This window comes from Halomonas cupida, assembly GCF_900142755.1.
Classification (GTDB): domain Bacteria; phylum Pseudomonadota; class Gammaproteobacteria; order Pseudomonadales; family Halomonadaceae; genus Halomonas; species Halomonas cupida.
Genome location: NZ_FRCA01000005.1, coordinates 113422 through 227086, shown reverse-complemented (window position 1 = coordinate 227086; position 113665 = coordinate 113422). Strand labels below are relative to the sequence as shown.

The 113665-nt window shown below is 59.8% G+C and carries 112 protein-coding genes and 1 tRNA gene (2 of these 113 running past the window's edge); 60 read left to right on the top strand and 53 right to left on the bottom strand.

What is annotated here, in order from left to right:
* Positions 1–740: the beginning of a solute:sodium symporter family transporter gene (locus BUE38_RS11260; protein ID WP_073435298.1), read on the bottom strand. Its footprint begins 1045 nt before the window's first position; the window shows 740 of its 1785 coding nt (coding positions 1–740); the start codon lies at positions 738–740; the stop codon falls past the left edge of the window.
* A 167-nt stretch (positions 741–907) separates the two neighbouring features.
* Between BUE38_RS11260 and BUE38_RS11255 the strand changes: the two genes are divergently transcribed.
* Entirely contained in the window at positions 908–1798 is an 891-nt protein-coding gene (locus BUE38_RS11255) for a helix-turn-helix transcriptional regulator (protein WP_084541891.1), read from the top strand.
* Between the two features lie 204 nt (positions 1799–2002).
* On the opposite strand, the gene BUE38_RS11250 is transcribed toward BUE38_RS11255, so the two are convergent.
* The gene (locus tag BUE38_RS11250) at positions 2003–2461 is read right to left on the bottom strand and encodes a very short patch repair endonuclease (RefSeq protein WP_073435297.1); all 459 of its coding nucleotides are present in this window, start codon (positions 2459–2461) and stop codon (positions 2003–2005) included.
* A gap of 50 nt (positions 2462–2511) precedes the next feature.
* On the bottom strand, positions 2512–3954 hold the full coding sequence (gene dcm, locus BUE38_RS11245) for a DNA (cytosine-5-)-methyltransferase (protein WP_084541890.1): 1443 nt from the start codon (positions 3952–3954) through the stop codon (positions 2512–2514).
* 373 nt (positions 3955–4327) lie between these two features.
* On the opposite strand from dcm, the gene BUE38_RS23110 reads away from it, so the two are divergent.
* Both BUE38_RS23110 and BUE38_RS11240 read left to right on the top strand, forming a co-directional pair.
* Positions 4328–4483, top strand: a complete 156-nt coding sequence (locus BUE38_RS23110; RefSeq protein ID WP_170234284.1) for a DUF5993 family protein — start codon at positions 4328–4330, stop codon at positions 4481–4483.
* Positions 4484–4521: 38 nt separating this feature from the next.
* Positions 4522–5067: a disulfide bond formation protein B gene (locus BUE38_RS11240; protein WP_073435296.1), complete on the top strand. Its 546-nt coding sequence runs from the start codon at positions 4522–4524 to the stop codon at positions 5065–5067.
* A gap of 203 nt (positions 5068–5270) precedes the next feature.
* Here BUE38_RS11240 and BUE38_RS11235 read toward each other — a convergent pair whose 3' ends face one another.
* Complete coding sequence (locus tag BUE38_RS11235; protein ID WP_073435295.1) at positions 5271–6254, bottom strand: LacI family DNA-binding transcriptional regulator; 984 nt, start codon at positions 6252–6254, stop codon at positions 5271–5273.
* A 280-nt stretch (positions 6255–6534) separates the two neighbouring features.
* Between BUE38_RS11235 and BUE38_RS11230 the strand changes: the two genes are divergently transcribed.
* Genes BUE38_RS11230 through BUE38_RS11210 form a run of 5 tightly spaced genes read left to right on the top strand, consistent with a single transcriptional unit; the run spans position 6535 to position 12455 of the window.
* Complete coding sequence (locus BUE38_RS11230) at positions 6535–7464, top strand: Bug family tripartite tricarboxylate transporter substrate binding protein (protein WP_073435294.1); 930 nt, start codon at positions 6535–6537, stop codon at positions 7462–7464.
* A gap of 32 nt (positions 7465–7496) precedes the next feature.
* The gene (locus BUE38_RS11225; protein ID WP_073435293.1) at positions 7497–7934 is read left to right on the top strand and encodes a tripartite tricarboxylate transporter TctB family protein; all 438 of its coding nucleotides are present in this window, start codon (positions 7497–7499) and stop codon (positions 7932–7934) included.
* Position 7935: 1 nt separating this feature from the next.
* The gene (locus BUE38_RS11220; RefSeq protein ID WP_073435292.1) at positions 7936–9456 is read left to right on the top strand and encodes a tripartite tricarboxylate transporter permease; all 1521 of its coding nucleotides are present in this window, start codon (positions 7936–7938) and stop codon (positions 9454–9456) included.
* Positions 9457–9499: 43 nt separating this feature from the next.
* Positions 9500–10648 (top strand): mandelate racemase/muconate lactonizing enzyme family protein, encoded by a 1149-nt coding sequence (locus BUE38_RS11215; RefSeq protein WP_073435291.1) that lies wholly within the window; start codon positions 9500–9502, stop codon positions 10646–10648.
* A gap of 31 nt (positions 10649–10679) precedes the next feature.
* Positions 10680–12455, top strand: a complete 1776-nt coding sequence (locus BUE38_RS11210) for an alkaline phosphatase family protein (RefSeq protein ID WP_073435290.1) — start codon at positions 10680–10682, stop codon at positions 12453–12455.
* Positions 12456–12550: 95 nt separating this feature from the next.
* Here BUE38_RS11210 and BUE38_RS11205 read toward each other — a convergent pair whose 3' ends face one another.
* Complete coding sequence (locus tag BUE38_RS11205; protein ID WP_073435289.1) at positions 12551–13477, bottom strand: LysR family transcriptional regulator; 927 nt, start codon at positions 13475–13477, stop codon at positions 12551–12553.
* 222 nt (positions 13478–13699) lie between these two features.
* Here BUE38_RS11205 and BUE38_RS11200 point away from each other — a divergent pair, with 222 nt between their 5' ends.
* The 4 genes from BUE38_RS11200 to BUE38_RS11185 all read left to right on the top strand — a co-directional run bounded on the left by BUE38_RS11200 (position 13700) and on the right by BUE38_RS11185 (position 18043).
* Positions 13700–14683: a Bug family tripartite tricarboxylate transporter substrate binding protein gene (locus BUE38_RS11200; protein ID WP_073435288.1), complete on the top strand. Its 984-nt coding sequence runs from the start codon at positions 13700–13702 to the stop codon at positions 14681–14683.
* Positions 14668–15114 carry a tripartite tricarboxylate transporter TctB family protein gene (locus BUE38_RS11195; protein WP_084541887.1) on the top strand — a complete coding sequence of 149 codons (447 nt, stop codon included), beginning with the start codon at positions 14668–14670 and terminating at the stop codon, positions 15112–15114. The genes BUE38_RS11200 and BUE38_RS11195 overlap by 16 nt, the downstream gene beginning before the upstream one ends.
* 105 nt (positions 15115–15219) lie before the next feature.
* The gene (locus tag BUE38_RS11190) at positions 15220–16713 is read left to right on the top strand and encodes a tripartite tricarboxylate transporter permease (protein WP_073435286.1); all 1494 of its coding nucleotides are present in this window, start codon (positions 15220–15222) and stop codon (positions 16711–16713) included.
* Between the two features lie 31 nt (positions 16714–16744).
* Positions 16745–18043 carry an aminotransferase class V-fold PLP-dependent enzyme gene (locus BUE38_RS11185; protein ID WP_073435285.1) on the top strand — a complete coding sequence of 433 codons (1299 nt, stop codon included), beginning with the start codon at positions 16745–16747 and terminating at the stop codon, positions 18041–18043.
* On the opposite strand, the gene rhuM is transcribed toward BUE38_RS11185, so the two are convergent.
* A complete protein-coding gene (rhuM, locus tag BUE38_RS23265) occupies positions 17977–18273 on the bottom strand; it encodes a RhuM family protein (protein ID WP_234986929.1) in 297 nt (98 codons plus the stop codon). The two genes, BUE38_RS11185 and rhuM, sit on opposite strands and share 67 nt — an antisense overlap.
* Here rhuM and BUE38_RS23260 point away from each other — a divergent pair.
* Positions 18193–18447 carry a hypothetical protein gene (locus BUE38_RS23260; protein WP_234986931.1) on the top strand — a complete coding sequence of 85 codons (255 nt, stop codon included), beginning with the start codon at positions 18193–18195 and terminating at the stop codon, positions 18445–18447. The two genes, rhuM and BUE38_RS23260, sit on opposite strands and share 81 nt — an antisense overlap.
* Before the next feature lie 132 nt (positions 18448–18579).
* Here BUE38_RS23260 and BUE38_RS11175 read toward each other — a convergent pair whose 3' ends face one another.
* Positions 18580–20016, bottom strand: a complete 1437-nt coding sequence (locus BUE38_RS11175; RefSeq protein ID WP_084541885.1) for an FAD-binding oxidoreductase — start codon at positions 20014–20016, stop codon at positions 18580–18582.
* A gap of 135 nt (positions 20017–20151) precedes the next feature.
* On the bottom strand, positions 20152–20721 hold the full coding sequence (locus BUE38_RS11170; protein WP_073435284.1) for a TetR/AcrR family transcriptional regulator: 570 nt from the start codon (positions 20719–20721) through the stop codon (positions 20152–20154).
* 247 nt (positions 20722–20968) lie between these two features.
* Here BUE38_RS11170 and BUE38_RS11165 point away from each other — a divergent pair, with 247 nt between their 5' ends.
* The 3 genes from BUE38_RS11165 to BUE38_RS11155 all read left to right on the top strand — a co-directional run bounded on the left by BUE38_RS11165 (position 20969) and on the right by BUE38_RS11155 (position 23084).
* On the top strand, positions 20969–21313 hold the full coding sequence (locus BUE38_RS11165) for a carboxymuconolactone decarboxylase family protein (RefSeq protein WP_073435283.1): 345 nt from the start codon (positions 20969–20971) through the stop codon (positions 21311–21313).
* A gap of 183 nt (positions 21314–21496) precedes the next feature.
* Positions 21497–21784, top strand: a complete 288-nt coding sequence (locus BUE38_RS11160) for a helix-turn-helix domain-containing protein (protein ID WP_073435282.1) — start codon at positions 21497–21499, stop codon at positions 21782–21784.
* A 10-nt stretch (positions 21785–21794) separates the two neighbouring features.
* Positions 21795–23084, top strand: coding sequence for a type II toxin-antitoxin system HipA family toxin (locus BUE38_RS11155; RefSeq protein ID WP_073435281.1), 1290 nt, complete (start codon positions 21795–21797; stop codon positions 23082–23084).
* Between the two features lie 362 nt (positions 23085–23446).
* Here the strand turns inward: BUE38_RS11155 and BUE38_RS11150 are convergent, their stop codons facing one another.
* The gene (locus tag BUE38_RS11150; protein ID WP_073435446.1) at positions 23447–24364 is read right to left on the bottom strand and encodes an Abi family protein; all 918 of its coding nucleotides are present in this window, start codon (positions 24362–24364) and stop codon (positions 23447–23449) included.
* Between the two features lie 286 nt (positions 24365–24650).
* Complete coding sequence (locus tag BUE38_RS11145) at positions 24651–25547, bottom strand: YicC/YloC family endoribonuclease (RefSeq protein WP_073435280.1); 897 nt, start codon at positions 25545–25547, stop codon at positions 24651–24653.
* A 169-nt stretch (positions 25548–25716) separates the two neighbouring features.
* Between BUE38_RS11145 and rph the strand changes: the two genes are divergently transcribed.
* Positions 25717–26454 (top strand): ribonuclease PH, encoded by a 738-nt coding sequence (rph, locus tag BUE38_RS11140; RefSeq protein WP_073435279.1) that lies wholly within the window; start codon positions 25717–25719, stop codon positions 26452–26454.
* A 152-nt stretch (positions 26455–26606) separates the two neighbouring features.
* On the opposite strand, the gene BUE38_RS11135 is transcribed toward rph, so the two are convergent.
* Positions 26607–27374 (bottom strand): exodeoxyribonuclease III, encoded by a 768-nt coding sequence (locus BUE38_RS11135; RefSeq protein WP_073435278.1) that lies wholly within the window; start codon positions 27372–27374, stop codon positions 26607–26609.
* Positions 27375–27466: 92 nt separating this feature from the next.
* Between BUE38_RS11135 and pyrE the strand changes: the two genes are divergently transcribed.
* The 3 genes from pyrE to rep all read left to right on the top strand — a co-directional run bounded on the left by pyrE (position 27467) and on the right by rep (position 30859).
* Positions 27467–28165: an orotate phosphoribosyltransferase gene (gene pyrE / locus BUE38_RS11130; protein WP_073435277.1), complete on the top strand. Its 699-nt coding sequence runs from the start codon at positions 27467–27469 to the stop codon at positions 28163–28165.
* A gap of 88 nt (positions 28166–28253) precedes the next feature.
* Positions 28254–28784, top strand: coding sequence for a tRNA (uridine(34)/cytosine(34)/5-carboxymethylaminomethyluridine(34)-2'-O)-methyltransferase TrmL (gene trmL, locus BUE38_RS11125; protein ID WP_073435276.1), 531 nt, complete (start codon positions 28254–28256; stop codon positions 28782–28784).
* The gene (gene rep / locus BUE38_RS11120; RefSeq protein WP_073435275.1) at positions 28781–30859 is read left to right on the top strand and encodes a DNA helicase Rep; all 2079 of its coding nucleotides are present in this window, start codon (positions 28781–28783) and stop codon (positions 30857–30859) included. The genes trmL and rep overlap by 4 nt, the downstream gene beginning before the upstream one ends.
* A 387-nt stretch (positions 30860–31246) precedes the next feature.
* Here rep and BUE38_RS11115 read toward each other — a convergent pair whose 3' ends face one another.
* Positions 31247–32170: a c-type cytochrome gene (locus BUE38_RS11115; RefSeq protein ID WP_143166289.1), complete on the bottom strand. Its 924-nt coding sequence runs from the start codon at positions 32168–32170 to the stop codon at positions 31247–31249.
* A 502-nt stretch (positions 32171–32672) separates the two neighbouring features.
* Here BUE38_RS11115 and BUE38_RS11110 point away from each other — a divergent pair.
* Positions 32673–32749, top strand: a tRNA-Arg gene (locus BUE38_RS11110).
* Between the two features lie 134 nt (positions 32750–32883).
* A complete protein-coding gene (locus BUE38_RS11105) occupies positions 32884–33507 on the top strand; it encodes a LysE family translocator (RefSeq protein ID WP_073435274.1) in 624 nt (207 codons plus the stop codon).
* 69 nt (positions 33508–33576) lie between these two features.
* Here the strand turns inward: BUE38_RS11105 and BUE38_RS11100 are convergent, their stop codons facing one another.
* Together BUE38_RS11100 and BUE38_RS11095 are read right to left on the bottom strand one after the other, a co-directional pair.
* Positions 33577–34242 (bottom strand): Vgb family protein, encoded by a 666-nt coding sequence (locus tag BUE38_RS11100; protein WP_234986917.1) that lies wholly within the window; start codon positions 34240–34242, stop codon positions 33577–33579.
* 41 nt (positions 34243–34283) lie between these two features.
* A complete protein-coding gene (locus BUE38_RS11095; RefSeq protein ID WP_234986911.1) occupies positions 34284–35486 on the bottom strand; it encodes an HTH domain-containing protein in 1203 nt (400 codons plus the stop codon).
* A gap of 135 nt (positions 35487–35621) precedes the next feature.
* On the opposite strand from BUE38_RS11095, the gene BUE38_RS11090 reads away from it, so the two are divergent.
* Complete coding sequence (locus tag BUE38_RS11090; RefSeq protein WP_073435272.1) at positions 35622–36398, top strand: DUF899 domain-containing protein; 777 nt, start codon at positions 35622–35624, stop codon at positions 36396–36398.
* A 29-nt stretch (positions 36399–36427) separates the two neighbouring features.
* Here the strand turns inward: BUE38_RS11090 and fhuE are convergent, their stop codons facing one another.
* Positions 36428–38575: a ferric-rhodotorulic acid/ferric-coprogen receptor FhuE gene (fhuE, locus tag BUE38_RS11085; protein WP_234986909.1), complete on the bottom strand. Its 2148-nt coding sequence runs from the start codon at positions 38573–38575 to the stop codon at positions 36428–36430.
* Between the two features lie 235 nt (positions 38576–38810).
* Here fhuE and BUE38_RS11080 point away from each other — a divergent pair, with 235 nt between their 5' ends.
* The 7 genes from BUE38_RS11080 (at position 38811) to BUE38_RS11050 (ending at position 45883) form a co-directional block, all read left to right on the top strand.
* Positions 38811–39704, top strand: a complete 894-nt coding sequence (locus BUE38_RS11080; protein WP_073435270.1) for a dihydrodipicolinate synthase family protein — start codon at positions 38811–38813, stop codon at positions 39702–39704.
* Positions 39705–39860: 156 nt separating this feature from the next.
* Entirely contained in the window at positions 39861–40304 is a 444-nt protein-coding gene (locus BUE38_RS11075) for a thiol-disulfide oxidoreductase DCC family protein (protein WP_073435443.1), read from the top strand.
* Between the two features lie 296 nt (positions 40305–40600).
* Entirely contained in the window at positions 40601–41578 is a 978-nt protein-coding gene (locus BUE38_RS11070; protein ID WP_143166288.1) for a TRAP transporter substrate-binding protein, read from the top strand.
* Complete coding sequence (locus tag BUE38_RS11065; protein WP_073435268.1) at positions 41578–42057, top strand: TRAP transporter small permease; 480 nt, start codon at positions 41578–41580, stop codon at positions 42055–42057. The genes BUE38_RS11070 and BUE38_RS11065 overlap by 1 nt, the downstream gene beginning before the upstream one ends.
* On the top strand, positions 42054–43340 hold the full coding sequence (locus BUE38_RS11060; protein ID WP_073435267.1) for a TRAP transporter large permease: 1287 nt from the start codon (positions 42054–42056) through the stop codon (positions 43338–43340). The genes BUE38_RS11065 and BUE38_RS11060 overlap by 4 nt, the downstream gene beginning before the upstream one ends.
* A gap of 2 nt (positions 43341–43342) precedes the next feature.
* On the top strand, positions 43343–44113 hold the full coding sequence (locus tag BUE38_RS11055; RefSeq protein WP_073435266.1) for an HpcH/HpaI aldolase/citrate lyase family protein: 771 nt from the start codon (positions 43343–43345) through the stop codon (positions 44111–44113).
* A 39-nt stretch (positions 44114–44152) separates the two neighbouring features.
* A complete protein-coding gene (locus BUE38_RS11050) occupies positions 44153–45883 on the top strand; it encodes a thiamine pyrophosphate-binding protein (RefSeq protein ID WP_143166287.1) in 1731 nt (576 codons plus the stop codon).
* Between the two features lie 49 nt (positions 45884–45932).
* On the opposite strand, the gene BUE38_RS11045 is transcribed toward BUE38_RS11050, so the two are convergent.
* Positions 45933–46919, bottom strand: coding sequence for a LysR family transcriptional regulator (locus BUE38_RS11045; RefSeq protein WP_073435265.1), 987 nt, complete (start codon positions 46917–46919; stop codon positions 45933–45935).
* 239 nt (positions 46920–47158) lie between these two features.
* Complete coding sequence (locus BUE38_RS11040) at positions 47159–48490, bottom strand: ArgE/DapE family deacylase (protein WP_073435264.1); 1332 nt, start codon at positions 48488–48490, stop codon at positions 47159–47161.
* Positions 48491–48679: 189 nt separating this feature from the next.
* Here BUE38_RS11040 and BUE38_RS11035 point away from each other — a divergent pair, with 189 nt between their 5' ends.
* The 6 genes from BUE38_RS11035 (at position 48680) to BUE38_RS11010 (ending at position 54282) form a co-directional block, all read left to right on the top strand.
* Positions 48680–49612 (top strand): LysR family transcriptional regulator, encoded by a 933-nt coding sequence (locus BUE38_RS11035; protein ID WP_073435263.1) that lies wholly within the window; start codon positions 48680–48682, stop codon positions 49610–49612.
* 312 nt (positions 49613–49924) lie between these two features.
* Entirely contained in the window at positions 49925–50902 is a 978-nt protein-coding gene (gene dctP / locus BUE38_RS11030) for a TRAP transporter substrate-binding protein DctP (RefSeq protein ID WP_073435262.1), read from the top strand.
* A 10-nt stretch (positions 50903–50912) separates the two neighbouring features.
* Positions 50913–51437 (top strand): TRAP transporter small permease, encoded by a 525-nt coding sequence (locus tag BUE38_RS11025; protein ID WP_073435261.1) that lies wholly within the window; start codon positions 50913–50915, stop codon positions 51435–51437.
* On the top strand, positions 51437–52741 hold the full coding sequence (locus tag BUE38_RS11020) for a TRAP transporter large permease (protein WP_073435260.1): 1305 nt from the start codon (positions 51437–51439) through the stop codon (positions 52739–52741). Before BUE38_RS11025 ends, BUE38_RS11020 begins: the two co-directional genes overlap by 1 nt.
* Positions 52742–52790: 49 nt before the next feature.
* The gene (locus BUE38_RS11015) at positions 52791–53468 is read left to right on the top strand and encodes an RraA family protein (RefSeq protein ID WP_073435259.1); all 678 of its coding nucleotides are present in this window, start codon (positions 52791–52793) and stop codon (positions 53466–53468) included.
* 109 nt (positions 53469–53577) lie between these two features.
* The gene (locus BUE38_RS11010) at positions 53578–54282 is read left to right on the top strand and encodes a hypothetical protein (protein ID WP_073435258.1); all 705 of its coding nucleotides are present in this window, start codon (positions 53578–53580) and stop codon (positions 54280–54282) included.
* Between the two features lie 321 nt (positions 54283–54603).
* Here BUE38_RS11010 and ahpF read toward each other — a convergent pair whose 3' ends face one another.
* The 23 genes from ahpF to fliD all read right to left on the bottom strand — a co-directional run bounded on the left by ahpF (position 54604) and on the right by fliD (position 78646).
* Positions 54604–56160 (bottom strand): alkyl hydroperoxide reductase subunit F, encoded by a 1557-nt coding sequence (ahpF, locus tag BUE38_RS11005; RefSeq protein WP_073435257.1) that lies wholly within the window; start codon positions 56158–56160, stop codon positions 54604–54606.
* 204 nt (positions 56161–56364) lie between these two features.
* A complete protein-coding gene (gene ahpC, locus BUE38_RS11000) occupies positions 56365–56928 on the bottom strand; it encodes an alkyl hydroperoxide reductase subunit C (protein WP_073435256.1) in 564 nt (187 codons plus the stop codon).
* A gap of 203 nt (positions 56929–57131) precedes the next feature.
* The gene (locus BUE38_RS10995; protein ID WP_073435255.1) at positions 57132–57833 is read right to left on the bottom strand and encodes an RNA polymerase sigma factor FliA; all 702 of its coding nucleotides are present in this window, start codon (positions 57831–57833) and stop codon (positions 57132–57134) included.
* A 24-nt stretch (positions 57834–57857) separates the two neighbouring features.
* Positions 57858–58265 carry a flagellar protein FlhE gene (locus BUE38_RS10990; RefSeq protein WP_073435254.1) on the bottom strand — a complete coding sequence of 136 codons (408 nt, stop codon included), beginning with the start codon at positions 58263–58265 and terminating at the stop codon, positions 57858–57860.
* Positions 58262–60346: a flagellar biosynthesis protein FlhA gene (gene flhA, locus BUE38_RS10985; RefSeq protein ID WP_073435253.1), complete on the bottom strand. Its 2085-nt coding sequence runs from the start codon at positions 60344–60346 to the stop codon at positions 58262–58264. The genes BUE38_RS10990 and flhA overlap by 4 nt, the downstream gene beginning before the upstream one ends.
* A gap of 73 nt (positions 60347–60419) precedes the next feature.
* Positions 60420–61580, bottom strand: coding sequence for a flagellar biosynthesis protein FlhB (gene flhB / locus BUE38_RS10980; protein WP_073435252.1), 1161 nt, complete (start codon positions 61578–61580; stop codon positions 60420–60422).
* A gap of 152 nt (positions 61581–61732) precedes the next feature.
* Positions 61733–62395, bottom strand: a complete 663-nt coding sequence (gene cheZ, locus BUE38_RS10975) for a protein phosphatase CheZ (RefSeq protein WP_073435251.1) — start codon at positions 62393–62395, stop codon at positions 61733–61735.
* Positions 62396–62423: 28 nt separating this feature from the next.
* Positions 62424–62813 (bottom strand): chemotaxis response regulator CheY, encoded by a 390-nt coding sequence (cheY, locus tag BUE38_RS10970; RefSeq protein ID WP_073435250.1) that lies wholly within the window; start codon positions 62811–62813, stop codon positions 62424–62426.
* A 52-nt stretch (positions 62814–62865) separates the two neighbouring features.
* Entirely contained in the window at positions 62866–64545 is a 1680-nt protein-coding gene (locus tag BUE38_RS10965; protein WP_073435249.1) for a methyl-accepting chemotaxis protein, read from the bottom strand.
* 52 nt (positions 64546–64597) lie between these two features.
* A complete protein-coding gene (locus tag BUE38_RS10960) occupies positions 64598–65656 on the bottom strand; it encodes a protein-glutamate methylesterase/protein-glutamine glutaminase (protein WP_073435248.1) in 1059 nt (352 codons plus the stop codon).
* A gap of 239 nt (positions 65657–65895) precedes the next feature.
* Complete coding sequence (locus tag BUE38_RS10955; protein ID WP_073435441.1) at positions 65896–66714, bottom strand: CheR family methyltransferase; 819 nt, start codon at positions 66712–66714, stop codon at positions 65896–65898.
* Between the two features lie 136 nt (positions 66715–66850).
* Positions 66851–68560, bottom strand: coding sequence for a methyl-accepting chemotaxis protein (locus BUE38_RS10950; RefSeq protein WP_084541884.1), 1710 nt, complete (start codon positions 68558–68560; stop codon positions 66851–66853).
* 142 nt (positions 68561–68702) lie between these two features.
* Entirely contained in the window at positions 68703–69206 is a 504-nt protein-coding gene (locus BUE38_RS10945) for a chemotaxis protein CheW (RefSeq protein ID WP_073435246.1), read from the bottom strand.
* On the bottom strand, positions 69203–71359 hold the full coding sequence (gene cheA / locus BUE38_RS10940; protein ID WP_073435245.1) for a chemotaxis protein CheA: 2157 nt from the start codon (positions 71357–71359) through the stop codon (positions 69203–69205). The genes BUE38_RS10945 and cheA overlap by 4 nt, the downstream gene beginning before the upstream one ends.
* Before the next feature lie 22 nt (positions 71360–71381).
* On the bottom strand, positions 71382–72353 hold the full coding sequence (gene motB, locus BUE38_RS10935) for a flagellar motor protein MotB (protein ID WP_084541883.1): 972 nt from the start codon (positions 72351–72353) through the stop codon (positions 71382–71384).
* The gene (gene motA / locus BUE38_RS10930) at positions 72350–73222 is read right to left on the bottom strand and encodes a flagellar motor stator protein MotA (protein WP_073435244.1); all 873 of its coding nucleotides are present in this window, start codon (positions 73220–73222) and stop codon (positions 72350–72352) included. Before motA ends, motB begins: the two co-directional genes overlap by 4 nt.
* 257 nt (positions 73223–73479) lie before the next feature.
* A complete protein-coding gene (gene flhC / locus BUE38_RS10925; RefSeq protein ID WP_073435243.1) occupies positions 73480–74049 on the bottom strand; it encodes a flagellar transcriptional regulator FlhC in 570 nt (189 codons plus the stop codon).
* Between the two features lie 2 nt (positions 74050–74051).
* Positions 74052–74378 carry a flagellar transcriptional regulator FlhD gene (locus tag BUE38_RS10920; protein ID WP_073435242.1) on the bottom strand — a complete coding sequence of 109 codons (327 nt, stop codon included), beginning with the start codon at positions 74376–74378 and terminating at the stop codon, positions 74052–74054.
* A gap of 314 nt (positions 74379–74692) precedes the next feature.
* On the bottom strand, positions 74693–74956 hold the full coding sequence (locus BUE38_RS10915) for an EscU/YscU/HrcU family type III secretion system export apparatus switch protein (RefSeq protein ID WP_073435241.1): 264 nt from the start codon (positions 74954–74956) through the stop codon (positions 74693–74695).
* Positions 74949–76160: a flagellar hook-length control protein FliK gene (fliK, locus tag BUE38_RS10910; protein ID WP_073435240.1), complete on the bottom strand. Its 1212-nt coding sequence runs from the start codon at positions 76158–76160 to the stop codon at positions 74949–74951. Before fliK ends, BUE38_RS10915 begins: the two co-directional genes overlap by 8 nt.
* Positions 76157–76552 (bottom strand): flagellar protein FliT, encoded by a 396-nt coding sequence (gene fliT / locus BUE38_RS10905; RefSeq protein WP_073435239.1) that lies wholly within the window; start codon positions 76550–76552, stop codon positions 76157–76159. The genes fliK and fliT overlap by 4 nt, the downstream gene beginning before the upstream one ends.
* An 11-nt stretch (positions 76553–76563) precedes the next feature.
* Positions 76564–76977 (bottom strand): flagellar export chaperone FliS, encoded by a 414-nt coding sequence (gene fliS, locus BUE38_RS10900; RefSeq protein WP_073435238.1) that lies wholly within the window; start codon positions 76975–76977, stop codon positions 76564–76566.
* 283 nt (positions 76978–77260) lie between these two features.
* A complete protein-coding gene (fliD, locus tag BUE38_RS10895) occupies positions 77261–78646 on the bottom strand; it encodes a flagellar filament capping protein FliD (RefSeq protein ID WP_073435237.1) in 1386 nt (461 codons plus the stop codon).
* 495 nt (positions 78647–79141) lie between these two features.
* Here fliD and BUE38_RS10890 point away from each other — a divergent pair, with 495 nt between their 5' ends.
* From BUE38_RS10890 to BUE38_RS10850, 9 genes are all read left to right on the top strand, one after another.
* Entirely contained in the window at positions 79142–80242 is a 1101-nt protein-coding gene (locus BUE38_RS10890; protein ID WP_073435236.1) for a FliC/FljB family flagellin, read from the top strand.
* A gap of 494 nt (positions 80243–80736) precedes the next feature.
* Positions 80737–82491, top strand: a complete 1755-nt coding sequence (locus BUE38_RS10885; RefSeq protein WP_073435235.1) for an EAL domain-containing protein — start codon at positions 80737–80739, stop codon at positions 82489–82491.
* Between the two features lie 515 nt (positions 82492–83006).
* Positions 83007–83996 (top strand): DctP family TRAP transporter solute-binding subunit, encoded by a 990-nt coding sequence (locus tag BUE38_RS10880; RefSeq protein ID WP_073435234.1) that lies wholly within the window; start codon positions 83007–83009, stop codon positions 83994–83996.
* A gap of 96 nt (positions 83997–84092) precedes the next feature.
* The gene (locus BUE38_RS10875; protein ID WP_073435233.1) at positions 84093–84599 is read left to right on the top strand and encodes a TRAP transporter small permease; all 507 of its coding nucleotides are present in this window, start codon (positions 84093–84095) and stop codon (positions 84597–84599) included.
* Positions 84599–85870, top strand: coding sequence for a TRAP transporter large permease (locus BUE38_RS10870; protein WP_073435232.1), 1272 nt, complete (start codon positions 84599–84601; stop codon positions 85868–85870). Before BUE38_RS10875 ends, BUE38_RS10870 begins: the two co-directional genes overlap by 1 nt.
* A 45-nt stretch (positions 85871–85915) precedes the next feature.
* A complete protein-coding gene (locus tag BUE38_RS10865; RefSeq protein ID WP_073435231.1) occupies positions 85916–86689 on the top strand; it encodes an SDR family oxidoreductase in 774 nt (257 codons plus the stop codon).
* A gap of 14 nt (positions 86690–86703) precedes the next feature.
* Complete coding sequence (locus BUE38_RS10860) at positions 86704–87633, top strand: 3-hydroxyacyl-CoA dehydrogenase (RefSeq protein ID WP_073435230.1); 930 nt, start codon at positions 86704–86706, stop codon at positions 87631–87633.
* A gap of 15 nt (positions 87634–87648) precedes the next feature.
* Positions 87649–88581: a 3,5-dioxohexanoate:acetyl-CoA acetone transferase gene (locus BUE38_RS10855; protein WP_073435229.1), complete on the top strand. Its 933-nt coding sequence runs from the start codon at positions 87649–87651 to the stop codon at positions 88579–88581.
* Between the two features lie 115 nt (positions 88582–88696).
* Complete coding sequence (locus BUE38_RS10850; RefSeq protein ID WP_073435228.1) at positions 88697–89710, top strand: LacI family DNA-binding transcriptional regulator; 1014 nt, start codon at positions 88697–88699, stop codon at positions 89708–89710.
* A gap of 53 nt (positions 89711–89763) precedes the next feature.
* Here the strand turns inward: BUE38_RS10850 and BUE38_RS10845 are convergent, their stop codons facing one another.
* The 3 genes from BUE38_RS10845 to flgA all read right to left on the bottom strand — a co-directional run bounded on the left by BUE38_RS10845 (position 89764) and on the right by flgA (position 91462).
* A complete protein-coding gene (locus BUE38_RS10845; RefSeq protein WP_073435227.1) occupies positions 89764–90213 on the bottom strand; it encodes a flagella synthesis protein FlgN in 450 nt (149 codons plus the stop codon).
* Positions 90210–90515 carry a flagellar biosynthesis anti-sigma factor FlgM gene (gene flgM / locus BUE38_RS10840; protein WP_073435226.1) on the bottom strand — a complete coding sequence of 102 codons (306 nt, stop codon included), beginning with the start codon at positions 90513–90515 and terminating at the stop codon, positions 90210–90212. Before flgM ends, BUE38_RS10845 begins: the two co-directional genes overlap by 4 nt.
* 125 nt (positions 90516–90640) lie before the next feature.
* Entirely contained in the window at positions 90641–91462 is an 822-nt protein-coding gene (gene flgA, locus BUE38_RS10835) for a flagellar basal body P-ring formation chaperone FlgA (protein WP_084541882.1), read from the bottom strand.
* A gap of 241 nt (positions 91463–91703) precedes the next feature.
* Here flgA and flgB point away from each other — a divergent pair, with 241 nt between their 5' ends.
* The 15 genes from flgB (at position 91704) to BUE38_RS10755 (ending at position 106139) form a co-directional block, all read left to right on the top strand.
* Positions 91704–92120, top strand: coding sequence for a flagellar basal body rod protein FlgB (flgB, locus tag BUE38_RS10830; protein ID WP_073435225.1), 417 nt, complete (start codon positions 91704–91706; stop codon positions 92118–92120).
* A 56-nt stretch (positions 92121–92176) separates the two neighbouring features.
* Positions 92177–92584, top strand: a complete 408-nt coding sequence (gene flgC, locus BUE38_RS10825) for a flagellar basal body rod protein FlgC (RefSeq protein ID WP_073435224.1) — start codon at positions 92177–92179, stop codon at positions 92582–92584.
* 2 nt (positions 92585–92586) lie between these two features.
* On the top strand, positions 92587–93285 hold the full coding sequence (locus tag BUE38_RS10820) for a flagellar hook assembly protein FlgD (RefSeq protein ID WP_073435223.1): 699 nt from the start codon (positions 92587–92589) through the stop codon (positions 93283–93285).
* Between the two features lie 159 nt (positions 93286–93444).
* Positions 93445–94671, top strand: a complete 1227-nt coding sequence (flgE, locus tag BUE38_RS10815; protein ID WP_073435222.1) for a flagellar hook protein FlgE — start codon at positions 93445–93447, stop codon at positions 94669–94671.
* A 28-nt stretch (positions 94672–94699) separates the two neighbouring features.
* Positions 94700–95455 carry a flagellar basal body rod protein FlgF gene (locus BUE38_RS10810; RefSeq protein ID WP_073435221.1) on the top strand — a complete coding sequence of 252 codons (756 nt, stop codon included), beginning with the start codon at positions 94700–94702 and terminating at the stop codon, positions 95453–95455.
* Positions 95456–95468: 13 nt separating this feature from the next.
* Positions 95469–96251, top strand: a complete 783-nt coding sequence (gene flgG / locus BUE38_RS10805) for a flagellar basal-body rod protein FlgG (protein WP_073435220.1) — start codon at positions 95469–95471, stop codon at positions 96249–96251.
* Positions 96252–96474: 223 nt separating this feature from the next.
* Positions 96475–97113, top strand: coding sequence for a flagellar basal body L-ring protein FlgH (locus BUE38_RS10800; RefSeq protein ID WP_371860408.1), 639 nt, complete (start codon positions 96475–96477; stop codon positions 97111–97113).
* 64 nt (positions 97114–97177) lie between these two features.
* Positions 97178–98266, top strand: a complete 1089-nt coding sequence (locus BUE38_RS10795) for a flagellar basal body P-ring protein FlgI (protein ID WP_174788036.1) — start codon at positions 97178–97180, stop codon at positions 98264–98266.
* Positions 98266–99372 (top strand): flagellar assembly peptidoglycan hydrolase FlgJ, encoded by a 1107-nt coding sequence (flgJ, locus tag BUE38_RS10790; RefSeq protein ID WP_174788035.1) that lies wholly within the window; start codon positions 98266–98268, stop codon positions 99370–99372. The genes BUE38_RS10795 and flgJ overlap by 1 nt, the downstream gene beginning before the upstream one ends.
* 137 nt (positions 99373–99509) lie before the next feature.
* The gene (gene flgK / locus BUE38_RS10785; protein ID WP_073435217.1) at positions 99510–101159 is read left to right on the top strand and encodes a flagellar hook-associated protein FlgK; all 1650 of its coding nucleotides are present in this window, start codon (positions 99510–99512) and stop codon (positions 101157–101159) included.
* A 17-nt stretch (positions 101160–101176) separates the two neighbouring features.
* Positions 101177–102436: a flagellar hook-associated protein FlgL gene (gene flgL, locus BUE38_RS10780; RefSeq protein WP_073435216.1), complete on the top strand. Its 1260-nt coding sequence runs from the start codon at positions 101177–101179 to the stop codon at positions 102434–102436.
* An 836-nt stretch (positions 102437–103272) separates the two neighbouring features.
* Positions 103273–103632, top strand: a complete 360-nt coding sequence (locus BUE38_RS10770) for an ArsR/SmtB family transcription factor (RefSeq protein ID WP_073435214.1) — start codon at positions 103273–103275, stop codon at positions 103630–103632.
* Positions 103633–103635: 3 nt separating this feature from the next.
* Positions 103636–104046 (top strand): arsenate reductase (glutaredoxin), encoded by a 411-nt coding sequence (gene arsC / locus BUE38_RS10765; protein ID WP_073435213.1) that lies wholly within the window; start codon positions 103636–103638, stop codon positions 104044–104046.
* Positions 104043–104771 (top strand): arsenical resistance protein ArsH, encoded by a 729-nt coding sequence (arsH, locus tag BUE38_RS10760; RefSeq protein ID WP_073435212.1) that lies wholly within the window; start codon positions 104043–104045, stop codon positions 104769–104771. The genes arsC and arsH overlap by 4 nt, the downstream gene beginning before the upstream one ends.
* 60 nt (positions 104772–104831) lie before the next feature.
* A complete protein-coding gene (locus tag BUE38_RS10755; protein ID WP_073435211.1) occupies positions 104832–106139 on the top strand; it encodes an arsenic transporter in 1308 nt (435 codons plus the stop codon).
* A gap of 58 nt (positions 106140–106197) precedes the next feature.
* On the opposite strand, the gene fliR is transcribed toward BUE38_RS10755, so the two are convergent.
* The 10 genes from fliR to fliI form a co-directional block, all read right to left on the bottom strand.
* On the bottom strand, positions 106198–106989 hold the full coding sequence (fliR, locus tag BUE38_RS10750) for a flagellar biosynthetic protein FliR (protein ID WP_073435210.1): 792 nt from the start codon (positions 106987–106989) through the stop codon (positions 106198–106200).
* A gap of 31 nt (positions 106990–107020) precedes the next feature.
* Complete coding sequence (gene fliQ, locus BUE38_RS10745) at positions 107021–107290, bottom strand: flagellar biosynthesis protein FliQ (RefSeq protein WP_073435209.1); 270 nt, start codon at positions 107288–107290, stop codon at positions 107021–107023.
* Positions 107291–107447: 157 nt separating this feature from the next.
* Positions 107448–108212, bottom strand: coding sequence for a flagellar type III secretion system pore protein FliP (gene fliP / locus BUE38_RS10740; RefSeq protein WP_073435208.1), 765 nt, complete (start codon positions 108210–108212; stop codon positions 107448–107450).
* Entirely contained in the window at positions 108209–108631 is a 423-nt protein-coding gene (fliO, locus tag BUE38_RS10735; RefSeq protein WP_073435207.1) for a flagellar biosynthetic protein FliO, read from the bottom strand. Before fliO ends, fliP begins: the two co-directional genes overlap by 4 nt.
* Complete coding sequence (gene fliN / locus BUE38_RS10730) at positions 108628–109143, bottom strand: flagellar motor switch protein FliN (RefSeq protein ID WP_073435206.1); 516 nt, start codon at positions 109141–109143, stop codon at positions 108628–108630. The genes fliO and fliN overlap by 4 nt, the downstream gene beginning before the upstream one ends.
* Positions 109136–110185 carry a flagellar motor switch protein FliM gene (gene fliM, locus BUE38_RS10725; RefSeq protein ID WP_073435205.1) on the bottom strand — a complete coding sequence of 350 codons (1050 nt, stop codon included), beginning with the start codon at positions 110183–110185 and terminating at the stop codon, positions 109136–109138. The genes fliN and fliM overlap by 8 nt, the downstream gene beginning before the upstream one ends.
* Before the next feature lie 12 nt (positions 110186–110197).
* Complete coding sequence (locus tag BUE38_RS10720) at positions 110198–110680, bottom strand: flagellar basal body-associated FliL family protein (protein WP_073435438.1); 483 nt, start codon at positions 110678–110680, stop codon at positions 110198–110200.
* A gap of 356 nt (positions 110681–111036) precedes the next feature.
* On the bottom strand, positions 111037–112476 hold the full coding sequence (locus tag BUE38_RS10715; protein WP_073435204.1) for a flagellar hook-length control protein FliK: 1440 nt from the start codon (positions 112474–112476) through the stop codon (positions 111037–111039).
* 15 nt (positions 112477–112491) lie between these two features.
* Positions 112492–112950, bottom strand: a complete 459-nt coding sequence (gene fliJ, locus BUE38_RS10710; RefSeq protein WP_073435203.1) for a flagellar export protein FliJ — start codon at positions 112948–112950, stop codon at positions 112492–112494.
* Positions 112947–113665: the 3' portion of a flagellar protein export ATPase FliI gene (gene fliI / locus BUE38_RS10705; RefSeq protein WP_073435202.1), read on the bottom strand. The gene runs 664 nt beyond the window's last position; 719 of the gene's 1383 nt are visible here — the last part of the coding sequence; the start codon falls outside the window, past its right edge — the gene reads right to left on this strand; the stop codon is at positions 112947–112949. Before fliI ends, fliJ begins: the two co-directional genes overlap by 4 nt.

Below are 113665 nucleotides of genomic sequence, written 5' to 3'. Positions count from 1 at the left end.
ATGATTCCATACCAGGGAATATTGGCATCGTCAGACAAACCGGCGGCATTGAGCCGCTCCGGGGCATCGTGGAAGAGAATCTCCAGGCCGGCACCGATATCACTGTCACCCAGTGCATAGAGGCCAAGCACCGGCACCAGCAGGCCTGCAATCATCAATCCCAGGCCGTTGATACTGTCGGAGACCGCGACGGCCTTGAGGCCACCGAAAATGGCGTAGATCCCACCAGTCACCCCGATCGCGATGACCATCACCCAGATGGTGGTGCCATGGCTCAGTCCCAACAGACCGCTGACATCGAACAGGCCAGCCAGAGTGATGGCGCCGGCATACAGCACGAACGGCAGGAAACCGATGACGATGGCATAGAGAAAGATCAGTGATGACACCACACGCATGGTCCGACCGAAGCGGTTTTCGAGGAACTGGGGGATGGTACTGATACCCGACTTGAGATAACGCGGCAGGAAGACAAATGCCAGCACGATCAGTGTCAAAGCCGATGTGGTCTCCCAGGCCATAACATTGGCACCGTTGCGGAAGGCATTGGCGTTCAGTCCGGCCAGCTGTTCGGCGGAAATATTGGTCAGGAACAGTGAGCCGGCGATGACGAACCATGACAGGCTTCGCCCGGCGAGAAAGTAACCCGTCACGTTGTGCAGGTCATCGTGGCGGGTCTTGAGCCACGAGAGCAGGGCGACAAGGGCTGTGAAGAACACGAATGACAGGAGGGTCAACATAACAGTACCTCCTGACGAGCTGGCGCTGGCATGGCATACGTCCGTTGTTGTGGTTTATGGGCATTGACGTCTATCAGGTGCGGGTGATGGTTGTATTGTGAAAGACCGTGTTGTCGAAGACTGGTTGTGGAAGAATCAACCGCACCTACCACTGGAGTCTTGGTCAGATGGATGGCGAATTGAATGGCTGTATCGACACCAGTCATGTAAAAAACGAAGCATTTCACAACACACCGATCGTCATTGAGGAAACGCTCAGTTCCAGCGGTATAACCCTGATTGCGTTGTGGGATATTCTCGCCGATGCGCGTTATAGGGTGAGTTGGCCCGAGGATCGCCGCTTGCCATTGTCGAAGGACACGGTGATTGCGGTGTATACCCGTCAGGGGCATGGCGAGATTCACCTGCACGATGGCAGCGTGATCGAGCCCCACGGACATAGTGTGGTGTTTCTTAAACCCACCACCATCGCGCACTACCGTTGTCCAGGTATGCTGTGGGATCTGGTGTGGATTGAGATGGTGCCCAACGGTGCCTTGACCTTTCCCTTTCGCTCGATCATTTCGTTGAGCAATGAGGATCGCCTGATCAATGAGTGTGCCGAAGCCATTGAGCTGTTGAGTCGAGAGCCGGAGCGCTGGAAGTCGCTGGGTGTGGCTATGGTGACCAAGCTGATCTATCAATGGCTTGCGGTGGCTGGCGACCCTCTCCCTGCCAGCGCCAATCTCAAGCGTGTCGAGCGTGTGCTGGAAGCATTGCATCAGAGCATGAACCGGTGTTGGACCGTGACCGAGATGGCGGCTATCGCTCAGTGCAGTGAACAACAGCTGCGCAAGCTTTTTCACACCTATACCGGACAGTCACCGAAGCGTTACGTGATCAACGCCAAACTCGACATTGCGCGGGTACTGCTGAACCACAAGCGTCTGAACGTCGCAGAAGTTGCCGAGAAACTAGGCTTTCACGATAGTTTTCATTTTTCCAAGGCGTTCAAGCAACGGTTTGGACAGGCGCCTTCCGCGCATGCCCGAAGGCCCCCTCAGTCAGGCATCCAGTAAAAGCCGTTAAACGCTCCTCAGGAGAAATGCTATTAACATGGTAATCAAATAGCTCATCCTGATCGATTTGATTGTCGTCCGCACCCCACTGGCGCAGATGCGCGGATCTGCTGGTGTGGTGCGGTCTCGCGTCGGCCTGATGGCCGACGGCGGCACGTCCCTGTGCCGCAATCAACCCAACATGAAAGCATGCCGGGTTAATAACTAGCAGGATGGTCTGGGCGGCTGATGTGGCCATTGCTGGCACTGGTTCACTGCTTCGATCAGTAGAGGAATCTCGTCGAGGCGATCCAGGCAGTGCTTGAAACCACATTCCCAGACCACCAATACCCGCCAACCGAGGCGCTCCAACTCCTGCTGATTGCGTTGATCACGGGCGATGTTGTCGGCGAACTTCTGCTGCCAGAACTCGGCGCGAGTGGCGGGGGTGGAGCAGTAGTGGCAGCCGGGGTGGCGGTGCCAGAAACAACCATGCACAAAGACCGCAAGGCGATAGCGGGGCAGTACCAGGTCGGGACGGCCGGGCAGATCGCGGCGCTGAAGTCGGAACCGATATCCCGCGGCATGCAGGAAGCGCCGCAGTTCAAGCTCCGGCCGGGTATCGCGCCCGCGAATCGACGACATCATTCGCGAGCGCGTCTGGGGGGCAATCTTCTCGGCCATGGGTGTCTGCCGTTTCAGAGCACTGGTTTCAGAACACTAGCCTCGGAACATCATGCCGTCAGGGGAATCTCCAGCTGTGGCACTTCAGCTTCGGCCTGCTCGCGGGTCTTTTCCCGGGCGGCGAGGATGCGTTCGTGCATCAAGCGTGCCACTGCCTCGAATACCGGGACCACTACGGAGTTGCCGAACTGGCGATAGGCCTGGGTGTCCGACACCGGAATCACGAAGGTCGACTCACCCGGCGCATCGAAGCCCATCAGTCGGGCACACTCCTGAGGGGTCAGACGGCGCGGGCGGTTGCGCTGGTTCTGTTCGCCATGAAAGGGCAGGTTCTCGTCATAGCCACGATCGACCAGGATCTCGGAGCCATCCTTGTGGTAACGCGCCGACAGTGTGCGTGCCACATCATGCGGCCCGGTCAGCCCAAAACCGAAACCATTGCCTTTCTCGCGATGTTTCTGGGCGTACTTGTAAAGGTACTCCCACAGTTTCGGGGTCAGGATGTACTTGCTGTCGACCTCCTTGTCCAACAGCTCACCGAAGGTCGGGCGTCGCTTCGGCAGAACGCTGTCGATGTCCTTCAGCGTAAAGCCCTGGTGGACGTTGAGGTCGCGCCGGAACCCCACCAGTATGATGCGTTCACGGTGCTGGGGCAGGAACTGCTGAGCATCGAGGATCTTGGGGTCGCGATTGCGTGGCGCATCCACGTCGGCGACTTCATAACCCAGTTCATCAAGAGTCTCGCAGATGATGCGGAAGGTCTTGCCCTTGTCATGGCTCTTGAGGTTCTTGACGTTCTCGAGCAGAAATGCAGCCGGACGTTTGGCGGCGATGATTCGCGCCACATCGAAGAACAGCGTGCCCTGGGCATCGCACTCGAAACCATGCTTGCGGCCCAGCGAATTCTTCTTCGACACTCCAGCCAGCGAGAATGGCTGACAGGGAAAACCGGCCAGCAGTACATCGTGATCGGGAATCTCCCGGTCGATATGGCGATAGGCGGTGTCCTCGTCGACATCAGTGCGGGCACTCAGGGTGATATCGCGGATATCCCGGTTGAAGCGGTGGCGGACAGGGTCACAGTAGTGATTGGCCTTGTAGGTGCGCACCGCGTACTTGTCCCACTCCGAGGTGAACACACACTCGCCGCCAATGGCCTCGAAACCCTTGCGAATGCCGCCAATGCCGGCGAACAGGTCGATAAAGCGGAACCCGGCCTCATGTTGGTGTGACGGTGGTGGCAGCATCGCAACCAGCCGCTGCCAGGCGGCTCGCGTGACTCGTGGTGACGCCTTGCCCTTGACCCAGCGGTTGACGGTTTCCCGACACCAGTTGCCCGGGTCTGCTTCAGCCAGCGCCTCGGCGACTCGGCCCTGGTCGTAGATCTCCAACACGCGCTCGAGCAATTCACGCTCACTGAGGCGCTCATAGGGTGAAGAGCGTGAGAGTGTGTGTTCCTGCCGGGGAGTATCGTTATCGGACAGCAGCGTCATGGGCGCGCCTTCTCTGGGTCAAGTCTGTGACGAATAGCCACTAGTGTATTCCATGAAGAGGAAGGTCGCGAGCGCTGAAGTTGGCTGATGAGCTCACAAGATGGAGTTTGTGGAACTTCTCATGCTGTTGGACAGCTAGTCCACCTCGGGAGGCTTTTTTATTGTTCGTGGAAGTTAAAAGAATATATTGAATTAACTGTCTATTGTTTATGCAAGCTGTCGGCATTAATCAGCAGAGGTGTTGTACCTCTTATGGGAGATACTGATTTAGTGGAATGATATATGTCAACTTGTTATATTGTCAGTCGTGACCTCGGGCATGAATGGTTGCTTTTCGGTTTTCCTGATTAACCCTGGTAAAGAGTATCTGGTCATGATGACTCTGATTTTTCTGCTTGTTCTTGTTGCGATGGTCATGGCCTATTTCGGCAAAGGTAGACTTTCCTGCGTTGTATTTTCTGTTTCCCTGGCGCTGAGTCTGTACTGGTTCCATCACCATGCGACTGACGCGCTGAATATTCTTCTTTGATCTGAATTTCAATTCATTATTGATTCTGTGAGGCTTTGATGAATCAGTCGAGAATCACCATGCTCAATATACTGGGGATGGTGGGTATGGCGGTGGTGCTGTTGATCGGGTTGATCGCTCAGGTCACATTGAATGAACTGCCGTGTCCATTATGTCTTCTGCAGCGCGCTGGTTTTGCGCTGGTCATGTTCGGTTTCATGTTGAATGTGGTATATGGGATAAAGCAGCGACATTATGGAGTTGTATTGCTTGGTGCCATTTTTGGTGCTGCCGCCGCGTTGCGACAGATATCGCTACATGTGATTCCCGGCACTCCGCCCTATGGGTCGGCAATACTTGGCTATCACTACTACACCTGGTCCTTCATTCTTTGCTCGGCAACGATTCTGGCGGTAGCGATACTCCTGCTTCTCCGCAATGAGGGCGAGGGTGAATTCCGTCACCGGTTCGGAGTGGCTGGAAAGGTAGCCTGCTGGTTTGCGATGATGGTCATGGCGCTGAATGTTATCTCCACCTTTATCGAGTGTGGTCCCTTCCAGTGCCCGGACAATCCAGTGTCCTACTGGCTGCTGTCGATCATCTGAATTCGATCACCCGAGCCAGGGCGAGCGAGGATGGGGTTGCACATCAAGTGTGCCGCGGCCTTGAAGACCAGGACTACCACGGCGCTGCCGAACTGATGATAGGCCTTGCTGTCCGACACCGGAATCAAGAAGTACGATTCATCCGGAGCATCGATCCTGTATCCGTTCGAGCACCTCACGGATACAGAGGCGCTTGAAGGACGCTATGAGCTCTCTCGAATGACTAGACGCACGCCAAGATCGAGCTGTTTCTCCGCGTCGGGTAGATCGTTCTTGAGGCGAGCAAGCAGTAGTCGGGCGATGTGACGTCCGATCTCCTCACGCGGAGGGTCAACGGTGGTCATTGGTGGCACGGTGCTGGCGGTGAAGTCCTGGTTGCCAAAGCCAGCGATGGCAACCCGGTCGGGAATTGACCAGCCCTGCCGCTGGCATTCGAACATCACTCCCAGTGCGACCATATCGTTGGAACAGCAGATCGCGTCAATGTCGGGCCGCTCTGCCATCAGGTCGCGCAATAGCTGGCCGGTTTCCTCGGTGTTGCTACGCCCGACGAGCTCACGCAGCTGTACCTGGCCACCGGCGGCTTCCATCACGTTGCGAAACCCCTGGTAGCGGTCAGCGGCACGTACGTCGCGTTGGAAGTTGGTGCTGAGAAAGGCTGTGTGCCGATAACCTTTGTGGACCATGTGTTCGGCGACCAGACGACCAATAGTCTGGTGGGAGAAGCCGACCACCATGTCCAGTCCCTGTTTGCCATAATCCCACATCTCGACCACCGGAATGTCGCTCTGAGTCAGTAGCGAGAGTGACTTGCGGGTGTGCTGAAAGCCCGTCAGGACCAGCCCGGCCGGGTTCCAGCTCATGATCGACCGAATCAGTTCCTCCTCACGGAGCTCGTCGAATTCGGTATTGCCGATCAGCAATTGATAGCCGGCAGCACGCAGGTGTCGCTCGAGCGTTTCGAGGGTTGCCGAGAAGAACGAGTTGGTGATGGTCGGCACGATCACACCAATGACGTTGGAACGAGACGAGGCCAGCCCGCCCGCCATGGTGTTGGGCAGATAACCCAGGCGATCAATTGCCGCCTGGATCTTCTCGGCACGTCGCGAGGACACTTCGTCGGGACGTCGCAGATAGAGAGAAACAGTGCTCGGCGAGACATCTGCCAGCTGTGCGACTTCTTCCATGGTGACTCGTTGTGAACCGCGTCTGCGTCTAGCCACTATTCTCGATCCTTATCCGACTCCGTTTATTCAAGCATTGTTCGCCAGTCTCTGACCTCTTGCCAGTCGAGCCAGAACTGCGACGAATGGATGATGGATGCCGATTGTACAATAAAAATCGTAGCGCTACGATGAGTGAGCATTTCAGCACGTTCATGTTTCGTATCAGTCGCAAGAAAGCTTTTGAGTCCGGGCGGCTGAAATAATAAATCAATTTCGTAGCGCTACGAAAATGGAGCTTGTCATGAAGACTCTGCGTTATTCCCTGGCTGCGCTGACACTGATAGGTACTGTGCATACGGCAGTGGCTGCGGACACTCTGGATATCGTCGTCCCCTTCGCGGCTGGCGGGGCAACAGACATCGTCGCGCGTAGCTTCGAGCCAGTCTTCTCGCAACAGATGGGGGTCACGTCGGTGGTGCGCAATGTGGCGGGTGCTAGTGCCACGGTAGGTACCGCCGAAGTCGCCGATAACGAGGGTAACCCCAATATCATCGGATACGAACCGGCTGGTGCTCTGACCATTCAGCCGTCGCTCAAGAATCTGCCCTATGGCCCGGACAGCTTTACCTACATTTGTCGCACGGTCTCGAATCCGATGTTCCTGATGGTGTCGAAGTCTTCCGACATTGAGTCCTTCCAGCAGTTGGCCGATGCATCACAGGAGTACCCGTTCCTGTATGGCTCTTCAGGGCCTGGCACGCTGCCACATCTGGCGATGGCGGCACTGGTGGCCAATAGCGATCTGAAGGCTGAACACGTGCCCTACAGTGGGTCCGGACCAGCAATGAACGCTCTTGCTGGTGACGAGATACAGGTGATGGCAGATACCGAAACGATCCTCGAGAACTATGATCTGCGGCCGCTCGCGGTGTTTGCCGATCAGCGTGTTGAGGGCTACGAGGATGTTCCAGCAATACAGGAGCTTGGACTGCCATCAATGGAGTTTGCCGTATGGCAAGGCGTAGTGGCACCTCAAGGAATCTCTGAGGAACGGGCGTCGCAGTATGCAGAGGCATGCAAGGAGACTCTCGAGTCCGACCACTTCCTGGAGTTTGCCGAGAGAGCCAAGGCGGATATTGCCTACCTCGGTCCTGACGACTTCAAGGCCTTCGTCCAGCAGCGTTTTGAAGCGAATCAGCAGGTGCTGAGAGACACGGGTCTGATGCAGTGACAATTGGGTCCATCCCTTCAGGAGAAGATTCCATGTCCACCTCTCTGATACGTCCTCGATTGCTGCTGGCATTGGCGCTATTGGGAGTTGGTGCCGGGTTGTCAGTGGCTGCCTGGAACGGGCCGTCCGACGCGATGCTGGTGCCACGCGTGGTGTTGTCTATCTGGTGTCTGGTTGCGGTGTTGATCGCGGTTACCGAGTTGGTCAAAGGTGCGCCGACTGTAGCGCTATCATTTTCACCGTTACCGCTATTGATGATGGCGGTATTGGCGGCGGCCCTGGCGATGAAACATATAGGGTTTCTGCTGCCTTCGCTGCCGCTGGTGGCACTGACACTATGGTTGTTTCGAGTGCGCCGCCCTTTGCCCCTGATGCTGGCCACTACCTTGATTGCCGGTGGTCTGTGGTTCCTTTTCCATCACGTGCTGCTGATCCGGCTGCCGTCATTACTGACCAGTGGGGTTGTTTGATATGGACGTGATATTAGCGGCGGTAGGCGATGCCGTTGCCTGGAAGGTGCTGGTAGCGATCGTGGTCGGCACCTGGGCCGGCATCATCATTGGCGGTCTTCCCGGGCTGGGTTCCGTGGTGGGGTTGACGATCTTTCTGCCGTTTACCTTCGGCATGGACACCATCATGAGCATGGCACTGCTGATTGGTGTCTATTGTGGCTCAGTCTATGGCGGTTCGATCACGGCGATCCTGATCAATACTCCCGGCACTCCGCAGTCCGCGGCAACGACATTCGATGGCTATCCCATGACCCAACAGGGAAGAGTCGATGAAGCGCTGGGCTGGGCGACTTTTGCTTCGTTCTTCGGTGGCGTGCTTTCCTGCGTGTTACTGATCTTCTGTGCCCCTCAGCTCGCCCGGTTCGCTGTCAATTTCGGCTCGATCGAGGTCTTCGCACTGGTATGTCTGGCGATGCTGTGCATCGTCGGAGTCTCTCAGGGCAGCGTTCTGAAAGGTTTGCTGTGCGGCATGATGGGGTTCGTCTTTTCGATGGTGGGTTCCGATTCCATCACTGGAGCCGACCGCTTTACTTTCGGCAGCTATGCCCTGAGTTCCGGCTTCGATCTGATTCCGGTGGTCGTGGGTACCTTTGCGCTGTCGGAAGTATTCATGCGACTTGCTGATCGCGACGACAAGGCCGCCAACATTCCTGAAGCCAGCCTGCGTTTCCCGCATCCTCGCGAGATCCTGCGCCGCTTGATTGAACTGATACGTGGTTCGTTCATCGGCAGCTTCATTGGTGCACTGCCGGGCACCGGCGCAGCAACGTCGGCCTTCATCAGCTACGCCGTGGCACAGAAGCTGTCACCCCGTCGTTCTCGGCTGGGCAAGGGTGAGCCCGATGGAATCATTGCCTCGGAGTCGTCCAACAATGCCGTGACCGGTAGTTCCTTCATCCCCACCCTGGCACTAGGTATTCCTGGCGATGTGGTCACGGCAATGATGATGGGAGCCATGGTCATTCATGGCATTACACCCGGGGTGCGGCTGATGGTGGATCAGGCACAGACAGTCTATGCGCTGTTCGTGGTGCTGATCATCGTCAACGTAGCCATGTTGGTCCTGAGCAAGCCTTCCATTGGACTGTTCCGCTATCTGTTCAAGCTACCGCGGGGCTATGTGATGGCCGGCATCGTGATGTTCTGCTTCATCGGTGCGGTATCGGTGCGTGGCAACCCTCTGGATGCGGTGGTTGCTGCGTTGACCGGAATGCTTGCCTACGCCTTGCGCTGTGGAGGCTACCCTCTGGCGCCGTTGGTAATCGGCATGGTGCTGGGGCCTCAACTGGAAAGCTCGCTGCGTCGTGGGCTGTTGATCGAACGTGGTGATTTCCTCGGATTCTTCACTCATAGCGGCATTGCCACAACGTTATTCGTGCTGATCGGCCTGTTCCTCATCTGGACACTATGGTCGTCCCTTGCCAGGCGGCGAGCAGGGCCCACATGCCGTAGCGACCTGAGTCACTCCATCAATAGGTAATTTCCGGGCTTTCCGATTTCTTTCACTGGTTGAGCGAGATGTCATGATCATTACCGATCTCAAGACCCATGTGCTGGCTGCACCGTTGGAACAGCCTTTTGCCTTCTCACAGGGCTGGGTCCACCAGCGCACCGCAATGTTGGTCGAAATACACACCGATGATGGCCTGGTGGGCTGGGGGGAGTGTGTCAATCATGGACTGCAACCACCACAGGTGGCCCAGGCAGTGGTGGAGCATGCGCTCAAACCTCTGGTGATCGGCCACTCAGTCCTTGATCGCCAGGTGCTGTGGGAAACGATGTACAACCATACCCGCCCATACGGACAGAAAGGGGCTGCACTGTTTGGTATTGCTGCGATCGATATCGCGCTGTGGGATCTTGCCGGAAAGGCGCTGGGGCAACCGATTCACCGGCTGATGGGTGGTGCCTTTCGCAGCGAGATTCGGCCCTATGCGACTGGCTTCTACCGTCGCGAGGGTGGGCAATATCCCGAAGAGTTGGTTGAGGAGGCCCTTCGTCACCAGTCCAACGGCTATCGGGCGATGAAGCTCAAGACGGGGTTTGGCATTGAAGCGGATATTCGCGATATGCGCGCGGTGCGTGAGGCGGTTGGTGACGATGTCGTGCTGATGATGGACGCCAACTGTGCCTACAGCGTACCAGCGGCTCGGCGCATTTTGATGGAGCTGGAGGATACTCGCGTACACCTGTTCGAGGAGCCTCTCAGCCCGGAGAATCGCCACGGTTACCGCGAATTGAAGGGGATGTCTCGGACCTGGATTGCTGCCGGTGAGAATGAGTATTCCGCTATCGGTTATCGGGATCTGATCAGCGAGGGTGCGCTGGACGTGATTCAGCCCGATCTCGGTGCTGCCGGGGGATTGACCGAATGTCAGAGGATCGCTGCCCTGGCTCAGGCCTGGCATGTGCCCGTGGTTCCCCATGTCTGGGGCTCCGGTGTTGGCCTGGCGGCGGCGGTGCAATTCATTGCCACCTTGCCACCGCAACCGCTGTCGTTGACGCCTGATGAGCCGATGCTCGAGTACGACCAGTCTGCTCACCCTTTCCGCCAGCAACTGATTGGTGGCGAATTCCAGCTCAACGGGCGTGGCAACGTCGAAGTACTCGACAAGCCTGGTCTTGGCATCGAGATCGACCGCAGTGTCATCGATCACTATCGCATCGCTTGATCGGCCCACCTTCATCAACACGGAGTATTCCATGAGCCATGCGGCGAAAGTCCTGTTACTGGGTGTCGACGGATTGATACCCGAGCTTGTCGAGCGATTCCGCACTGAAGGCGTGCTACCCAACATTCAGCGTCTGAGCGACGACGGAGGGGCAACTCGTTTGATGCCCTATATCTCGACCTGGGGAGATACCAACTTCGTCAGCTTTCTGACGGGGCAGGCACCAGGAACCAGTTGGGTTGGCCAAGGCCGTTCACCCTACGGCACTCGGCACCTGCTTGAGCTTATGTCGACAGCTGGCCAACGCTGTGCCCTGGTACACTTTCCCGAGACGTTGCAGCCGTCCGGAGCAGGTGACTTCTGTTTCGCGCCGTTCTGGAGCGGTGCCGGGCCAGCTCCAATGGAGCTGGCTCCAGCCTGCCTACACAGCACTCATCTCGACCAGTGGCCGGACATACCACAGACTGAAGCATTGGGCTGGCCGCCGAGTGGTACTCTGGCACATCACCAGAAGCACAACCGTTTCGCCATCGAACGAGCGGCTGACGGCTATCATGCCCTGATTCCCTTCAATCGAAGCGAGCCGGTACCGGTGATGCTGGCGCAAGATGGTGAGTCACGACTGGTGCTCTCGCTGGGAGAGTGCCAGGTATCGCTGGGTGTCGATGAATGGAGCGCTTGGCTGCCTTGCAGTACGGAACAGGCAACTGGCCAGGTACGCTTCAAGCTGCTTGCCTACGATCCTGATGAGCGGCGGATTGATCTGCTGCAATCGCAGATTACCGCGCCGGCCCCATCGAGTACTCAGCCGGAGCTTGCTGAGCGTCTGATCGAGCGCCACGGGCCGTTCATTTCAAAATGGACGGTATCGGCCGATCCGGATACACGCTATTTCGAGACCAGCTTCGACGAGGCCCGCTATCAACTGGAGTGGCTGGCCGACAGTGCGCTGACGTTGCTGGATGACGAAGACTTCCAGTTGTTCGCTACAGTCTTCCGTCTGAACGACGAAACGCACCACACCTGCCTGGCACACTGCGATCCGGAATCGGTGTTCTTCTCCTCCGAGGAGCAGGCGCGCTACCTGGATGTCATCCGGCGCTCCTACCAGCTTCTTGATGATGTCGTGGGACAGCTACTGGCAAGGCGGCGTGACGATACGGTAATAGTGCTCGCCTCCGACCATGGTGATGTACCCAACCGCTATCTATGTGATATCCATCGACGCCTGGCCGAGTTCGATCTCTGTGCACTAGACAGTCAAGGGCGAGCGGTACGAGAACACAGCAGAGCCTTTCTCAAGGATGAGCGCGGTGGGCTGGAAGTTTTCATCAATCGAGATCTGGTACCTGCATCCGATATCCCCAAGGTACAAACCCGAATTCTCAAGGCCCTGACAACGTGGTACGTCGACGCCCCGGAAGGTGAGCGCAATGTGGTAGCACTAGCGGTCAAGAAGCAGGACGCCAGCGTTCTGGGTTACTGGGGAGAACATATGGGGGATGTGTTGTTCGCCTATGCACCGGGGTTTGTCTGGGGAAGCAACGAGCGCGGCGATACGATCGCCAGGGTGACGACTGCCGGTGCCAACCATGGCCCTCAGGTGCCGTCGGCCAGTACCGCCTTCTCCTCCAACCATGGCTTGTTGATTTTCAACGGACGTGGTGTCCGTGCTGGTGCTCAATTATTGTTCGATGCCTCCACAGGTATCCAGCGTATGGATAGCGCTGGAGCAACCTGCGCCCAATTGTTGGGACTCGACACAGCGACGCTCGATGGTAAACCGCTGGTGGCATTGCTCGAGTGACACGGTGAGTGATGTAGCGTTCACCTGAGCCAGAGCGAGCGAAGTGCCTGCGCTCATGGCGCATATTTGCTCCCCCGTTTGACCGAGAGCGTTGTTCAGCGCTCTCGGTCAGGCGATGCTCGCAGAAAGAACGGTTGAGTGAAATCAGCCGCCTCGGTCAGATGTTGGGCGAGGGTCTCCATCAGCTTCAGGCGTGAGTTGTCACGAAACACCGCGTAATAGCCGATTCTCGGCAGAGAAGGCGCGGTATCGATGACTTCCAGTACGTCTTCTCCCGCCAGATTGGCCACACAACGATGCGGTAGCACACTGATGCCCTGTCCGGCGGTCACCAGGCCCACCAGGGCCAGCAGGTTGTCGGTGGTCAGTGTCGCCCCAGCGGTACCCTGCTGATGCAGCCAGCGATTGACCTGCTGAGCGAACCCCGAGCGTTTTCCCTGACTGATCAGGGTGTAGCCATCCAGGGCTCGCAGTTCCACGGGCTGTGATTCCTGCACCAGACCCTGACGGGCCATGAAGGCCATTTCGACTTCATCGATTAGTCGCGACTCAACGCCGGGTTGGGTAAAGGCTTCCTGGTCGGCGGGAATCACCACCAGATCAAGCTCACCATCCTGAAACAGCTGATACAGGGTACGACTCATGTCGATGGTGATATCGAGCCGTACGTCAGGGCGCTGTTGGGTGAAGGTGGCGAGAAAGCCCGGTAGCCAGGTCAGTGCGGTGAGATCGGTGAACCCCAGTCGGATGCGGTGCAACTGGGCGGGCTGGTGCTTGAGCTCGAGGATCTTCTGCGCCTGATGCACTGTGGCCATGGCGTGTTCGAGTAGCTGTTCACCGTCCTCGGTCAGTTGTGCGCCACGTCGTGAGCGATCGAACAGCGTCAGCGCGGTGGCTTCTTCCAGCTCGGCAATGCGTTTGGAGATGGTCGAAGGCGTGGTGTTGAGGCGATGGGCGGCGCGCTCGAAGGTACCCAGCTCAACGATCCGTACAAAGCTTTCCAACTGCTTGAGCGTCAACATTGATCGCCTCTTTGGTGAATTTATCGAATCTTTAAAGGTGAAATTAATTCGCTTTTTTTCATCTTTGCAAGGCTTCTATAGTGATTTGATGCCGCAGACGCACGGCTCGAAAGACTCACTGGCGGGTTGCCTGGCTATCAATGTCTGACGTAAGCAATGTCTGTCGTAGGCGATACCTGTGGACACCCGCTCGAACAACAGCAAGACAGGAGAGTCATCACCATGCAGCTTTCGATTTCCCGTTGTGGGGGCGTGGCACTTGCCGCGCTGGCGCTGAGCGTGGGAGTGTCCCCGTCCGCTCTGGCCGAGGATTACCCGAACAAGCCGATTCAGATGATCGTTTCCTATGGCGCCGGTGGCAGCACCGACACCATGGCGCGGATCTTTGCCAAATACGCTGAGGAAGCGCTGGGGCAGCGCGTTGTGGTGGTCAACAAGCCGGGAGCGGGAGGCGAGCTGGGCTGGGTGCACTTGGCCAATGCTGATCCGGATGGTTACACCCTTGGCTTGATCAACTCACCCTCGGTGGAGACACATCCCTTTACCCGCGCCGATACCGTTGGCTACAGCCTGGACGACCTTCAGCCGTTGGCCAACGTGGTCACTGATCCCGGTGTACTGGCCGTGGCTGCGGATAGCCCCTGGCAGTCGCTGGAGGAACTGGTGGCCGCGGTGCGGGCGGAGCCACGTTCGGTGACCGTGTCCCACGAGGGAGTGGGTGGTGATGACCATCTTGCCGCGCTCAACTTTGCCGCTGCAGCGGGAATCGACCTCAACTTCGTGTCCTTCAATGGTAATGCCGAAGCGACAGCAGCGTTGCTCGGCGGTCATATCGACGCCTTCGAAGGCAACATGTCGGAAGCCGCTGCCCATATCAATGAAGGTGAGGTGCGTGGTCTGGCGGTGTGGTCGAACCAGCGCATGGAGGCGATTGCCGATGTGCCGACTGGTGCGGAGCAGGGCTACGAGGTGGTGTCTTCTGCATCCAGAGGACTGGCATTGCCTGCCGGAGTACCGGATGACGTCTATGCCCGGTTGCTCGAGGTGACCCGTGAGGTCATCGAGAACCCCGAATTCGAGGCCGAACTGGCCAGACTCAACATGCCCCTCGATCCGCTGTATGGCGATGAATATGCCGCATCCCTGAAGGCCAGTCAGGACAGCCTCAAGGCTGTCTGGGATCAGGATCCATGGATCGAGCCATGACGTTCCATGGTATCGATCGGCTGGTAGCGCTGATTGCCGCCATTGTCTGTTTCAGCGTGGCGGTGGCTGGCTGGGGAATGCGTGGTGATGCGGGCGTCTTCCCGATAATTGTCGGAGGGCTGGGTCTGCTGGCCTGCGTCTGGCTGGCCTTGACCTGTCGTCGTGCGGAAGGCGCGAGCCAACGACCGGCACCGTCTGATCGGCAGCGGCTGGGACTGTGGTGCCTCGGGGTGGTGGCGTTGCTGGTACTGATCGAACCGGTGGGGACCTTCATCGTCCTGCCGCTGTTTCTGATCTTCAACCTGAAGCTGCTGGCACGCCTGAGCTGGAGAACCACGTTACTGCTCGCTGTTGGATTCACGCTGGGCATCTACCTGGTCTTTGCCCGACTGCTGGCAGTGCCACTGCCGGCAGGTTGGCTGGCGATCTAAGGCGACATCTCGGCCAGACCAGAACCTCGGCCGGACCAGAACCCTGGCGAGGCAGGGCCGTGGAGAAAATAGCGGCTCAGGCCTCAACGACACCGGAAACGCAATATGGACATCCTGCTTACAGCCCTCGCCAATGTGGTGACGCCAACGGCATTGCTGACGCTGGTGCTGGGCACCCTTGCCGGCATACTCATCGGTGCGTTGCCGGGGCTTTCGTCGACCATGGGGGTGGCGCTGTGTATTCCCATCACCTTCAACATGCCGCCGGATCTCGCCCTGATCCTGCTCGGCGCCGTCTATGTCAGTTCGGTCTATGGCGGCTCGGTCACCGCCATTCTGTTGCGAACGCCGGGCACCGATGCCTCCATTGCCACCGCGCTGGATGGTTATCCGATGGCGGCGGCGGGACGTGGCGGCGAGGCCATCGGCATGGCAACACTGGCCTCGCTGTTCGGTGGTCTGGTCAGCGTCATTGTGCTGTTGGCCATTGCGCCGCCACTGTCGAAGGTTGCTCTGGCCTTTGGTCCTCAGGAATATACCTGGCTGGCGATCTTCGGTCTGGTCACCATTGTCGGGGTGGTTTCCGAGCGACCGGTGAAGGGCGTACTGTCCGCGGCGCTGGGGTTGATACTGGCGACCGTCGGGCTGGATGCCTTTACCGGAGAGCAGCGCTTCACCTTCGGTCAGGGTGAACTGTTCGATGGCGTGCCGTTGCTGCCGGTATTGATCGGCCTGTTCTCGGTCTCTCAAGCCTTCAACCTGTGCATACCTCGGGATGGCGGTGTGCTGTCGGGAGAAGCCCAGCGCATGCAGGGGCGCAGCCTGCCGTATTGGGCTGACCTGAAGCGTTGTCTGCGAACCCTGTGTCGCTCCTCGGTGATTGGTTCAGTCGTCGGCATCCTGCCGGGAGCCGGGACCAGCATCGCCGCCTTCATCTCCTACAACGAGGCGCGCCGCCACTCGAGCCATCCCGAGACCTTCGGCAAGGGTGAGATCGAGGGCGTAGCGGCATCGGAGGCGGCCAACAATGCGGTGACCGGTGGCACTCTGATCCCGACGTTGACGCTGGGGATTCCCGGCAATGCGGTAACGGCAGTATTTGTCGGCGGGCTGACCATTCACGGCATGATTCCAGGGCCGTCGCTGTTCACTCAACATGCCGAAAGCACCTACACGCTGATCGTGTCGCTGTTGTTCGCCAACCTGATGTTCGCCGTGCTTGGCCTGTGGCTGTGCCGCTATATGGTCAAGGTGACACGGGTGCCGGGAGCGGTACTCGGACCGATGATCCTGCTGTTCAGTCTGGTGGGAACCTATGCCCTGCGTAACGAGATGTTCGATGTGTGGTTGACCATGGCCTGCGGGCTGATGGGCTACTTCATGGAGCGTTGGCGTTATCCGGCGGCGCCGCTGGTGATCGCGCTGATTCTGGGGCCGATTCTGGAGGTCAATTTCCGCCGCGCCATGCAGATTTCCCAGTGGGATCTGACCACTTTCTTCACCCGCCCGTTGTCATTGGCACTCTGCCTGCTGGTCGTGCTGGCGCTGGTGATTCCGTTGTGGCGCCGCTGGCGGCAGCGCCAGTGCGCCGTTGCCTGACCTTCTCTTCTGGATGCTGGAGACAGACATTATGACGATAACCCCTGAGCGGGTCGTGCGGCCCGAGACGCAGAGCGATGGTTTTTCGAGTGAGTTGTTGAGTGCCATCCGTGAGCGCTTTCACCATGTTGATCAATGTCCTTATACCGGCAAGCGCGTGTTCTTCGAGAATGCCGGAGGCTCGCTGACGCTCAAGGCTGTTGTGCAACGTGCTGCGGAAGTGGCCGCCGTGCCGGACAATGCGCACCGTGACAACGACGCCTCGCGGGCCATCGAGCAGGTCGTCGACGACGGACGTAATGCGCTGCGTGAGTTCTTCGGTGCCGGGGAAGGCGTGATCATCAGCGGAGAGACCGGCAGCGAGTGCCTGTTTCGTCTGATTCGTGCCGCTGCCACGGCGGCTGTAGAAGGTGGCAGCATCGTCGCCTGCGAGCTGGAGCATCCGTCCAGCTTCGATGGCACCGCCCAATGGGCGCGCCGCACCCACCGTGAGTGGCTGACGGTGCCGTTCGATACCACCAGCGGCCGCGTTACCGCCGAGCACTATGCTCAGGTAGTGCGCCCGGATACCCGCGTGGCAACGATTCTGCATACCAGTCCGGTGACCGGCATGGCTCAGGATGTTGCTGCTATCGCCCGTGCTATCCGCCATATCGCCCCTCAATGCTACATCATCGTCGATGGCATTCAGCATGCGCCCCACGGTGATATCGACGTGGCCAACTATGGCGTCGATGGCTATGTGGTTTCGATGTACAAGACCTTCTGTCAGTTCAACAATGGCTATGCATGGTTGTCACCGCGACTCAGTTGCGTGGATCACGACCGCCTGTTGGGCAAACCGGACGACGCGTGGGAGTTGGGTAGCCGCGATCCGGCGGCTTTCGCCGCCGTCAGCGAGATGGTGGCCTATCTGGCATGGCTGGGCGGACATTTCAGCGCGGCATCACGACGCGAACGTCTGCTGGCCGCAGCGCACGCCATGCATGCTCAGGAGGTCGCACTGACGACTCGCTTGATTCACGGCAGTGAGACACAGGCCGGGCTCGCTCGCCTGCCTGGCGTACGTCTGATCGGTGAGGCCGACTCCCCATGGCGGGAAGGCGTGGTGTCCTTTGCCGTGGAAGGGCGCGATGCAGTAGAGATTGTCGCCCGGCTTGGCGAGCACGGTATTCGAGTGCATGCCCGCAAGGACGACACCTTCTCCGGCAACATCCTGCGCCCGCTGGGGTTGCCCTCGGTGACCCGCGTCTCGCTGGCGCACTACAACACCGTCGATGAAGTGGATGCCTGCCTGAAAGCACTCGGCAGCATCCTGAACGACCAGTAATCCGGCCAGTGTTCAATAGGCCTCGTATCAACCGGCCTCGTATCAACAGGGAAGTATGCTGGGGATAGGGGGCCTGATGCCCGTGGACTGTATTTGGATAGCCCACTGGCGACGCGATAGCCGACCGAGATGATGGCGTCGAGGTTGTAGTGTTTGATCTGGCGTCGGACCTGGCGCTTGCCTTCCTGACGAACTACCGAGAAATCCTCGGTAGTTGCCAGTTCACTCAATTCCTTCTCCTTGTAGATATTCTTCAGGTGAAGGCTGATGTTGCCGATAGAAGTATCAAACAGCTGCCCCATCTGTGTCTGACTCAGCCACACGGTCTCCTGGTCGAGTGTGACCTCCAGCTGTGCCACGCCATCTTCACTGGTGAATATCTGAATCTGCGCGCTTTGTATTGATCACCTCATCCGGCGTCATTCATGCAAGCGTAGATGATGAGGTGGGGAGTTGATGTCGCCGTGAGCCCAGCGGCATAGACTTGCAGAGGAGTCTGGCGGCAGTTGGTGCCTGCCACCGTGAATGGCTCGCCGCTACACCATCTTGCCCGGGTTCATGATGCCCTGGGGGTCGAGTGCCATCTTGATGGCACGCATGACGCTCAGTGCTTCGCCGTGTTCATCGGCCATGTAACCCCGCTTGCCCATGCCGATGCCGTGTTCCCCCGTACAGGTGCCTCCGGCCTGGAGTGCGCGCTGCACCAGCCGTGCATTGAAGGCCTTGAGGTTGGTGATCTCGTCATCACTGTTGCGGTCAATCACCACCACCAGATGGAAGTTGCCGTCCCCGACATGGCCAAGCAACGGCGCCACCAGGCCGCTTTCCTGCACGTCCTGCTCAGTGGCCTCGATGCATTCGGCCAACTTCGAGATGGGCACACAGATGTCGGTGGCGAGGAACTCCATGCCTGGGCGGAGTTGCCTGGCGGCATAGGCAGCATCGTGGCGGGCCTGCCACAGTTTCTGGCGATCTTCCTCCTGCGTGGCCCAGGCGAAATCGCTGCCCCCGAATTCACCACAGAGTTCGGCCAACGCCTCGGCCTGTTCTCGGACTCCGGCGTGGGTGCCGTGGAACTCGAGAAACAGTGTCGGCTTCTCGGCATAGTCGAGTTTCGAGAACTGGTTGACCGCCCGCATCGACAACGCATCCAGCAACTCGATGCGAGCCATGGGGATGCCGTACTGGATCGAGGCGATCACGGTGTTGACCGCTCCGGCAACATCCTCGAAGGCTACCGTGGCCGAGGATATCGCTTCGGGCAGACCGTGCAGTTTGACGGTAAGTTCAGTGATGATGCCAAGGGTTCCCTCGGCGCCAATCATCAGGTGGGTCAGGTCATAGCCTGCCGCCGACTTGCGCGCGCGGCTGCCGGTTCGCACGATGCGACCATCCGGCATGACCACCGTCAGTGACAGCACGTTCTCGCGGATGGTGCCGTAGCGCACGGTATTGGTGCCGCTGGCGCGGGTCGAGGCCATGCCGCCCATGCTGGCATCGGCACCCGGATCAACAGAGAAGAATAATCCGGTGGCGCGCAGATCGGTATTGAGTTGATTGCGGGTCACGCCCGGCTGCACCGTGGCATCCATATCCTCGGGCCGCACCTTGATGATCTGATTCATCGCCGAGAGATCTACACAGAGACCGCCATGTTCGGCGATGACCTGCCCTTCGATCGAAGTGCCGACGCCATAGGGAATCACCGGTACATTCAAGCGCGCACAAGCCTTGACCACCGCCGACACTTCCTCGGTCGAATGCGGAAAGCACACCGCATCCGGCGCCGCGGGGTGATGCCAGGATTCATCATGCCCATGCTGCTCACGAACGCCCGTAGCCGTGGTGATCCGCTCTCCGAGCAAGGGCTCCAGCTCTGCGAGCAGCGCCGAGATGACCTCCGCAGAAGGGCGAGGAGGCAGGAAAACTCTCTGATGGGACTCGGCCGCGGAGGCGGTATCAGTGTTGGACATGAGGCACCTTTATGCAGTGAGCAGGCTATCTATTGTGAAGACAGCATACCGCAATAGATTGGGTGCGAAAGAGGGAGAGAACGCTGAACTGAAGCAGTTGCTGCAACAGGCCTCATTCGGAAGCGCGAGATAGCGTCAACCCAGCTCGAGGGTCCCCAACATCGCGGTAAAGGCTGCCAGGACAGGACGCCGCTCCTGTAGTGCCCACCCTATGATACTGCCCCCCTCCAGAGCACTGAGGAGCGAGACTGCCACCTCGTCTGCGGGACGAGTTTCACTTAGCTGCCCCGCCGCTATCCCATCACCAATGATGCGGGTCAGCCATTCCAGCTGAAACATGAAGTCCTTGTGCACTTCGCTACGAATCGATTCTGGAAGCGCCGATCTTTCAGCCGCCAATGCACAGCAGAACGGCAGCATATGATTATCGAAGCTTTTGGCAAATCGCTCACCGTAGGCCCGGAGTCGTTCCATGGGGGACGTACTATTGGCTTCGAAATTGCGAAGATCTTGATGAAACTGAGTGCGATATGAGCTGAGAAGCTCCTGAATGAGATCGTCTTTCCTGGGAAAATGATAGTGGATGCTGGCTTTTCTTATGCCGACGCAATCCGCCAGATCCGCGTAGCTGAATGCGGAGTAACCCTGGGTGCGAATGAAGAACTCGGCATGCTTGAGCAATGCAGCACGAGTATCGATTGCCATGACAATGGTTCCGGTCAGATTTTGACCGGAATTGTAAGCTATCTTCTGATAGGTAGATAGCCAGCTGATGCGGTGGCGGAATGGGGGAGTTGGACTGGTTTGACAACCTACCTACCAGAAGGTAGGTTGTTGATCGTCAACCGAGGAATGACATGCCGTGAATGTATGTCTATCCGATTGCTGAACCCCCATGTCTCCGCGTGCCAACCCTGGTGCCCGGCTTCAATGTGATACAGGAACAACTGCCATGATGAAGGACTGGAACACCCACCGTGAAACCTTGATGGAGCGCATCGCCGACTACTCCACGGATAGTCCCGGTGTACTCAAAGGGTTGATGGCGATTGATGGCGCTGCGCAACAGACCGGCCACCTGGAGCCCAAGGTTCATGAACTGATTGCACTTGCGGTAGCGGTGACTACACGTTGTGACGGCTGCATCTCTGTACACGTCAAGAAGGCTGTGGGCTATGGCGCGACCCGTGGGGAGATTACTGAGGCGTTGGGCGTGGCAGTGGCACTGAATGCGGGAGCCGCCATGGTTTACTCCGCCCATGTCATCGAAGCTTACGATCAGCTTCCCGACTCCTGACGGCAAGGCCCGCGCGGTCGGAGCCCGGTTCAGCGCCTGATGGCGCCCGATGGGCGCGCCATGGAGGGTCGCTGGCGGTGTTGCCGGTTTTGGAAGTGTGCGCTATTTTTGGACATGGTAATGTCTAAAAATGCGGCTCAGTGCTAATATTGGACATCACTGTATCCAATGCATATTTGGCCCATGACCCAATATTCCTTGGTCTCCACTTCCGAGGTTCAACAGAGTCTGGCTGACTACCTCAGGGGCTGTCGCAAGACGGGCAAGCTTTCCCGCACTGCGCTGGCTGAGCGCAGTACGGTACCTGAGTCGACCATCAAGAAATTCGAAACGACGGGGCTGATCTCACTCAGGCAGTTCCTGCTGCTGTGGCAAAGCCTGGATGATCTGGCCAGATTGCAGGCATTGACCGAGCCGGAGTCGCCGACTGAGCGCTTGCCCACCTCCATAGACGAAGTACTTTCCAGTTGAGACTGCCCCGATGAGTGCTTTTCCGATCCAGAAGCTGGAGGTGTGGCGCACCTTGAGTGATGGTGGCCGGCAGTTGGTTGGTTTACTGGCCCAGAATCGCCAGGGCGTCTTCTTCCAATATGATGCTGACTACCTGAGCAGTGGCAGCAACCCGTCTCCGTTCAGTCTGGCATGGACGGACCAGTTGCAGCACGCACCCGCCGTGCCACACTCAGGTTTGCATGGTGTCTTTGCTGATTCCTTGCCGGACGGGTGGGGCATGTTGCTGATGGACAGGGTGTTCCGTCAGCATGGCATAGCGCCGACTCAGGTTACCGCCATGGACCGACTGACGTTTATTGGTGACCGGGGGATGGGAGCACTGAGTTACCGGCCTCACTCACCCTATGCAGAAACAGGGACTGGCGAAGCTCTGGACCTTCAGGCGCTGGGCATGCAGGCACAGGCATTGTTCGAAGGCCAGACCGATGAAGTGCTGGCCATGCTGGCTGCTGTAGGGAGTTCCGGTGGTGCCCGACCCAAGGCGCAGGTCTATCTCTCCGGAGAGGACTTCCAGTACTGTCGGGCCCAACCCTTGCCAGGAGACCAGGCCTGGCTGGTCAAGTTCACTCCGCGCAATCTCCCTCTCGGGCATGAAGAGGGCCTCTGTGAGGCAGCCTGGCTGACCATGGCTGAGCAGGCCGGACTGATAGTGCCCGAATGGCAGCTGCTGCCGGCACTCGGTGATTCTGGAGCGAGGCAGTGGCTGGCCCTGAAGCGCTTCGATTGGGTTGTAGACACAACAGAAAGTGCCGGGCGGTGGCATATGCATAGTGCCTGCGGTCTGCTGGATGCGGATTTCCGTACCCCCAGCCTGGATTATGAGGACCTGATCAAGGCCAGCAGTACATTATGTGGGCCCAGTGCCGGTCAACGACAATTCCGGCGAGCCATGTTCAACCTGTTCGCCGTCAGTCAGGACGATCACAGCAAGAACTGGGCGTTTCTGCAGGATGACTCCGGCAATTGGTCATTGTCGCCTTTCTACGATACCACCTTCAGCCCAAATCCCTTTGGCGAACATGCCACGGCATATGCTGGCCATGGTAAATGCCCTTCGCTCAAGGCCATTCAGAAACTGGCAGCGACGGCCAACTTTGCCACTTGGAATGAAGCGCGCCAGGCAATCGAGGAGGTAGCCTCCAGCCTGGCCAGTTTCAGTGCCGTTGCCGCTTCCTTGGGTATCAAACCGGCTACCAAGGCACTGATTCAGCGGCATCTCGATGAGACCTGGAAGGCCAACAGGCATTTGCTGGCGTGATGCTGGCCGAATGCCTGTGCAGGCCTGAACCAGAAAAGATCACTCGATATTCTGGATCTGAACAGGCCAGCAAGATTAGTATCTCCTGCGGTCCAGAGGATCACGCGGTTGCTGGTGGGCCTTGGTAGAACCCACCACATTACCCACCACCCACGCCGTGTATGCGGTCCTGGCCAACTGAGCGCAGGGTATTATGGGCGGTTAGCCCTGCGCCACGAGCGGAAGCTTTCTGGTGGTACTTGTTGCGGCGCAGCTTGTTACTCGCTCGCGCCGGTTGACACATCATGTGGCGTCGCTATACTTCATGGTAATACGCCCGGCGCCTCTTCACAGTCTTCTGTGTACGCGTCGGCTCTCGTTTCTCACCCCTGCTGCCATAGCTCCCACGATTGCCAGTCCTCCATCAGTCCGCTGTCCCGTAGGCTGACAGCCCCTGCCTGTGCCTGAGGGAACTCTTCCATAAGTGATTGAAATCTCTGGCCCCATGTGGAGTTTGGGCAGATAATCCGCATCAGTTTCTGCATCAGGCAGAAATAGAAAAAGGGGCGCGCGTTGTCCAGCGCCTGCCAGAACGCATCATCGGTCAGTGGCGCTGACCGCTCCAGCACGTTGATGTTCCATAGTCGGCTGTGGTGAGCAGATACGTTGCGGATAAAGTTCAGGCTGCGGAGCCACTCGGCCAAGGTGCGTCCGTTCTGAGCGCCATACTTGGTGGCGATTTGGTCCTGATCCGCTGACTTCATGCCAGCGTAGAGCTTGGACATCATGCCGAAGTCCCATACCTCAATGGCTACCCATATCGGTAGCCGCCCGTACTTGTTGAGGTAGTGCACCACGAAGGGCTCGCGACGGGCACGGTGCAGGTGATCTTCATACTTGCTCAGCCACACCTGATGCCATGTTCTTCCTTTCGCATAGCTTTTCTTCTGCACCTTCTTGCTGAAGTGGCCGTGGAGGCACTGGGGGTTCTCGTGAGCATGAATGTCTTGCTCACCCAGTAGATGGGCAATGTCCACGCGTAGAGCCATCTCGATACGCTCCAACGCGTCCAGCGCCAGAAGTCGCAACCTCTTGTCGAAGACGCAGAGCTGCACGATATCTCGAAAGTGACTGCCCTCGATGAAGGTGTTGCTGCGGCAGTGGGTGACCCGGCCGTTGTCGTCCTGTTCGAGGACAAGCTGCCGGAACGAGTACCAGTAACCACTGAGACGGTAGTAGCCGATACGCTCGAGGTAGCTCATGGCCGCCTCGCGGTCGTCCACCTGAAGGCCTCGCTTCATGAGGAGCGCGAGTTGCTCTTCGAAGGATTTCCAGGGTTTAGGCGCTGGTGTCACGCAGTGGCCTCCAGTGCTTGTGTCTCCTTGACCTCAAAGAAGAGGTTGTCCCATCGGCCACTCTGCAGGGGCCCCTTTGCGCTCCAGTGACTTGATCGTAGAAGACTTGAGCTGATAATGGCCTTGCATGTGAGTACATCCTGCAACATATCAAGCTGTTTTTTTGTTGGAAAATCCCATTAAAACATGTCCTTGTGATATGGGCTCTGGCCGATGAAAACGCGTGAGCACACTACTCGATATTCTGTATCTGCTCCCGCATCTGCTCGATCAGTACCTTGAGCTCAACAGCGCAGCGGGTGGTATCAGCGACCACGGACTTGGATGACAGGGTGTTGGCCTCGCGGTTGAGTTCCTGCATCAGGAAATCGAGACGGCGGCCGACCGGGCCTTTCTGCTTGAGCTGACGAGCCACTTCGCTGACGTGAGTGTCGAGGCGGTCGAGCTCCTCGGCCACATCGGCCTTCTGGGCCATCAGCACCACTTCGGCCTCGAGGCGCTGAGAGTCGAGTTCTGCTGTCAGGGTGGCCAGCTTCTCTTCCAGTTGAGTGCGCTGACGTTCGAGGATGTCCGGCATCATGGTGCGGACTTCGCTGACCAGTTCGCTGATCGCGGCCAGACGTTCCTCGATCAGTGCCTTGAGCTTTTCCCCTTCACGCTGGCGGCATTCGATCAGGTCATCCAGCGCCTGCTCGAACAGTTCGCTGGCGGCCTGCTTGATCGTGTCCATGTCGAGACCGGACGTCTGCAGTACGCCGGGATGGTCGAGCAGTTCCAGTGCATTGGGCATCGGGGCATCGGGCAGTGCCTTGCGCACTTCGCCGAGGGCGAAGGACAGTGCCGCGAGACGCTCCTGACTGACCGATAGTGTCTCGTTGGCCTCGCTGGGTTCGAAGCGCAGGGCGCATTCGACCTTGCCACGATGCAGGCGGCTGCGCAGGGTTTCCCGGAAAACGGGTTCCAGTTCACGCAGCGCTTCCGGCAGCCGGAAGTGCGGTTCGAGGTAACGCTGGTTCACCGAGCGCAGCTCGAGTTGCAGGCTGCCCCACTCCGCTGCATGCTGCTGGCGGGCAAAGGCGGTCATGCTGTGAACGGCGCTTGAATTGCGAACCTCTGAACGGTGAACCATGGATAGCCTCCTGGCGGTGAGGTGGAACGCATGCAGTGTACCCGATTCCGGGTCGATACCGTGTAGAATGGGCGCCCGATTCCCAAATCCATGCTCCATGTCGCCAGGGAGGGGGATGGCTGGATATCAGCGAACACCCTGCCAGGCGGCGTGGAACGAGAGAGGTGCCATGTCTTCGGACATTCGACGTCCCAGCGGACGCGCTTTTGACGAAACCCGCGAGATTCGCATCACCCGTGACTACACGCGCCATGCCGAGGGTTCGGTGCTGGTGGAGTTCGGTGATACCAAGGTGATCTGTACTGCCAGCATCGAGACGGGTGTGCCGCGCTGGTTGCGTGGCAAGCGTCAGGGCTGGATCACTGCCGAGTACGGTATGCTGCCGCGAGCGACTCACACTCGAGGTGGGCGTGAGGCAGCGCGAGGCAAGCAGGGTGGTCGCACCCTGGAGATTCAGCGACTGATCGGTCGTTCTCTACGCGCGGCAGTGAACCTGAAGAAACTCGGTGAGTTCACCATCACTGTAGATTGCGACGTGATCCAGGCGGATGGTGGTACACGTACAGCGTCCATCACCGGCGGCTGCGTGGCGCTGGTCGATGCCATTCGCTACTTGCAGCGCGAGAAGCTGATTTCATCCGACCCGTTCAAGCAACTGGTCAGCTCGATCTCCGTGGGCCTTTACAAGGGCCGGCCGGTGGTCGATCTGGATTACCCGGAAGACTCCGGGGCCGACACCGACATGAACGTCGTGCTGTGCGAGAACGGCGAGATGATCGAAGTGCAGGGCACAGCCGAGTCCGGCTCCTTCGATCGCCACAAGCTCAACGCCATGCTCGACCTGGCCGACAAGGCTGGGGCCGAACTGTTCGCCCATCAGCGTGAAGCCCTGGGGTTCCTGGACTAGGTTTCCGAGACCGAGTTTCCGAGATCGAGCCTTTGGGCATGACGCTACCGCAGCCGAATACCGCGTCCAGATAACCACAGCGCCGGCCCCAGAAGGGCCGGCGCTTCGGGATCCGGCCCCGGACCAGGGCCAGACGGCGACACGGGACGGGATTACAGCTGCAGGTCGTACTCGACAATAAGCGGCGCGTACTCGGAGAACGTTGCGTCGTAGTCGATCCAGGCGTCAGTGATATGACGACGGAAGTTGGGGCCTACGATCTGGTAATCGAGACGCCAGCCTTCCTGACGAGTACGCGGCTCTTCAGAGTCGAGTTTCGGCCACCAGGTGTATTCGTCACCATCGCGATTGATCTCGCGGAAGGTATCGATGAAGCCGGTCGGGCCGAACACCTGATCCATCCAGGCGCGCTCGTCGGGCTTGAATCCGGGCGTGCTCTGGTTATCCGACCAGTTGGCCAGGTCGATGGTCTTGTGCGCAATGTGCCAGGTACCGCAGATGATGTACTCGCGGCGTTTGCGAGCCATCTTCGACAGATATTCCTGATACTGTTCCATGAACGCCTGCTTGGCGGCCGGATCACTACCGTCGGGCATCAGGAAGCTGGCGATGCTGAAACGATCGTAGTCGGCCTGCAGGAAGCGGGCTTCATGGTCACACTGCGGAAAGCCCAGACCGTACATGATGGCCTTGGGAATCTTGCGGCAGTAGATACCTACACCGGAGAAGCCGTCCTGTTCGGCGTCGAGGAAGTAACCCTCATAGCCTTCCGGGTAGAGGATGCTGTCGTCCAGTTCGAAGCTTTTGGCCTTGAGATTCTGGACGCAGACAACGTCGGCGTCCTGGTTGGCAAGCCAGTCGAGAAAGCCTCGACCGACGGCCTCGCGGATGCCGTTGACATTGATGCTGGCGATTTTCATACGTAGTCCCTTTTGCGTCGCGCGTGTATGATACCCGACGTTTCGACGTTTGGGTAAATGGCCCCGATTGATAAACATGATAAGGAGGCCTCGTGGCTGACCGTGCAAATGACCAGCCAGGCGCAACGCGCCTCGAATCCTACCAACGAGAGTTCATCGAATTCGCCATCGAGCAGGGTGTGCTCGGTTTCGGTGAGTTCACTCTCAAGTCGGGGCGGATAAGCCCGTATTTCTTCAATGCCGGCCTGTTCAAGACCGGTAGTGCCCTTGCTCGCCTCGGGCGCTTCTACGCGCAGGCAATCAGCGCCAGCGGCCTGTCGGCCGACGTTCTGTTCGGTCCGGCGTACAAGGGTATCTCTCTGGCGGCCACGACGGCAGTCGCCCTGGCCGATCATCATGACCGCGATATGCCTTTTGCGTTCAATCGCAAGGAGGCCAAGGATCATGGCGAAGGCGGCAATATCGTCGGCGCGGCGCTGGAAGGGCGTATCCTGATCATCGACGATGTGATTACCGCAGGTACTGCGATCGGCGAAGTGATGGGCCTGATTCAGGCGGCACAAGCCGAGGCGGCAGGCGTGGTAGTCGCACTGGATCGCCAGGAGCGTGCCACCGAGGATAGCGATCAGAGCGCCATCCAGCAGGTCGAGGCACGTTATGGCATGCCGGTGATCAGTATCGTCAACCTGGATCAGCTGCTCACCTGGCTGGAAGCTCATGCCGGTGACAGCCTCAAGGGGTATGCCGATGCTATCCGTGCGTACCGCGACCGCTACGGCGTTCGCGCCTGATCTTCTCTCCATGAATCACCATCGGCAGTACGTTACCAGGGCGCTGTCCTGGTGATTTGCCGTCCGTCAGCTGCTGGGTGGCTCTGTTATGCTCGACGTGGTGCTGTATCAGCCCGAGATTCCACCGAACACCGGTAACCTGATCCGGCTGTGTGCCAATACCGGGTTTCGCCTGCACCTGATCGAACCGCTTGGTTTCGAGCTCGATGACAAGCGTCTCCGGCGTGCTGGACTCGACTACCATGAATGGACTCGAGTTCAGGTGCATGCTGATTGGGACGCTTTTGTGACAAGTGTAGAACCTTCGCGGATCTTTGCCGTGTCGACACGCGGGCGCTGTGGCTATCATCAGCCGCATTATCAGCCGGGAGATGCATTGGTGTTTGGTCCAGAGACGCGCGGCCTGCCCCAGAGCATGATCGATACCCTTCCGCAGGAGCAGCGGCTGCGTATACCCATGCTGCCGGACAGCCGCAGTCTCAACCTCTCCAATGCCTGTGCGATTCTGGTGTTTGAAGCCTGGCGGCAGCTCGGTTTTGCTGGAGCCGCGCAAGTGGATGTCGGAGAGCCCTCAGCGGGTGATATACCGCCCTCAGCGGATGCTGGAGAGCCCTCATGAGCACGCCTCCTTCCCCGATTTCGATGACCATCGCCCAGCGACTGCGCAAGCTCAATCCGCGTCAGCAGGAGGCGGTGCGTTATATCGACGGCCCCTGTCTGGTGCTGGCGGGGGCCGGCTCCGGCAAGACCAGCGTGATCACCACCAAGATCGCCTACCTGATCCAGGAATGTGGCATGAGTGCCCGGCGGATTGCCGCCGTGACCTTCACCAACAAGGCCGCTCGCGAGATGAAGGAGCGTGTCAGCAGCATGCTCAAGGGGCGTGAGGGCCATGGTCTGACGGTCTCGACCTTCCACACCCTGGGACTCAACATCATCCGTGGTGAGCTCAAGGCACTCGGCTACAAGCCGGGCTTCTCGCTGTTCGACCCGGAGGATGCCAAGGCCCTGCTGCGTGACCTGATGAACAAGGACGCCCAGGTCGAGGCCGATCAGATCAACCAGGTGCAGGCGGCCATCTCCAACTGGAAGAATGATCTGGTGCTGCCCGGTCAGGCGTTGTCCCATGCCTCCAGCGAGGACGAGCAGTATGCCGCACGGGTCTACGAGGCCTATGTCCGCCACCTCAAGGCCTACAATGCTGTCGACTTCGATGACCTGATCCTGCTGCCGGTGGTGTTGCTGCGAGACAACCCCGAGGCACTGGAGCGCTGGCGGCGCAAGATCCACTACATGCTGGTCGACGAGTACCAGGACACCAACATCAGCCAGTACATGCTGGTGCGCATGCTGATGGCCGAGCGTCAGACCTTTACCGTGGTGGGCGATGACGATCAGTCGATCTACGCCTGGCGTGGCGCTCGTCCGGAGAACCTCGTCACCCTCGGCGAGGACTTCCCGCGCCTCAACGTCATCAAGCTGGAGCAGAACTATCGCTCTACCGGCATCATCCTGCATGCCGCCAACACCCTGATCGCCAACAACCCTCACGTCTATGACAAGACGCTGTGGTCGGAGATGGGCAAGGGCGACCCGATCCGCATAGTGGTCACCCGTCACGAGGAAGCCGAAACCGAGCGCGTTGCCAGCGAGATCCTCACTCGACGCATCAAGGAACGTGCGGCCTGGAAGGATTTTGCCGTGCTTTATCGCGGCAACTTCCAGGCGCGTCTGCTGGAGTTGAAGCTCCAGCACTACCAGATTCCCTACAAGCTCTCCGGTGGCACCTCGTTCTTCTCGCGTGGCGAGATCAAGGACGCCATGGCCTACCTGCGGCTACTGATCAACCCGGCCGATGACAACGCCTTCCTGCGCATCGTCAATGTACCGCGCCGCGAGATCGGTCCCACGACGCTGGAGAAGCTGGCCAACTACGCTACCGATCGCAGCATCTCGCTGTTTTCTGCCTGCCAGGAACTGGGGCTCGCCGAGCAGTTGCCGACCCGCGCGGTTGAGCGTCTGACGCGCTTCACACACTTCATTGACGGGGTGCGCCGGCGCATGGACGGCGGTGATGCCATCGCCGCGATTCGCGACATGATGCGTGAGATGGATTACGAGGCCTGGCTCTACCAGAATGCCAGTGCGCCGACCATTGCCGAGCGACGCATGGGCAATGTGTGGATCCTGATCGATCAGCTCGAGAAGTCGATGCAGTCCGACCCGGAAGAGAGCACGGCCAGCGAGGACACTGAAACCGACAGCGTCGAGGCGGCCATCTCACGGCTGGTATTGCGTGACATCCTCGAGCAGCAGGCCGAGGAGGACGACTCCGACCGTGTACAGCTCCTGACCATGCATGCCTCCAAGGGCCTCGAATTTCCGCATGTCTACCTGATGGGGCTGGAAGAGGAGCTGCTGCCGCACCGCAATTCCATCGAGGCCGGTACCGTCGAGGAAGAGCGTCGTCTGGCCTATGTGGGCATCACCCGAGCACGCCAGACCCTGACCATGACGCTGGCTCGCCAGCGCAAGGCGTTCGGTGAAATGATGGACTGCGTGCCCAGCCGCTTCCTTGATGAACTCCCGCCGGAGGATCTGGAGTGGGAAGGGCGCGCCGATCGCGAGGACCCGGAACGCAAGCAGGAACGTGGCAAGAGCGCCATTGCCGGACTGCGCTCGTTGCTGGATTAGCCAGTGTGGTGTCCCGCAAGTTCATCGTGTTTCAGAACCATCAGGTGCCGTTGGGGCACGTGGTCCAGCACCCTGGCGTGTTCCGCCGTTCATATCGACTATATGGACCAGGGACACAACACAGCATCAGCGGCACCTGATGGTTCCCACGGGGCGCGCCATACCGGGCCGCTGGCGGTGTTGCCGCTTTTGGCAAGGGTGTCGCCATTCCCTGCAATCGGCGCCTGGCCATCGACCCTGTATGACGCGCTGAAATCATGCCAACTTGTGGGACGCCACACTAGTGGCATACATGCCTTATCCACAGCCAGCGGGCGAGTCTCGGTTGTGGATAACGAAAAACGGGGTGCCAGCCAGCACCCCGTTTTCATGCCTGGCCGTTTGAACCTACTGAACCATATAGTCCACGGCCGCCTTCACTTCCTCATCGGATAATGACGGACGCCCGCCCTTGGCAGGCATGGCGTTTAGCCCATTGATGGCATTTTCGTAGAGCGTTTCCTTGCCTTCGGCGAGGCGCGGTTCCCAGATGGCAGCATCGCCACGTTTGGGCGCATTGGCGGCACCGGTGTCATGGCAGGCAAAGCAGACGCTCTCATACACGGCCTGGCCGTCGATACCGGTGGTGTCCGCAGCATCAGCCTCGGCAGATTCTTCTGCTGTTGCGTCATCACCGCCTTGCTCGGAAGCCGCAGCCTCTTCATCGGCCGCCGCATCTTCGCCACCACTGGCGTCCGCTGCCGTGTCCTGATCCTCAGCAGGTGCGCTGTCTTCGGCGGCAGTATCCGGCGCTTCCTCGCTGGCAGCGCCTTCGCCAGCGGCCTCGTCGGTGGCTGTCTCCTCCTCGGCTGGCGCACTGTCCTCCGCGGCAGGAACTTCCATGACCGGCTCGACCAGATATACCAGCGAAGCGCGTACTTCCTCGTCACTCAGGTTGGGGTTGCCACCACGAGCAGGCATGGCATTGAAGCCGTTGACGGCGTGATCCAGCAGAGTCTCGAAGCCCTTGGTCGAGCGCTCGGCCCAGTCGGCCTCCTCACCACGTTTGGGCGCACCTGCCGCGCCGGTATCGTGGCAGGCCATGCAGACACTGCCATAGATCGATTCACCATCTGCGGCACCACCGCTGGCGTCGCCACTGGCGGCTGCGGTCTGGGCGGTGCCACAGTCCTCACCCTTGAGGCAGACTTCCCCTACAGGCTTCAGGCGTTCCGCCATGGCATCGAGATCGGTGTTGTCTTCTGCCATCGCCTGGCCAGATGCCAACCCCATGCAGATGAGGCATCCGATGATCAGCTTGCTGGATTTCACTCTAATCACCTCAGTCACGGTAGTTATTCGAATTCCGGCAACTGGAGCGATGCTGACGCGCCACAGTTCCCTTTGTTATTGGTGCCGGCGTTGCAATGATCCTTCGCCAAGCGACGTACAGTGCCGGCAGTATAGCGAGAACCCCCAAATCGCGAAAATGCCCAAAGGTCCCAGACCGCCTGGTATGCGCGTTGGAGCAGGGTTCCTGACCGGTTCGGGTGGACACCAGGCAACACGCGGGGTAGGATATGCCACGCCGTGAAACACGCTTTCACGGCTCCTGCGATGCAGCGCAGCCGACCGGCTTCTCGCCCTGCGATACCGGCCAACAACCTGCAACGTGTGCGCCCTTAGCTCAGCTGGGCGTATTCGGATCAGGAAAAGCACGGCTTTTCCCCGATACGCGGCTTCTGCGATGCAGCGCAGAAGACCGGACCCTCGCTTGCGAGGGGAGCGTTGCCCAGTATCGCTTTGCGATACCGGCCAACAACCTGCAACGTGTGCGCCCTTAGCTCAGCTGGATAGAGCGTTGCCCTCCGGAGGCAAAGGTCAAAGGTTCGAATCCTTTAGGGCGCGCCATAAACATCAGTAAAAACGGTCACTTAGCGAATCATCGCGGTGGCCGTTTTTTCGTTTTCTGATGCAGGAAATCCCTTCAAGTGCCAAGCTGGTGCTCTGGCCCTGATCGAGGATGAGCAACCGAGGGAGTCGAGATGACCCTGGAGCTTCTGTTGGTGTTTCTGCCCGCCTGTTTTGCACTGAACATGGCATTTGGACCGAACAACCTGCTGGTTACGACCAATGCAGCGCGTGTCGGGCCGTTGAAGGCCATCACTGCAGCCTTGGGTCGTATCGTTGCGTTCATTCCGATGATAGCCGCCGCGGGTATCGGGCTGGGAACACTGCTGACAACCTCCATGTGGTTCTTTCTGGTAGTGAAGTGGGTCGGTGCCGCCTACCTGGCGTGGCTGGGCGTCAAGCTGCTGATGAGCAAGCCACAGGTGGCGATGATGGACACTCCCACCGATCAATCGTGTTGGCGGCTGATGCGTCAGGAGTTCCTGGTAGCGGCGGGCAATCCCAAGGCGATTCTGATCTTTACCGCCTTTCTGCCTCAGTTTGTGGCACCGGATGACTATGCGCTGAGCTTTACCCTGTTGGGTGCACTCTTCCTGCTGATGGAGCTGGTGGCGGTGGCCCTCTATGCATTGCTGGGCTGCAAGGTCGGCAGATATCTACGCAGCGGTCGAACCATGCAATGGTTCAATCGTGCCAGTGGAGGATTGATGGTGGTTTTCAGCATTGGTCTGCTGGCGATGAAGCGACCCGCCAGTTGAGAAGCACGACAGGGGCCCCATTGCAGGAACATGGCCCCTGTCGCTTACTGTTGATGTACCGCCAGACTCTCAGCCACGCTCAGGCCGACGTACGACTCTGAGCATGCCGCTGTCTCCGCCGCCGCAGAAGAACTGTCCATTGCCATCGCTCTCGAGCCCTGATATGCCCTTGCCTGACGGCATCTCGAGACGTTCCTGAACCTGACCGGTCTGCGGGTCGATTCGTCGCAGGTCACTCTCGTTGTCTTCCCAGGTGCCGTGCCACAACTCGCCGTTGCACCAGGTCACGCCGGTGACGAAGCGGTCGGATTCGATGGTACGCAGAATCTCTCCTGTCTCGGGGTCAACCTGATGGATCTTGCGGTCCTTGTAGCGCCCCACCCAGAGCGAACCTTCAGCCCATGCCATTCCCGAGTTGCAGCCGTCGGTGGGGGCTGGGATGGTGGCGATTACCTCAGCGTTGCTGGGGTCAACCTTGTAGATGCGGTCTCCGGCGATCTGAAACAGATATTGTCCATCGAAAGCGGTTCCCGCGTTGGCGGTGACATCGAGTGAGCGCAGTGGCTTGCCGCTCTCGGGATCGAGGGCGACCAGGCTGTCGCCGGTGGCCACCCAGACGCATCGGCCGTCATGGGTAACACCATGCACACAATCGATGTCCGAAAAGGGGCCGAATTCGTGGGTGATATTGGCCGCCTCGGTTTTCATGTTGTCGCTTTTCATGTCGCTTTTCATGTCGCTTTCCTCACTTCTCTGGATAGGTGCCTACAGCCTGGTCAATCCGAGTACGGAACAGGGAGTAACAAGGTTGTCGGGAAACCCGGCACTGGCAGGATTGCCCAGCGGCGGGCCCGTCCCTGGCCATGGGCCGTTACCTTGTCCGCTGCGTGAAGCGTGTCCAGAGAGCGTTGCACGGTGCGTTGGCTAACTCCCAGCGCCATTGCCAGCGCCGAGCTGGACCAGGCCTCGCCATCGGCCAGCAGTGCCAGGACGCCGTTGTGCCGGTCTTCGATAGGCGGCACCAGGGTGGCGACTGTAGCGGCCTGTTGAGGCACCAGCACGAAGCCCTGATGCGTCGAGGTGATCTCGGCCAGTCCGCGCAGCTCGGCGCGCAGGCGCCCGATCTCGACTCTCAGTCGGGCGCGATGGGTGTCATCGGCGTATTGCGTCTTGAAGGCGCGGGAGATGAGGGTGTCTCGGCGGACATCACCGGGCCAGGCCTCACTCAATGACCGAGCCAGTGCGAACAACACGGGGCGAGTGGCCAGCGATATCTCGTGGTGAACATCCCGCACCACATGGCGACAGGCATCCACGACGAGTGTGCTGGAGGTTTCCAGAGCTTCCAGTTCCTCGAGCAGAAGAGGGCATTCACCGCCTTCGGTGATCAGGTGCGCCACGGGGGCATCCAGCGTATGGGCAGCGCTGGCGACTTCCATGGTCAGCGCCGGGATCCTGATCTGATGGGCGACGGCCTCGGCTCGGGCGAAGGCACGACGTGCCGGCTGTGCGTGACGGCGGCGCATGGCGATTCCCGCCACTACCAACTCGCGGGCGGCGCGTGACGCGGGAGGGAGGTGGTCAGGGTCGAGCGTGGCCAGCAGGGACTCGGCATCGTCGAGCCGACCGGTCAACAGCAGCAACCGAGCCTCCAGATAGCGGGCATGGGCCGCATTGCGCTGATCCCCATAAGCCTCAAGCGCCTCTCGGGCTTCATCAAGCGCCCGGGCCGACCAGCCCAGGTCACGCGAGACAAGAGCAATCTCGGCTTCGGCCACAATGCACCGTGCACGCTCCACGACCTCGTCATTGGCGAAGGTACGTGCCGCGGCCTGGAGCAATTCCCGAGCGCGGGCAAGATCACCGAGCTGCGCCATGGCAATGCCCCGCAGCGCGAGTGCATGGGCGTCGTTGCGCAGGGCGACTCTGTTCAGGGCGCTGATGGGATCCCCCGCCTCCAGGGACTGCGCTGCAGCCATGATCAGAGCGTCCATCGAAATCCCGCCACTGTTGTTACTCCCGGTCAGCATTCATCGCTACTAAATATATGTCATGGCCCCGTGTTCACGGGGGATATCGAGTCACACAGCGAGTGTAGAGAGCGGGAGAAGACGATGAGTCACAAGACAGGTACACGAGAAGCGTGGTTGGCGGCACGGCTTGAGCTGCTTCAGGAGGAGAAGGCACTGACGCGGCGCAGCGATGAACTGGCACAGCAGAGGCAGGACTTGCCCTGGGTTCGAATCGACAAGAACTATCGCTTCGAGACCGAGGCAGGCAGTGCCTCATTGAAGGATCTTTTCCAGGGGCGCTCCCAGTTGCTCGTCTACCATTTCATGTTCGGGCCTGACTACACGGCAGGCTGCCCTTCCTGCTCGATGATCGCCGATGGTTTCAACGGCTTTGCGGTCCACCTTGCCAATCATGATGTCACGTTGATGGCCATCTCCCGGGGACCACTCGAGGCGCTCAGGGTCTACAAGCAGCGTATGGGCTGGAGCTTCCCCTGGGCATCATCGCAGGAAAGTGACTTCAATGCCGACTTCAGTGTCTGGTTTTCCGAGGAGCAGCAGCGCCAGGGAGACGTCGAATACAACTACCGGCGCGAACCCTCGGCGGCCTGGCGAGAGGGGCAGGAAGGCGGTGGCGAAGGGGAAGAGGATCGTATTGCGGCGATGTGCGGAACCGATTCGGCCACCTTCCAGAGAGATCTGCCGGGCATGAGCAGTTTCGTGCTCGAGGACGGCGTCGTGTACCACTGCTATTCCGCCTATGCGCGCGGCCTGGACAGCCTCTGGGGAGCCTACCAGTGGCTCGATAGAGCTCCCAGAGGACGTAATGAATCAGATGGTATCTGGTGGCGACGTCACGATGAGTATGGCCAGTGCTGAGACAACCCCGTGACGCGCATGACGGGACCTCAGAAGTCATACCTCAGGGTCGCCGTGACGTTACGGGGTTCGCCATAGACACCGTAACCGTCGAAGTAGCTGTAGTACTCCTCATCGAACAGGTTATCGATGTTCATCTGCAGCGCCAGTTGCGGCGTGAACTGGTAGCGGCCAAACAGGCTGGCCAGGGTATAGCTGCTCTGATTGAGGGTCCTGGGTCCCTGGGGGCCGCTGATGTCGTTGAGGTAGGTGTGGCTCTGCCAACGGATGCCACCCCCGACCGTCAGGGGCTGCCACTGGGGCACATGGTAGCTGCCGAACAGGTCCACCTTGGTGCGAGGCTGATCCGTCTTGTACGGGCCGTCACTATCCGTGGCCGTATAGTGGGAGGCACCCAGTGTCAGGTCGAGGTTGTCGGTGACTGCGCCGTTGAGTTCGAAATCGATCCCTTCACTGACCACGCCCTGTGCTGCGTGGTAGGTGGTTTCTGTCGAGCCGGGTGTCAGCGGGTCGGCCTGGGCGACGTTGTCCTGTTCGATGCGGAACACGGACATGGAGGCCGTCAACAGGCCATTGAACCAATCCGCCTTGAGTCCGGTCTCGTAGTTCCTGCCGACCACCGGTTCGAGGAACTTGCCATCGGCATCCCGGTTGTCCTGGGGCTGGAATATCTCGGTATAGCTGACAAAGGCGGCCCACTGATCATTGATATCGTAGATCAGGCCAGCGTAGGGAGTGATCTCGCTCTGGTTCTGGGAGGCCGAGCCGCCGGTACTGCTCCAGCTGTCGCCACTCCAGTCGGTATAGCGTGCGCCGATGATCAATGTCAGTGGGTCGGCCAGTGCAAGTCGAGCGGCGGCGTAGGCAGCTCGCTGTCGTACGCTGGTACTCTCCAACGGGGTCCACTCGCTCCATTCGGGGTTGGCCGTGCTGCCATCCCAGTGGTTGAAATCACCCGCAGCGAAGGCTGGCGCGAAGGAGTTGTCGTAGTCATTGGTCTGTTTGCTGTAGCTGATGCCGGCGATCAATTCGTGCTCACGCCCCATCAACTCGAAAGGCCCGCGAGAGTAGACATCGACGGAGTCCAGTTGCCGTTCACCGCGGTTCCAACCGGTGTAATTGGTCACTCCCTGACCGGTGCTGCGGTCGGGAAAACCATCGGGATACATCAACCTGGCATCAAGGTCGGTTTGCGCATGGGTGGCTGTGCCGCGTAGCTCCCAGCCGTTGGCAAAGCGATGGTTGAGGTCGGCGAAGACCTTCTCGGATTCGAAATCATAGTAGGCCCAGTCCGGCGCGATGCTGAACGAGCGCGAATAGTCCGTTTCACTGCCATCGCTGTACCACAGTGGAAGGCCACCCCAGGTCGGCGACGAGGCGTGAGTATCCTGGTAGTCATAGCCTACGGAAAGGGTGGTCGCGTCGGAGATATCCGCATCGATCACCATGTAGCCGAACGATTTGCGCTCGCTGTAGCGATCGAGATGGCTGTCGCCTTCGTCATAACCACCGATGAAGCGTGCTCGAACATTACCGGACTCGGTCAGTGGGGTTGTGACATCGGCAACCCCGCGGCGCTTGTCCCAGCGCCCCACAGTGCCGGAGACCGAACCTGTGAGCTCTCGGCTATCAGCGTGCTTGCGAATGAAATTGACGGAGGCGCCGGGATTGCCCGAGCCGGTCAGCAGCCCATTGGCCCCGCGTACCACCTCGACACGGTCGTAGATGGCGGTATTCAGTGATCCTTCTCCGAAATACCAGCGGTCATCGGTATTCAGGGTGGGAATGCCATCGTATTGATAGCTGTTGATGCGAAACCCGCGGGAGAAAAAGCCGACCCGATTGCTGTCGATGTGACGAGCGGAAACACCGGTGGTGTTGGATAGTACATCGCTGATGGTCTCGAGGTTCTGATCTTCGATGCGTTGCTCGGTGATGGTACTGATCGACTGAGGAACGTCGCGAGGGCTGAGCTCAAACCCTGTTCCGGCACTGGTAATGCGGCGTGTATAACCGACGTTATCGTAGAGATTGATTGCCGTGACGGTCATGGTATCGAGCTGAGCACCTTCGACGGGCGCGGTGTCGCTCGGGTTGTCCGTCTGCGCCATGACAGGGCCTGTACCGAGCAGGGCCACTGATGCCAGGGCGCTCAATGAGGCGGCTTGTTTCGACAATGTTCTCTCCCTCGATGGCGCGGCAGGCGCACCCGGTGTTGGCATGGTTGTCAGGCAGGACTGTGCTGCTGGAAAGATTAATTTTAATGCTAATGATATATACTCGCATTAGCAACTGTTGAAGTAGAGCCTGACCTGGTCGAGACGTCTGGCTGGCGTGATGGAATCAGGGCAGACTGAAAGGGTGGGCTTACCGTCATTTCATCCCTTGATTCAGCCACCAGGAGAGTTGGGCATGCTGTCAGGTCTGAGCGCATTTCCCTTGACCCCCATGAACGAGAACGGTCTTGATGAGGCGGCATTCGCACGCTTGATCAAGCGTCTTGTCACTGCAGGTGTGGATTCCATTGGCGCGCTTGGATCGACGGGGAATTACGCCTACCTTTCCCGGGAAGAGCGTGGACGAATTGCCGGACTGGCGGTGGAGAACGCCGGCGATACTCCGGTGATCGTCGGTATCGGTGCCTTGCGCACGAGGGAAGTGCAGGGGCTGGCTGAAGATGCGCAGAAGGCAGGCGCGAATGGGGTGTTGCTGGCGCCGGTTTCCTATCAGCGGCTCTCTGCTGATGAGGTCTTTGGCCTCTATGAAGCAGTGACTCGTGACCTGTCGGTACCGCTGTGTGTCTATGACAACCCTGGCACGACGCACTTCGAATTCACGGATGAATTACATGGCCGTATCGCGGAACTTCCAAAGGTGAAGTCCATCAAGATTCCTGGTGTTCCGGCGGAACCTGAAGCGGCCAGAGCGCGTGTTGAACGGCTGCGTGCCCTGATTCCGTCGCATGTCTCCATTGGGGTCAGTGGCGATGCCATGGCTGCTACGGGACTGAATGCCGGATGCGAGGCCTGGTACTCGGTGATTGGTGGCCTCTTCCCCGAAGCGGCATTGGCCATCACTCGTGCGGCACAGGCCGGTGATGTGGGGCAGGCAACGCGCCTGTCTGCACGACTTCAGCCATTGTGGGATCTGTTTACGCAGCAGGGTGGCAGTCTGCGAGTGGTTGCCGCCGCCGCAGAACTGAAAGGACTGGTGGAGACCCCCTGCCTGCCGCTACCGCTCAAGGCACTGGAAGGCGATGCCCGACAGCAGTTGTCGGCATTGTTGGATGAACTGGAGCTGGCTTGACTGGTGCTGACTTGAGCGGTGGGAAGCCGTTGAGTGACCATGGCCAGGCGGTGTAAGCCATCATCAATCGCACATTCGGTGCCTGGGGTTGGGAGCGTGAGACATCGCGACACTGAGCATGACAAGCCCGAAGAACCGGAGGCGAAGGCTTCGGACATGCCTTGTTCGGGGCAGGGGCAGCACCCCGATGGCCTGATGGTATTCGATGGCTTCTGCAACTTCTGCTCGGTACAGGTGCAGTTTCTGCTGCGGATCGATCGTCACGGTGTGATCCGCTTCACCTCGATCCAGTCTCCCTATGGTCGGCATCTTGCTGCGCGTTTCGGGATCGACCCTGATGATCCCTCGACCTTCCTGTTCTTCGATCACGGGCGCCCACTGGAGGCGAGTGAGGCGGTGATCGCGATTCTGCGTCGCTTGCCTCGGCCCTGGCGATGGCTGGGCGTCATTCGCGTCATGCCTCGATCATGGCGAGATGCCGGGTATCGCTGGCTTGCGCGCCATCGCTATCGCCTGTTTGGCCGTCGTAATCGCTGCATGGTGCCGACGCCAGAGCAGCGGTCTCGCTTTATCGACGATATTCCTGACGAGTCGCCGTAAGGCCGTCCCTCCCATTTCTGGTTCCCACCCTACCGTCTTGCCGTTTCCGGCATGACTGTCTGCAGTCTTGTACCTGTTCTCTTGTATAAGCCAGATAAATTCCATGAATTAAAAATGGAAAATTGTCTTATGCCAACGACTGGCTGAGGCTCAAGCAGTGCTTCCTCCACGATCCTCAACACCGCTCAGGATCCAGAAGCAGATCTCATTACTCGCAGCAATTCGTCATCCACGACGACTCTCAGTACCCACAACAACTCTCAGCACCCACAACAACTATGACAACAGGTATCGACATGAATATCAGGATTCTCTCACTGGCCATGCTTGGCGTACTGGGCACGGCATCGAGTTCGGTGCAGGCACTGGATATCAAGCTCGGTCATGTACTGGCGCCGACGCATAGCTGGCATATCGCCGCCGAAGGCTTTGCCGAGGAGGTGCGCGACGGCACGGAAGGCCGCGTCAACTTCCAGCTGTTTCCCAGTGGTCAGTTGGGTAATGAAAAGACCATGGTCGAGGGGATGCAGATCGGCAGTGTCCCGGCGGGCCTGATTGGTTGCAGTTCCTTCGATTCTCTCAACCCGAGCTTCGGCATCGTCGAGCTGCCTTATTCCTGGGCGGCCCGCGAGAACGCCTACGCAGCCTATGATGGCGAGTTGGGCGGGGCGCTGGAGGAGTTGGCGGAGCAGTACAACATGAAGGTTCTCTCCTGGTGGGAGCTGGGTTTTCGTCACGTGACCAACAACGAAGGCCCGATCAATACCCCCGAGGATCTTTCCGGCATGAAGATTCGCGTCACGCCCAATCGCATGCGTCTGGATACCTTCACTGCTCTGGGAGCGAGCCCCGCACCACTGGCATTCGGCGAGCTGTACTCGGCGTTGCAGCAGGGCGTCTTCGATGCTCAGGAAAACCCGCTGTCGATCATCGAGTCGTCTTCCTTCTACGAGGTTCAGGACTATGTCTCGCTGACCGGGCATGTCTGGGTGCCGGCCTGTCTGACCATGTCGCAGCATGTGTGGAATCAGATTTCCGCCGAGGATCAGCAGGTGGTGCAGCAGGCGGCTGACCATTGGCGCGATGAGCAGCGTGGCATGGCGCAGCAGGATGACGAACGCCTGGCGACCAAGCTCGAGGAACAGGGAATGCAGATCAACGAGGTGGACGTGGCGGCATTCTCGGATGCGGTTCAGGGCGTGTGGTCGGACTATGAAGAAGTGTTCGGCAGCGAGCTGATGGGTCTGGTCAGGCAGTATCAGCAGGCGCCCTGATGACGGACTCTCTGACATCTCTGTGCCGTGTCGTGGCTCATCTGTGTCTGGTGGTGGCCGGTGCTGGCGCCGCACTGATGGGGTTGCTGGTCAGTTATACGGTGTTCATGCGCTGGGTGATCGGTGCCCCTCCGCACTGGGCCGAGGAGTTGCCGCAGTTGGTACTGGTATGGATGACGCTGCTGGCGGCAGTCGCCTGCAGTTACCGCCGCAGCCATCTCAGTGCCGGTCTGATGCCGCTGATCATCACTTCGGTATCGCTTCAGCGCTGGATCAATCGGGTCATGGATGTGGTGTTGCTGGGCATGTTCCTGATGCTGGCCAAGGCGGGCTGGGACCTGGCCTGGTTGACCATGTCGCAGACCACTACCGCACTGCAGTTGCCGGCCGGGGTGGTGTATATGGCCGTGCCGGTGGGCTGCACGGGGATGGCACTGATGCAGCTTGAGCAATTGTTTTCGCGGGAGGCTCGCTCATGACGGCAGGTGCCCTGACGCTGATCAGTGTCTTTGCGTTGGCGATACTGGTCGACGTACCGATTGCCTTTGGCCTGATACTGGCGGTACTGGCCTATCTATTGGCCTTTGGTGCGGCGCCGATGATGGTCGCAGCCCAACAGTTCGCCACCGGTATGGAGAGCTTTACGCTGCTGGCCATCCCGCTGTTCGTGCTGGCAGCGCAATTGATGAATCACGCTGGCCTGACCCAACGCCTGGTGCGGCTGTGTATGGCCATGGTTGGCGATATTCGCGGTGGCCTGGCAGTGGTTGCGGTACTGGCATGCATGATGTTCGGTGCGCTGTCGGGATCCGGAGTGGCGGATGTGATTGCCATCGGCAGCATGCTGCTGCCGGCCATGAAGCGCAGTGGTTATCACCAGGGGTTCAGCAGTGCGCTGGTCGGTACGGCCAGCTCCGTTGGCACGGTGATTCCGCCAAGCATCGTGATGATCGTCTATGGCACGACCTCCAACACCTCCGTCGGCAAACTGTTCATGGGCGGGTTGATTCCCGGTTTGTTGCTGACCCTGGCACTGGCGGCAGTGGCGATCTTCGTCTCGCGTCGCCATGGCTGGGCGGGTGGCCAGAAGGCGGAACCTGGGGAACGGCGACGGGCCTTCATTGCTGCCCTGCCGGCATTATTGGTACCGGTGCTGATCATCGGCGGTATCCGCTTCGGGGTCTTCACGCCGACGGAAGCCGCAGCGTCGGCCATTGTCTATGCGCTGGTGGTCGGGCTGGTGGTCTATCGCAGCCTCAACTGGAAGTCGATCGTTGATAGCGTCCTGGCGACGGCGGAAACCTCCGGCGCGATTCTGGTGATCATCGGTGCGGCCGGCATGTTTGCCTGGGCGCTGACCTACGAGCAGGTCCCACAGGCGATTGCCGCCTTGATCGGTGATCTCACCGATAGTCGGGTGGGAGTCCTGCTGTTGCTGATGACGATCCTGCTGGTGCTTGGGTCGTTCATGGAAAGCATCGCCATCATCATCATCGTCACCCCCATCGTGCTGCCGCTACTGTCCCAGTACGGCATTGATCCGGTGCACTTCGGGGTGCTGCTGACCATCAATCTGGCAATCGGTGCCAACACCCCGCCGCTGGGCGTGGACCTGATGGCGGCCTGTCGTATCGCCGGCATCAGCGTCATGTACTCGCTGCGCCACTTGATGCTGATGCTGGTGGCGATGATCGCCGTACTGCTGCTGGTTGCCTTCGTTCCCGAGTTGGTGCTGTTCCTGCCGAATCTAATGGAGGGTTGAACATGTCATTGCCCTTCAAGACGCCGATCAAGGATCTGCGCAGTTGGCTGTTCATTGGTGGCCATGATCTCGAGCGAATCGAGAGTGCACTAGAGCAGGGGCCCGATGTGCTGGTGGTGGACCTGGAGGAGTTTACCCCTGCCGAGAGCCGGCAGGCGGTGTGCGCTGGGTTCGCCGAGATCGTGGCACGTTGTGAGCGTCACCACTGTGTGGCGGCGGTGCGCATCAATCGCTTGAGTGAAGGCGGTGCCGAGGAGCTTGTCGCGTTGAGCCGGATTCCTGCGGTGGTTTTCCTGCCGCAGGTCGACTCGGCGCAGTGCATCGCCGAGCTTGATCCGTTGCTGACCGAACGGGAACTGCGCTCGGGGCTGACATCGGGCAGCACGGTGTTGATTCCCACCCTGGAGAGTCGCCTCGGGCTGGAACGCAGTGACGAGATTCTACGTGCTTCACCACGACTTGAGGCGGCACTGCTCGGCAGCGGTGATCTGGCCAGAGACCTCGGCCTCGAGTCGGGCAACCGAGTGGCGGGTCTGGCGGCCTGGCGCAGACACCTTGTCGAGGCCTGCCGGCACGTGGAGTGCCTGGCCATTGATGGACCCTGGCCGGAACCTCAGGGGTTTGTCGAGGATCAGGCCTGGGCACAGCAATTGGGTTTCCGAGCGCGCTGCGTGGTGGATAGCCGCCAGATTGCCCCCCTTCATCAGGCCCTGGCGTCCGGCCCTGGTATCCGACCCCGGCCCGGCGCCTCGCCCACGCCCATGAACCGATAACCATGCTCCATGACCCGACAACACAATGAGAATCCTTACATGAGTATGCAATGTCCTTCCGACGCACTGGTACGGCGCAATGGCGGCCAGATCCTGGTTGATCAGTTACGCCGGCATGGCGCGCGTCGTGTCTTTCTTGTCCCTGGTGAGAGTTATCTGCCTTGCATCGATGCGCTCAATGAACATCGCGGTGCCATCGAGCCCATTGTCTGTCGCCAGGAAAGTGGTGCCGCCTATATGGCTGAGGCCTTCGGCAAGTTGACCGGCGATCCGGGAATCTGCTTCGTGACCCGCGGGCCGGGTGCCACCAATGCCTCGATCGGGGTGCATACCGCTTTTCAGGATTCCACGCCGATGATTCTGTTCATCGGTCAGGTGGGCAATGACTTCGTGGAGCGTGAGGCGTTCCAGGAGATCGATTACCGCCGTATGTTCGGCCCGATGGCCAAGTGGGTGGCGCAGATCGATGCCACCGACCGCATTCCCGAGTACGTTGCCCGCGCCTGGCGGGTAGCCACCAACGGTCGCCCTGGCCCGGTGGTGCTGGCGCTGCCGGAGGATACGCTGTGGGGAGAGGCCGAAGTGGCCGATGCCGAGCCGATGGCTCGCCTGCATGGCTATCCTGGTCAGTCACAGCTGGATGAACTGAAAGCGCGGCTGGCAGAGGCCGAGCGACCCTTCCTGCTGCTGGGCGGCAGCGGCTGGACCGAAGAAGCACAGCAACAGATGACCGCTTTTGCACGTCGCTTCAACTTGCCGGTTGGCGTTGCCTGGCGTCGTCTGGAGTGCTTCGATCAACGTGACGCCCAGTTCGTCGGCCACGTTGGTATGGGCATGCATGATCAGTTACGCCAGCGCCTCGCCGACACTGACCTGCTGATTGCCGTGGGTACGCGCATCGGCGAGGCCACCAGTGAGGGCTATTCGTGGATTACCTCGCCGACGCCGAAACAGACACTGGTTCATGTCTACCCTGACCCGGAAGAGCTGGGCAGGGTCTATCGTGCAAGTCTGGCGATCGATGCCGATGTGGTGGGCTTCGCCCAGTCGCTGGACCGACTGCAGCCCGATGCTCAGACGAGTTGGCAAGATGCCACACAGCAGGCCCGCCAACAGTATCTGGCAACGCTTGAGCCACAGCCGGCGCCGGGCGCACTCAATCTCGATCGCGTCGGACTCTGTGTGGACAAGCTGCTGGACGGCAAGGGCTGCGTTACGGTGGGTGCCGGCAACTATGCGCTTTACCCGCATCGTTTTGTGCGCTTCTCGGGGCTGGGCAGCTCGCTGGCGCCGACGGTGGGCTCCATGGGTTATGGTTTGCCTGCGGCGATATCGTCAAAGCTGGAGTTCCCGGAGCGTCCGGCGGTGTGCTTCGCCGGTGATGGTTGTTTCCAGATGAACCTGCAGGAGCTGGGCGTTGCCCTGCAGTATCGCCTCGGGATCGTGGTACTGGTGTTCAACAACGGTATGTGGGGGACGATTCGCGCTCATCAGGAGCGAGACTTCCCGGGCAGGGAGATTGCGCTGACCTTTACCAACCCGGCCTTCACCACTCTGGTCGAAGCTTATGGGGGCCAGGGCAGAGTCGTTGAGCGCGATGAGGATGTCGAGCCGGCATTGCGCTGGGCGCTGGAGTTTGCCGAGCGTGAGCGGCTGCCGGTGCTGATCGAGTTGCGCTACGAATCGGACTATATCGCTCCCGGCCAGAGTCTCAACGACATTCGTGATGCCGCCCTGGCGCGAATCAGCGCGCAGGCCGCCAGCGAATGAGACCCTGAGATAGCCGTAGAGCAGGGCCACGGGAGACCGTGGCCATTACTCAGCTTACGGCTCGCCCTTTGCTGTCCGCCGGGACGGTGTCGATGCCCCTGGTCAGGCGGTCCTCCAGTGGAACCTTGGCCAGGGCATTGTGGAAGAAGTCGATGAAGGCCTGTTCGGCTGCATTGAAGCGTCCGTCACTGTGCCAGAGCACGTTGAGGTCGATGGGTGCGACGCCATCGTAGGGCGGTAGCGGCCACAGGCGTCCCTCCTTCACGTCACGCATGACGGTGTATTCGGGAAGGCAACCGATTCCCATGCCGGCCACGATCATGCGCTGGATTTCCTGCATGCGACTGGACTGGCCAATCACTGGTCCCTTCAGGCCCTGCTGTGCGCGAAACACCGCCAGCGGAGAGAGCACGCCGTCCAGCTGTTCGCTGCTGAAGGAGATCCAGGGCTCGAGCTTGAGTTCATCCATGGACAGGTTGTGGCGGCCGAACAGGCGGTGGTGGGGACCACAGTAGAGTCGATATTGCTGACGGGCCAGGGTGTAGCCGATGAGCGGTTCGGGTTTGCGCTGCATCAGGCAGATTCCCAACAGGCTCTGGCGGTGCAACAGGGCCTGTTGGACTTCCATGCTGGACATGTCCTCGATCTCGAAGGTGACATGCGGATGACGCTGATGAAAGCCTTCAAGAACGCTGTCGAGAAAGCAGCAGTCGATACCGGTGACAAGGGCCAGCGATATGTGCCCGGCAATCTCCGGGTCGGATTCACCGATGGATGCGGCCAGTTTGGCGACATTGGCGTAGATCTCGACGGCGTCTCGATAGACGAGATGACCCGCCTCGGTCACCCGAAAACGATGGCTGTCACGCTCGATGAGTTTCTGGCCGAGTCGTTCCTCGAGGCGTTTCAACGACAGACTGACCGCGGGCTGGGAAAGATACAGGCGAGTCGCTGCCCGGCTGACGCTTTCCTCCTGCACGATCACGATGAAGGTGCGCAGCAGGTTCCAGTCCAGAGTGTCGTGAATGGGACGCATGGAAGGGGTTCCCGGGCCAGTGGTTGGAGCGATCCATGGCTTCAGTCATCCATGGTTTCAATCGCTCTCGGTTTCGGACTTCAACGATGTCAAACATCGACGGCTTCGATGATCGATGGCTTGAACATGTGGCGTAGATGCCATTGCCGATCATATACCACAGACAAGCGGCACGCAGGCTCCGCCGGTAGGAACGCGGAAGCCTGCATGCCAGATGGATAAGCCGAGAGAGGACGATATCAGGAAGATTCTTCGGTTTGCCCGGGTTCCTGTACACCGCACCACTGCGCAATGAACAGGGCGATTGTCTTGGTGATGAGCTTCAGGGATTCAAGCTCGACGCACTCATCGAAACCATGGATGTCACGGGATTTTGGCCCGTAGACCAGCGTTGGCATGTCGCCATATATGGTGAAGACTCGCGCATCGAGATAGCCGGGCGTGGTGAAGCTCTGCAGCTCGCTGTTGAAGGCAGTATGGTGGCATTGTCTGAGGGTCTTTTCTGCATCCGAGCCTTCTTCTAGAACGTAGCCTTCGGCATAGAAACCGGTGTAGGTGATTTCAGGCATGTCTCCGCCGAGACGAGGATCTGCCTGAACGGCATCTGCCAGCGTCTGCTCGATGCGTTCGCGGGCCTGGTTGGCGCTCATGCCCGGATAGATGGCCGCGCGGACGTCGAACTCACACCAGGGTGGCACCGTGGAAGGCCAGTCGCCGCCATTGATCTGGCCGATATTGAAGTTGATGGGATGTTCGAGATCCTCGAAGTAGCGATGCTGGCCCTTCTCGTCATTCCATTCCTTCTCGAGCCCACGCAATGCCTGGATGGCGGCATAGGCAGCATCGATGGCGTTGAAACCGGAGGTCATCTCGCGAGTGTGGGAAGGTTTGCCCAGCATGCGGACCTTGAACCACAGCACACCGACATTGGCGCGCACCAGCATGTTCTCTTCCGGCTCGGGGATGATCACGGCATCGGCCTCGTAACCACGCAGTAGCGCAGCCAGAGCACCATTGCCGGTGCACTCTTCCTCGACAACGGACTGGAAGTAGATCGGCGCCTGGGGACGAAGGCCTGCGGTACGCACCGCATCATAGGCAAACAGGTTGGCCACCAGGCCCGCTTTCATGTCTGCCGAGCCGCGCCCATACATCCAGCCATCAATGATATCGGGGCTCCAGGGCGAGCGGCTCCACATCTCCTGAGGACCGGTCGGGACCACGTCGATATGGCCGTTGAGAATCAGCGAGCGACCTTGCTTGTGTTCAGAGCAATGTTGTTCAGAACAATGCTGCTCGGGACGATAGGTGCCGACCACATTGAAGGCATTCTCGTAGGATACGGTCACCGGACCAAAGCCTTCATGATGCTCGATATCCTTCACATCGATTTTCCAGCGATCCATGGAAAATCCACGCTCTGACATCGCCTTGAACAACAGATCCTGAGCCGTATGTTCCTGGCCACGAACCGAGGGAATCTTGACCAGTTTTTGAGTGAATTTCAGTTGCTCATCAAAAAGTATGTCAACCGAGTTTATTATACGTTGTACCTGGTTTTCGGATAGCATCACCGGCTTCCTGTATCGATGGAACCATGATTCACGAGACTTGCACGCTGCTGTCCAGGTGGTCAAACCATGAATTCTGATAGTCGATATTAGCGGTCCTGATGTGCTTCAATGCTTTGAACCATGAACTCAGGACAACAGTTCAGGACAACAATTCAGAACAGCAATTCAAGACAACCAGGGGTGAGCATGGACAGACTGGACTGGAATCTGTTGCGTACCTTTCAGGTCATTGTGCAGATGCAGAGCATCAGTTCGGCTTCGGCCAGGCTGCATATCACCCAGTCTGCCGTCAGCCAGGCCCTGCGGCGGCTGGAGACTCAACTTGATCGAAAGCTGATCGAGCGCAGTGGCGGGCACTTCTATCTCACGACCTCCGGCAGGCATGTCTACGAGATTGCCGAGGCGGTGAATGGCGATATTTCCAGACTGCAGCTGTTGTTGTCCTCGGTGGACAACGATGTCGTGGGTGAAATCAAGGTGTTGGCTGCCAGCCGCATACAGTCTGATGTCTATGACCGCTTCTGGGCCAACTTTCGGGCCCACTACCCGGCGATCAACGTTCATCTTGACGTCATGCGCAGTGACGACATCATCGATACGCTCAGGAATGCGACCGCAACCATCGGCATCGGCCTGGCCCCCCGGCCTATCAAGGGGCTTGAGCGGTATTTCTTCCTGCGCCAGCGCTATGCCATGTTCTGCGGGAAGGGACACCATCTGTTTTCCGCCGAGACAACTCGGTTGGAGGACCTCGCCAACGAGGACTTTGTGTCCTTCTCCAGCGATATCATCGGTGGCAGCCTTTCCCCTTTGACAATCTTCCGTGATCAACACGGGTTCACCGGCAAGGTCATTGCAACGTCACCGAACTATGACGAGATCGTTCGTTTACTGATTGCAGGTTATGGCATTGGTTGCCTGCCCCGCCACAGTGCAGGGCTGGAGGTCGATCGAGGGAGGCTCAGGATGCTCCCCCCTGAGGACGGCATCTGTGATGTCGAGTTGCATATGCTGTGGAAGAAGGACGCACTGACATTGGCGGGACAGGCATTTGTCGATGAGTTTATCCACTATATGGATGACCATGATGATGATGAAAGAGCGAGGTGCAGTGGTTAGCCTCCTTTCTTTCATGCTGTTTATTCATGAATAACAATCGAAATACAACCAGGTTTGTCGAGTGGTTAATCAATATATTTTTTAATATAAGTTTCGTAAATTTACAGTATTAAAAAAACCAAGAACCAAGGGCGTGTTTCTCGTTGACGATGTCGTAGGAACCTGACTAGATTGAAGCAGGATCGACAGATTTTCTGTAGCGGCTATTTCCGTAGCCAGACTCAGGGTGAGGCGCTTCCCGTAGCCACCTCATGTTCGATACAGGATCTTCGACAACAGGATGTTCAACAACAATCACAATGCGAGAATCCCATGAACTCCACCTTCAAGACGCTGAGTCTCGCGGCTCTGGTGCTGGCTTGCGGCCAGGCGGCAGCAAGCGATCTGCGCATGTTGACCAGCTACACCACGACTTCTGCCTATACCCGAGAAGTGGCCGAGCGTTACATCGATATGGTCGAGAGTGCCAGTGACGGCGAGATCTCGTTCAATCTCAGCGGCCCGGACGTTGTCCCCCCCTTCGAGCAACTGGAACCGGTTTCCGCCGGTGTCTTTGATGTGCTCTACACCCACGGTGCCTACCACACCAATACCACTGGGGTCGGTGCGGCCATGGATTCCGTCTTCGTGGATCCTGCGAAGGTGCGTGAATCCGGGCTGTGGGACTTCATTGATGGCCATTACAACGAACTCGGGATCAAACTGCTGGCGATCGTGCCGTTGGGCTCCAGTGGCTTTCAGTATGTCCTCAAGGAACCCATCGAAGGATCGCCCAGTCTCGAGGGTCGGCGTCTGCGGGGCAGCCCATCCTACTCCAGCGTGACCCAGGGAATGGGCGGGACGCCGGTGTTGATGTCCAGTGGTGATGTCTATTCGGCACTCGATCGCAATGTCATCGATGGAGCGGCCTGGGGACTCAATGGGGTCAAGGATCTGGGCTGGTATGAGGTGGCCGACTACTTCACCAAACCGACCTTCGGTCAGACCTATACCTACCTGTTGATGAATCTGAACAAGTTCGAGGCGCTGCCGGAAGGCGAGCAGACAGCGCTGCTGGAACAGGGGCAGGCTCTCGAGGCCGAGATCGTACCGATTCTTGACCAGTTGGCGGTGGATGAGTGGGCAGCGCTCGAGGAACTGGGCATGCAGGCGACGCATTTTGCTCCCGAGGACGCAGAACGTCTGGATGCGCTGGTCACTGAAGGCATCTGGCAACTGGGCCTGGAAAAGTCGCCAGAGGCTGTGGCCCGTATGCGCGAGATCGCCGAACAGCACGGTATGACGCCCTGAGGTTGGCGCCATGACCATGCTGAGTGTTCTGACCCAGGCCCATGACCGCCTGACACGCTTCGGATTCCATCTTGGCGGTGCCGCGCTATGCGGCATCGTCCTTTCCTACTGGATCGAAGTGGTCGCGCGTTATTTCTTCAATGCCCCGACGCTGTGGTCCACCTCGGTGATTGCCTATTGTCTGTGTATTGCCGCGAGTCTGGCAATGCCGGAGCTGGCAAGGCGACAGGGACACATCGCCATTACCGCGCTGCAGGAGCAGATGTCGGGAGCCTGCCGTCGCCGCTATGAGCGCGTCATCGCCCTGATCACAGGCATCATCTGTCTTGTCGCCGCCTGGATGCTGGTCAGCGAGACGCTGCGCCAGTTCAGTAGTGGCACCACCACCGCCATGGGGCTGAGTATTCCCAAGTTCTGGATATCCGCCTTCATCGGTTATGGCTTCACAGGTACTGCGCTGTACTTCCTGCGCCGCTGTTTCTGGCCGGACAGTGTCGAGTGGTCTCACGACAGCATCGAGCAGGAGGCTGACTGATGGAATGGTATGTGACACTTGGCCTGGCCGTTGCCCTGTTGATGGTGCTGTTCGCCATGGGCCTGCCGATCTTTGTGGCCTTTCTGGCAATCAATGTCATCGGCACTCTGTGGCTGATGGGAACGGCGGGTTTCGGGCTCTTTGCCAATAGCGTCTATGACACCGTGACCTCCGAGGCGCTGACCACCATTGCCTTGTTCGTGCTGATGGGGGAACTGCTGTTCCGCTCAGGGTCCATCGATGTGATCTTCGATTCGCTCGATACCCTCATGGGGCGTATCAAGGGGCGCCTGTTCTTCTTTGTGGTGGCGCTGTCGACACTGTTCGGCGCGCTGTCCGGGTCGGGACTGGCGGTCACCGCCATGCTCAGTCGTTCGGCTCTGCCGACCATGCAGGAACGAGGCTACGAGGACCGGCTGTCGATCGGCTTGATACTCGGTGGGGCAGGGCTCGCTGCGATCATCCCGCCGAGTCTGATGGTCATCATCATTGGTTCGATGGTCGATGTCTCCATCGCCAGACTGCTGATTGCCGGCATCATCCCCGGCATCGTGCTGGCATTGCTGTTTGTCGCCTATGTCGTGGTGAACCTGATCCGGAATCCGTCCTGTGCTCCTGCGGCGGATGATAGTGGCGATCGTAGCTGGCGAGAGCGTGCCCTGGCGCTCGCCAACATGGCGCCATTCAGCATCATCATCTTCGCGGTACTGGGGCTGATGATGCTGGGGGTGGCTACTCCTTCAGAGTCCGCTGCGACCGGGGTACTGGGATCGATACTGGTGGCCTGCTACTACCGGCGATTCAGCCTCAGGATGGCGGGAGAGGCGCTGCTGTCGTCGCTGTCGATCAGTGCCATGATCATCACCATTCTGGCCTGCTCCAAACTGTTCAGTCAGTTGCTGTCCTTTACCGGGGCCACCTCCGGGCTGGTGGCAACGGCATCGAGCCTGAACCTCGATCCGGCGTGGATGTTCCTGATTCTGATGCTGATCCCGCTGCTGGCCTGCATGTTCATTGATCAGATCGCCTTCATGATGGTGGTCATTCCGATCTATGCGCCGCTGGTAAAGGCCTATGAATTCGATCCGATCTGGTTCTGGACCCTGTTCCTGATCAACCTCGCCGTCGGCAGCCTGACGCCACCTTTCGGTTACAACCTGTTTGCCATCAAGGGGGGCGCTCCCAATGTCTCGATGCCGACCATCTTCGCGGCGGCCTGGCCCATCGTGCTGTGCTTCCTGATCGGCATGGTGTTGTTCTATCTGCTGCCGGGTCTGGTCACGTTTCTGCCGAGCCTCATCTGAGCCCACCGGTTCATCGTAACTGCCTGCTGAGCAAGAGGAGAGTCTATCCGTGTACGCCATCGCGCCCATGCCCGAGCCCTTGTCCGCGTCACGTCGCCAGCGTCTGCTGCAATGCGAGACGGCGACCATCGGCCATTTCCATCATCGTGGCTTTGTGGATCCACGGATTCACTGCCAACTGGATGAAGTACGGATCGCTGGCGTTGCGGTAACGCTGTCACTGCCGGCTGCCGATGGTACGTTGCTCAGCCATGCGACTCGGTTGCTGCGTCCCGGAGATGTGCTGGTCATCGAACGTCAGGGAGATTGTCGTCATGCCTGTTGGGGCGGTGTCCTGACCGAGGTTGGCCGACGCATCGGCCTGGCTGGGGTGGTTATTGATGGTATGGCCACTGACCTGACCACGCTCCGACAGCATCAATTCCCGGTCTGGAGCCGGGGAGTATCGTCCTTGACGACACGTCTGCTCGACCAGGGCGGGACGCTGAATCATCCGGTCAGTGTCGGAGGTGTCGCGATACACCCCGGTGATATCGTGCTGGCCGACGAGAATGGCGTCATCGCATTGTCTCCCGCTGAGGTGGATGACGTCGTGGATCACTGCCTGGAGCTGCAGGAGCAGGAACAGGAGATCCTGCAGCGTCTTGCGGCCGGAGAATGTCTGCCGGACATCAGTGGAGCCACGGCGCTGGTGGAGGCGGGGCTGGTGGGTGCCGATCAGCACTGAATCATTCTGCAGCGGGGCAGAAGGTGCGTATCTGCCTGAGCTGACCAGGGCGGTGAGATATCGCCGCATGGGCCAGACTATGCCTATCTGGTGCGGAATGGAGTCGAGCATGGGGGAACGGCGTGCACGAATGCCTGGTGGAGCTCTGATCGGAACCCAGGGTGTCAGGGGCCGGCAATGGACAGCAGGCGCAGCATTGTTGATGGCAGGGCTGATGGTCTCGGGCGTGCAGGCGGCCAGCAACATGGAGTATGTGCCGGTCGATGGATCGGCGTTGATGTTGCTGCACCTGTCGAATGGTGAGATCCATGCCGTGGAGTTTCCGCAGGTCCATGAAACAGTGCCTCATGCCCAGTGCGATGGAAACTTCAGTGGGGTGCTCGATTTTCGAGCAACGTCTCCGGAGGAAATCAGTGCCGAACAGGCTGAGCGACGTTATGCGCTGAGTGTACTGTTTGACCCGCCTCATGAAGATCCACTGCCGACACTTCGAGTCCATGGCCAGGGGCCTCTGGTGCTGCATGTGGCACCGATGGATATGCCGGGTGATGACCCGGCGAACTGGGCTCCGGAAGGAGAAGTTGCCCGATATGACAAACACTGGTATCTGCAGCTCAGCTGGAGTTTTCGCCCGGGACAGCTCGCCGAGGAGCAGAGTCTCGGCTCCATCACTCCCACTTCTCGAGCCCCAATGCTGCCGGAAGGCGGCGATGATGTTGTGGTGGACCGAGCCGAGCTGCACCTCGATATGCAGCTACCGGCGAGAGTTCATGAGGACGGGGCTCTGGTGCCATGCCCACCGGCCTCTGAATGATGGGCAAGAGATATTAACCCGGCATGCTTTCATGTTGGGTTAATGGCGGCACAGGGACGTGCCGCCGTCGGCCATCGGGCCGACGCGAGACCGTGCCACACCAGCAGATTCGCGCATCTGCGCCAGTGTGGTACGGACGAAAATCAAATCGATCAGGATGAGCTATTTGATTGCCATGTTAATAATAACCGGCAAAAAAAGACCGCCCCGGAGGACGGTCAGGCTAGTCACGGCCTTGCGGCCGCTGGCGCCAGCCGAGGCTGGGAAAGTTCCTCGGTGACGCCGTCAGGGAGCGACATGGCAGTCGCTGGGGTAGAACAGTTACTGACGAATCAGATAATCGAAGGCGCCCAGGGCGGCGGTGGCACCACTGCCTACGGCGATCACGATCTGCTTGTAGGGAACGGTGGTGACATCACCGGCGGCGAAGACGCCAGGGACCGAGGTCATGCCACGGGCATCGGTGATGATCTCGCCGCGCTCGGACAGCTCCACCGGTGAGTCCTTGAGCCACTCGGTGTTGGGCACCAGGCCGATCTGTACGAAGACGCCTTCCAGAGCGACCTGTTTGATCTCGCCACTGGCGCGTTCCTCGTAGCTCAGGCCATTGACTCGGTTGCCGTCACCGTTGATCTCGGTGGTACGAGCGCCCTTGATGATGTCGACATTGGGCAGACTCTCCAGTTTCTTCTGCAGCACTGCATCGGCACGCAGCTCGTCCATGAACTCGAACAGAGTCACGTGAGCGACGATACCGGCGAGGTCGATGGCTGCCTCGACTCCGGAATTGCCGCCACCGATCACCGCCACATGCTTGCCCTTGAACAGCGGGCCGTCGCAGTGGGGGCAGTAGGCTACACCCTTGTTGCGGTATTCGGCCTCACCAGGCACGTTCATTTCGCGCCAGCGGGCACCCGTGGCCAGCACCAGCGTCTGCGACTTGAGACTGGCGCCGGACGCGAAGCGGACTTCGTGCTCACCGCCGGGGACACTGGCCGGTACCAGTTCAACGGCGCGCTGCAGATTCATGATGTCGACGTCGTACTGCTTGACGTGCTCTTCCAGGGCGGTGGCCAGCTTCGGGCCTTCCGTCTCCTGCACCGAGATGAAGTTCTCGATGGCCATGGTATCGAGGACCTGTCCGCCGAAGCGTTCGGCGGCGACACCAGTGCGAATGCCTTTACGGGCGGCGTAGATGGCTGTTGCAGCGCCTGCCGGGCCGCCACCGATGGTCAGTACATCGAAGGCGTCCCTTGCCGAGATCTTCTCGGCTTCGCGCTTCTCGGCGCCGGTATCGACTTTCGCCAGAATCTGCTCGAGGCTCATGCGGCCCTGATCGAAGGGCTTGCCGTTGAGATAGACGCTGGGCACCGACATGACTTCACGGGCCTCGACCTCGTCCTGGAACAGGGCACCATCAATGGCGTCATGGGAGATGCGCGGATTGAACAGCGCCATCAAGTTGAGCGCCTGCACCACGTCCGGGCAGTTCTGGCACGACAGCGAGTAATAGGTCTCGAAGTGCATATCGGCATCGAGTGCCTTGATCTGCTCGATGACCTCGGCACTGGCCTTCGGCGGATGACCGCCAACCTGCAGCAGTGCCAGCACCAGAGAGGTGAACTCATGGCCGAGCGGAATACCGGCGAAGACGATACCGGTCGCCGCACCGTCACGATGCAGCGCAAAGGACGGAACGCGTTGGTCGGTGCCAGCGGTGGACAGGGTGATGTTGTCCGACAGCGCGGCGATGTCGCTCAGCAGGCCATGCAGTTCGCGGGACTTGTCGCCGTCATCGAGAGTGGCGACCAGCTCAAACGGTTGCGTGACCTTTTCCAGATAGGCTTTCAGCTGTGTCTTGAGTGAGTCGTCGAGCATGACGGCGTCAATCCTTGAATAGGGTGGTGTAAATTGGATCCTGGGCACACCAGGACCTGCGCCGAGGCTGTCGGCGTTAAACGTCAGCGGCGTGAAACATCAGGTCACGGTACGGGGCGATTCAGGAATCCCACCGCGGCAGCGGCGCTGCCGCGGTGGGCCGTCGTGCAGTAGTGGTTACCGCATCAACGAGAAACGGCTGACTTAGATCTTGCCAACCAGGTCCAGAGACGGTGCGAGAGTCTCTTCGCCTTCCTTCCACTTGGCCGGGCACACTTCGTTCGGGTTGGCTGCGACGTACTGGGCTGCCTTGACCTTGCGCAGCAGCTCTTCGGCGTTACGGCCGATGTTGCCGGCGTTGATCTCGACGATCTGGATCTTGCCTTCCGGGTCGATGACGAAGGTGCCACGCTCGGCGAGGCCAGCTTCCTCGATCAGCACTTCGAAGTTACGTGAGATCTGCAGGGTCGGGTCAGCCAGCATCGGATACTGCAGCTTGCCGATGGTCTCGGAGCTGTCGTGCCATGCCTTGTGAGTGAAGTGGGTGTCGGTGGAAACGCTGTAGATCTCGACCCCCAGCTTCTGGAATTCTTCGTAGTTGTCGGCCAGGTCACCCAGCTCGGTGGGGCAGACAAAAGTGAAGTCGGCCGGGTAGAAGAAGAAGATGTTCCACTTGCCCTTGAGGCTCTCTTCAGTAACGTCCACGAACTCGCCGTTATGGAAGGCGGTGGCGTTGAACGGTTTGACTTCAGTGTTGATCAGGGACATTCCCATCTCCTTGTTGATGCAGGGGATTCAAGTTCGCACCCATGAGCGTCTTGCAATGGCGTGCTGTGAAGACGGGAGCCAGAATACCGACGTTGGTCTTATAGGATAAATTGAATGAAGTCATCATGGTGATACGGCTTGCCTATCATCCACCCGGCAAGCCCTTCGCCCTGTGCCTGTGGATGCCCCTGCATCACTGTGCCTCAGTGTTCGGACAACCAGCCCCTCAAGCGGCTGACCGCTTGGCTGTGCAACTGACACACCCGTGATTCACTGACGCCAAGCACGGCCCCGATCTCCTTGAGATTGAGCTCTTCCTGATAGTAGAGCGCCATCAACAGTTTCTCGCGCTCGGGCAGCTCGGCGATGGCCTCGACCAGCGACTCGCGGCGTTCATCCTGGATCAGTTCGGCGAGGGGAGTGGCACTGACATGCTCCGAGAAGTGATGCTCCCCGCCCTCCGCCAGCAGCTCTTCGAAGGGCATCAACAGGCCGTTGTTGATATCACCCAGTAGCTGGCGATAGGTGACTGCGTCCATGTCCAGTGCTGCAGCAATCTCGTGTTCCTCCGCCGGTCGGCCCAGCTGTTGTTGCAGTTCGCGGGTCGCTTCGTCCACGGCACGTGCCTGACGGCGCACGCTACGTGGCAACCAGTCACGACTGCGCAACTCGTCGAGCATGGCGCCGCGCACCCGCTGACTAGCGAAAGTGGCAAGCTGTGTCCCCTGGCTGGCGTCATAGCGCCCCAGCGCCTCGATCAACCCGACCATGCCTGCCTGGATCAGATCATCGGTATCGACACCAGCGGGCAGGCGCACCTGCAATGCCAGTGCCTGGCGCCGGACCATCGGCAGATAGGCCTCGATCTGTGAATGTTGCTCCAGCTTACCTTGTGCTGTGTACATGGTGTTTCCCTCACCGGGTGGCTGTCAGCGGTGATTGACGATCAGGCTCATGGAATCGACGACCACAGGTTGCTGACCATCGGCGAGCCGAAAACGAAACGTAAAGGGACCACTGGCCGGCAGGCCGGCGAAATAGCGGCTGGTACCCCGTGCCAGGTCAAGGCGCAGGCAGCGATCCTGTAGGCACAGGCGGGCCGTCATGCGCGACCCCGGCGGCGACCGATACTGCCAACTGACGCTGTCGATGATGCCGCGCTGGCCGCTGGGAGCAGTCATCTCCGCTGACTGGCGGTCCACCTGGCAGGAGGACACGTTGAGCCGAGGTACGTTGGCGACCCAGGAACCGGGCGCCGCCAGGCACTGGCTGGCACTCCCCAGGGTGATGGCACTCAGCAGGCCAGTCATCCAGAGGCGAAGAAAGGTGCGCTTCATGACGTCCCTCCTACCTGAGTGGTCACCCGCAGCATGCGATCATCGGGAATCTCGGCCTGGGACATCACCACAAGGTGCTGAAGGCGACGGCGCAGGAAGCGGGCCAGCAGCGGGCGCAGACTGTGCGTGACGACCAGTACCGGGGGTTCGCCGCTGCTCTCGTGACGCTGCAGCGCGCTTTCGGTGTGATTCATCAAGGTCTGGGCCAGGCCGGGCTCGAGTGCGCCACTACCGTTCATGGCCTGGTTGAGCACCTGCTCGAGCTGTGGCTCCAGCCCCATCACGTTGAGCGTCTCCTGGCCGGCGAACCACTGCTGGGTTATGGCGCGCCCCAGAGCGATGCGTACCAGGCTGGTCAGTTCCATTGGGTCCTGCTGTTGCGGAGCATGCTCGGCGAGGGTGTCGAGGATGGTACGCAGGTCGCGAATCGACACCTCCTCGTCGAGCAACTGCTGGAGAATGCGCGTGAAGGTGGTCAGCGGGATGGCTTTGGGCACCACTTCCTCGACCAGCGCCTTCTGCTCTTCGCCGAGCTTGTCGAGGAGCTTCTGCACCTCCTGACGACCCAGCATTTCTGGAGCATGGCGGTGCAGCAGGTGGTTGAGGTGGGTGGCCACCACGGTACTGGCATCGACCACGGTATAGCCGTACACCTGCGCCTGTTCGCGCAGGCTGGCGTCGATCCAGATGGCGGCCAGGCCGAACGCAGGGTCGCGGGTCGGCGTCCCGTCGAGCTCACCGGAGACGTGGCCGGGGTCGATGGCCAGCCAACGCCCTGGCCAGGCTTCGGCGCGTCCCACCTCGGCGCCCTTGAGGGTGACACGATAGGTGGTGGCATCGAGTTCAAGGTTGTCCCTGATATGCACCACCGGGGGCAGGAAGCCGACGTCCTGGGCAAACTTCTTGCGCACACTCTTGATCCGGCCCAGCAACTCGCCCTTTTCCCGAGCGTCGACCAGCGGAATCAGCCGGTGACCCACTTCCAGGCCGAGGGTATCGACCAACTGCACATCATCCCAGCTGGCCTCCGGTGTCTCGGGGGCGGTCTCCGGTGGGCGGGTCTCCTGCTCGGCCACCAGACGCCGTTCGGCGGTGCGGGTCATCCACCAGGCCAGGCCGCCCAGCAGGCCGGTGAACAATAGGAATACCAGGTTCGGCATGCCGGGGACCAGCCCGAGCAGGCCCATGACGCCTGCCGCCAGCAGCAGCACTCGGGGATTGGCAAACAGCTGGCCGATCATCTGTTGACCGACATCCTGTTCGGTATTGACGCGGGATACCGTGACGCCAGCGGCGGTGGAGATCACCAGTGCGGGGATCTGTGCCACCAGGCCATCACCGATGGCCAGCAGGATGTAGGTGCGTGCGGCATCGGAGAATGCCATGTCGTATTGCAGCAGGCCGATCATCAGGCCGCCCAGGATGTTGATCGCCATGATCACGAGGCCGGCCATGGCGTCTCCGCGCACGAACTTGCTGGCACCGTCCATGCTGCCGTAGAAATCCGCCTCCTGGGACACTTCGGCCCGACGTTTTCGGGCATCCTCCTCACCGATCATGCCGGCGTTGAGGTCGGCGTCGATGGCCATCTGCTTGCCGGGCATGGAGTCGAGCATGAAGCGGGCACCCACTTCTGCGATGCGACCGGCGCCCTTGGTGATGACCATGAAGTTGATGATGACCAGGATCAGGAACACCACCAGACCGACAGCGAAGTTGCCGCCGACAAGGAACTGGCCGAAGGCCTCGATGACCTTGCCTGCGGCATCACCACCTTCGTGACCATTCATCAGCACGACACGGGTTGAAGCCACATTGAGCGACAGGCGCAGCAGGGTAGTGAACAGCAGCACCGCCGGGAAGGCGGCAAAGTCCAGTGGCTTGCTGGTGAACATGCTGACCAGCAACACCATCACCGACAGTGCGATGTTGAAGGTAAAGAACAGGTCCAGTGCGAAGGGGGGCAGCGGCAGGATCATCATCGACAGGATCATGATGATCAGCAGCGGCCCGGCAAGTACCTTCATCGGTATTTCGGACATCCAGTCGCGCCGGGTCAGGTAGTGGCTCAGTGCCTTCATGGATACTCTCCCTGATCTTGCAGGGAAGGCGGTCGGTACACTGGGTCAGTGGTGACCGGCAGCTTCAGGATGATCATTGGGCAGTCCCTTGGTCGTTCGCTGCCGGTACAGCCAGGCTGTCCGGCACTTCAATGGCGTCAGGTGTCGGAGGTGGTGCGCTGCCTTCGCTGGCGGCGCGCTTGAGGCTGAATGCCCAGGCCAGCACCTCGGCGACGGCGTTGTAGAGATCGATCGGGATTTCCCGGTCCAGGTCAACATGTTGGTAGAGCGTGCGTGCCAGTGGTGGTGCCTCGAGCAGCGGTACTCCGGCTTCGCTGGCCACGTCACGGATGCGTGCAGCAACTGCATCGATGCCCTTGGCGACCACGCGTGGCGCGCCCATGTTGCCCTCGTTCCAGGCCAGAGCGACGGCAAAGTGAGTGGGGTTGGTGACGACCACATCGGCGCTGGGCACCTGGCTCATCATGCGGCCGCGGGCGATGGCCTGCTGCTGCTGGCGGATCCGTCCCTTGATGTGTGGATCACCCTCGGCTTCCTTGAACTCCTGCTTGACCTCCTCCTTGCTCATACGCAGCTTCTTCGCATGGCTCCATAGCTGATAAGGGACGTCGATCAGGATCACCACAATCAACGTCATTACCATCAGAGCGCAGGCGATGGCGATCAGCTCGAGCGCAGAGGTGAGGGCCGCTGGGACCGGCAGTTTCATCAGGCCGAGGGCCTCACCGCGATGCCGATAGAGAAAGTAGACGCCGACGCCACCGACCAGGCTGGCCTTGGCGATCGCCTTGGCCAGCTCCGCCAGCGCTTGGCTCGAAAACATGCGCTGCAGGCCCTTGAGCGGATTGAGCCTGGAGATCTGAGGCTTGAGAGACTTGCTGCTGAACAACCAGCCACCGAGCAGTGCCGGGGACAGCAGGGCGATCAGTGTCAGCAGGGCAAACAGCGGTATCAGGCTGAATAGCGAACGCTGCCCCAGCGACAGGGCCTGGGACAGCATGGGCATGGTTTCCATGGCCTCACGGCGCTCGAACAGGAAGGCCTGCTCCATCACACCGCCGAGTTGGTCATAGAGCAGGGCGCCAGTCGACCACAGCCCGACGACACCACCCAACAGCAAGGTGAAGGTAGCCAGTTCGCGAGAGCGCGCGACCTGGCCTTCCTCACGGGCCTTTTCCAGGCGCCGGGGGGAGGCGGGTTCGGTTTTTTCCTGGTCACTACTCTGTTCGGCCATGTCGGGTCATCGGGCACAGGAACTCATCACGGCTCATTGTGCGCGTGACCGACAGGGGTAAAGGGTGGAATAGGGCACGAAACCGGGGCCTATCTTCGAGACCCGGTTTCAGTGCACGATTTCAGTACCGCTGGTGTGGGTCGTGATGTACGTCAGAAACCCAACTCATCGAGCAGGTCGTCGACCTGGGCCTGGCTGGCGACCACATCTTCCGCTTCCTTGTGGATCTGTGGGCCGTTGAGCAGGCTTTCTTCGCGTTCGACACTGCGCCTGAGCGTATCGCGTGCCTCACCAGCTGGCACACTGTCGATCAGTACCTGAAGTAGTTGGGTCTCGATTTCCTGAATCACCTCCATCATCTTCTTGATCACCTGGCCGGTCAGGTCCTGAAAATCCTGGGCCATGAGAATCTCGAGCAGCTCCTTCTGCGTCGACTGGGTATGTTCCGGCACCATGGCCAGGTAGGCTCGGGTGTCACTGACCAGATCGCGGGCTTCACTCAATTCACAGGGGGCCTCGAACCACGCATCCCAGCGCTGCTGAAGGGCTGTCGCGTGCTCGTTGAGGCTGTCCTGAAGCGGCTGAGCCCGGTCGATGGCATTCATCGAGCGGTCCGCGGCCTGTTCGGTCATCGATACCACGTAGTTGAGGCGGTCCCTGGCATCGGGAATCGCCTCGGCGGCACGCTCGATCTCCTTGTCGAGGCCCAGTTCACGCATGCTGTCACGCAGCAGGCGAGTGACATGGCCGATGCGCTGAACCAGGTCATCGGTCTGGGCCGGCCGGTAGCTGTCGGCAGTCTGTGGTGATGTCATGCGAATCTCCTGCTGGCATCGCGCGTGATTACATGCCCAGTTTTTCGAAGATCTTGCCCATCTTCTCTTCCAGGGTCGCGGCGGTGAAAGGTTTGACCACATAGCCGTTGGCACCGGCCTGGGCGGCGGCGATGATGTTTTCCTTCTTGGCTTCAGCGGTCACCATCAGTACCGGCAGGGACTTGAGTGCATCATCGGCACGAATGATCTTGAGCATCTCCAGCCCGTCAAGGTTGGGCATGTTCCAGTCCGAGACCACGAAGTCGTATCCGCCCTCACGCAGACGTGTCAGGCCCTCCTGTCCGTCCTCGGCCTCTTCGACATTGTTGAAGCCGAGTTCCTTGAGCAGGCTGCGGACGATGCGGCGCATGGTGGGAAAGTCATCGACGACCAGGATGCGCATGTTCTTGTCGGCCATTGAGAGAAATCCTCTGGTTCGGGGTGGTTCGGGATGGTTCGTTGGGGGAGGCCTAGAAGGCCTCCCAGTCACATTCGCTTTCTGTGGCGTTGGCCTTGGCTTTAGCCCGAGCATGCTCAGTGTCGCTGGATGGGGTTCTGGCGGCTGTCGCGACAGCTGTAGGGGTGTGTGGTCTTGCCTGGGGCAGATGGGTCATGCCCGGCAACTTGAAGACGTTGGCATTGGCCTCGAGTGCCGCAGCCTCGGAAGCCAGGCCATCGGCCTCGCGAGCGATCTGCTGCACCATGGAAGCATTGAGCTGGGTGGCCTGGTCCATCTGTAGTACGGCCTGGCCGATCTGGGTGATGCCGTCGCTCTGTTCGCGGGAGGCTACGGCGATCTCATCGACGATGTCACTGACTCGACGTACCGAAGCCACGACCTCGCGCATGGTATCGCCCGCCTGGCGGGCCAGGGTGGCGCCATCTTCCACCTGGTTGGCGGATGTCTCGATCAAGGCCTTGATCTGACGTGCGGCTTCTGCGGAGCGGCTGGCCAGGCTGCGGACTTCTCCTGCCACCACCGCAAAGCCACGGCCCTGCTCGCCGGCACGGGCGGCCTCGACCGAGGCATTCAAGGCCAGAATGTTGGTCTGGAAGGCAATCGAGTCGATCATGCCGGTAATTTCGGCAATCTCGCGGGAACTTGAGCTGATACGTCCCATGGTGTCGACGACCTGACCGACCACTTCGCCACCCTTCTCGGCGGTGTGAGAGGCCTCGAGCGCCAGGTGTCTTGCCTGACCGGCATTGTCAGCGTTCTGTGAGACCGTGGTAGTGATCTCTTCCATGCTGGAGGCGGTTTCTTCCAGTGAGGCGGCCTGCTGTTCGGTGCGCGACGCCAGGTCGGTATTGCCGGTGGCAATCTCGCGGCTGGCATTGACGATCTGCACACTGCTGTTGCGTACGCCGCTGACGGTATTGGTCAGGCTGTTCTGCATGTCGCGCATGGCGCTGAACAGGCGGCTGAGCTCGTTACGCCCCTCGACCTTGATATCTGAGCTCAGGTCACATCGGGCGATGGTTTCCAGGGTGGATACCGACTGTTTCAGCGGTGTCACGATCAGACGACGGATACACAGATAGACGATGCTGTAACCCAGCAGAATGGTGATCAGTGCGACATATCTCAGCGTCGAGAAACTGGCGCTGGCGTTCTCGAATGACGTCATGAGGGCATCGCTGCGACGATTGCCATAGTCAGCGAAGTCACGCACGGTACGGTTGAGCTCGAGGATGTTCGGGGCCAGTTGATCACGCAGTTTGTCGTAACCTTCGACATCGCCTTTCTTCAATGCCTCCACCAGTAGTGGTGCCGATTGGGCGACAGGGTGGTAGGCCTCTTCGACAGCTTTCCCCAGGGCTATGCCATCTCCCAGGCGTTTTGATGCGACGAAGGTGCTGAAATGATGTTCGGACTGCTCGATGCGCTCTGCGGATTTCTCCAGGAATCTGGGTTCGCCGGTATCCCGATAGACTTCCATGTCGAACAGGGCGCTCGAGAATGCGGCACTGGTCAGATTGAGCTGGTTGAGCTGTTGTATGTTGACCGCATCGATCGATGCCATGGTCTGCTTGGCTTCGCCATTGGTCTTGGTGCCGACACCCACAATCGTGCCGGTGAGCACAATCAGGAACAGCAGCAGCGCTATGATCAGCGAGTGCACACTTACCTTGCGGAGTTGGTTGAACATGTGAACGATCCTTGTCAGTCACACCTGGCAAGCCAGGTCTGGTTCGAGAGAGCTATACGCGTTGGGCTCGCCCCGAGGCTGCAACCAGCGACATCAAGCGTGGCGCGATGTCATCCAATGCGGCCACTTCCATGGCCGCGTTCAATGCAATGGCTTCGCGGGGCATGCCGAAGACCACGCAACTCTGTTCGTCCTGTGCCAGTGTCGATGCACCGGCCTGACGCATTTCGAGCAGGCCCGCTGCACCATCCTTGCCCATCCCGGTCAGCAGTGCGGCGACCGCATTGCGCCCGGCACAGCGAGCAGCGGAATGGAACAGCACATCGACCGAGGGGCGATGGCGATTGACCGGTGGACCGTCGTGCAGGCGAGTGATGTAGTTGGCGCCACTTCTGGCCAGCTCCAGGTGATGATCACCTGGTGCGATATAGGCATGGCCAGGCAGCACGCGCTCGCCGTTCTCGGCTTCCTTGACAGTGATCCGACACAAGCGGTTGAGGCGCTCGGCAAAGGAGCGGGTGAAGCCGCCGGGCATATGCTGGGTGATGAGAATGGCCGGGCTATTGGCGGGCAGTGGTTCCAGCACCTGACGAATGGCTTCGGTACCACCGGTTGAAGCTCCGATGATGATCAGCTTCTCGCTGGACACCATGGGGGCGGTCAGGGTGGCGACAGGCGTGCTGGTACGAGGGCGTTGGCGGGGTCTTGAGCGTGCTGCGGCGCGGATGCGGCCGACGATTTCCTCGGCATAATCGAGCATGCCGTTGCGAATGCCCATTGACGGTTTGGCGATGAAATCGACGGCGCCCAGCTCCAGAGCGCGTAGCGTGATCTCGGAGCCCGCCTGGGTCAGCGACGAGACCATCAGCACCGGCATTGGACGCAGCCGCATCAGGCGCTCGAGAAAGTCGAGCCCATCCATCCGCGGCATCTCGACATCCAGCGTCAGTACATCCGGGTTGTGCTGCTTGATCAGGTCGCGGGCAATCAGGGGGTCCGGTGCCACCGCCACGACTTCCATATCCGGTTGGGCGTCGATCATCTCCTGGAGCAGGTTGCGGATCAGCGCCGAGTCATCGACACACAGCACCTTGATTCTGGACGTGCTCAATCGGTTCTCCTTGGCGACAGTAACACCACGAGTGGACGAAAAGGTCTGTAGAAGATATCGGCGGAGCGGGGGAAATCTTTAGCTGAGCTTCGGGCTTCGAGCTCCGAGTCGCGAGCAGTCCTGTGCAGGGTTGAATAAGCATTGCCAGCCTTTCACTGGCGACGTCGGTATCCGGCACTGCTCTCGGGAGCATGACTCAACTGCTCGTTGCTCGTTGCTCGTTGCCAGGGGATCGTTACTTACGGTTTTGCCAGTTGATACACTGTCTTGCCGCGCAGGCGGTATGAATTGCTCAGCCAGGCAAAGTTCTCGGAGTGACCGGCGAACAGCAGGCCGTCCGGCTGCAGAAAGGGCACAAAACGTTCGAGTATCTTCTGTTGGGTTGGCTTATCGAAATAGATCATGATGTTACGGCAGAAGATCGCATCGAAACGCCCCTTCAGTGGCCATTTGGGGGCAAGCAGGTTGAGCGGTTCGAACTGAACTCTGGCGGCCAGTTCTGGTTGGATTCGGGCCAGACCTTGCTGTTGTCCTCTGCCACGCAGAAAGTGACGGCGTACCAGGTCATCGTCGAGACGTCCGACCTGTTCGACGTCATAGACACCGCGCTGGGCGCTGTCGAGTGCATCGGTATCGATATCCGTCGCAATCACCTCGAAGCGATTGGCGGCTGCACCGCCCAGGGTATCGGCCAGGGTCATGGCGATGGACCAGGGTTCCTCACCGGTCGAGGCGGCCGAACTCCAGACCCGGATTCGTCCAGTACGCTGGCGGACATGCTCGGCGAGCAACGGAAAGTGATGGGCCTCACGAAAGAAGGCCGTGAGATTGGTGGTCAAGGCGTTGGTGAAGGCCTGCCACTCATCCGACTGTGGGTGGCGTTCGAGATACTCCAGGTAGTCAGCGAAACGTGTCATGCCGTAATGGCGTAGGCGCTTTGACAGACGGCTGTAGATCATTTCCCGCTTGTGCTCGGCCAACACAATGCCGGCACGCTGGTGAATCAGTGTGCGTACCCGGTTCAGGTCACGTTCCGTCAGTACCAGATCTCGGGCCATGTTGGCGATGGGGCTGTCGGCTCTGCTGATCGTTGTGCAGCTTGCTGTCGACTGGTTCAAGAGGAATCCCTTCTTCTGTCGGATGGCGGGGCCCGACATGGCCCCGCCCGGGTGACCTGGTGGTGGTCGAGAATCACTAGCGCCCGTAGGGCTCCCATTCCTCGTCACGATGCCCTTCGCGACTCACCGAACCCTGGTGCTTCATCTCGGTGGTCAGTGCCGGCATCCAGCGTGCCAGGCGTTCGTCCTGCTGTGCTGCCTCACCGCGGGACTGCTCGTGCTCGGCGATCCGGAAACGCCCCACGGTGGATGACAGCTGGCGGGCTTCTGCCTCCAGTTGCTGCGATGCCGATGCCGATTGCTGAACCAGGAGAGAGTTCTGCTGAGTCACCTGTTCCATCTGGGTCACGGCTTCGTTGATCTGCTGGATGCCATGGCTCTGTTCAACGGATGCCGAGGCAATCTCATCCATGATGTCGCTGACATTGGCCACGGCGCTGACCAGTTCCTTCATCACCTGACCGGCATCATCGACGCGCAGTGTGCCGGCCTCGACCTGTTTCAGAGAGGCGTCGATGAGTTCGCGTATCTCGCTGGCGGCATCGGAGGAGCGACTGGCCAGCTTGCGGACTTCCTCTGCCACTACCGCAAAGCCCCGGCCGTGCTCGCCGGCACGGGCTGCTTCCACGGAAGCGTTGAGGGCCAGAATGTTGGTCTGGAAGGCGATGGCATCGATGGTGCTGATGATGTCGGCAACATGGTGGGATCCGGTACGGATATCCTGCATCGTCTTGACCACATCACTGACAACTTCACCACCACGGCTGGCTGCGCTGCTGGCCTCGCGTGCCAGTTGGCTGGCCTGGCGCGCGTTGTCGGCGTTCTGGCTGACCGTGGAGGACAGCTCCTCCATGCTCGAAGCGGTTTCTTCCAGTGAAGCGGCCTGCTGTTCTGTACGTGCCGACAGGTCGCCATTGCCGGCAGCAATATGCTGGGATCCCTGATAGATCAAGTCACCGCTATTGCGGACTCCGCCAACCATGCCGACCAGACCGCTCTGCATCTTGCTCAGCGATGCGTAGAGGCGACCGATGCAGATGGGAATCAGAGCGTTCTTCTCGTGTTCGGGGATCCGGCGAGACAGGTCGCCCTGTTCAACCGCCCCGAAATAGGTGAGCAGACCGACCAGCGGGCGGGCGATGTTGACGAACATATCCCATAGCGCCACCGCGACGGTCAGCAGGGAAATGATCAGTACCGCCAATACAGTCCATTGCAATGTATTCGCACGCTCGAGGAAGTTGCTGTACAGGGCAGCGCCCTGCTGACTGGCGGTATCGAAGAAGTTGGTGGATGCCTTCTCGAAGTCGACGATCAGCTCACGCGTCTGGGGAGCATGGCTGGTGAAGGCGGGCGTATTGCTCTCGGCCAGGCGTTGCTGCTGGGGCAGTAGGCCGTCATCGAGAAGCGTCCGGAAGCTGTCGCGGATTGCATTGAGCTGCTCTGTCTGCGACGGCTGTGCGGGCAAGGCGAGGAAGCCGTCAATGAACTGCTCCAGGGAATCGATGTTCTTGTTGAGATCCGTGATGTCCGCGGCCAGCTCTCTGGGCTTGTCGGTCCAGTTGTCGGACAGCAGTCTCGCACGGATATCACGCATCTGGGACTGGATGAGCCACTGTTGAGAGAAGGCGCGGTTCAGCAGGGTGCGCTGGTCAACATTGACCTCGTTCAGTTCACGAATCGCGGATTGACTGAGCTTGGTCGTATAGAGACCGAGTCCACTCAAGATAACGACCAGGATGGTGAAGAGTCCAAGTACCATCGACCAGCGCATTTTTATGCTCATGCTACGGAATATGTTCACGGATCTGCCCTTTTCAAGTCATCATTGGAGAGTTCATGCGTTGCCAGAATGAAAGAATGTGATGCAGTGGCCCTCTGGTTTTTCTGGAGCCAGCTTCTCGAGGGTCAGGGACCTGTCGGCAGCCTCAATGGCCATCGCTGACCTGCTCCATCAGTGCCATTTCCTCGCTGGTCAATAGACGCTCGATGTCGACCAGCACCAACATGCGGTCGCCCACGCTGCCGAGGCCGCTCAGATAGTCCGCCGAAAGGGTGGCGCCAAACTCGGGGGCAGGCTTGATCTGCTCGGGAAGCAGTGCCATCACGTCGGAGACGCTATCCACCACAATGCCGATCACGCGCTGGCCGACGTTGACCACGATGACCACCGTCTGGCTGTTGTATTCGGCGTTCTCGAGTGCAAAGCGCAGGCGCAGATCGACAATCGGCACGATCACCCCGCGCAGATTGGTTACGCCCTTGATGAACTCCGGGGCGTTGGCGATGCGAGTGACATTCTCGTAGCCACGAATCTCCTGCACCTTGAGGATATCGATGGCGTATTCCTCGTCGCCGAGGGAGAAGATCAGGAACTGACTCTGGTTGAGATCAGTGGCGACCGGGCCACTGCCCTGGCTCAAGTCGGTCATGGCGTCATGTCCTCCGCTGTGGTGGTGGATGCTTCAGTGGTGTGGGAGCTCTGGGGGGCGAGCTGTGTCGCGCTGTCTGTCAGCGCCGAGCACGCGTCGCGTCTCTTGCGCTGATGCAGGCGATGCAGGTCGGCGATGTCGAGAATCAGCGCCACACTGCCATCGCCGAGGATGGTGGCGGCGGCGACGCCTGGCACTCGGCGGTAGTTGGTCTCGAGGTTCTTGACCACCACCTGCTGCTGGCCAACCAGGTCGTCGACCAGCAGTGCGTAGCGGCGACCTTCTCCCTGTACGATCACGGCAATGCTTTCAGTGGGCTGATGGCAGGCATTGGCCACCTCCAGGGCTTCATGCAGGGCTACCACTGGCAGGTATTCCTCGCGCACCCTGAGCATCAGATCATCACCGGCCATGGTGTAGAGGTCCTGGCGCGTTGGTTGCATGGACTCGATGACCGCCGACAGCGGCAGGATGAACATTTCAGCGCCAACCTTGACCGACATGCCGTCGAGAATCGCCAGGGTCAGCGGCAACACGATGCGAGTGGTCGTGCCTTGCCCGGGTCTCGAGAGAATCTCGACGTGGCCGCCCATGGCCTGGATGTTGCGCTTGACCACATCCATCCCCACGCCACGGCCTGAGACATCGCTGATTTCTGCGGCGGTGGAGAAGCCCGGGGCAAAGATCAACTGCCAGACTTCCTCATCGCTCATGGCGTCCGAGACGTTCAGCCCGCTCTCGCTGGCCTTGGCGAGAATGCGCTCCCGATTCAGTCCAGCGCCGTCATCCATCACCTCGATAAGAATGTTGCCGCCCTGATGCTGTGCCGACAGTGTCAGGCGCCCGGTGGCGGGTTTGCCGACCGCCGTTCGCGCACCGGGAAGCTCGATACCGTGGTCGAGGCTGTTGCGCACCAGGTGGGTGAGGGGGTCGATGATGCGCTCGGTCAGGCTCTTGTCGAGTTCGGTGGATTCACCCTCGGTGACCAGTTCGATCTGTTTGCCGAGCTTGCCGGCCAGGTCACGGACGAGACGCGGGAAGCGGCTGAAGACATAGTCCATGGGTACCATGCGCACTGACATCACGGCTTCCTGAAGATCCCTGGCGTTGCGCTGCAGCAGGCTCATGCCGCTGAGCAGCCCTGGATGGCTGTTGCCCTCCATCTCGCTGACGGTCTGGTCGAGCATCGACTGGGTGATGATCAGTTCACCCACCAGGTTGATGATCTGATCGACCTTGTCCACCGAAACGCGAATTGAACTGTTCTCTCGGGGAGCGACCTTTCCCGGACGGGGCGACGCTGGGGTGGCGACAGCCTTCAGTTCTGGAGCTGCCTTCGCTGTCGTGGCAGTACCAGCCGTGGGCGGCGTGTCGGGTGGTGTTGCTGCTGGACCGGATTCGGGAGTGGGGCTGGTGTCTGCCGGTGGGCTCTGAGGCTCTGTCAGATCACGGATCTCGATCTGATCGGCGGAGGCGATGAAGCACATGACAGCTTCGATATCCTCGGCGCTGACGCTACTGCGCAGCACGACTTCGTGGCGCTGGTCGCTGCCGCGACGCTCAACCACTTCGCCGAGCTGGCTCAGTTCCTCGACCAGCAAATCACGATCCTTGTCGTCCAACTCGACCAGTGTCACCAGCAGCAGGCCAGCTTCGCTTTCGGTCAGGCATGGGTCATTGTCCGCAGCAGCCTGCGGGACCTTGTCGGGAGCGCTGGTGTCCAGCGTCTGCTGTGCCGTGTCACTGGCGGTTTCCGGCTGGCGGCCAAGCTCCTCCTCGGCAATCTTCTGCAGGGTCTGGCAGATGCGCTCGTAGGCTTCGGCGTCCGGCGCGGTACCATTGCGGTAGGCATCCAATTGATCGTTGAGCATGTCCTTGGTTTCCAGGAAGGTGTCGATGATCTCGGCACGCAACGCCAGCTCACCCTGCCGGGTATGATCCAGCAGGTTCTCGAAGATGTGGGTGGTGCGCTGCAGAATGTCGAAGCCGAAGGTACCGGCCCCGCCCTTGATCGAGTGAGCGGCACGGAAGATGGCGTTGAGCTGCTCGGGGTCGGGGGCCGCCGGGTCCAGTGCCAGCAGGTGACCTTCCATATCGGCCAGCAGCTCGTCGGCTTCTTCGAAGAAGGTTGCGTAGAAGTCTGAAAGATCCATGCCAGTTACACCCTCGAATGATTTAGTGCGTCACCGCGCTGATTGAACCCGTGCCTTCATCCGTGGCGACGCCCGGCACCTGGTCGGGTTGGTCAGGAGATTGCGCGATCATGGTTTCTGCCTTCATGTCCTGCCGAGGCTGGATGGCTGGGGCCAGAGTGCCGGGGTGACGGATCAGCTCGGCCACACTGGGGAACAGCACCACCAGCTCGATACGACGGTTGATGGGGTTGTCCGCCTCGGAACCGGGCATGACCACCTGGTCGGCCATGCCGGCCACACGCAGCAGCTTGGCGGCATCCAGACCACCCAGGATCAGTTCTCGGCGGGAGGCATTGGCACGGTCGGTGGACAGTTCCCAGTTGCTGTAGCCTTGATAGCCGTTGAGGTAGGCAAGGCTATCGGTATGGCCACTGATGCTCAGGTCATTGGGCAGGTCATTGAGGAGCGGGGCCATGGTGCGCAGCAGGTTCTGAAGGTAGGGCGCAATGGCATCACTGCCGAGGGCAAACATCGGACGCTGCTCGTTGTCGAGAAGCTGGATGCGTAGCCCTTCCTGGGTCATGTCGAAGCGCAGCTGGTTGCGGATCCCTTTCAGAGTCGGGTCCTGCTCGATGGCCATTTCGATGCGGCGTTGAAGGTTGCGGAAGGCACGCTTCTGCTGCTCGCTGGGACGGGGCTGCATGCGCGTGTCGATGCGAGCGCGCTCACCCTCGGTAGTCATCGGGTCCGGGCCTCCACCAGGGATGACCTGGGGGCTCACGGCCTGGCTGTCGCCATTGGTCAGTGCCGTCAGCAGCGGTGTGCTGAAATAGTCGGCAACACCCTCGCGGGTCTCACGGCTCGACGAGGACAGAATCCACATCACCAGGAACAGCGCCATCAGGGCGGTCATGAAGTCGGCAAGCGCGATCTTCCAGCTGCCGCCGTGATGCTTGTGAATGATCTTGCGGCGTCGAATGATGATCGGGCGACGATCATTGTGCGTGCTCATGCGCCCCCCGCACTCGACTTGGCGTCACGGACATGCTCTTCCAGCTCGCTGAAGCCGGGGCGCTCACTGGTATGCAGTGCCTTGCGACCAAACTCCACCGCCAGTTGGGGCGGATAGCCATGCAGGCTGGCCAGCAGAGTGACACGCAGGCACTGCAGCATCTTCACCGATTCGCCGACCTGGCGTTCGATGCGGCTGGCCAGCGGGCCGATGAAGCCATAACCGAGCAGAATACCGAGAAAGGTGCCGACCAGCGCGTGGGCAATCATTACCCCCATCTCGGCAGGATCGGCGGATGCGGCGCTGAGCGCCTTGACCACGCCCATGACGGCGGCAACGATGCCGAATGCCGGCATGCCATCAGCAACCTTGGCAATGGCATCGGCCGGTATATGGGCTTCCTGTTCGAACATCTCGATCTCGTGCAGCATCAACTCATCGATTTCCATTGGCTCCATGTTGCCGGCCACCATCAGGCGCAGGTAATCGGTGAGGAAGTTCATGATCATCGGGTCTGCCTGTACCCGTGGGTACTCACTGAACAGCGCGCTGTCCTGAGGCGTATCGATGTCACGTTCAATGGCCAGCATGCCGTCGCGTCGGGCCTTCGACAGCAGGCGGTACAGCAGGGCCATCAGGTCCATGTACAGCGCCTTGTCGTAGCGATTGGAACGGCGTAGACGAGGGAAGATGCGGAAGGTCGCCTTGAGCGCCTTGCCGTGGTTCGAAGCGATGAAGGCACCGAGCCCGGCACCCCCGATCATCAACAGTTCCGTCGGCTGGAACAGGGGGCCCAGGCTGCCGCCGGAGAGCACGAAGCCTCCGAAGACGGACAGCAATACGACCAGAAATCCAATAGGTATCAGCACGACCGGTATCCTCTGCAGTCACGAATTGAGGTGTTGTATAGGGTTATCGGCGGTGCAGAGTCAGACTTGAGCTGGAGGGCACGATATTCCGGGCAGGGCTCGACGGATGGCGCCAGGGTTGCCGAGCTGGTAGCGGTGAGGTTGCGGCTGGGAAGGCGTCGAAGCTGAAGAGGGCGCGAGCAGTTCCAGGAATGAGCGATGGTACCGGTGAGACAGCTGGTCAAACGCCTCCAGGGACGCTTGACCAGCCGGGTGGCTCAGGCCTGATGGCCGAGGGCATCGATTGCCCCGTCTGTATACAGGCTGCGCTGACGCCGTCGGGTCTTGCCGGCACGCGAGGGAGGCTGGCAGATACCACAGACATAGTCGTGGGCGGGCGAATGTGCATGGGCAATGAACGGGCCCTTGCAGCGTGTGCAGGTCGACAACTGCAGCATGTCGCTCTCGAAGAAGCGGATCAGGGTCCAGGCGCGGGTCAGGCCCAGCACCGGCTCGGCTGCATCGATATCGATCTGTTCGGTATACAGGCGATAGGCCTTGACGAAGGCCTCCATGCGCTCGCATCCCTGTCCCAGCAGCCGCTGATAGTAGGCGTAGAACAGTGATGAGTGAATGTTCGGCAGCCAGGTAATGAACCAGTCCGTGGAAAACGGCAGCATGCCCTTGGGCGGAGACATGCCGCGGACTTCCTTGAACAGTCGAATCAGACGCGCACGGCTGAGGTCCGTCTCGGTTTCCAGTACCTGGAGGCGCGCGCCGAGCTCGATCAGATCGATGGCCATCTGAACCTGCTGCATCTCAGTGACCAGGCTCTTGGGTGTCGCCATGGTTATTCTCCCAGTGTTTCGGCCTGCATGTTGGTGCTTGCCATCAACAGGGATGAATGCAAATGGGAAAGCCCATGTTCTCGAGGGTTGTCGACAATCTGTCGCAATTGCTCAATGCTGCCGAGACTCAGATGACAGATCAACTGATTGGCGCGTGATATTCGGGTCAGCTGGCGGACATTCAGGTCTTCCAGCATGTCCGCCTGCTCTTCGGTGATCTTCAGCCGCAGAAGCGCAGTGGCGCGATCTTCCGCCAGTAGCCTTCTGGCCAGCAGAAGGTAGGCAAGATTCATGTCCTGAATCTCGTCGACCAATGTGGTGGAGCTCATAGTTCCCTGCCTCAATTCTCGTTATACCGCCGATCGTTGCCGGCATTGTCGAACGCAAAATTCCGCAATTCTGGGCCGAAATGAGTCTTTCTGCGGGCATCTACGCTCTTTTTCATCGTCGAATGACGCTAGTGTGGCGTAATGCGCCAGTCGCACAAGTGACGATTTCGACCAGTCGTTGACGTACATCAACGAACCGTAATCTTCATATAAATAGCATTACAATGATGCTATTTCATCCCAGGAATAATTGGATATTCAATAAAAATAACGAAAAATAACTATATGAAACTTTTCTTCATTGAGGGGGAGTGTTAGCTACGAAGTTCGTAAATCCACACCAGTAATTCGGCGATGACCTGGTAAAGCTCGGGAGGAATCTGCTGGTCAATGTCGAGCTGCATCAGCAGGCCAACCAGTGCGGGTTCCTCGTGGACATGAATGCCCTGCTGATGGGCCTGTTCGATGATGTGCTCAGCGATATTGCCGTAGCCACTGGCGATGACGCGTGGTGCACCATCGTTTTCATCATAGGCGAGTGCGACGGCCTGGCGTCGTGACGAGGGGATGTCAGTCATTGGCAGGAGTGTCCTGGCGTGTCGAAGGGCAAGCGCCAACCTGGATGTCGATCTGCTGCAGACCATGACCTCTCAAACGAGAGGCCAGGGTCTGCTGATGCTGACGCAGTGTCTCCCGCAGTTGTTCGTCCTCGGTGCCTAGCGTCAGCGACAGCCGAGTCTCCTCGAGCCGAGCATCAATCGACAGGGTGCCGAACCTGTCCACATCGAGTTGCATGTGTGCCTGCCAGGCCTGTTGCCGGGAGTCATCATTACCACCCCGGTCGATGGGCTGTCTGTCGTCACCTTGATGCCTGCTGTCGGGTTGAAGCAGCAGCGCCATGAACAGTCCCGACCAGACATCACCCTCCCAGCGCAGCGCTGGTGTGGACAGCAGTTCCAGTTGATGGCGCACCAGAGGTGCCAGGCTGTCATGGACGGCAGGACGGTGGGCGTGGTCACCACTGTGTTGTGGTTGCTGACTGGTAGTCTCGTGAGCCTCGAGAGAGCTGACCAATGGCGAGCCCTGGGGCACGAAACCGGCTGGCTGACTGGCCCGCCAGGGGGCGGAGGTCAGGCCCTGGGGCCTGCCGCGTTGGTGGTCGGGACTTGCCGCGGGGTGGAACTGCAGAAGGCGCCACATCTGCGGTTCTCGCGCCAGTTGTTCCCGTGGCATCTCACCTTTGATCCAGCGTGCCAGGTGAGACTCGAAGAACAGTCCACTGTCGCGGACCTGGTGGCCCAGGCGAAGTGCAATCTGGTTGACCTCCGGTCGGACGGACGCCTCGTTCGAGGCGCCGAGGGCGGTGGGTGCGCTATGTGCCGCGTGGTCCGTTTTCAGGTCGGTCGACGCGGGAGGAGACTGGGGCGATGGCAAGGGAGGCGCACTCAGCAGAGGCTGTCGGGAGGTGATGACCGAAGAAGGTGCTGGAAAGCGCAGCAGTAGGTCCGCAATATGCTGCGCCGGGGCGCTGAGACGAATGATGGCCGAGGGAGTCACGCCACCAGCCGGTGCTGTGTGGCTGGATCCCTGGCCTGTCTCGTTGCGGGCGACGGCCGAGGAATGACGTGCGTCGAGCCGCGAGTCACTATGGACCTCGTGTGGCCCGCGCCCAGGGTCGATGGCCTTGACCGGGGCATTGAAGTCCCGAGGTGCGGGCAGGTCGACGCGCTTGCCCAGCACCTGGTGGAGCAGTGTATCGATCAGACTGTTGATGCCGCTCACGACGGATTCCGTCGGAAGCGTGAGCCGGCATTGACGACCTTGCCGCCGCTGTAGGCGCGATGCAGGTCCTGCTGGCGACGCGATACCTGCAGCATGTCGCCCAGTGCATCGCGCCGTTCGACGAGTTGCTGACGTAGGCGCATGTCGTTGTCGAGAATGGCCTCCAGCAGTTCGCCGATGTGCTTCTGGGTGGGTTCATCGAGGTGCTCGATCGGCAGTGGGCCTCCGAGCCGGGAGACCGCGGTCACATACTCGGCCTCGATGGTGATGAGTTGCTCCCACTCGTGGTCATGGCTGAGCTGAAGCATACGCTCCGTCAATCGCAACAGGGCGGTGTACTGTTCGATGAGCCGAGCGTGCTCAGTATCTTGTGGACAGCGGACGTGGGGCATGAGCACCTCGGTCAGTTGGTTGTGGAGCCGATTTCGCGCCAGGCCGAGGCAATCTCCTCGATCAGGTGGTCGCACTCATCCAGTGCGGCCATGTCCCGACGAAGGTTGGCCTCGATAAGGCGTGTACTGATGTAGTCGTACAGACTATCGAGCCGAGTGGCGATCTCGCCCCCGCGCTCGATGTCGAGTGCTGCCCGCAAGCCGTTGTTGATGATGTTGAGCGCCCGGGATATGGACTCGCCACGCGCCTCGATGCGCCCATCCTGCAGGTGCAGGCGGGCGGCACGTATGGCGGCCTGGGCGCCATCGAACAGCATCACGATAAGCTGGTGCGGGCTGGCAGACATGACGCTGCTCTCGACGCCTACTCGGGCATAGGCGCTGGCCCCTCGGGCATAGCCGGCGTTGCCTTGCATGACGGTCATGTTGACGTTCCTCCTGATCATTGCCTCGCGGTCCGCGAAAGTCGGGTGTTTACCTGAGGCGTCGGGACTGGCGACTCGTTGATCAAATGGTCATCCTGATCCATTTGATGGCTGCCCGTACCACCCCAGAGCAGACGCATGGAGCTGCTGCTGGTGCGGTACGGGCTGGTATCGGCGGCACAGCCCTGTGCCGCGGTTCCCGGCATGAATGCTTGCCGGGGTCTTGTTGGCCCGAGTCTCACTGGCCGAAGCCTCACTGGCCTGAGCCTCACTGACCGACGTATTACTTGCCGGTCTGGGCATTCAGAGCGTCGAACTGCTGGGTCAGGTAGTTGCTGGTCTGGTTGAGGCTGGCGATCATGGTGTCGAGCTGGCTGAACTGCTTGCGATAGCGATCCACCGTCTCGTTGATGGTCTTCTCGGTTCGCGCATACTGGGCGTCCAGGGTCTCGAGCCGGGTTTCGACGCCAGTGGTGGCGTTGTCGAGCAGTCCTCCATCGTCAAGGATGTCGCCCAGAGTGGTGTCGAGGTTGGTGGCAAAACCGGCCTGAACCACTTCCCCTGCCGCATCTGTGGTACCGGAGAAGAAAGTGGCAAGATCGCCACGCTGGTTGGTGATCACCTCGTCGAGCTTCTTGTCGTCGAGCTCGAGGGTGCCGTCCAGCTGCAGGGTGATACCCAGATCGCTGAGCGAACTCAGGCCTCCGGCATCGACGCTGGAGACCAGGCCACTGCGCAGGCGGGCGTCGATATTGCGCAGCGTGGCATCACCGAGCAGTTCGCCGGCCGCCCCGCTGTCGGAATCGAAACTGGTCAGTTGGTCGACGGTACCTTGTAGGTCATTGTAGCTGTCGACAAAAGTGGTGATCGCGTCGCGCAGGGCGAAGTTGTCGTTCTCGACCTTGACGGTACTGTCGCCGGTGGCGCTCAGCGTCAGGGTGACCCCTTCAATGGCACCTTCCACCTTGTTGGAAGAGCTGCTGATGGCAATGCCGTTGACCGTGAGTTCGGCGTTCTGTGCGGATACCGTCTCTTCCATCGCGGTCAGATTGAGGCTCGATTCGAGCCCCTTGTCGGTACCGGAGGCAGTGAACGACATATCGGAGATGGTGGCCTCGGTACCGGTCTCCTTGCTGGTCAGCACCAGCCGCCAGGGAGCGTCCGGGTCGCCGTCGTTGACGATGGTGGCGCGCACGCCCGCGTCGGATGCATTGATGGCATCGCGAATATCGTCGAGGCTGCTGGCATCTTCACCGATCTCGATATCGATATCCTTGCCACCAACCGAGAGCGACAGGGTTCCCCCACCCAGGGCGGCGTCTCGATCGCTGAAGCCGGCCGATGCCAGACTCTGGGCCTTGGCCAGTTGCGTCACACTGACTTCATAGCGGCCGGCCTGAGCGCTGCTGCTGTCGCTGGCGGTGATGCCTTCGCCGTCGACGGTACTTGACAGACTACTGAACAATGCCGGGTCCTTTAGCTTTGCCACGGCATCCTGAAAGCTGCTCAGGGCACTGTCGAGCTTGCCGTAGGCCGAGATTTTCGCCTCATAGCTGGCCTGCTTGACGATAATAGGGTCGAGTTGCTTGCGTTCAGCAGCCTCGAGTTGATCAAGCAGTCCATTGAGGTCGATGCCTGAGCCGATACCGAGCGATGAGATAGAGGGCATGACGTATTCCCTTGTCGATGGTCGTAGTCTGCCAGCGAGCCGCGGTTCTGGTGGCCGGAACAGACGCCGGATGGTGCGATATTTCGAACTATCGGCCGCACGGCGATGAACTTGAGCCAGGGTGGTGGTTTCCTGCAGCGAGCTTCCCGTCACGAGCAACGAGCAACGAGCAACGAGCCCACAGCTTCGAGATCACGTTCCTGGGTGAGATAGCTGGGTGATATAAACAGTAGGTCTGGTGGCGGTTCGGGGCGAAAAGTCATCGGAATGGCGATGTGCTGCTCGTATCTCGAGATGTTAAAACTTGCTGTTGACTTCATGAAAAACAACAGTTTGAGGGGGAAATGACGGCCACTGGAAAAGAAATTTCCGATCTGAGGCTAAAGGTTTTGTGGCGGGCACCGATAACTGGGGTAACGGCCAACGGCGCCGTTGCGGCAGGCCAGAGAGGCCGGCCAATGGAGCCCCAACAACCTTATCGGGAAGGAATTCATCATGTCAGTGATCAATACCAACATTACCTCCATGATCGGTCAGCAGAACCTGAACCGTTCACAGAACTCTCTGACCACTGCGATGGAGCGTCTGTCCTCTGGTCTGCGTATCAACAGCGCCAAGGATGATGCCGCAGGTCAGGCCATCGCCAACCGCATGACCTCTCAGGTCACCGGTCTGAACCAGGCCCAGCGTAACGCCAACGATGGTATCTCCGTTGCCCAGACTGCTGAAGGCGCCCTCAACCAGGTCAACGACAACCTGCAGCGTGTTCGTGAGCTGACTGTTCAGGCCCAGAATGGCACCAACTCTGCCAAGGACCTCAACTCCATCCAGAAGGAAATCGGCCAGCGTCTCAACGAGATCGATCGTATTTCCGAGGAAACCAGCTTCAACGGCGTCAAGGTGCTGGCCAAGGATCAGGACCTGTCCATCCAGGTCGGTGCCAACGACGGTGAGCAGATCAATGTCAATCTGAAGGAAATCAACGCCGAGACACTGGGTCTCGACAAGTTCAACGTCAACTCCTTCGAAGGCTCGCTGTCTGCGGTTGCCACTGGTGACCTCAAGGATTCCACTGGCGCGGACATCGATACTGCCAACATCACCGTTACTGACAGCGAAGGTAGCATCTCTGACGGCGCACTGATGAAGGACGAGGCCGGCAACTACTTTGTTCAGGGCACCAACGCTGCTGGCGATACCGTCAGCTTCGCGGTCGACGAGAACGACTTCGCCATCACTGACAGCCCGGATGGCGGCACCACTCCGTCAGCTGCTGAGGTGAAATTCAGCTCCAAGGACACCGAGCTGACCGAAGCCAAGACTGAAAGCCCGCTGGCCACTCTGGATACTGCGCTGAACACAGTCGACACCCTGCGCTCTGACCTCGGTGCCATCCAGAACCGCTTCGAGTCTGCCATCACCAACCTGAGCACGACTGAAACCAACCTGTCTGCGGCTCGCTCTCGTATCGAAGACGCCGACTACGCGGTGGAAGTGGCCAACATGACCCGCGCTCAGATCCTGCAGCAGGCCGGTACTTCCGTACTGGCCCAGGCCAATCAGGTCCCGCAGGGCGTACTGTCTCTGCTGCGCTAAGGGCTTCGCCCCAACAACCCGGCAGACTGTGTTGTCGGGTTGATGGCGGCACAGGGAAGTGCCGCTGTCGACAATCAAGCGGGATCAGGATGACCCCCTGGATTGTCGGCCAGTCAACAGGAGTCCCGTCATGGGATTCAATCAACAGGCGCCTTCGGGCGCCTGTTTTCGTGCCCGGGGATGATCCGGGCGTGAAATTTCCCGCTGATCACACCAACCCTCAATCCAGATCAAGACTATCCCGATTTCCGGACTCCAGTGGTTTGCGAGTCAAGGCCCGACGATTAGGCTTGTCGCCAATCAGACATTCTGAAAAAAGCACAGCCCAATTACCTTTAATGCTGCGGGTAAATGGGTTTTGTAGTTGTTTTGACTGTGTCAGGTATGAAATTGCCGGATTGCTGCTGATTTGTTCGTCACCAGGGCGGATTGATCGCTGCCGAGCGGCGCTAGTATTCGGCGCGGGCATTACTTCATCTGTATGAGCAGAAACCATGGCTACGGAACAGAACTCGACGGCATCACCTTCTTCCATTGTCCAGGCGTTGGGTCAAGGCAACGTCGCTCAGCATCCTGTTCTCGTTGCCGGGCTGGTGCTCGACCATATGCCGGTTGGCATGGCATTGGTGGATGCCGGGGATCGCCTGCTCTGGGCCAATGATGCGCTGATCAATCTGGCCTGCCCAAGTGGAGGTGAATTGGGGGGGCGGCGCCTCAATGAGCTATTGCGGCCCGTTGTGCATGTCGTGTCGGAAGATGACCACCTTCAAGGGCTCGAAGTGAGCGAGGAGTGGCAACAGGCGTGGCTGTCGGTGGATGACAGCAGCAAACCGCGTCCGGGGTTGGTGTCCTGTGTGCCTTTCCATCAGGGACGTGATGTCGGCATTTGCCTGCTGACGTTCGTCGACCTCGACGGTGAAACCGAACTGCTCCAGGAATTGCCCGTCCCCGAAGCCGGTAGCCTTGCCAGCGCCTGGGTCTTCGAGGATCGTCTCAACCATGCCTTTGAGCGCGCTGACCGTCTTGGGCAGAGCCTGGCTGTGATGGTCGTTGAGTTGAGCGGGATGGCGCGGGTGGTTGCTCAACAGGGGGCCGAGATGGCATCCCGCGTCTCACGCCGTGCTGGTCGACGACTGGCGTCAACACTGCGCCGTGACGACAGCCTGGTACAGCTGGATGGCCATCGCTTTGGTGTGCTGGTGGAACTGCCAGCGACGCCAGAGGGCTTGAGCGTGGTGGCGGAACGTTGTCTGGAGGCATTGGAGCCCCCTTTCATGCTGGCAGGACAGGCGACCGCGCTGATCGAACCCCGTATCGGCATTGCCATGTATCCCGAGGATGGCGAGGATGCGGTGCAATTGGTCGCCAATGCCGAGCGTGCACTGGAGGCCACGGCTCTCGGCACTCATGGATTCTTTGACGGTAGCCTGCAGCGTTTGACCGAGGAGCGTCAGGCGTTTCGCCATAGCCTGCAGGAAGCGTTGATGGAGCCTGACAGGCACTTCCGCCTTGTCTACCAGCCTCAACTCGATCTCGACAGTGGTGAGTGCTGTGGTCTCGAGGCTCTGGTGCGCTGGAACCATCCGCAACACGGTGAGATCGAGCCGCGGGTTTTCGTGGGGATGGCTGAGGAAATGTATCTCATTGATCGACTGGACCGCTGGGTGGTGCAGACGGTAGTGGAACAGCGTCGTCGCTGGTGTGGCCGGGGACATCCGCTGGGAGATGGGCAGGTCGCCATCAATATCCATCCACGCATGCTCGACCAGAATGCCTTCGACGGACGGCCACTGGACGTGTTCCTCCGCCAGTTGGACGACTCCCTCGACTGGCTGACGTTGGAGATCAATGGCGGTGGGTTGTTCGAGGATGGTGAGCGACATTCCCATCTATTGCGTCGCATCACCGCCCTGGGAGTCCATGTAGCCATCGATGGGTTGGGCAACTCGCCGGTCGACCTGTTGACGCTTGCGATCCTGCCGGTATCGGTGGGTAAGGTGGCACCAGAGACCATCCAATCCCTGAGTCTGGCGCCATCGTCGGTGCGTCAGAGTGTTGCCGCGTTGGTTCAGTGTCTCCAGACGCTCAAGCTGGAAAGTGTCGCCGTTGGCGTGGAGACCACAGAGCAATTGGAAGCCGTACGTGAGCTGGGATTGACCCGGGTCCAGGGCAATCTGATGGCCGAGGCGCTGGACGCGGAGGCTCTGGAAAGCTGGTTCGCTCGGCAGGGCCGTCTGGCCATCGCATGATGGCCTGGTGGTCGATGTCATAGTGAGCGGTCGGGATGGTACCCCGGCGGTTCAATGCCAACCGGCGTGACCAACACCGCCCCACACCAGCAGATCCTGTGGGGCGGACGACAATCAAATCGATCAGGATGAGCTATTTGATTGCCATGTTAATAGCAAGGCCCGGCATCTTGAGATGTCGGGCGTGTTCTTCCTTTCAAGTCAGTTGGTTGAGATGTTCTTCCATAGCAGCCAGCAGCTCGGGTCCCGTGCACCCGCCAGGGCACCTATGTTGGTCCGCGAAACAATATTTATGTACTACGTATTCATTGGCTAATACTAAAGTATATTTATATGTAAATTAGTTGGTTATGTTTATTCATTCCGCACATTCTACAAAATTGTTTGCATACGTATGCAAACGTGACTAGAACTGATCCATGTGATCAGTTGCGCTCCATCGACAATCGCAATACCACAATAATGTCCAACTTTTACGCGGTGCAGAGCGGGTTCCGCCTGCCGGGAGTTTCGCCATGTTCTTGTCTCGTTTTCTGTCCACCAGTGCCCTGACGGTTCTCGCTCTTGGGACTTCCGTTCATGCTCTGGCCGCCCCTGAGAGGGTGATTGATGTCAGCCTGCCGCTTGGGCCTGAGTCCCAGCAGGGTATTGGTGTCCTGCGCTTCGGTGAGGAGCTTGAGCGCTTGTCCGATGGGCGACTGGCGATCGAGCCACACTATGACAATGCCCTGGGAGCCGAGCGGGAAGTTGTTGAAGGCATGGGGTTCGGCATCATCGATGCCGGTATCACCTCGACAGGTCCCATGGGCGGATTTGTCGATCAGTTCATGCTCTTCGACCTGCCGTATATTTTCGAGAATCACGCACATGCCTATGCCTTTCTCGACAGTGAGTACGGTGAGCAACTGGCTGAGCTGGCCGAGCAGCAGATGAACGTCAAGATTCTGGCGTGGATGGAGAATGGCTTCCGCCACGAAACCAACTCGGTGCGCGTCATCAATACTCCTGACGACCTTCAGGGAATCAACCACCGAACCCAGGAAAGCCGTGTCCAGGTCGATACCTGGGAAGCGCTGGGGGCCAATGCCACGCCGATGGCATGGACCGAGGTCTATACCGCACTTCAACAGGGGGTCATGGATAGCCAGGAAAACCCGCTGGCGACCATCTATGACGTCAATTTCTACGAGGTTCAGGACTATCTGAACCTGACAGGGCACGTCTATTCCCCAGCGCCGTTGATGATGGGGCTGGATCTCTTTGAATCATTCAGCGAAGAGGATCAGGCGATCATTCTCGAGGCAGCAGCACTGGCCCTGCCGGTTCAGCGGGACGCCAGCCAGGAGTTGGAGCAGCGTTACCTGACGCAACTGGAGGAGAAGGGCATGACGGTGACTCACCCCGATCTGGCTCCATTCAAGGAAGCGGTTCAGCCCGTCATCGAGCAGTGGGGCCCCACTGTTGGTGAAGACCTGGTCGAGGCGGCCATCAACTTCGAACACTGAGCTTTGGGTTGCCAGCTTTAGTCGTGGCCGGTGAGGCCACTCATGGATATCTGTGGTGTCGGCTTGTCGGCACCACAGCCTCCACAGAGGTGACATATGCATCGTTCGCTATCAGCGCTGCGTCTCGGTATCGATGGCTTCAACCGTGTTATCGGCTGGTTGCTCGCACTTCTCCTGTTGGTGATGACAGTACTGATTTTCTGGCAGTTCTTCGCTCGATTTGTGGTGGGTAAACCGCTGTTCTTTTCCGAGGAGATCGCCCGCTTTGCGATGATCTGGCTGACCTTCATCGGTGCAGGATATGCCTATCGCAAGGGCTTGCTGATTTCTGTCGATATTGTTCTGGAGTACGCAGGTCCTCGCTTGGCTACCGTCATGCGAGTGCTGATCATCCTGTGCTCGTTGAGCTTTGCCCTGATCCTTGTCCACTACGGATTCAACCTGGTCGAACGGGTATCTCACCAGATCGCTCCCAGCACCAGGGTTTCCATGATGTGGCCCTACCTGGCCGTTCCTCTCGGCGGACTGGTGATTGTCGTCAACTCGCTGGGTCTGCTACTTGATGAAGTGGATGCGGCCTCACGCACCGGGGAGGCATCCTGATGGCTCTGCTGTTGTTCGTGTTGTTGCTGGTGCTGTTCATCCTCGGTGTGCCGATTGCCTTTTCCCTCGGTCTGGCATCAGCGGTAACTGTCTGGCATGGCGATCTGATGCCGATGCTGATCGTGGCCCAGCAATTCATTGCCTCGGTGAACTCCTTTCCGCTGATGGCGATTCCCTTCTTCATTCTCGCTGGATACTTGATGCAGAGTGGTGGAATTTCCCGCCGCCTGGTGGACTTCTCCAATACCCTGGTAGGACACATGACCGGTGGTCTTGCCATGGTCGCAATCCTCACTTCGTTGTTCTTTGCTGCCATCTCTGGATCCGGTGCGGCGACCACGGCGGCGATTGGCTCGATTCTGATTCCGGCCATGGTGGCCAAAGGCTATGCCAGTGATTATGCGGCGGCCAACCAGGCGGCATCCGGTGCCCTGGGCGTGATTATTCCGCCTAGTATCCCGCTGATTCTCTATGCGATTGCGGCAGATGTTTCGGTGGGCGATATGTTCGTTGCGGGGGTGTTGCCCGGACTGATGCTGGCGATGACGTTGGTGATGTACGCCTGGTTCTATGCTCGTCGGTACCACCATGGTGGCGAAGCGAAGAGTTCACCGGGCGAGATCCTGGCGGCCGGACGCAAGGCATTGCTGGCCATCTTCATGCCGTTGATCATTCTCGGCGGCATTTATGGCGGGATCTTCACACCGACGGAAGCGGCGGTTGTCGCAGTGGCCTACTCCTTCGTGGTAGGGACTCTGGTATATCGCGAGATTCGCTGGCGTGATCTGCCCGGTATCTTTCAGGAAGCCGCCGTCATGACGGCGGTGGTGCTGAGTATCATCGGAGCTGCTGGGCTTTATGGCCGTATTCTGCAGAGCCTCAGAGTGCCCAGCATGATATCGGACTTCGTGATCGGTGCCATCGATAGTCCGCTGGTGTTCATCCTGCTGGTCAACCTGTTGTTGCTGATTGCCGGCATGTTCATCGAGGCTGCGGCGGCCATCCTGATCTTCGTGCCGATCCTGCTGCCCATTGCGGTGAGCTTCGGTTTCGACCCGATTCATCTCGGCATCATCATGGTGGTGAACCTCGCCATGGGCATGTTCACTCCCCCTGTAGGACTCAATCTGTTCGTTGCCTCCCAGATTGCCCGTGTGGGAGTGGCTCGATTGACCTGGTCGATCCTTCCCTTCGTTGCTCTGGTACTGATCAATCTGCTGTTGATCAGTGTGTTGCCCTCCCTCTCGACCTGGTTGCCGACGTTGAGATAACTGTTGAGATCGTAACCAGATGAGATTTTCCAGAAGGATATTCCGATGAACGTTGTTGAAAGCCTGGTTCCCCGTGCGGGCCTCCGTGTCATGGTCACCGCTGGAGCGAATGGCATAGGTCTGGCAATGGCTCATGCCTTTCTTCAGGCCGGCGCTCGTGTGCATGTCTGCGATGTTGATGAGCAGGCTCTGGCGGCCCTACCTCCGGGCATCAGTTCGACGCTGGCTGACGTCAGCGATGAGGCCCAGGTGGATCGCCTGTTCACTGATGCAGAACAGCTTGGTGGGTTGGATGTGGTCGTCAACAACGCAGGAATCGCAGGGCCCACGGCGGCCATTGAGGAGATCGATGGGGATGCCTGGCGTCAAACCATCGATATCAACCTCAATGGGCAGTACTACGTGGCACACCGTGCTGCTCGGGGCCTCCGCGAGTCCCGGGGACTGTTGATCAATCTAGCCTCGGTGGCCGGCCGTCTGGGTTTTGCCTATCGCACGCCCTATGCCGCAAGCAAGTGGGCAGTGGTGGGCCTGACAAGAAGCCTTGCCTGCGAATGGGGGCCCGATGGCATCCGGGTCAACGCCATTCTCCCGGGTATCGTGAGTGGTCCGCGTATCGAACAGGTGATCCATGACCGTGCCCAGCAACGTGGCATCAGTTATGCCGAGATGGAGAAGGAGAACCTCTCGCGTGTCTCCATGCGCAAGATGGTTGAGCCCACGGATGTGGCGGCCATGGCATTGTTCCTGGCTGCGCCGGGAGGCAGCAATATCTGCGGTCAGGCATTGAGTGTCTGCGGCAACGTCGAGAGCCTGTGATGGCGGGAGGAGTCATGACGCAATCCGTAGCAGTGGTTGGCGCCGGACTGATCGGACGTGCCTGGGCGGTGGTATTTGCCCGCGCCGGCCACGAGATCCGTTTGTATGATGCAGACCCGACAGTGCTGCAGAGTGCCCGCGGAGCGATTGCCGAGGGATTGGAGGTCATGGTTGCCGAAGGTCTGCTGGACAACGCAGCCGAAGTCCTCGCACGTGTGAAGATTGACGCGGACATGACCACGGCACTGCGTGATGTTGTCTACGTACAGGAGTGCGGTCCCGAGGATCTGGCCATCAAGCGCCGTCTGCTGGTCGAAATCGAACAATATGTGTCAACCAGTACGGTGCTGGCCAGCTCGACCTCTGGTATTCCTGCGTCGCAATTCGGCTGCGATCTGCGACATCCCGAGCGCTGTCTGGTGGCGCACCCGGTCAATCCGCCATCATTGGTTCCATTGGTTGAGGTAGTGCCTGCACCTACCACTGACCAGAGCTGCGTCGACGCCACCCTGCAATTGATGACGAAGGTTGGCCAACAGCCGATTCTGGTCAGGCAGGAAACCCAGGGGTTCGTGCTCAATCGGCTACAGGGAGCGCTGCTCAATGAAGCCCTGCGCCTTTATCGTGATGGCGTGGTATCCGTCGATGACCTCGATCGAACCATGCGCTTCGGGCTCGGCCTGCGTTGGGCCTTCATGGGACCACTGGAAACCATCGATCTCAATGCTCCCGCTGGCATCAAGGACTATGGCCAACGTTACGGGCCGCTCTACCGTGATATCGATGCCCAGCGTCAGGAGCCTGCGCCCTGGGATAACGACCTGCTTGATCAGTTGCAGGTGGAGCGCCGTCAGCTACTGCCGATTGCTGATCTGGATGCGCGCCAGCAATGGCGTGACCGACGCTTGATGGCATTGCGCCGTCATCTACTTGAATCTTCATGACCCGAGGACCTGTCCATGGCGACCCAACGCAAGGCCATCATTACCTGTGCCATCACCGGCGCAATTCATACCCCATCGATGTCGCCTCATCTCCCGGTGACCCCGGAAGAAATCATCGAGGCATCGATTGCGGCGGCAGAAGCCGGTGCGGCGATTCTTCACCTGCATGCTCGTGACCCGGAAACCGGTAGACCGACACAGGATCCGAAGGTTTTCGAGCGCTTTCTACCACAGATCAAGGAGGCCACGAATGCGGTCATCAATCTGACCACCGGTGGTAGCCCGCACATGACGGTGGAAGAGCGTATGCGACCGGCCATCGAGTTCCAGCCGGAGCTCGCCTCGATGAATATGGGGTCGATGAACTTCGGACTGTTCCCGATGCTCGACCGGTTCACCGAGTTCACCCACGCCTGGGAGCGAGAGCACCTGGCAAACAGTCGTGACCTGGTGTTCAAGAACACCTTTGCCGACATCGAGAAGATCATGACCCTCGGGGCTGCCAATGGCACTCGATTTGAATGTGAGTGTTATGACATCGGTCATCTGTATAGCCTGAAGAACCTGCGTGATCGAGGCGTGATTACCGGCAAGGTGTTCGTACAGAGTGTCTTCGGCATACTGGGAGGCATTGGGCCGCATCCCGAGGATGTCATCCATATGCGACGTACCGCTGACCGCCTGTTCGGTAACGAGTATGAGTGGTCGGTGCTCGGGGCTGGCAGCAATCAGATGCGTATTGCCGCGCAATCGGCGGCCATGGGTGGTCATGTGCGCGTTGGTCTGGAGGACTCTCTCTGGGCCGGACCGGGGCGTCTGGCCGAGAGTAATGCCACTCAGGTTGGTCAGGCACGACAGATGCTGGAATCCCTGGCGCTGAGTGTGGCCACGCCTGATGATGCGCGCACCCTGTTGCAGTTGAAAGGTGCCGACAAGGTAGCATTCTGAACGGGGCCATAGGTAGGAGCCACCCCGGCATACATGGGACAATACGATGGCCGCGTCCTTGAGGTAGCAGAAGGGTTGGGGGCGGAGGGACCATGGCGGTTATCGTGAGGACAGCATGAAGAAGAGAGGCGTGACTTCAAGGGACGTCGCCAGACTGGCTGGTGTCTCGCAATCGGCAGTCAGCCGCTGCTTTTCTCCGCAGGCCAGTGTGTCCGAGGCAACGCGGCAGAAGGTCCTCAAGGCGGCCAGGGAGTTGGGCTATCGGCCCAACTCGATCGCCCGCTCGCTGATCACGCGATCAAGTCGGACGGTGGCGGTGGTGTTCCATAGTCTGGAAAACCCGTTCTACTCCACGCTTCTGGAAAGAGCATCACGATTCTTTCAGGACCAGGGATATTTCCTGCAACTATTTGCTGCGTCACCTGGCGACAGTATCAGCGATGTGATCGACGGACTCATTCGCAGTCAGGTGGAAGGCGTACTGATGCTGGCCATTACCCTGGATGCCGAGCAGGCATCAATGCTGACCGACCTGGGGATTCCGACTGTCATCATCAATAGAACCGTGGCCTATGACGGTGTCAGTCAAGTCAGCTGCGACAACTTTCATGGTGGCTATTGGGCGGCCCAGCATCTGATTCGCTGTGGACATCGCCGATTTGCCTGGCTTGCTGGGCTTGAGGGGACGTCTACCAGTGATCAGCGTCGCGATGGCTTCCTTGCGGGCCTGGCAGACGGAGGTGCTGAGCTGCATCATCGGGAGGTCGGCAACTATCGCTACGATGATGCGCTGCTGGCGACTCGCCGACTGCTGTCCTCCAGTGAGCCACCGGATGCCATCTTCTCGGCCAACGACCTGATGGCTCTGGCCGTCATGGAAGCGGCAAGACATGAGTTCTGCCTGTCGATACCGAAGGATCTCTCGGTGATCGGCTTCGATGATGTGCCGATGGCAGCGTGGCCCAGCCACTCTCTGACCAGTCTGGCACAGCCAGTGGACGATATGATCGCACGGGCCACGGAGCTGTTGATGACCCAGATTCATGATGCGGCAACGCAGCCGCAACACATTCGGTTGCCGGTGGTACCAATGGTCAGGAGCAGTACTCGTCCGCTACGTCAGATGTAGGGGCCGTCTCGGTCATGCTTGCGACCAGTGTCATTGTTGATGAGCTGCTCCTCTCAGGCAGAAGCGTTGAGGCGTGGGCTCTGCAGCGGCGCGCGGCCGTTGGCGGAGTAGACGCTGGGTTGGGCCAGGCGGTGGATCTGTTCGAGGATCTGCCTGTTCTGATCCATGCGCAGGTGCAGGACCTCGCCACTGCGGCGATTGGCGCGGGCGACCTGCTCGGCGCGCTGGCATAGCTGGTCCCAGAGTTCGGCACATCCGGCATCGAGGGAGGCCCGGCGAGCTCCGGCGCGATTGTCTTCGTAACCAAGACGCAACTGAACCTGGTGGCGCCTGTGCTCCGTGTCGGCGAGGACCTGCTGCAGAGCGGCCTTGCTGGCCGCCAGTTGTTGCAGATGCTCACCATCGACCTTGCCCTTGATCAGGCATGACTGCTCCTGTTCCAGCAGGGCCAGCAACTCACCGAGTCGTGAGTGCTGTTCGTCGAGTAGTTGCTTCAGGCTCATTGACCCTTTTCCTGTCCTGGTATGTCCTGCCCCAGCATGTCGCGCACGCTCTCGATCAGTCCATCGGCGATGCGCTCGGGGTTGATCTCGAGTCGACCCTCGCGAATGGCGTCGCGAATCTCTGCCACGCGCTGCATGTCCACATCCTGACGGCTGTCGTTGATGCCGCTGCTGAGGTGGGTCATGCTCGAGGGGCTGGCGGCGGTGTTGTCCACCGAGGCTCCACCCTCGACAGCACGGGGCTCTCGGGTGGCGTCGGCGGGTGATGGGCGGGTCAATGGAGTCTGGGAATCGATTTTCATGGGCCTTGCCTCATGTGCCGGGGGCTCTTCCCGGGATGCTCTGAAAAGGTGTTACTTCAAGTATCGGCAATTTGAAGAACGACTTTAACCAAATCTCTCACTTTAACCGAACCTCTCACCCGACTTCAGAAAGTCACCGTCAGTACACCGGGGCCTGCTACCTGAGCCTCCACGATTTCCCTGTTTTGTGTTCGAACTCGTACCGTGTCGCCCTGCGCGCCGTTGTCCAGGGCTTCCCCCTGGCGGCGAATGCGAAAACCCTGTCCGAGGGCCTCGATACTGACCAGCTGGCCGCGCTGGACCAGTTGCGGTGCGCTCAGCACCTGCTCCGATAGACTTTGCCCCTGGCGCAGAGGCCGACGTGCCTGCTGGCCGATGGCAGCGTCAATATCGGTCAGTGTCTGTGCCGGCAAGCGGCTCAGGTCGACTCGCTCGGTGGCCAGCATGTCGGCTTGAATCATTTCACCGGGGTTGATGTCGCGCGCAGCAATAACACGCTCACCATAGACATGCAGTTCGGCCTGCAGATAGCGCACACGGTTCCCATCGGTGTCGCAGCGCAGGCCAACCGATACCCGGCCCATCAGACGAGTGTCATCCCGGGGCAGAAAGGGCTCGGCCTGCTGACAGCTGTCGAGAGACACCGCGGGGGGGAAGACGTTGATCCCGATGTTGTCCGGTGCAATACCGGAGTCCACCAGTTGCTCGAACAGGAACTGCTGCACCCGAGTCACGCTGGAAGTGTTGTCATCCGCGCGGGCCACGTTGTCGCTCCCCTGTACCTGGCTGAGACCCCATGCCTGACTGACGCACAGCGACAGCAGGATCAGGGCTGGCTTCAGGTATTCCTTCAGTGCTCTGGTCATGGTGGAGAGCTGTCCCGGACGAGTGTTGGCGGTGGCGAAGGCGATCTGTACGAAAGTGCCCGGCAGCCGGTTCGCTTGCACGAACCCCTTGCGACAGGAATGGCAGGAAGGTGTAGGAGAACACCAGACAAGCACCTTTGGGGATTACCACCAGGCACTTTCGTACAGAGCCTGTGGCGAGTCTAGCGCTGGTGTGCTCAGGCCATCGGTGGAAATGACACCAGGAAAGCGGGTTGTTTCTCGCTTTATCGTGACAGGCTCCTGGCTAGTCTCCATGGTCGACAACTCGTCATTTCCAGAACAGCCATTGGAGAGCACCGGGATGCTTGACCAGCTCGAGGCTTCACTTGCCTTTCACCAGCAGGCCCTAGCATTGCGTCAGGAGCGCCAGAAGGTATTGGCGAGCAATATCGCCAATGCCGATACGCCGGGGTACAAGGCTCGTGACATGGATTTCAGTCGCGCTCTGGAAGATGCCACCCGCGGGAGCATGCAGCCGGGGCTGAAGCTGGCTCGCACTTCCAGCCAGCATCTGGCGGGCGAGGGGGCCGCCTCGATGTTCGATGCCCGGCACCTGCTGTATCGCGTGCCCGAACAGCCGAGCCTGGATGGCAATACGGTCGACATGGATCGTGAACGCAGTGACTTCGCCGACAACTCGGTGCGTTACCAGGCGGCGCTGACAATCCTCAACAGCCGCATCCAGGGCCTCAAGCAGGCCATGCAGCCGGAGCGCTGATATCAGCGTCGGCAGTGGCACTCGCTCGACAGGCAGTGATAACCAGGAATCCCAGCATGTCCATGTTTTCGATCTTCGATATTTCATCCTCGGCCATGAGTGCGCAATCCCAGCGCATGAACGTCACCGCCAGCAATCTGGCCAACGCCGACAGCGTGGCTGGGCCGGATGGCGAGACCTATCGCGCGCGTCAGGTGATGTTCGAGGCACGGTCCACGTCGCGCAGCGGCATTGGCGGTGTGGCAGTCACTGAGGTGGTCGAGGACCCATCTCCGCTGCGTCTGGAATATCGCCCTGAACACCCGCTTGCCAATGAGCAGGGCTATGTCGAGATGCCCAACGTCGACCCGGTGGCCGAGATGGTCAACATGATCTCGGCCTCGCGCTCCTATCAGGCCAACGTCGAAGTCATGAATACCAGCAAGCAACTGATGCTCAAGACCCTCACCATCGGAGAAGCCTAGAGATGGCCAACACCATTGATTCCAGCGTTACCACCGGCGTCAACGCGGCCACGGCCAGCGCCAGTGCCAGCAAGGCCTCCGATGAGCTGAGTAACAACTTCATGACATTGCTGGTGACGCAGTTGCAGAACCAGGATCCGCTCAACCCGATGGACAACAGCGAGATGACCTCGCAGTTGGCTCAGATCAACACCGTGGCCGGTATCGAGGACCTCAATGCCTCGATGGCAGTGATCAATGACCAGATCAATGCCGGGAAGGCGATACAGGCCGCTCAGATGATCGGTGAGGGCGTGCTGGTTCCGGGCGATCGTGTGCTGGTCACCACCACCGAGGATGGCCAGACCGTCACCACGCCTTTCGGTATCGAACTGAAAGAGCCGGCGGCTGATGTCACGGTCACCATCACCAATGACGCCGGTGAGGTCGTCAACAGCTATGACCTGGGTCCGGCGTCGGCGGGTGTCGATTCGTTCCAGTGGGACGGCATGACCGCGGATGGAACCACCGCTGCTGCAGATGGTGCCTACAAGGTCACGATCGAGGCAACTGGCGCCGAAGGCAAGAAGGTGGATGTTACTGCCCTCAACTACGCCATCGTCGGGGGGGTCACCCCGGCGGATGCCAATGGCGACATCATGCTCGATCTGGGCGCGGTATACGGCCAGGTGAGCCTGGATGAAGTGCGCCAGATTCTCTAGCCCTGAAGCGAACGAAAGACTGCAACATCGATAGACATAGCCAATGCCGGAAATCCGAGCCCCTGCAGGCCCTTGATGTTCAGGCCGGGTCCGTTCTCGACGGTTCGGGCCAGGTCGGCAAGAAAAATTGCAGGGAAGCCATCCACAGGAGAATGACCAATGGGTTTTTCACAAGCACTGAGCGGCCTGAATGCGGCGGCCAATAGCCTCGACGTACTCGGCAACAATATCGCCAACTCTCAGACTGTCGGTTACAAGAGCGGTAGCGCGCAGTTTGCCGATGTCTTCGCCAACTCCCAGGTGGGTCTGGGTACGCGGGTTTCGGCGGTATTGCAGAACTTCAATTCCGGCAACCTCGAAGCCACCAACCGTCCGCTGGATCTGGGGATCAGCGGCCAGGGCTTCTTCCGCATGGAACAGAACGGGCAGGTGGTCTACTCGCGCAATGGTCAGTTGACCCTGACGCCGGATGGCTATCTGCAGAACGCTGCCGGTGCACGGGTGATGGGTTATGGCGTGGACGCACAGGGCAATGTGCAGGTCGGAGGTCAGCCCCAGGTGCTGCAGATCGACGCCGACGAGATGCCGGCCAGTGCCACCACTGATGTCAAGACTACCTTCAACCTTGATGCTCGTACGGTAGCTGGAGAGGATCTCAATAATATGACCCTGTCCGACACCGCCGGCAACAAGGTGGATGTGGACTATCACTACTCCAACAACTTCACCTCCTATGACTCGCTGGGCAACCCGCGCAACGTCACCGTCTATTACGAGAAGACCGGCCCCAATACCTGGCAGGCCACGGCAGCCATGGATGGCAAGGTGCTGGATCAGCCCATGGACCTGCAGTTCGATCAGAACGGTCAGTTGGTCGCTCCGGCGGATGGCAAGTTCCAACTGAACTTTGCCAGTGCGGACTACCTGGACGGCGCTCCCGCCGATCTGAGCATGACACTGGATATCACCGGCTCTACCCAGTTCGGCAATAACGCCAGCACCAGCTCGCTGACCCAGAATGGCTACACCTCCGGCGCCCTGGTGGGAATCTCCATCCAGGACGATGGCACGGTGATGCGCAACTACGCCAACGAGCAGTCTCGTCCGGCGGGTCAGATCGCTCTGGCCAACTTCCGCAACCCGGAAGGCCTCAAGCCCACCGGCGACAATGCCTGGGTGGCTACCGACGCCTCCGGCCAGGAGATGGTCGGCGCCCCCGGCACCGGCATGCTGGGCGGTATCGAGTCCGGCACAGTGGAAACCTCCAACGTCGACATGTCCCGCGAACTGGTCAACATGATCGTCACCCAGCGGGCCTATCAGGCCAACTCGCAGACCATCAAGACCCAGGATGAAGTGCTGCAGACCGCCATCAATCTGCGCTGATCACTGATGACTTGAGGATGCCCGAGCCATGGATCGATTGCTCTATACCGCGATGAGTGGTGCAAGCCAGACCCTCGAACAGCAGGCGGTGGTCAGCCACAACCTGGCCAATGTCTCCACCACCGGCTTTCGCGCCCAGCTTCACGCCATGCGGGCGGTGCCGGTGCAGGGCGAGGCGCGACTGGATACCCGTGTGTCGGTGGCAGCTTCGACGCCGGGCTCGGACTATACTCCCGGCCCCATTACGCGGACGGGCCGCACGCTCGATGTGGCTATCGATGGCGAGGGCTTTCTCGCTGTCCAGGCCGAGGATGGCAGCGAGGCCTATACCCGTCGTGGCGACCTGCAGGTCGATGGCAATGGCCTGTTGATGTCCAACGGCCGCCCGGTGATCGGCGAAGGCGGCCCTATTCAGGTCCCTCTCGAGGCCGAGCTGTTCATGGGCGCGGACGGCACCATCAGCGGTATCGGTAAGGGTCAGGGGCCTGATGCGCTGGCCCAGATCGGGCGCCTCAAGCTGGTCGAACCCGGCGATGCCGGCCTGGTGCGTGGAGCCGATGGCCTGTTTCGCGGGCCTGCCGGTGCCAATGGCGACGCCCCACCACTGCCTGCTTCGGAGCAGGTGCGCATCGTGAGTGGTGCGCTGGAAGGCAGTAATGTCAACGCCGTGGACTCGATGGTGCAGATGATCGATGTGGCCCGACGTTACGAGCTGCAGACACGCATGATCACCACCGCCGACGAAAGTGCCCAGCAGGCCAATAGCCTGCTGTCGCTGAGCTGATAAGGAACCCCTGATGATCAAGTCACTGTGGACGGCCAAGACCGGTCTGGAATCCCAGCAGGTCAAGCTGGATGTGATTTCCAACAACCTTGCCAACGTCTCGACCAACGGCTTCAAGCAGTCGCGGGCGGTGTTCGAGGATCTGCTGTATCAGAATCTGCGCCAGCCAGGCGCCCAGAACAATGTGCAGGACCGCCTACCCTCCGGGATGCAGGTAGGTACCGGGGTACGTCCGGTGGCTACCGAGCGCCTGCATACCCAAGGTAGTCTGCAGGCCACCGAGAACTCGCGGGATCTGGCGATCAACGGCAAGGGCTTCTTCCAGGTGGTGATGCCGGACGGCAGTTACGCCTATACCCGGGATGGCAGCTTCCAACTCGACGAGAATGGACAGATGGTCACTGCCAATGGTTATCCGGTGGAGCCGGCGATCATCATTCCTGACAACGCGCTGTCGGTGAGCGTTGGTGAGGATGGCATCGTGTCGGTGACGGAGCCGGGCACCAGCGCTACCAATGAAGTCGGTCAGCTCACCCTGAGCACCTTCATCAATCCCACCGGCCTGCAGTCCATCGGCGGCAATCTGTATGTGGAAACCGCCTCTTCCGGTCCGGCCAATATGGGCATGCCGGGCATGGATGGTGCAGGCCGACTGATGCAGGGTTATGTCGAGACCTCCAACGTCAATGTGGTCGAGGAAATGGTCAACATGATCGAGACCCAGCGTGCCTACGAGATCAACAGCAAGGCGGTGCAGACCAGTGATGAGATGTTGGCGCGGTTGGCACAGCTATAGGCCCGGCCTGAAAAGTGCCTGCGCTCGTCGACTTTTCAGACAGGCCTCGGGACGGGAGCGTCACTTGATGTCTCCTCTCTCCAACGTTTCTTGATCAATCGCTGCTTCAAAATTCACTCATGTTTGACCACCTACTCCTGATCTCAGGATTGCTGCGGAGACGTTCATGTCTGCTTGTTCCCCATTCTTTCGCTCCTTCCGTTGGCTGGTTCTGCTGGGAGTGATGGTGCTGTCGTCATTGGCAGGCTGTGCCCAGATACCCAAGGCATCGGTGGTGGGGGAGCAGGAGCAGATCGTGATCGCTGATCGTCCCGAGCCGTTGCCCAATGGCTCGATCTTCCAGAAGACACGCGGCTATCAGCCGTTGTTCGAGGATCGGCGGCCGCGCTATGTAGGCGATATTCTGACCATTGTGCTCGACGAACAGGTCAGTGCCAGCAAGAACTCTCACTCCAATGCCGACCGTAAAGGTGGTAGCAGTCTGACCGTGACTCAGGCACCCAAGGGCCTCGAGGATCTGGTGGACTACAACTTCGAGCTTGAGGGCAGCAGTGATTTCGAAGGTGGGGGAGGGTCGCGGGCCAACAACACCTTCACTGGAACCATCACGGTGTCGGTGGTCGAGGTGATGAACAACGGTAACTTGCGTGTGCGTGGCGAGAAGCAGATTGCCATCAATCAGGGGACCGAGTTCATCCGTTTCGGCGGGGTCGTCAACCCGCGCACTATCACCGCTCTGAACACTGTACCGTCCACGGCGGTGGCCGATGCGCGCATCGAGTATGTCGGTGATGGCTATATCAATGAGGCGCAGTACATGGGCTGGCTGCAGCGCTTCTTCCTCAATATCTCACCGTTCTGATCTTCTGGGGTACGTCATGCGCAATCGGATCAACCAAAGCCCCATTCTGGTACTCGGCTCGGTCATGCTGGTGTTGCTGGTCTTTCTGATGCTGTTCTCGCAGCTCGCCAGGGCGGAGCAGGTGCGCGATCTGGCATCCTTCGCCGGGGTGCGCGACAACCAACTGGTCGGATACGGTCTGGTGGTGGGCCTGGATGGCACTGGTGACCAGACCATGCAGGCGCCGTTCACCGGTCAGAGCCTCAACAATATGCTGTCGCAGTTGGGGATCACCGTGCCACCGGGCACCAACATGCAGTTGCGCAATATTGCTGCGGTGATGGTCACGGCTGACATGCCGCCCTTTGCCCGCCCCGGCCAGCGTCTCGATGTAGTGGTGTCCTCGGTGGGCAATGCGCGCAGCCTGCGTGGCGGGACCCTGCTGATGACACCGCTCAAGGGTGCCGATGGCGATGTCTATGCGCTGGCCCAGGGCAATATGTTGATCAACGGGGCCAGTGCCCAGTCCGCCGGTAGTAGTGTTCAGACCAGTCACCAGGCCAGCGGTCGCATCGCCGGTGGTGCCATGGTTGAGCAGACGGTTCCGCTGGCGCTGGGCGACCGTGATGGAGTGCTTGAGCTACAGCTGGACAATGCCGATTTCGGCACTGCACAGCGGGTAGTGGATGCCATCAATTCCGAGTTCGCCTTTCCCGTGGCCTCGGCGGTCAATGGCGGGTTGATTGCCCTTAATGGGCCGACCAATGCCAACTCCAGGGTCAACTTCATGGCGCGGGTCGAGAGTGTTCAGGTGTCTCCGATGCCGGCTCCGGCACGGGTGGTACTCAATTCACGGACGGGCTCCATTGTGCTCAATGGCGCGGTTACCTTGCGGCGTGCTGCAGTGGCACACGGCAACCTGTCGATCACCATCGATACCGCATTCGGAGTCAGTCAGCCGGCACCGTTCAGTGATGGCGAAACCACAGTGGTACCGGACTCGGATATCTCCATCGATGAGGAAGAGGGAGCACTGCATGTCGTGGAGGGCGCCAGCCTGCTGGATGTTGTCGATGCGCTCAATGCCCTGGGGGCCACGCCCAATGACCTGATGTCGATTCTCGAGGCGCTCAAGGCAGCAGGCTCGTTGCGTGCGGAACTGGAGATCATCTGATGAGTGTGTCGAATAGCCTGGGCTCCGGTCTGTCGGCGAGCGCCCTCAGCGGAGCCACCCTGGCCACGGGGTCGACTGGGCACGCCGGTTTTGCCCTCGATATGCAGGGGCTGCAGCGACTCAAGACCAGCGCCCATAAAGGTGAGGGCGCGGCGGCGGAAGAGGCGGCGCGCCAGTTCGAGGCGATGTTCATCGACATGATGATGAAGAGCATGCGCGATGCCTCGCCGAGCTCTGGGTTGACCGACTCACGGGAGAGCCAGTTCTATCAGTCGCTGCTCGACAAGCAATGGTCGCAGACCATGGCCAGCCGCGGCATTGGTCTGGCCGATCAATTGCTATCGCAGTTGGGAGCCCCCCAGGCCAGTGCCAGGGCCGACCAGGTCGAACAGCTGATCGCCGGTATCCCACGGGGCACGCCACGCCCATTGGATAACGCTCTGCGCAATGATCTGCCCGACACTGCAGAAGTGCCTGTGCCGGATTCCTTCCTTGATGAACTGGGTGCGGTTGCCGAGGGAATGAGCCAGCAGCAGGCCAGCTCACGCATCGCCGGAGCCGAAGCCGGTGAGGCGCCTGTGCATGTGCATGAGTTCGTGGCGCGGTTGGGAGAGCCGGCTCGGGCGGCCAGTCGCGCCTCCGGAGTACCTGCCGAGCTGATTCTTGCCCAGGCGGCACTGGAGACTGGCTGGGGACGGCGCGAGATTGCCACCCAGAGCGGGGGCAACAGCTACAACCTGTTCGGTATCAAGGCGGGGGCTTCCTGGCAGGGCCCCACCACTCGCATTACCACCCATGAAGTGGTCAATGGTCAGCGCTATCGCGTTGAGGACGACTTCCGGGTCTACGGTTCCTTCGAGGAAGCCTTCACTGACTATGCTGGCCTGATCAGTGGCAATCCGCGCTATGCCAGCGTGACCACGGCACCGGATGCCGCTGCCGCTGCCCAGGCGCTGCAGCGTGGCGGTTATGCCACGGACCCGGCCTACGCCGCCAAGCTGATTGCGGTGATGAATACCATGGGCCCGTTGTCGGGTGCCACCGAGAGCCGTGCAACGGCAGTCGCCAGCCGCGACACCCTGCGCAACCCGACGACCATTTTCTGAAGGAGCCGCGAGCTGCGAGCGACGAGCAGCAAGGGGCACAGAACAGCTCGAAGCTCGCGACTCGTAGCTCGTAGCTCGTAGCTAAAGATCAGTTTGCCCTGGCCGATAACAGAAACATCTGCGAAAGGAATCCACCAATGAGCATGTTTTCCATCGGCCTGAGCGGCCTCAATGCGGCTCAGAACGCCCTCAGTACCACCAGCAACAATATCAGTAACGTCTATACGCCAGGCTACAACCGTCAGATCACCATCCTTGGTGAGGGCAGTGCCAGTACCCAGGGCGTGCAGGTTGACGATATCCAGCGTCAGTTCAATCGCTATATTGCTGATCAGCTCAACGCAGCAACCAGTTCCACGTCAGCGCTGGAGGCCTATCAGACGCAGGTCAACCAGATCGACAGCCTACTGGCCGATCAGGATGCGGGACTGGCGCCGCTGATGCAAAACTTCTTCTCGTCGCTGGAAGACCTTGCAGGCGCCCCGTCTGATCCTGCCGCTCGCCAGGGCGTCATCGGGGCCTCCGATACCCTGTCCGCTCAGTTCCGCGCCTTTGACAGCTATCTGCAGGATATGCAGAAGGGCATCAATGGCCAGATTCGCGATGAAGTCAGCCAGGTCAACAATACAGCGCAGCAGGTGGCATCGCTCAACCGTGAGATTGCGCTGGCGCGGGCACGTAATGGCGAAGCACCCAATGCTCTGCTGGATCAGCGTGATCAGTTGGTCAATGAGCTGAGCGAGCGGCTGGATGTCGAGCTGACCGTGCAGGACGGCAAGTCGTATCAGATCACTCTGCCCAGTGGCCAACCACTGGTGTCCGGTACCGAAGCCTATCGTCTCGAGGCGGTGTCCTCGCCCAATGATCCTCAACGTGTGGTGCTGGGCTATCGTGACCCCGGTGGCGGCATGCAGGTACTGGAGGAAGATGCGATTACCGGCGGCAGTCTCGGCGGTCTGATGCAGTTCCGTAGCGAGACCCTCGACCGTACCCAGAACCAGATCGGCCAGATAGCAGTTTCCATGGCCGTGGCCTTCAACGAACAGCATGCTCAGGGGACCAATCTCGATGGAGAAGCGGGTGGCACCTTCTTCGAGATCGGTAATCCGCGGGTGTTCTCCAATGATGGTAACAATGGCAGTGCCACGATCAGCGCCGCGTTCGACAACGATAATATCGCCGCGCTGAAGGCTGCCGACTACACCGTCAAGGTGACGGATGCCAACGCCAACCCTCCGACCTTCCAGATTACCCGCAAGGATACCGGTGAAGTGCTCGATGCCAGCGAAGTGAGCTTCGACGCTGACAGTGGCGAGCTGAGCTTTGGTGGTGTCAGCCTGACCTTCTCCGATACGGCGGCGCTGGAGAATGGTGACAGTTTCGAGGTACAGCCGGTACGGCGTGCGGCGGGCAGCTTTGAAAATGCCATCAACGACCCCGATGAGATTGCCGCCGGCATGAGCAGCGGCAGTGGCGACAACGAGAATGCCCTGGCCATGCAGAAGCTGCAGGACCAACTGCTGGTCGGCGGTACCGCCACCTTCAGTCAGGCCTATGCCTCTCTGGTCAGCGATGTCGGCAATCAGACCAATATCGTCAAGGTCAACCTGGCCGCCCAACAGGGGCTGAGCGATCAACTCAGCGCCGTGCAGCAGTCCGAGTCGGGGGTCAACCTCGACGAGGAAGCGGCCAATCTGATTCGTTACCAGCAGTACTACCAGGCCAACGCCAGGATCATCGACACCGCGACCTCGGTGATCGATACCATCCTTGGACTGCGTTCCTGATTGCGGAGAATACGACCATGCGTATCAGTACTGTCACCATTTTCGAGCAGAGCGTTGGTTCCATGAACCGTCAGCAGGCGGACTTCATGCACCTCAGTCAACAATTGGCCTCGGGCCGTCGGGTGGTGACACCTTCCGACGATCCTCAGGCGGCATCCCGCGCAGTGGCGGTAGGCCAGTCCCAGGCGGTGACTCAGCAATTCACCGATGCACGGGTCTCGGCTCGTAATGCACTGTCCCAGGAGGAGAGCGTCCTCAACAGTGTCAGTGATGCCATCTCCAGCGCCAAGGCACTGCTGGTGCAGGCATCCAACGGTACCCTGAGCGACGCTGATCGCCAGTCGATTGCCAGTGAGCTGCGCGGGATCTACGAAACCGTGATGGGCCAGGCCAATGCCACTGACGGCAATGGGCGCTATCTGTTCGGTGGCTATCAGGACAGCAGTGCCCCCTTTGTCGATACCGGTGATGGGGTGGTCTACCAGGGGGATGATCGCGTTCGCCATCAGCGTGTCGATGCTTCCCGCGAGATGCCGGTGGGCGACAGCGGTGAAGATATCTTCCTCAGCGTGCCCAGTGGCGCAGGTTATGTAGCGCAGCAGGGCAAGGTTGATGCCGATGGCAAGGTGGTGGCCGACAACAGTGGCAGCGTGACCTTCAAGGGCCCCCAGGTCATCGACAACAGCGATCCCGGCTATGGGCAGCGCTATCAGGTGGTGTTCGGCAGCGATGATGATGGCAACCCGACCTACAGCGTCCAGCAGCAGGACGAGGATGGCAATTGGCAGAGCATCGGGGTGGATGATCAGCCCTATGACCCCGAGGGAACCTCGGTAGAGGCAGGCGGGCTGCGTCTGGAACTCAAGGGTGAGCCACACAACGGCGACAGCATCACCTATGCGCCGGCCAGCGAGATGAACACCAACCTGTTCGAGTCCTTCGAGAAGGCGCTGGCGGTGCTGGAGAACCCCGCCGAGACACCGTCTGAACAGGCGAGCATGAAGAACACCCTGAACACGGTGATGCGCGAATTCGATGCTGGACTGGACAATGTGCTGACCACCCGGGCATCGGTAGGCGCGCGCCTCAACGAGCTGGATGTGATCGATTCGGTCAGTGGCAATCGTCAGCTCAACTACGCCCAGACCATGTCCGATCTCGTCGACCTTGACTACAACCAGGCGATCGCCGAGTACAGTCTGCGCCAGGTGGGCATGCAGGCCGCTCAGCAGGCCTTCATCGGTATCCGCGACATGTCGCTGTTCAATTATTTATAGATTCTCGCTATAGATTCTCGAACATGATCTATGGATTCTCGACAACGCTCTATAACGCATCGGCAACGGAATGCGCCTCCCGGTAACACGGTATGGAGATCGAGTGGAGTACCGGGAGTGTCATGGTCGGGAAGTGAAGTGGGTAGGTATTGCTCAGGATGAGCCTCGGGGCGACAGGAGGTCGCCCATCAATGAACAAGATCATGTGGCATCTGGCGCTTGTCCTGGCAATGGCGGGAGGAGTTGTGATGTTGATAGCAGTGGTTCGTATTTCTCTACACACAACCTTGTAGTCGGCACGACCGAGGTGTTGCCTGACCACGTTGGTAACCCGTATTTACGGTGCCTGATTTTCGGCCTCGATATGACATGGCGCATATTTCCCTGAGGCTCAATCCAGCATAATTCGTCTCTCCTGACCGGGACTTCCTGCTCGTGAAGCTCGGTAGCTTGTTCAAGGAGAGTGACGATGCGTTGGCAAGGTCTTATTCAGCTCCCGGTACTCGTACTGGGAGTTGCACTTGCAGCGTCAGGCTGCGCTCATGACGATCTGAATTCAGCCAGCAGGATGGCGGAGGTGGTGCTGGATGAGCCGTCGGCGCAGGAATGCGGATCCTACTTCCAGAGCGTTGAAGTCGACTCGGGCGATTTGTTGCTTGCCCAGGGCTGTTGTCGTGTCTGCCGCACCGGAAAGGCTTGCGGCAATTCCTGCATCAATCGTCACTATACCTGTCACAAGGGATCGGGCTGCGCCTGTGATGGATAGCCATCCTCAGTGAGGCCTGTCGCAGTCGGCTCTACTTGACTTCGAGCCATATTTCCATAATTCTGGAAATATGGATAATCAAGCCGATCAAACGACCCTCGACACCTTTGCTGCGCTTTCTCAGGCGACACGGCTCGATGCCTTTCGCCTGCTGGTTCGTCACGAGCCGGAAGGCCTGCCGGCGGGCGAGATTGCTCGCCGACTCGAGGTGCCCAACAACACCCTGTCGGCGCATTTGTCCGTGCTCAGTCGAGCGGGGCTGGTTACCCAGCGGCGCGAAAGCCGTTCGGTGATCTACCGCGCCAACCTGGCGCATATGCTGTCCACGGTACAGTTCCTGGTACGGGATTGCTGTGATGCCAGCCCTGAGGTGTGTCATCCATTACTGGCATCGCTGGCTCCGGCCTGCTGCCCGACCGATGAGGAATGAGCCTTGATTCAGATCTACCACAACCCGGAGTGCGGCACGTCGCGCAATAGCCTGGCAATGATCAAGGCATCGGGTGAGGATCTCGAGGTGATCGAGTATCTGCGTACACCACCCAGCCGTGAGCGCCTGTGTCAGTTGATCCAGTCGATGGGCATTACGCCTCGCGAGCTGCTGCGCCGCAAGGGGACGCCTTACGATGAACTGGGTCTCGACGAGCCATCACTCGATGATGACGCCTTGATCGACGCGATGATCGCGCATCCGATCCTGATCAATCGACCGATTGTGGTCACCGCTCGTGGCACGGCGCTGTGTCGTCCTTCAGAGAAGGTCCTCACATTGCTGGCGAATCCGGTGCCGCGGTTCGTCAAGGAAGATGGCGAAGTGGTGTATGTCTCGGAGGCGGATCAATGACCGCGCTGCTCCCCTTGCATGACCTCCCCAATATCGACCCGGAGCAGTGGCGCCCGATCGACGTCGACCAACTTGCAGGGCCGGGTGTTGATCGTCATCCGCTACGAATTCTGGTGCTCTACGGATCGCTGCGAGAACGTTCGTACTCACGCCTGCTGGCGGAAGAGGCCATGCGCCTGTTGACCGCCTTCGGTGCCGAGGTGCGTACCTTCTCTCCCCGCGACCTGCCTCTGCCTGACGCCGCAGATGGCGAGCATTCCCGAGTGAAGGAACTACGCGAGCTGGCCAGTTGGGCGGAGGGCATGGTGTGGGTCAGCCCGGAGCGCCACGGTGCGATGACCGCGGTAATGAAGGCTCAGATCGATTGGTTGCCCCTGTCGCTGGGCGGCGTTCGCCCCACTCAAGGCAAGACGCTGGCACTGATGCAGGTGTGTGGTGGCAGCCAGAGCTTCAATGCCGTCAATCAGATGCGCCTGCTGGGACGTTGGATGCGCATGCTGACCATCCCCAACCAGTCCTCGGTGCCCAAAGCGTTCAATGAGTTCGATGACAGCGGACGCATGCGGCTGTCACCACTCTATCTGCGCGTGGTGGATGTCTGTGAGGAACTGATGAAGTTCACCTGGCTCAACCGTCAGCGCAGTGATTATCTGACCCAGCGTTACTCGGAGCGTGTCGAGAGCGCCGAAGAGGTCTCGAAGCGAGTCAATCAAACCACCCATTGAGTGCGGTGGTGAACCTCATGTGAACGATGCTCATGTAGACAAAGGCATGGAGAGAAAAGCATGTTGGCGCTGGCCATCTTTGTAGTGACCCTGACCCTGGTCATCTGGCAGCCCCGGGGCCTGGGGATCGGTACCAGCGCTCTGGCAGGCGCGGCAGTGGCTCTGGCGGCGGGGGTGGTCAACCTGGCTGATGTCGCCGTGGTATGGGATATCGTCTGGGATGCCACCTTCACCTTTGTCGCGTTGATCATCATTTCGCTGATCCTCGATGAAGCCGGGTTCTTTGCCTGGGCAGCGCTGCATGTGGCTCGGTGGGGCGGTGGTAGTGGGCGGCGTCTGTTTCCGCTGGTGATCGTGCTGGGGGCGGTGATCGCGGCCTTCTTTGCCAATGATGGCGCGGCGCTGCTGCTGACGCCGATCGTCATGGCGATCCTGTTGCGCCTGCAGTTCTCTCCGGCGGCGGCGCTGGCATTCATCATTGCCACGGGGTTTGTCGCCGACACCACCAGCCTGCCGCTGATCATTTCCAATCTGGTCAATATCGTCACGGCCAACTTCTTTGAGGTTTCATTCAACCGCTATGCGCTGGTCATGGTGCCGGTCAATGTGATCTCGCTGGCTGCCACGCTGCTGGTGCTGTGGCTGATGTTCCGCCGCGACCTTCCCGAACACTATGACCTGGAGCGCCTTGAAGCGCCTGCCCAGGCAGTACGTGACCCGCTGGTCTTCCGCTCTGCCTTCCCGTTGCTGGCGGTGTTGCTGGTGGCCTTCTTCGTCACCGCACCACTGGGGATTCCGGTGGCGGTAGTCACGGGGCTGGGGGCACTGGTGCTGGCGAGCATTGCCGGGCGTTGGTGGCGTGGTGGAGGAAGCACGGTGATTTCGATGCGCCGGGTGGTGCGTGATGCGCCCTGGCAGATCGTGCTGTTCTCGGTGGGCATGTATCTGGTGGTCTATGGGCTGGGGAATGCCTGGCTGACCGCCGATGCCAGTGCCATGCTGACCTGGCTGGGACAACAGGGCCAGTTGGTGGCGACATTGGGCACCGGCACCCTGGCGGCGCTGCTGGCCTCGGTAATGAACAATATGCCATCGACCCTGGTGGGTGCTCTGGCCATCGATCAGGCCCAGGTGTCGGAGGCGACCCGTGAGCTGATGATATACGCCAATGTCATCGGCAATGATCTGGGTCCCAAGTTCACTCCCATTGGCAGTCTCGCCACTCTGCTGTGGCTGCATGTGCTGGCCAGCAAGGGCACCCGCATCACCTGGGGGCAGTATATGAAGGTTGGGTTGGTGCTGACACCGCCGGTGCTGTTCTCTGCATTGATCGGACTATGGTGGTGGCTGCCTCTGACCTGGTTGTGATGGGGCTGGGGGTGATGGGCCTGATTGTGATGTTCTGACCGGCGCCGTGCCCAGTGATTCATCCCAGCGGTGCCATGGTTTCCACCAGTTGCTGCAGCACCGCCAGGCTATGGTGGAAGAGCTGCTGCAGCACGCTACCCAGGTCGGTCATCAATACCATCATCAGCGCAAGACCAATGGACAGTGAGGCAGGAAAGCCGATGTTGAAGACCGTCAGTTGTGGGGCCGCACGGTTGAGGATGCCCAACGCAAGGTTGACGATCAACAGCGAACAGACCAGTGGCAGAGCGAGCAACAGGCCAGTGGCGAAGATGGTACTGGCGTAACGCGCCAGCATGATGAAGGCCTCGGGATTGAACGCCTGGATACCGATCGGCAGGGTGGTGAAGCTGGCGATGAGGATGTCGAGCACGATCAGGTGGCCGTTGAGCGACAGGAACAGCAGCAGGGTAATCATGTGCAGAAAGCGTGAGACCACCACCATGTTACCGGCCGCCGATGGGTCGAAGAAGGTCGCGAAGGCCAGGCCCATCTGCAGGCCGATGTACTCACCACAGGCCTGAACCACGGCCAGCATGATCCGCAGCAGAGTCCCCATGGCGATACCGATGATCAGTTGCTCGATGATCAGCCCTACTCCCGCCCAGGAGACTACTGGAATCGTCGGCATGGCTGGCAGCATGGGTGCCACGACCAGGGTGATGGCCGCCGCCAGGGCAATCTTGACCTGATTGGGTACGGCGCTGTGGCCCCACAGCGGAGAACTCAGCATCAGCGCCGTAATGCGGAAGAAGGGCCATAGAAAGGCCACCAGCCAGCCGTGGAGCTGGGCGAAGGTGATTTCCACCATCAGCAGTGATCAAGTGGCAGGACAATGACCATCACATCACCATCTGTGGGATGTTGCTGAACAGTTCCCGGGTAAAGGTAATGATCAGTTGCAGCATCCAGGGGCCGGCCAGCACCAGCACGGCAAACACCGCCAGAATCTTGGGAATGAATGACAGAGTCATCTCGTTGATCTGGGTGGCGGCCTGAAACAGGCTGACCAGCAAACCGCTGAACAGCGCCGTCAGCAGCAATGGCGCGCCCATCAGCAGCGTGATTCGCATGCCCCGGTGAGCCAGTTCCATCACGAGTTCCGGGTTCATTGCATACCTCCTGTAGTTGATCTGCTGGTAGTTGATCTGCTGGTAGTTGATCTTCTGGTAGCGGGCCTGCCTGTAGCGGGTCCATGGGGTAATGGAAAACGTGGTAATGGAAAACGGGTCAACGGAAAATACGGGCACAATGGCTGGAGCGCTGGAGTCACAGATAGAAGCTGTTGGCCATGGAGCCGATGATCAGTTGCCAGCCATCCACCAGTACGAACAGCATCAACTTGAACGGCAGTGAAATGGTGACCGGTGGCACCATCATCATCCCCAGTGACATCAGCACGCTGGCGACGACCAGGTCGATGATCAGGAAGGGGATGAACAGGGTGAAACCGATCTGGAAAGCGGTCTTCAGCTCGCTGGTGACAAAGGCCGGCACCAGCACCTGCAGCGGTACATCCTCCGGTCCCTGCAGCTCGCCGGTTTCGGCGAGTCGTGCGAACATCGCCAGGTCCGGCTCGCGGGTCTGGCCGAGCATGAATTCGCGCAGCGGTTGCTGAGCGCGCTGGAGGAACTCGCCGAAGTCGATCTGCTCGGAGGACAGCGGCTGCCAGGCCTCCTGATAGACCTCATTGAGAACCGGCGACATGATGAAGGCGGTGAGAAACAGCGCCAGACCCAGCAGTACCTGGTTGGGCGGCGTTGTTGGCGTTCCCATGGCGGTTCTCAGCAGACCGAGCACAATGATGATCCGTGTGAAACTGGTCATCATCAGCAGTGCGGCCGGCAGAAATGCCATGGACGTCAGCAGCAGCAGTGTCTGCAGTGACAGCGACCACTTCTGGCCACCATCTTCCATCGGTTGACTGACGATGCCGGGCAATTGCTGTGCGAGCACCGAAGAGCTCAGTCCCAACCACAACCCCAGACCGAGCAACAGCGCGAGCAGTGGCAGGCAACGCGGACGTGACCTCATGACCCCAGGCTCCGTCCTGTCAGATTGGCCTTCAGCGCCTGGCTGAAGCGCTCGGCAAAACTGCCGTGCAATTCAACTCCGGGCTCGGGCAGTTGGGCCTCACGGGCCTCGAGGCTATCGAGGCGGGTGATCTGTCCGCCGGCCAGGCCCAGCACCAGCCAGCGGTCCTCGACCTGGACCACCACGACTTTCTCGCGGGGGCCGAGGGAGGTGCTGCCGACGACCTTGAGATTCAGTTGCTGTGCTGCTCGTGGCTGACCTCGCCGGCGCAGCAGAGCCGCCAGGGCGAGAATGATCAGGATCACCAGCGCCAGCGCGGCGGCCGTCTTGCCGAACAGTGCCAGGCTCAGTACACCATCACTGCCCTGGCCAAGGCCGTCAATGGCATGGCCGATTACCGCGGAAGAATCACTGTTCATCGATTGAGTTTCTTGACCCGTTCGGAGGGGGTGGTGATCTCGGTGATGCGAATGCCATAGCGATCATCGACCACCACGACTTCGCCCTGAGCGATCAGGTAGCCGTTGATCAGGATATCCATCGGCTCCCCGGCCAGTCCCTCCAGCTCGATGACCGAGCCCTGGGCCAGTTCCAGCAACTGCTTGATGGTCAGGCGGGTCCGACCCAGCTCTACGGTGAGCTTGACCGGTATGTCCATGATCATGCCAAGGTCGCGTTGTACCGCTTCACCGGCACTGCCGTCGAGCGGACGGAAGACGCTGTCCCCGGCCTTGCGTGGTTGGTTTGGCTCTTCGCTGGCGCTGTCATCCTCACCGTCGTCGGCACTGGATCGGGACTCGGCCTGCTCCTGTTCTGCCAGCGCCTCTGCCCAGGGATCATCGTCGGCGGACGCATCGCCACTCTGCTGTTCGGACATGGCGGCATCCCAGTCGTCACCTGTGGCAGTGTCTGGCTTGTTGGGGTCAGTCATGTTGCGATTCCTCGGAGGAAGGCTGGGAGCCTTTGACGAAGGTGGTGTTGGGTCGGTGGCCCGTGCGGTGGTCGAACATCCGCTTTACCCGCAGAGCGCGCTGCTCATGCTGACTGCCGTATTCGCACTCCATGACCGGCACGCCGTCGACACGAGCGATGATGGACTCGGGAAGATCCAGCGGCAGGATGTCGCCCGGTGACAGATGCATGACCTCACCAAGGCAGGAGTTGATGGTGGCGAAGTCGGCGACCAACTCGACTTCTGAATGGCGCAGCTCTCCCGCCATGTGGCGATTGAAGGTGCCATCCTTGTTGCGACTGCCCTCACTGAGCGGGTTCGAGAGCAGGTCGCGCAGTGGCTCGATCATGGTGTACGGGATGCACACCTGGAAATTCGAGGCCAGGTTGCCGACCTCGAGATGGAAGGTGGTGTCGACCACGATCTCGTTGGGTGAGTTGGTGATATTGGCGAACTTGGACTGCATCTCCGAGCGCAGATAGCTGATGTCCAGCGGATAGACCGAACTCCACGCCTCGCTGTAGCCATCAATGGCCAGCTGCAGCACACGCTGGATGATGCGCTGTTCGGTATTGGTGAACTCCCGCCCTTCGGAGCGGGTCAGAAAGCGTCCATCGCCGCCGAAGAGGTTGTCCACCACCATGAAGACCAGGGCGGGAGGAAATACGATCAGCGCCGAACCCTTGAGCGGCTTCATGGCGATGATGTTGATATTGGTCGGGACCGGGACATTGCGCGCGAAATCGCTGTAACTCAGGTAACGAACTGACTCCACGGTAATGTCCGCACTGCGTCGCAGCAGATTGAACATCCCCATGCGGAAATGCCGGGCGAAGCGCTCGTTGATGATATCCAGTGTCTGCAGCCGCTCGCGGACGATGCGGTGCTGAGTGGCGGGGTCGAAGTTGCGAATGCGGCCACCCGAGTGGGTGGGTGTGGCGCCATCGCTTTCCTCGTCTCCGCTGACGCCCTTGAGCAGGGCGTCGATTTCTTCCTGGGACAGCAGGTCGTCTTGAGACATGGTGATGCTGGCCTATTGGACGATGAACTCGGTGAACAGCACACGATTGATGTTCACAGCAGAGTGAGTGTCAGCGAGCAGTTCGCTGAGCCCGGTAGTCAGGTCTGTTGCCAGTTGCTCCTTGCCCTGGGGTGTCACGAGGTCTTCTGCCTTGCGACCGGACAGCATCAGCATCAGCCGGTTGCGCACCAGTGGGCGCTCGCGCTCGATGGCGGCGCTGGAGGCTTCGGTGCCGAGCTGCAGCGTGATGCCGACATACAGCATGCGTGGTCCGTTGTCGTCCTCGGCGAGGTTGACGGTGAAGGGCTTGAGTTCGAGATAGATGGGGTCGGCCGCTTCAGGTGTCTCTTCAGCGGATGCCTCGACGACTTCTCCGGCATGGGCCGTGGCCGCGCCCTGATGATTCAACAGCACATAGATGGCGGCCGCTGCGGCAGATGACGCCAATATCACCAGCATCACCAGCAACCAGAACAACCGTCGCGATTTCGCCATGTCCATGTCTCTCCCTCGATGCCCATCCCGGGCAAGTGAATCCGGCCTCGCCATCATCTGGCGCAGGCACCGAGGCTGAGTATGCCGTCATGGGCGGAATGGCGATGGGATGAACAGGCGCGCACTTCGCGCCTATCTTGGGGGATTGGGAGGACAGCTACGAGCTGGCACATGTTCGTTCCCGACGAACATGCACATTTCCCACATCCATGTGGGTCGCGAGCTACGGGCTACGAGTCTCGAGCTGTCCAGAGAAGAGTTGATAACCCACTGGCCATAACAAGCCCAGTGGGGGGTACTCACGACCTACAGCTCGAGCGCAGCGTACTTGTAGCTCGCGACTCGAAGCTAAAGAGTCAAGCATACAAATCCACCCGCCCATCGATGCTCAGTGCAGCGGTGTGGGTGATCGGGTGATCGTTTCCTTCGATGGATACTTCGCCTGCTCCACCGCTGGCGGCCAGGCTCGCTGAGCTTCCTTGACGTTCGCCGCTGCCACCCTGTTGTGCCTGTCCCTGGTCGCTGACGGAGGTCTGGCCCAACTGGATTCCCTGTTCGGAGAGGATCTCACGCAGTTGCGGTAATGCCTGCTCCACGGCCTGACGCACATGCGGGTGTGCCGAGACAAACTGTGCTTGAGCACCATGTTCGCCGAGGCGCAGGCTGACCGATAGCGGCCCGAGCTCCGCCGGATGGAGGCGCAGCTCGATGCGCTGGTCTCCATCACGGCTGTTGGTGGAGATGCCGATGCGGGTCAGGGTATGGCCGAGTTGCTGGGGCCAGTCCGGGCTATCGATATGGGTGTTGATACTCGACGCTACGCTGGTCATCGCCATCGGGGTTGTGTTGCGCGCTGTAGGGCCTGACTGGGCCAGTGATGTCGCAGAAAAGTCACTGTCCATGTCTACGGAAGTGCTGATGGAATTGTCACCACTGCTGTCCACCGGTACCGGCTGGCTGGCCAGCGTCTGGGTGGTTGGGTCGACCGACGTGGACGGCACATGGGATAGCGGGCTGGTGCCCGTCTGGGTGATCACGGTCCCGACGGGGTGGTCGGGTGTCTCGGGCGAAGTCCGCTGGGACAGGTTGAGTGGCGGTTTTCCGTTGGTCAGCGGTGTTGCAGCGAGTGTCTGGTGAGCATTGGGCGGTGACATCCTGGCCAGAGCTGCGGCCAGGACTTCCGGGCTGGTAGTCGGCTGTGATGCCTGGATGCCGGGCAATTGGAGGGGGCCCTCGCCAAGTGCCGGCGGGCCCTGAAAACGGCCATTGGCATCGGCCATCAACTGCAGTCGCTGACGAGCGATATTGAGGCTGTCGTTGATAGGCACACCCTTGATGGTGTTTTCAGCATCCGTTGCTACCCTGGCCAGCCAGGTCTGCTGCTGGACCGCCAGAGGCTGATTCGCGAACGACTGACCGCTCAACGGGTGTGGCGTGGCATCGAGACCCTCCGTATTGGAACCCGCTGTACCGAGACCCACCGTGTCGCCACCAGGTACCTGTGGTTGGGTGATGTGGATGGGCACGGGCACCAGTAGCGCCTCGGCGAGAGCCTGGCTTTCCTCGGTCACACCGTCAGCGGGAGTCTCGGTGGCGATGTCGCTGTCCAGTGGACGATCCCGACCGCTGGGTGTGGGCGGCACCCGCTCCGACGAGGCAGTGCTGTCGTCGGTCACCGAGCCTGCTGCGGCCAGTTGCTCGGCGAAATCGCGGCCGGTATCAGAGGCGTTTGTTCGATTGCCGGCTGTCCCAGCGTTGGCGGGAGGCGCGGTGTTGATCAGCACAGAGATGTCCATCTCGGTCTCCTTGAATCAATCGGCGCCGGGCAGCGCTCTCTGGCGCTGCAGCCGGCTGTTGACCAGATCATCGGTGGTGCGTTGCTCGTGTCGAGACGCGTGACGCGTGGCCACCGCAGCGCGCCGCTCGGCCAGGGTGTCATAGGCGCAGACACGTTGCTGTTCCTGCTGCCATTGACGCTGCGCCTGCTGAACCTTCTGCCGCTGCTCGGCGAGGGCGTGATGGGCGTTGGCCAGCGCCTGGTCCAGTGAGGCCAGAAAACGCTGAGTGTTGTGCAGCGTGGCGGGGTCGACTCCCTGACGCATGGCCTCGCTCAGGCGGCTGGCGTACTCCTGGCGATAGCTTTCCAGCGACTCGAGCTGCTGGCGCACCTGTTGTTCGACACCGAGGTTTCCGGCCAGATGTTGTCCGGCATGGTCGCGGGCTTCCCGGGCGAGATTCAGCAAGGTATCGAGGGGGGAGGAAGCGTTCACGCGGTACCTCCGAGGAGCTGATCAAGGGCCGCGCGTGAGTGCTCGATGGAGGCGCTCTCATCGATGCGCTGTTGCAGAAGGTGTTCGAGTTCCGGGTAACGCCGCACGGCCTCGTCGAGCAGTGGATCATTGCCGGGCTGCCAGGCGCCGACACTGATCAGATCGCGATTGCGCTGATAGCGCGACAGCATGCTCTTGAAGCGCTGGGCCTGACGGATCTGCCGGTCGTCGGCCACATGGGTCATGACGCGGCTGATCGATGCCTCGATATCGATGGCAGGATAGTGGCCAGCTTCGGCCAGGGTGCGAGACAGCACCACATGGCCATCGAGGATGGCCCGTGCCGAGTCGGCGATCGGGTCCTGCTGATCATCCCCCTCAGTAAGAACGGTGTAGAAGGCCGTGATCGAGCCGCCACCGACCTCGGCATTGCCAGCGCGCTCGACCAGCCCGGGAAGTTTGGCAAACACCGAGGGTGGATAGCCCTTGGTGGCAGGAGGCTCGCCGATGGCCAGGGCTATCTCGCGCTGCGCCATGGCATAGCGGGTCAGCGAGTCCATGATCAGCAGGACATTACGGCCTTCGTCGCGAAAACCCTCGGCCAGGCGTGTGGCATAGGCGGCACCCTGTAGACGTTGCAGGGGGGAGGTGTCGGCAGGGGCGGCGACCACCACCGAGCGCCGCCGTCCCTCGGCACCGAGGATATTGTCGATGA

Excerpts from the sequence above, each read along its gene's own strand:
- BUE38_RS10795 (WP_174788036.1), top strand. The coding sequence starts at position 97,178 with ATGCTGGTGTTGCTGGTCTTTCTGATGCTGTTCTCGCAGCTCGCCAGG.
- BUE38_RS11225 (WP_073435293.1), top strand. The coding sequence starts at position 7,497 with ATGTCCACCTCTCTGATACGTCCTCGATTGCTGCTGGCATTGGCGCTA.
- BUE38_RS11205 (WP_073435289.1), bottom strand. The coding sequence starts at position 13,477 with ATGTTGACGCTCAAGCAGTTGGAAAGCTTTGTACGGATCGTTGAGCTG.
- fliT (WP_073435239.1), bottom strand. The coding sequence starts at position 76,552 with ATGCCCCACGTCCGCTGTCCACAAGATACTGAGCACGCTCGGCTCATC.
- BUE38_RS11070 (WP_143166288.1), top strand. The coding sequence starts at position 40,601 with ATGAATATCAGGATTCTCTCACTGGCCATGCTTGGCGTACTGGGCACG.
- BUE38_RS11045 (WP_073435265.1), bottom strand. The coding sequence starts at position 46,919 with ATGCGTCCCATTCACGACACTCTGGACTGGAACCTGCTGCGCACCTTC.
- trmL (WP_073435276.1), top strand. The coding sequence starts at position 28,254 with ATGCTCGACGTGGTGCTGTATCAGCCCGAGATTCCACCGAACACCGGT.
- BUE38_RS10885 (WP_073435235.1), top strand. The coding sequence starts at position 80,737 with ATGGCTACGGAACAGAACTCGACGGCATCACCTTCTTCCATTGTCCAG.
- BUE38_RS10955 (WP_073435441.1), bottom strand. The coding sequence starts at position 66,714 with ATGGCCCGAGATCTGGTACTGACGGAACGTGACCTGAACCGGGTACGC.
- cheZ (WP_073435251.1), bottom strand. The coding sequence starts at position 62,395 with ATGACATCACCACAGACTGCCGACAGCTACCGGCCGGCCCAGACCGAT.
- BUE38_RS11220 (WP_073435292.1), top strand. The coding sequence starts at position 7,936 with ATGGACGTGATATTAGCGGCGGTAGGCGATGCCGTTGCCTGGAAGGTG.
- BUE38_RS11080 (WP_073435270.1), top strand. The coding sequence starts at position 38,811 with ATGCTGTCAGGTCTGAGCGCATTTCCCTTGACCCCCATGAACGAGAAC.
- rep (WP_073435275.1), top strand. The coding sequence starts at position 28,781 with ATGAGCACGCCTCCTTCCCCGATTTCGATGACCATCGCCCAGCGACTG.
- flgK (WP_073435217.1), top strand. The coding sequence starts at position 99,510 with ATGAGCATGTTTTCCATCGGCCTGAGCGGCCTCAATGCGGCTCAGAAC.
- ahpF (WP_073435257.1), bottom strand. The coding sequence starts at position 56,160 with ATGCTCGACGACTCACTCAAGACACAGCTGAAAGCCTATCTGGAAAAG.
- BUE38_RS11250 (WP_073435297.1), bottom strand. The coding sequence starts at position 2,461 with ATGGCCGAGAAGATTGCCCCCCAGACGCGCTCGCGAATGATGTCGTCG.
- flgC (WP_073435224.1), top strand. The coding sequence starts at position 92,177 with ATGTCCATGTTTTCGATCTTCGATATTTCATCCTCGGCCATGAGTGCG.
- BUE38_RS10880 (WP_073435234.1), top strand. The coding sequence starts at position 83,007 with ATGTTCTTGTCTCGTTTTCTGTCCACCAGTGCCCTGACGGTTCTCGCT.
- BUE38_RS11240 (WP_073435296.1), top strand. The coding sequence starts at position 4,522 with ATGAATCAGTCGAGAATCACCATGCTCAATATACTGGGGATGGTGGGT.
- BUE38_RS11025 (WP_073435261.1), top strand. The coding sequence starts at position 50,913 with ATGACCATGCTGAGTGTTCTGACCCAGGCCCATGACCGCCTGACACGC.
- BUE38_RS10995 (WP_073435255.1), bottom strand. The coding sequence starts at position 57,833 with ATGTACACAGCACAAGGTAAGCTGGAGCAACATTCACAGATCGAGGCC.
- BUE38_RS11010 (WP_073435258.1), top strand. The coding sequence starts at position 53,578 with ATGGGGGAACGGCGTGCACGAATGCCTGGTGGAGCTCTGATCGGAACC.
- flhA (WP_073435253.1), bottom strand. The coding sequence starts at position 60,346 with ATGAAGGCACTGAGCCACTACCTGACCCGGCGCGACTGGATGTCCGAA.
- flgG (WP_073435220.1), top strand. The coding sequence starts at position 95,469 with ATGATCAAGTCACTGTGGACGGCCAAGACCGGTCTGGAATCCCAGCAG.
- BUE38_RS10800 (WP_371860408.1), top strand. The coding sequence starts at position 96,475 with ATGGTGCTGTCGTCATTGGCAGGCTGTGCCCAGATACCCAAGGCATCG.
- BUE38_RS11185 (WP_073435285.1), top strand. The coding sequence starts at position 16,745 with ATGACGATAACCCCTGAGCGGGTCGTGCGGCCCGAGACGCAGAGCGAT.
- BUE38_RS11160 (WP_073435282.1), top strand. The coding sequence starts at position 21,497 with ATGACCCAATATTCCTTGGTCTCCACTTCCGAGGTTCAACAGAGTCTG.
- BUE38_RS11255 (WP_084541891.1), top strand. The coding sequence starts at position 908 with ATGGATGGCGAATTGAATGGCTGTATCGACACCAGTCATGTAAAAAAC.
- dctP (WP_073435262.1), top strand. The coding sequence starts at position 49,925 with ATGAACTCCACCTTCAAGACGCTGAGTCTCGCGGCTCTGGTGCTGGCT.
- BUE38_RS10920 (WP_073435242.1), bottom strand. The coding sequence starts at position 74,378 with ATGAGCTCCACCACATTGGTCGACGAGATTCAGGACATGAATCTTGCC.
- BUE38_RS11060 (WP_073435267.1), top strand. The coding sequence starts at position 42,054 with ATGACGGCAGGTGCCCTGACGCTGATCAGTGTCTTTGCGTTGGCGATA.
- fliD (WP_073435237.1), bottom strand. The coding sequence starts at position 78,646 with ATGCCCTCTATCTCATCGCTCGGTATCGGCTCAGGCATCGACCTCAAT.
- BUE38_RS11035 (WP_073435263.1), top strand. The coding sequence starts at position 48,680 with ATGGACAGACTGGACTGGAATCTGTTGCGTACCTTTCAGGTCATTGTG.
- BUE38_RS10770 (WP_073435214.1), top strand. The coding sequence starts at position 103,273 with ATGGATAATCAAGCCGATCAAACGACCCTCGACACCTTTGCTGCGCTT.
- BUE38_RS10845 (WP_073435227.1), bottom strand. The coding sequence starts at position 90,213 with ATGAGCCTGAAGCAACTACTCGACGAACAGCACTCACGACTCGGTGAG.
- fliR (WP_073435210.1), bottom strand. The coding sequence starts at position 106,989 with ATGGTGGAAATCACCTTCGCCCAGCTCCACGGCTGGCTGGTGGCCTTT.
- BUE38_RS11020 (WP_073435260.1), top strand. The coding sequence starts at position 51,437 with ATGGAATGGTATGTGACACTTGGCCTGGCCGTTGCCCTGTTGATGGTG.
- BUE38_RS11105 (WP_073435274.1), top strand. The coding sequence starts at position 32,884 with ATGACCCTGGAGCTTCTGTTGGTGTTTCTGCCCGCCTGTTTTGCACTG.
- BUE38_RS11075 (WP_073435443.1), top strand. The coding sequence starts at position 39,861 with ATGCCTTGTTCGGGGCAGGGGCAGCACCCCGATGGCCTGATGGTATTC.
- flhB (WP_073435252.1), bottom strand. The coding sequence starts at position 61,580 with ATGGCCGAACAGAGTAGTGACCAGGAAAAAACCGAACCCGCCTCCCCC.
- BUE38_RS23110 (WP_170234284.1), top strand. The coding sequence starts at position 4,328 with ATGATGACTCTGATTTTTCTGCTTGTTCTTGTTGCGATGGTCATGGCC.
- arsH (WP_073435212.1), top strand. The coding sequence starts at position 104,043 with ATGACCGCGCTGCTCCCCTTGCATGACCTCCCCAATATCGACCCGGAG.
- BUE38_RS10890 (WP_073435236.1), top strand. The coding sequence starts at position 79,142 with ATGTCAGTGATCAATACCAACATTACCTCCATGATCGGTCAGCAGAAC.
- BUE38_RS11195 (WP_084541887.1), top strand. The coding sequence starts at position 14,668 with ATGGATCGAGCCATGACGTTCCATGGTATCGATCGGCTGGTAGCGCTG.
- BUE38_RS10875 (WP_073435233.1), top strand. The coding sequence starts at position 84,093 with ATGCATCGTTCGCTATCAGCGCTGCGTCTCGGTATCGATGGCTTCAAC.
- dcm (WP_084541890.1), bottom strand. The coding sequence starts at position 3,954 with ATGACGCTGCTGTCCGATAACGATACTCCCCGGCAGGAACACACACTC.
- BUE38_RS10945 (WP_073435246.1), bottom strand. The coding sequence starts at position 69,206 with ATGACCGACTTGAGCCAGGGCAGTGGCCCGGTCGCCACTGATCTCAAC.
- fliN (WP_073435206.1), bottom strand. The coding sequence starts at position 109,143 with ATGACTGACCCCAACAAGCCAGACACTGCCACAGGTGACGACTGGGAT.
- BUE38_RS10915 (WP_073435241.1), bottom strand. The coding sequence starts at position 74,956 with ATGACTGACATCCCCTCGTCACGACGCCAGGCCGTCGCACTCGCCTAT.
- BUE38_RS11230 (WP_073435294.1), top strand. The coding sequence starts at position 6,535 with ATGAAGACTCTGCGTTATTCCCTGGCTGCGCTGACACTGATAGGTACT.
- BUE38_RS10865 (WP_073435231.1), top strand. The coding sequence starts at position 85,916 with ATGAACGTTGTTGAAAGCCTGGTTCCCCGTGCGGGCCTCCGTGTCATG.
- BUE38_RS10990 (WP_073435254.1), bottom strand. The coding sequence starts at position 58,265 with ATGAAGCGCACCTTTCTTCGCCTCTGGATGACTGGCCTGCTGAGTGCC.
- rph (WP_073435279.1), top strand. The coding sequence starts at position 25,717 with ATGTCTTCGGACATTCGACGTCCCAGCGGACGCGCTTTTGACGAAACC.
- flgM (WP_073435226.1), bottom strand. The coding sequence starts at position 90,515 with ATGAAAATCGATTCCCAGACTCCATTGACCCGCCCATCACCCGCCGAC.
- BUE38_RS11135 (WP_073435278.1), bottom strand. The coding sequence starts at position 27,374 with ATGAAAATCGCCAGCATCAATGTCAACGGCATCCGCGAGGCCGTCGGT.
- BUE38_RS10855 (WP_073435229.1), top strand. The coding sequence starts at position 87,649 with ATGGCGACCCAACGCAAGGCCATCATTACCTGTGCCATCACCGGCGCA.
- fliS (WP_073435238.1), bottom strand. The coding sequence starts at position 76,977 with ATGACCGTCATGCAAGGCAACGCCGGCTATGCCCGAGGGGCCAGCGCC.
- BUE38_RS11050 (WP_143166287.1), top strand. The coding sequence starts at position 44,153 with ATGAGTATGCAATGTCCTTCCGACGCACTGGTACGGCGCAATGGCGGC.
- BUE38_RS11150 (WP_073435446.1), bottom strand. The coding sequence starts at position 24,364 with ATGAAGCGAGGCCTTCAGGTGGACGACCGCGAGGCGGCCATGAGCTAC.
- BUE38_RS11145 (WP_073435280.1), bottom strand. The coding sequence starts at position 25,547 with ATGGTTCACCGTTCAGAGGTTCGCAATTCAAGCGCCGTTCACAGCATG.
- BUE38_RS11175 (WP_084541885.1), bottom strand. The coding sequence starts at position 20,016 with ATGTCCAACACTGATACCGCCTCCGCGGCCGAGTCCCATCAGAGAGTT.
- BUE38_RS11155 (WP_073435281.1), top strand. The coding sequence starts at position 21,795 with ATGAGTGCTTTTCCGATCCAGAAGCTGGAGGTGTGGCGCACCTTGAGT.
- BUE38_RS10755 (WP_073435211.1), top strand. The coding sequence starts at position 104,832 with ATGTTGGCGCTGGCCATCTTTGTAGTGACCCTGACCCTGGTCATCTGG.
- BUE38_RS11095 (WP_234986911.1), bottom strand. The coding sequence starts at position 35,486 with ATGGCTGCAGCGCAGTCCCTGGAGGCGGGGGATCCCATCAGCGCCCTG.
- BUE38_RS10715 (WP_073435204.1), bottom strand. The coding sequence starts at position 112,476 with ATGGACATCTCTGTGCTGATCAACACCGCGCCTCCCGCCAACGCTGGG.
- BUE38_RS11090 (WP_073435272.1), top strand. The coding sequence starts at position 35,622 with ATGAGTCACAAGACAGGTACACGAGAAGCGTGGTTGGCGGCACGGCTT.
- flgE (WP_073435222.1), top strand. The coding sequence starts at position 93,445 with ATGGGTTTTTCACAAGCACTGAGCGGCCTGAATGCGGCGGCCAATAGC.
- BUE38_RS11200 (WP_073435288.1), top strand. The coding sequence starts at position 13,700 with ATGCAGCTTTCGATTTCCCGTTGTGGGGGCGTGGCACTTGCCGCGCTG.
- fliQ (WP_073435209.1), bottom strand. The coding sequence starts at position 107,290 with ATGAACCCGGAACTCGTGATGGAACTGGCTCACCGGGGCATGCGAATC.
- flgL (WP_073435216.1), top strand. The coding sequence starts at position 101,177 with ATGCGTATCAGTACTGTCACCATTTTCGAGCAGAGCGTTGGTTCCATG.
- flhC (WP_073435243.1), bottom strand. The coding sequence starts at position 74,049 with ATGGCGACACCCAAGAGCCTGGTCACTGAGATGCAGCAGGTTCAGATG.
- BUE38_RS10965 (WP_073435249.1), bottom strand. The coding sequence starts at position 64,545 with ATGTTCAACCAACTCCGCAAGGTAAGTGTGCACTCGCTGATCATAGCG.
- BUE38_RS11065 (WP_073435268.1), top strand. The coding sequence starts at position 41,578 with ATGACGGACTCTCTGACATCTCTGTGCCGTGTCGTGGCTCATCTGTGT.
- BUE38_RS11055 (WP_073435266.1), top strand. The coding sequence starts at position 43,343 with ATGTCATTGCCCTTCAAGACGCCGATCAAGGATCTGCGCAGTTGGCTG.
- ahpC (WP_073435256.1), bottom strand. The coding sequence starts at position 56,928 with ATGTCCCTGATCAACACTGAAGTCAAACCGTTCAACGCCACCGCCTTC.
- fliM (WP_073435205.1), bottom strand. The coding sequence starts at position 110,185 with ATGTCTCAAGACGACCTGCTGTCCCAGGAAGAAATCGACGCCCTGCTC.
- cheY (WP_073435250.1), bottom strand. The coding sequence starts at position 62,813 with ATGGCCGACAAGAACATGCGCATCCTGGTCGTCGATGACTTTCCCACC.
- BUE38_RS10820 (WP_073435223.1), top strand. The coding sequence starts at position 92,587 with ATGGCCAACACCATTGATTCCAGCGTTACCACCGGCGTCAACGCGGCC.
- BUE38_RS11190 (WP_073435286.1), top strand. The coding sequence starts at position 15,220 with ATGGACATCCTGCTTACAGCCCTCGCCAATGTGGTGACGCCAACGGCA.
- BUE38_RS11165 (WP_073435283.1), top strand. The coding sequence starts at position 20,969 with ATGATGAAGGACTGGAACACCCACCGTGAAACCTTGATGGAGCGCATC.
- fliP (WP_073435208.1), bottom strand. The coding sequence starts at position 108,212 with ATGAGGTCACGTCCGCGTTGCCTGCCACTGCTCGCGCTGTTGCTCGGT.
- BUE38_RS11215 (WP_073435291.1), top strand. The coding sequence starts at position 9,500 with ATGATCATTACCGATCTCAAGACCCATGTGCTGGCTGCACCGTTGGAA.
- BUE38_RS10870 (WP_073435232.1), top strand. The coding sequence starts at position 84,599 with ATGGCTCTGCTGTTGTTCGTGTTGTTGCTGGTGCTGTTCATCCTCGGT.
- flgB (WP_073435225.1), top strand. The coding sequence starts at position 91,704 with ATGCTTGACCAGCTCGAGGCTTCACTTGCCTTTCACCAGCAGGCCCTA.
- BUE38_RS10950 (WP_084541884.1), bottom strand. The coding sequence starts at position 68,560 with ATGAGCATAAAAATGCGCTGGTCGATGGTACTTGGACTCTTCACCATC.
- cheA (WP_073435245.1), bottom strand. The coding sequence starts at position 71,359 with ATGGATCTTTCAGACTTCTACGCAACCTTCTTCGAAGAAGCCGACGAG.
- BUE38_RS11100 (WP_234986917.1), bottom strand. The coding sequence starts at position 34,242 with ATGAAAAGCGACATGAAAAGCGACAACATGAAAACCGAGGCGGCCAAT.
- flgJ (WP_174788035.1), top strand. The coding sequence starts at position 98,266 with ATGAGTGTGTCGAATAGCCTGGGCTCCGGTCTGTCGGCGAGCGCCCTC.
- BUE38_RS11210 (WP_073435290.1), top strand. The coding sequence starts at position 10,680 with ATGAGCCATGCGGCGAAAGTCCTGTTACTGGGTGTCGACGGATTGATA.
- BUE38_RS11235 (WP_073435295.1), bottom strand. The coding sequence starts at position 6,254 with ATGGAAGAAGTCGCACAGCTGGCAGATGTCTCGCCGAGCACTGTTTCT.
- BUE38_RS10810 (WP_073435221.1), top strand. The coding sequence starts at position 94,700 with ATGGATCGATTGCTCTATACCGCGATGAGTGGTGCAAGCCAGACCCTC.
- BUE38_RS11170 (WP_073435284.1), bottom strand. The coding sequence starts at position 20,721 with ATGGCAATCGATACTCGTGCTGCATTGCTCAAGCATGCCGAGTTCTTC.
- fliO (WP_073435207.1), bottom strand. The coding sequence starts at position 108,631 with ATGAACAGTGATTCTTCCGCGGTAATCGGCCATGCCATTGACGGCCTT.
- BUE38_RS10850 (WP_073435228.1), top strand. The coding sequence starts at position 88,697 with ATGAAGAAGAGAGGCGTGACTTCAAGGGACGTCGCCAGACTGGCTGGT.
- BUE38_RS10860 (WP_073435230.1), top strand. The coding sequence starts at position 86,704 with ATGACGCAATCCGTAGCAGTGGTTGGCGCCGGACTGATCGGACGTGCC.
- BUE38_RS10720 (WP_073435438.1), bottom strand. The coding sequence starts at position 110,680 with ATGGCGAAATCGCGACGGTTGTTCTGGTTGCTGGTGATGCTGGTGATA.
- BUE38_RS11040 (WP_073435264.1), bottom strand. The coding sequence starts at position 48,490 with ATGCTATCCGAAAACCAGGTACAACGTATAATAAACTCGGTTGACATA.
- motB (WP_084541883.1), bottom strand. The coding sequence starts at position 72,353 with ATGAGCACGCACAATGATCGTCGCCCGATCATCATTCGACGCCGCAAG.